Genomic DNA, 111656 nt, shown 5'->3' on the forward strand with positions numbered 1-111656 from the left:
CAACGCAAGATTGACCAGCAGATAGGCGCTCACCACGATGGCGGTGCCGATCAGCATGACGCGCACCACGTCGCGCGCGGGGTTGCGCAATTCGCCGCACAGATACGCCGCCTCGTTCCAGCCGCCGTAGGTCAGCAGCACGAAGACCATGCCCATGCCCAGCGCGCCGGCCAGGCTAGTCTCGATGGGCATGGGCGGCGGGGGCGGCGGCATCTCGGTGCCCAGCGACATCACGCCGGCCACCACGATGGCGGCCAGCGAAGCCACTTCCAGGCCGGTCAGCAGCAGTTGCAACCGCTTGGATGGCGAGGTGCCGATCATGTTCAGCAGGGTCAGCACGACCACCGATATCACCGCGTGGATAGTGACGCCATGCGTGCCCAGCGGCAGCAACTGCTGGGCGTATTCGCCGTAGATGAAAGCCACCGTGGCGATGGCGCCGGTCTGGATGACCGTACCGCGCGCCCAGCCGAACAGCATCGCGACGCGCGGCCCCCAGGCCCGGGTGAGATAGTGGTATTCGCCGCCGGAGTCGGGATAGGCCGAGCCCAGTTCCGCGTAGCACAGGGCGCCGATCAGCATCACCGCACCGCCCGCCAGCCACATGGCGATGTACATCGGCACCGAACCGGCGTTCTGCGCCACCAGGGGCGGAAAGCCGAAGATGCCGATGCCCATCACCACGCCGACCAGCACGCCCACGCCATCGGTGACCGACATGCCGTGGGAACGATCGGCCGTCGTTGTCGTCGTCGTCGCGGCGGCCGTCATGCGGGATACCCCGCGGGGGTTTTCAAGAGGAGGGGGAAGGCAGGCACGGCAGCCGGCCAGGCCGACGTTGGGCAAACAGACATCCGACTTTCTCCGGGAGGACGCCCGCATCCTGGTGCTGAACGGACCGGCGGGGCGCGTTTCTGACAACAGACTGAAAAAATCACAGACCGAGCATACCGGGGAAAGGTTCAAAAAACAGTTTTCCAATTGGGGGGCATTTCAGCCATCGGGCCGCCGGCATGATCCGGGCGGTAATGACTCTTGCCCGATTCTCCGGGGATGGCGGGCGGGTTGCGATTGGCAAGCCTGGGGCGCAAGATACGGCGGGACAAAACGACAGACCGCGCCGGCCACTGGCCAGACGCTTCGAGGAGACCATGCGCATGACCGCAGACAAGGCGGCGCCGTCCGCAGCCCGTTATGACTACGTGATCGTCGGCGCCGGCACGTCCGGCTGCCTGCTGGCCAACCGCCTGTCGGCCGATCCGGCCGTGCGGGTGCTGCTGCTGGAGGCGGGCGGCCCGGACAACTGGCACTGGATCCACATCCCGGTGGGTTACCTGTACTGCATCGGCAATCCGCGCACCGACTGGTGCTACCGCACCCAGGCCGATCCGGGCCTCGGCGGGCGCAGCCTGGGTTATCCGCGCGGCCGGGTGCTGGGCGGCAGCTCGTCGATCAACGGCATGATCTACATGCGCGGCCAGCGCGCCGACTACGACGGCTGGGCGGCGCTGGGCAATCCCGGCTGGAGTTGGGACGACGTGCTGCCGATGTTCAAGGCCAGCGAGGATCACCACGGCGGCGCCAGCGAGTTCCACGGCTCGGGCGGGCCATGGCGGGTCGAGCGCCAGCGCCTGACCTGGCCATTGCTGGACGCGTTCCGCGAGGCGGCGGCCCAGGCGGGCGTGCCGTCCGTCAACGATTTCAATCGCGGCGACAACGAAGGCTGCGACTATTTCGAAGTGAACCAGAAGCGCGGCGTGCGCTGGAATGCGGCCAAGGCCTTCCTGCGGCCGGTCGCAGGAAGGCCGAACCTGACGGTGGCCACCGGCGCGCAGGTGTCGCGCGTGCTGTTCGAGGGCCGCCGCGCCGTGGGCGTGCGCTATCGCCAGGGCGAGGGCCCCGAGCAGGACGTCCGGGTGTCCCGCGAGGTGGTGCTGGCCTCGGGCGCCATCGGTTCGGCGCAACTGTTGCAGGTGTCGGGCGTGGGGCCGGGGGCGTTGCTGCAGGCGCATGGCATTCCGGTGGTGCACGACCTGCCCGGCGTGGGCGGCAACCTGCAGGACCATCTGCAATTGCGCCTGGTGTACCGCGTGCGCCGGGCGCGTACCTTGAACATGATGGCGGCCACGTGGTGGGGCAAGGCGGCCATGGGCCTGCACTATGCCTTTGCGCGAGGCGGCCCGCTCAGCATGGCGCCGTCGCAGCTGGGCGCTTTCGCGCGCACCAGCCCGGATCAGTCACGCGCCAACGTGCAGTATCACGTGCAGCCCTTGTCGCTGGACAAGTTCGGCGACCCGCTGCACGCTTTCCCGGCCTTCACGGCATCGGTGTGCAATCTGCGGCCCACCAGCCGCGGACACGTGCGCATCGCGTCGCCGGATCCGCGCGACCCGCCCGAGATCCTGTGCAATTACCTGTCGACCGAGGCCGACCGCAAGGTGGCCGCCGACAGCATCCGCCTGACGCGCCGCATCGTGGCCCAGCCGGCGCTGGCGCGGTTCGATCCCGAGGAATACCGGCCCGGCCCGCAATGGCAGACCGATGCCGACCTGGCCCAGGCCGCCAGCGAGATCGGCACGACGATCTTCCATCCCGTGGGCACCTGCAAGATGGGCAGCGACGCGCAGGCAGTGGTGGACGCGCAACTGCGTGTGCACGGCGTGGAGGGCCTGCGGGTGATCGATGCGTCGATCATGCCGACGATCACGTCGGGGAACACGAATTCGCCGACGTTGATGATCGCAGAGAAGGGGGCGCGGCTGTTGCGGCAGGTTCAGTGACTTAATGCCATATGGGCGATGTAGCCCGAGCGTGTCTCTCCCGCGGCGCGGGCCTTGGCGTCGATCCGCGCCAGAATGCGTCGGGGCAGGGTGATGTTGATGCGCTCGACGGTTTCGTCCATGACGGCAGGATCGATTCCCACGATGGCCCATACCCAACCCGCGAATTCGGGATTGGCGGCCTGCAAGTCTGTGATGCGGCTTGGCATGGGGACGGGGTCGCCGCTGTCCAATGCGGTTTCGATCCACAGGCCGATCGCTTCCTTTGCATTCTCGATGGCTTGGTCGATGCCGTCATCGGCCGCTGAAAAGCAGCCTGGCAAGTCCGGCACGACGACGCCCCAAGCCTGGGTATCGTTTCCCGGTTCGATCGCGATGGGGTATTTCATTGCGCGCCTTTGGGTTTGTCCGGCACCTTGAAGGATGGGCCGTCTATTTCAAGCCGGCCTGCTTCAGCAGTTTGTCGACCAGCCCGAGACCGAGTTCCTTCTTTGGATGCGGCACACTGAGGTGTGCCCGGCTTGGCTGGATGCGAATAAACATGGTGCGAACCCTTGGTGCCGCGCAGGATCCAGCCATCGCGTTCAAGCGCCTTGATAAGTTGCCTGCTGTTCCTGAGGCGTCTGGCAGGGCGTCATTTATGGTGTGTATTGTACACACTGATGGGGTGTCCGCGTCCTTTTCGGTCATGGCGTTGCGCTGTCTGGATGATCCGCATTTGTGACTGCTATAGTCCGACCCAAAACCGCGCACGGGCGCGGCCCCGCACACAAATCAGACTCCCGGCATGCCCCAGACCATAGAAATCGTGGCGACAGCCCTGTTCGCCGTTGCTGTTCTTCACACATTCTCCGTGTCGTTCTTCGCGCGCCTTGCGCACCGCAATGGCCCGCACGCGGGCATCTGGCACATGCTGTCCGAGGTCGAGGCGGTGTTCGGCGTCTGGGCCTTCGTGCTGCTGGTCTGCATGGCGCTGCTGGGCGGCACGCACAGCGCCATCGAGTACATGGACACGCGCAACTTCACCGAGCCGCTGTTCGTGTTCGCCATCATGGTGGTGGCCGCCAGCCGGCCCATCCTCGAAATGGTCAGCATCCTGCTGCGCGCGGCGGCGCGGCTTCTGCCGGTGCGCCGGGAACTGTCCACGTTCTTCGTGGTGATGGCGCTGGTGCCGCTGGGCGGCTCGTTCATCACCGAACCGGCCGCGATGACGCTGGCCGCGCTGCTGCTGCGTGACGGCTATTTCCGCGTGTCGGGCCGCGCCGGGTTCAAATACCTGACGCTGGGCGTGCTGTTCGTCAACGTGTCGATCGGCGGCGTGCTGACGGCCTATGCCGCACCGCCCGTGCTGATGGTGGCCAGCACTTTCGGTTGGGATACGGCTTTCATGGCCCAGCATTTCGGCTGGCGCGCGGCCGTGGCCGTGGTGGTCAATGCCCTCGTCCTGACGCTGGTCTGCCGCGCGGCGTTGCTGGAGGGCTCGGTGGGCACAGGCAAGGGCGTGGATGCGGACGACGGCGACAAGTCCCGGGCGCCCGTGCCGGCCTGGGTCATGCTGATGCACCTGCTCTTTCTGGCCGGCGTCGTGCTGACGGCCCACCATCCCGCCGTCTTCCTGGGCCTGTTGATGTTGTTCATCGGGTTTGCAGAGGGCTACAAGCGTCACCAGAACCGCCTGCTGATCAAGGAAGGCCTGATGGTCGGTTTCTTCCTGGCGGGCCTGGTGGTGCTGGGCGGCCTGCAGAAATGGTGGCTGCAGGACCTGCTGGGCGGCCTGTCGCCCCTGGTGCTGTTCGGCGGCGCCACGGCGCTGACGGCCATCACCGACAACGCCGCGCTGACCTATCTGGGTTCGCTGGTCGAAGGCACCAATGACGTCTGGCGCTACATGCTGGTGGCCGGCGCGGTCACGGGCGGCGGCCTGACCGTGATCGCCAATGCGCCCAATCCGGCCGGGTTCTCCATCCTGAAGAACCACTTCCCGGACGGCAGCATCTCGCCCGGGCGGCTGTTCGTGTGCGCATTGGCCCCCACGGCGGTGGCCTCCGTGATGTTCCTGGTTTAGGCCGGGCTTTGTAACCGGGCGGGGCATCGGCGCGACTGCCGATACCGGCGTAAAGGCCTTGTCCGAATCTTCGGGCTAAAATTCCCGACTTGCCGTGATTTTTCCGGCTGTCCCGTCCGCGCGCCCGCGCTTGCCCCGCCTGTCGGCCGGCGGCACCGGGCGCCAGGCTTTCCGCAAGTGTTCGTCCAATGCCCATCTACGCTTACAAATGCACCGCGTGCGGCCATGCCGAAGACGTGCTGCAGAAAATGTCCGATGCTCCGCTGACCGTCTGCCCGTCCTGCGGCCAGGCGGCCTACGCCAAGCAGGTCACCGCCGCCGGCTTCCAGTTGAAGGGCTCGGGTTGGTACGTGACCGACTTCCGGGGCAACGGCTCGCAGCCGCCCGCCGCCAAGCCGGCGTCCGATGGCGGTGCCGCCGCGCCCGCCGCCGCACCGGCTGCCCCGGCCGCCGCACCCGCGGCGCCCGCCACGCCGGCCCCCTCGTCGTCCTCGACCTGATGGCCGGGCGCAGCGGCATGTTCAAGAAGTACTTCATCACCGGCCTGCTGGTCTGGGTGCCCCTGGCCATCACCATCTGGGTGCTGAGCCTGCTGGTCACCACGCTGGAAGGCTTCGTGCCCGGCTTCCTGACCGCGCAGTCGCTGTTCGGCGTCGACATCCCCGGCTTCGGCTTCGTGCTGGTCATCCTGGTGGTGCTGGGCACGGGCGTGCTGGCCGCCAACCTGCTGGGCCGCAGCCTGCTCGAACAATGGGAGCGCCTCTTGGGCCGCATCCCGCTGGTGCGCTCCATCTACAACTCGGTCAAGCAGGTCAGCGACACCGTGCTGGCCCCCAACGGCCGCGCGTTCCGCCAGGCCGTGCTCATCCAGTACCCGCGCGCCGGCTCGTGGACCATCGCGTTCCTTACCGGCGCGCCCAGCGGCGAGGTGGCCTCGTACCTGCCAGGCGAACACCTGAGCGTGTACATCCCCACCACGCCGAACCCCACCTCGGGCTTCTTCCTGATGATGCCGCGCGACCAGGTGGTCGAGCTGCAGATGTCGGTCGACGCGGCCTTGAAGTACATCGTATCGATGGGCGTCGTGGCCCCGCCGCCGCAGTCCGGCGTGCCGCCCGAGTCCGTCCCGCCGGTTCCCGGAGCGCCCGCCGCGCCCCGCGCCGAACCCTGATCCCACTGCTACGCTGAACAAGTTCATATACGGAGTCATCCCGCAATGCGTACCTGCTACACCGGCCAGGTTTGTCGTGACCATCTCGGCCAGACCGTCACCCTGAATGGTTGGGTGAACCGCCGCCGCGACCACGGCGGGGTCATCTTCATCGACATGCGCGACCGCGCCGGCCTGGCCCAGATCGTGTTCGATCCGGACAATGCCGAAGCCTTCGGCACCGCCGAGCGCCTGCGCAACGAGTTCTGCATCCGCATCACCGGCCTGGTGCGCGAGCGTCCCGCCGGCACGGCCAACGCCGAGCTGGCCTCGGGCGAAGTCGAAGTGCTGTGCCAGGAAGTCGAGATCCTGAACGCGTCGGTCACGCCGCCGTTCCAGCTGGACGACGACAACCTGTCCGAGACCACCCGCCTGACGCACCGCGTGCTGGACCTGCGCCGTCCGCAGATGCAGCGCAACCTGATGCTGCGCTACCGCGTGTCGATCGAAGTGCGCAAGTTCCTGGACGAGCTGGGCTTCGTCGACATCGAAACGCCGATGCTGACCAAGAGCACGCCCGAGGGCGCGCGCGACTACCTGGTGCCCTCGCGCGTCAACGCCGGCCACTTCTTCGCGCTGCCGCAGTCGCCGCAGCTGTTCAAGCAGATGCTGATGGTGTCGGGCTTCGACCGCTACTACCAGATCACCAAGTGCTTCCGCGACGAAGACCTGCGCGCCGACCGCCAGCCCGAATTCACCCAGATCGACTGCGAAACCTCGTTCCTGAACGAATTCGAGATCCGCGAGATCTTCGAAGGCATGATCCGCCACGTCTTCAAGGTCGTGCAGAACGTCGACCTGCCGGCGCCGTTCCCGCAGATGACCTGGACCGAAGCCATGCAGCGCTACGGTTCGGACAAGCCCGACATGCGCGTCAACCTCGAATTCACCGACATCACCGACGTGATGGGCGATGTGGAATTCAAGGTGTTCGCCTCGGCCGCCACCACCGCCGGCAGCCGCGTCGTCGCGCTGCGCGTGCCGGGCGGCGCGTCCATGCCCCGCAGCGAAATCGATGCCTACACCCAATTCGTGGGCATCTACGGCGCCAAGGGCCTGGCCTACATCAAGGTCAACGAAACGGCCAAGGGCCGCGACGGCCTGCAATCGCCCATCGTCAAGAACATCCATGACGCCGCGATCGCCGAGCTGCTCAAGCGCACCGGCGCGCAGGACGGCGACATCCTTTTCTTCGGCGCCGACCGCGAGAAGGTCGTCAACGACGCCATCGGCGCGCTGCGCGTGAAGATCGGCCACAGCGAATTCGGCAAGAAGACCGGCCTGTTCACGGCCGGCTGGAAGCCGCTGTGGGTCATCGACTTCCCGATGTTCGAATACGACGAGGAAGAAGGCCGCTACACCGCTGCCCACCACCCCTTCACCAGCCCCAAGGACGGCCACGAGGACTTCCTGCAGACCGATCCGGGCCAGGCGTACGCCAAGGCCTACGACATGGTGCTCAACGGCTGGGAAATCGGCGGCGGCTCGGTCCGTATCCACCGCGAGGAAGTGCAGAGCAAGGTGTTCCGCGCCCTGAAGATCGGCGCCGAGGAAGCCCGGGAGAAGTTCGGCTTCCTGCTGGACGCCCTGCAGTACGGCGCGCCGCCCCACGGCGGCATCGCCTTCGGCCTGGACCGCATCATCACCATGATGGCCGGCGCCGAGTCGATCCGTGACGTCATCGCCTTCCCCAAGACGCAGCGCGCCCAGGACCTGCTGACCCAGGCCCCGTCCGCCGTCGACGAGAAGCAACTGCGCGAGCTGCACATCCGCCTGCGCAACGTCGAAGCGAAGTAAGCCGCGTGGCGGCCGCCCACCGGGGTGGCCGCCGTCCCGTGGTCAAGAAGGGCGCCGTACTGCCATGTCTCTGTTGCGCGTCGTCAGCTACAACATCCACAAGGGCCGCTCGGCCCTGGGGGGCCGTGAATCGCTGAACGAATTGCGCCTGGGGCTGTACGGCCTGCGGCCCGACCTGGTCTTCCTGCAGGAAGTCCAGGGCCGCAACGAAACCGCCACCGTCATCGACCAGCAGCACCAGTCGCTGGCGGCCGCGCTGCACATGCAGGTGGCCTACGGCCGCAACGCCATCCGCAATCGCAGCGACCACGGCAACGCCTTGCTGTCGCGCTTTCCCATCCTCGATTTCGAGAACCAGGACATCTCCGACCACCGCCTGGAGCAGCGCGGGCTGCTGCACGCGCGCATCGACGTGGGCGGCACGAAGGTGCATTGCTTCGTGGTGCACCTGGGCCTGTTCGCGGCCAGCCGCTCGCGCCAGATCCTGGCGCTGACCGAGCGCATCGCCGCGCAGGTGCAGTCGCACGAGCCCATCGTCATCGCCGGCGATTTCAACGATTGGGGCGACAAGCTGGCGCCGCTGTTCGTGCAGCAGCTGGGCCTGTACGAAGTGTTCTCGAATGCGCCCCGTTCGCATGGCGGAGAGCTGCCCAAGCTGCGCGATTCGGTGCGGCGCCTGAGCCAGGTATTGCGCGGCACGGCGCAACATCCGGGGATGATGGAGCGCAACAATCAGCTGGGCATGGGCGGCGCCTATTGCCCCGTGCCGCCGCCGCGCACCTTTCCGGCGGTGTTCCCCTGGTTTCGCCTCGATCGCATCTACCAGCGCGGCTTCGCCGTGCGCAGCGCGCGCGTGCTGCATGGCCGCCAATGGTCGCGCCTGTCCGATCATGCCCCCTTGCTGGCCGAGCTGGAACTGCCTTGAAGAACACCGGTATCGGCGTGACCTGGGTCGACGGGAACCACGTCAGGCTGCTGCAGAACGGCGCGGATTTCTTTCCCGCGCTGTGCGCCGCCATCGACCGCGCGCAGACCAGCGTGCACCTGGAAACCTACATCTTCATCCCTGACCGAACCGGGCGCCGCGTGCTGGACAGCCTGCAGGCGGCCGCGCATCGCGGGGTCAAGGTGCGGGTGGTGCTGGATGGCTTCGGCAGCAACGACACCGCCCAAGCGGTCCAGGCGCGCATCGTGGCCGCGGGCGGGCAATGCCGTATCTTCCGTCCCGAACCGCGCTGGTTCGGCAAGCTGGCGTTCTCGCGCGCGCGCCTGCGGCGCCTGCACCGCAAGACGGCGGTGATCGACGGCGAATGCGCCTTCGTGGGCGGCATCAACATCGTCGACGACTTCGACGACGTGGAACCCAGCGAAGAAGCGGGCGCGCCGCGTTTCGACTTTGCCGTCGAGGTGTGCGGTCCGCTGGTGTCGGACATCGTCTACGCGCAGGAACTGATGTGGGTGCGGCTGAACTGGGCCCGGCTGCGCCGCCATCCGCGCGAGTGGCGCCACATGCGCCTGATCAAGCCCGTGCACGTCGATGCCCCGCCGGCCGGCAACCAGCGCGCCGCGCTGGTGCTGCGCGACAACGTGCGCTTTCGCCAGACCTTCGAGCACGCGTACCTGTACGGCATCCGCCATGCGCGCCAGCAGATCCTGATTGCCAACGCGTATTTCTTTCCGGGGCGGCTGTTTCGTAAAGCCCTGCTGCAGGCCGCCGCGCGCGGCGTGCGCGTGCGCATGCTGCTGCAGGGCAAGCCCGAGTACCGCATGCAGTACTACGCCACGCGCGCGCTGTACGACCAGTTGCTGGCGGGCGGCATCGAAATCTACGAATACATGCCGGGCTACCTGCATGCCAAGGTGGCGGTGATCGACCAGATCGCCAGCGTGGGCTCGTCCAACCTGGACCCCTTCAGCCTGCTGCTGGCGCGCGAGGCCAACGTGGTGATGGACGATCCGCCGTTTGCCGCCGAACTGCGGCAGCGGCTGGAGCACGCCATCGAGACCGGCGGCCGCCTGGTGGTGCCGCAGGAGTACCTGAAGCGCGGCTGGATCCGGCGCGCCGTCGATGCGATGAGCTACTTGATGCTGCGCCTGGGCGTGGCGTTGACGGGGAAGTCGGGGCAGTACTAGCGTGCCGTCCCGCCGATACGCCGGCGTGAGGCGCTGCAGTGCGGGGCGTCGTCGCTACTGGAAAAGTAAACTGCCCGACGGTCTTTCGTCCGTAGGGGGAGCAGTGGCGCAGCGCCTCGCTTCATGCCACGCGCTTCTGCGGCCGCAGCCTGTCCGTCAGCCCCAGCGCCAACGCGGTGCCCGCCAGGATGATGGCGGCGCCCGACACGATGCGCGGCGTCAGCGCCTCGTCCAGGAACCACACCCCCCACAGCACGCCGAACACAGGCACCAGGAAGGTGACGCTGACCGCGGCCGTGGGACCCACGTTGGCGATCAGGCGGAAGAACATGATGTAGGCGATGCCGGTGCACACCACCGCCAGCAGGATGACGGCCTGCCAGGCGGCGAACGAGACGGGCTGCGGCGGCCAGTTCCAGATGGCCAGCGGCATCAGCACCAGCGCGGCGGCGGTCATGCTGCCGGTGGCGTTGGCCAGCGCGTCCACGCCGGCCAGATAGCGCTTGGTGGCATTGGCCGCCACGCCGTAGAACAGCGGCGCGCAGACCGCGGCCAGCACCGCCGGGCCGGTGCCGCCGGAATGGAATTCCAGCTTGTCCCAGACCAGCACCACGATCCCGACCATGGCGACGGCCAGGCCCAGTTGCCGCCGCGCCGGCAGGCTGTCCTTGAGCCACAGCCAGCCGATGACGGCGCCCCACACGGGCGTGCTGGCGTTGGCCACCGAGAGGAAGCCCGCGCCCAGCGACTTGGCCGCGTAGGCGTACAGCAGGAAGGGGATGGCCGCATTGAAGATGCCCACGCCCAATACGGCGGGCCAGCGCGCGATGATGCTGGGCAGCTTGCCGCGCAAGGTGGCCAGCGGCAGCAGGAACAGCGCCGCCACGCCCACGCGCAGCTCCATCAGCGCGGCCGGCCCGAATTCAGGCACCGCGATGCGGATGAACAGGAATGAGCCGCCCCAGACGGCGGCCAGGAAGAAAAGATCGAAACCGTCGCGTCGGGTCATGGTGAGTGCGGATGAGGCTTATCGGGTAATGACGTTTTTCATCTTGATGCGGTGCGCCAGCGCGGCGCCGGCCAGCGACAGCACGATGCACATCGCCAGGCCGGCGCGCACGCCGTCCAGCACCGAGGTGTGCGAGATGGCGATGCCCACCAGCGCCGTGCCCGCCGCGCTGCCCACGGCGCGCGTGGTCTGCACCAGCGCCGACGCCACGCCGACGTCGCGCCGTTCGCTCAACATCTGCATGAACAGCGTCAGGTTGGGCAGCAGGAAGCCCAGGGCGGTGCCGTTGACGAAGAAGGCCGCCAGGATCCACCAGGCCGGCGTGCCGGCGCCGATGACCAGGACCATGGCCGCGCCGATGGCCAGCAGGCAGTTGCCGAACACCATCAGGCGCTGTGGCTCGGATTGCCGGGGGAACAGCCGGCCGTTGATCAGGCTGCCCACCGAGATGGCCGCCACCAGCGGCGTCAGCAGCAGGCCCGCCTGGCTGGGTGTGTAGTTCAGTTCGTGCTGCAGCAGCAGCGGGCTGAAGAAGATGAGCGTGAACATGACGGCGCCCACGGCCACCGAACAGAGATTCAGCAATTGCTGTTCTCGGCCGCCGAGCACGCGCAGCGGAAAGATGGGGGACGGAAACCGCTTTTCGTAGGGCACCAGCACCAGGGCGGCCGCGATGCCGGCCAGCGCCAGGCCCAGACCCAGGCCGGGATGCGCCGTGTCGCCGGGCGCGAATGCGATTTCCATGGCGGCCAGCGGCGCGCCCACCGCCACGACCAGCAGCACGCTGCCCAGCCAGTCGACGCGCCTGGTCTCGCCGGCCGCCGTGCGGGGCCGGATCGTCGGGAAATAGCGTGCCAGCAGGAACAGCGCCACCCCGCCGGCGATCGGAGAAATGAAGAACGCGGCGCGCCATCCCAGTGCCTGGGTGGCGGCGCCGCCCAGCGCCGGGCCGATGCCGCTGGCCATCGCGAAGGCGGCCGATACCAGCGCCATCCAGCGCACCCGTTGCTTGGCGTCGGGAAAGAGATCGGCTGGCGCGGCGAAGGCCGTGGCGATCATCATGCCGCCCGCGATGCCCTGCAGGGATCTGAAGGCGATCAGCTGTGGCATGGTCTGCGCCAGCCCGCAGGCGATCGAACCCAGCGACACCATGGTGACCGACGCCAGCATCAGCGGCTTGCGGCCGTACATGTCGCCCAGGCGGCCGAAGATGAGGATCGAGACCGCGGTGGCCAGCAGGTAGCCCGTGCCGACCCAAGCGTAGAGCGCCATGCCGTCCAGCGCGGCGGCCACGCGCGGCAGTGTGGTGCTGACGATGGTGGAGTCGAAGGCCACCAATACCACCGTGGCCGACACCCCCGCCATGGCCATCAGCAGGTCACGGCGAGATCGGGTGGGCTCGGTGTTGGAATCGGGGGGCGATGCGGAAGGAGGTTGCGAACCTGCTGGCGGCGTGTTCATGCCGCCAAGAATATCACCGCCGACCCGCCGCCCGAAGCGCTATCGGAACAGAGTGTGATAGCCCACCAGGACCACGATCACGGCCAGCGCCATCGCCCAGGACCAGCGCGAATTCGACAGGCCGCGCGGTTCGGGTTCGGGGGGCGGTGGCGGCGGCGCCAGGCGAGGCTGCCGGGCCATGTGCTCGATGAAGGCGCCGAAGAACTTGTCGACGATCTTGCCGCCGGCCTTCATGACGGTGGGTTCGCCCAGCTCGGCCAGCTTGCCGCCGGCCATCGCGGCCACGGTATAGCTCAGCCGCGTGCCTTCTTCCTTGGGGATCAGCGAGACCTGGGCGGTGCCGATGGCCAGGCCTGCCGCCAGGCCCTTGCCTTCGAAGGCCAGCGTGCAGCCGTTCGGTGCGTCGACGTCGGACAGCAGGATCTCGCCTTCGTAGTCGGTTTCGAATCCGGCGACCTTGGTGCGTATCACCAGGCCGTATTCGGTGGGGCTACGCTGTTCCACCTTGATGCAGCCGGGCAGGCAGCGCTGCAGCACGACGGGATCGATGAGCGCATCCCAGGTCTGGTGGGGCGAGGCAGGAATCCATTGGGCATCTGCAATGCGCATGGTTGTCTCCTTGTCAGGACGGCCTTCAGCGGGCCGTTGACAACCATTCTGGTCCTAAATTGCGCGTATGGCTACTGCGGACGTGGCGGGATCGTATCGTCCGGTGTCGCCCGGGGCCGGGACAGCACTGTCAGGACGGCGAGCATGACGACGTAGTAACTGATTGATCGCATGCCGCGGAACATCAGCTCCGTCAGGCCGAATATCGCGAAACCCAGGCACAGCGCCACGCCCATCGCGGCGGCGGTGCGCGCCGCCTGGGGATGGTCGCGGCGCATGCGGCGCAGGAACAGGCAGGCGGGCGCCAGGTACAGCGCCAACAGGCCCAGGCCGCCGGGCAGGCCGTACAGGGCCATCGCCATCAGCATGTCGTTGTGCGTTTCGCCGAAACCTTCGGCCACATATGCAGAGACCTGGCCTTCCTGGGCACGTTGTTTCAGGCCTGCGACGAATTGCGCGCCGTTGCCAACGCCCGTCCAGGGGTTTTCCTTGAACATCGCCCAGGCCGAGCGCCAGAGTTGCAGGCGGATGCACATGGAGGTGTCGGCGGTCTGCTGCGTCGATTCGCATTCGCGCACCTCTGTGAAGCCCTGCGCCACGCGTTCGCGAAGCCCGCCGTTGGTGGCGCCGATGGCGGCCAGCACGGCCAGCGTGGCGATCAGGAGGACCAGGGCGCGCACGGGATGGCGCACTCTGCGGCCAAGGGCCAGGGCGATGATGGCGAACAGTGGGAAGGCCATCCAGCCGGTACGGGTCTGGGTGAGGATGAAGCCGAGGAACGCCAGACAGGCGACGGCGATCTTGAGCGTCTTTTCCAGCCTGGGCATGCGTGTCAGCGGCCATTCCAGGCTGTAGAGCACCATGACGCCCGTCAGCAACATCAGATTGCCGTAGCTGACGGCATTGAACTGCGGGGTGAGCGGGCGTTCGAAGGTGGGCCAGGACAGGTACAGAACCACCGCGAACGAGGCTGCGCCCGCCAGCAGCAATCCCCAGGCGAACCGCCGCAGGACCCGGTCATCCATCAGGAGCAGGCCGGCCAGCAGCAGCGGAAACGCCAGGGAGACGCGCAAGGCGCGCTCTATTTCAGTGGAGCGCCAGGCATGCAGGGTCCACTGGCTGAGAACCGTGGCGGCCAGCGGCAGGCACAGGGCGAGGATGAGCCAACGGTATGGCCGCAGGCGCGACCGGGCCTCGCCGGCCCGAGGGGCGGCGACTAAGATACAGACCAGCAACAGGGCATAGAACAGGCCGCTGCTGCCGCCGACAGTCAGCATGGCGATTGGCGACAGTGCCAGCAGCAGGCAAGACAGGACGGAGGCGCGGTAGCTAGGCGTCATCGGGCGCGATAGGTCAAAAATGCAGCGGTTTGCCGCAGCATTCCATTGTGGTCGGGCAGTATAGCCCGCTCGAACCAGAGGGACTTAGGTGCCCGGATGCAACAACGCTCGAAAAATCGCGTCATTCCGTCATTTCCCGTCATCCGCCCACTACAATCCGGGGCCATGCGTGTGGCACACCGACCCAACCCCTTTATATGCTTTATTTACTCGTAGCGTTTCTCGTATCGCTGGTATTTACGATGTTGGTGCTGCGATACCGGGCGTGGCACAGCCCGCTGACGGCGGATCACGATCTGGAGGGCGTGCAGAAGTATCACGCCAAGCCCGTGCCGCGCATCGGGGGGCTGTCGTTGGTGGCGGCCATGGTTGCAACCTGTATTGCGGCAGCCCAGCGTGAACCGCAGGTGCTGCCGGAACTGGTATTGCTTCTGGGGGCCTCCATTCCCGCCTTTCTCGGTGGGCTGGCCGAGGACCTGACCAAGCGCGTGCGAGTCATCGTCCGTCTGGGGCTGGCCATGCTGTCCGCCCTGTTGGCCTATTATCTGCTCGGCGCCGCAGTCACGCGCGTGGACATCGTGGGACTGGATTGGCTGCTGGGATTCAGCGCGGTATCCCTGGTCTTTACCATGGTGGCGGTCAGCGGCGCGGCCAACGCCATCAATATCATTGATGGCTACAACGGGCTGGCCGGAGTGGTTTCGGCGATGATATTCGCTGGTTTTGCCTACGTCAGTTTCTACCTTGGCGATCGGCTTCTGGTGGTCCTGGCGCTGGGCATGCTGGGCGGCATCGTCGGATTTCTTATCTGGAATTATCCCAACGGCCATATTTTCCTGGGCGATGGCGGTGCTTATTTTCTGGGTTTCATGATTGGCGAAATGTCGGTGCTGATGCTGGTGCGTCATCCCGAAGTCTCGGCATGGTTCCCGTTGCTGTTGTGTATTTATCCTGTTTTTGAAACCCTTTTCTCCATTTATCGGAAGCGGCTGTTGCGCGGGGTTTCTCCAGGCGCGCCGGATGGCGTGCACCTGCACATGCTGGTCTACAAGCGAGTCGTGCGCTGGGCCGTGGGGTCGGCCGAGGTGCGGCACTTGACTCAGCGCAATGCGTTGACCTCGCCGTATCTGTGGCTGCTGTCGTCGCTGGGCGTGATTCCGGCCGTGCTGTTCTGGCAGATGCCCGTGGTGCTCATGATCTGCGTCTTTGCATTTTCGGTCACCTATGTCGTGCTTTATCGCCGTCTGGTGCTGTTCCGCATGCCGCGATGGATGATCATCAAGAAGCGCCACAAGCGGCGTGGCTATTTCGGCCCGAAAAATAAATGATTGTTTTCGTCCGATCTTATATCGCAGATTTTGACGCGAGGCTGGGAAAGTATTTTCAGGCGTTGGATTTGGCGGACCTGCCTTTCTCATTTATCGGCTGGAACAAGGATGGGCGGCAGTCCGGCGAGGCGCCTGGTTTCCGTTATTATCAGCGCCGGGCCCGCCTTGGTGCCGGGTGGGCGAATCTCCTGGTCCTGCTGGGTTGGAATTTCTATATCTTGCGGCAGTTGTTCGCGATGCGTCGTCAGGCGCGAGTGGTTCACGCTGTTGACCTGGATACGGGGCTGGCTGCCTGGATTTTCTGCACGATATTCCGACGCAAACTGGTGTTTGACCTGTACGACAAGTACACGGCGGTACGCGGCATTGGCGGCTTGCCCGGCAGCCTGATCGACGCACTGGAGCGTGGTATTGCACGCCGGGCGGCGCTGACTCTGATCGCCAGCGAAGAGCGGCTTCGCCAGCACGGCCTGGACCCTGGCTGGCGCAACGTCATGGCGCTCGAGAACGTGCCCCAGGCGGAGGTGGGCTTCACTGCGCCGCCCGGCGCGCGCTTACCCTGGAAAATCGGTTACTTCGGCGTGCTCGAGCCGCGCCATCGCGGCCTGGAGGATTTGCTGGCCGTCTGCGGCGGCCGGCGCGACGTCGAAGTGCATATCGCCGGCTATGGAGGGTTGGCGGATCATGTCGCCAACGCGGCCAGCCGTTTCGCAAACGTGCATTTTCATGGGGCGATGTCCAGTTCCGCCGGCCTTGCGCTGATGGCTGGCATGGACGTGTTGGTGGCTTTCTATTATTTGTCCGTGCCCAATCATGCCCATGCCTCGCCGAACAAGTACTACGAGCACTTGATGCTCGGACGGCCGCTGGTCACCACGCAAGGCACGCCGCCAGGCGGTCGAATCGAGGCCGAAGGGACTGGCTGGGCGCTCCGGGAAGGCAGGCAGTCCATCGCTGCCCTTCTCGATTCGCTGGACGCGCAGCAGATCCTGCGGCGCGGCGCGCGTGCGCGTGCATTGTGGGACAACAAGTATGCTTCGTATCTCGATCAACATTACCGGGGGGCATACGTGGCGCGAATACGTCTGATGCTGGGCTCCGGAGCGGCCGATGCTGTCCGGTGAGAACCCGGCGGTCTCTGTCGTCATGCCCGCCTACAATGCGCGGCTTTCCATCGGAAAGGCGATCGAGTCGGTGCGTGCACAGACACTGACCGATTGGGAGCTCATCGTCGTCGATGACGCTTCCACGGACGGCACGGCCGAACTGGTGCGGGAATTCGCCGCTGGCGATGAACGTATCTGCCATGTCGTCAATGCGAAGAACGAGGGCGTCGCCTTGGCGCGCAATCGCGCCCTGGAGCTTGCGCGCGGTCGTTACGTGGCTTTCCTGGACAGCGACGATCTCTGGATGCCTGGCAAGTTGCAGGCCCAGGTGGCGTTTCTCGATAGCTCTGGCGGGTGGGTGTCCTACGGCAGCTATCGCCGCGTCGATGAGCAGGGACGCGAGATCGGCTTCGTTCAGGCCCGGGATCATGTCGATTACCCGGCCATGCTGCAGTCGAATTTCATTGGGAACCTGACTGGCATCTACCGGCGCGAGGCCTTGCCGAGCCTGCGGTTCAAAGTGCTCGGCCATGAGGATTACGTGTTCTGGCTGGAAGCGGTGCGGCAGGCCGGCACGGCGGTTGCCACACCCTTCGATGGGCCGCTGGCCGTGTATCGGGTGGCGGCGGGTTCCGTATCGGCCAACAAGTTGCGTGCGATCAAATGGCAATGGTCCGTGTACCGCAGGCAACTGGGGCTGCCTTGGCCGCGCAGTGTCTGGCTATTCGTTCATTACATTTTCTTTGCCTTGGCAAAGCGCCGAAGATAGTGCCGAGGTAGTCAGGTATTACGCAATTGCCCGTTCGGGTTACCTAAATAGAATGCTTTTTATGAGATCGCAAAGCATGGATCAAGGAAATCAGGGAGAGGGTCAGCTTCCGCCTCCTCTGGTGATCGACCTGGACGGAACGCTGATCTACACGGATACGTTGCACGAGGGTGCACTACGGATGCTACGCGACCGTCCGCTGCAGACGCTTCGGATTCCCGTGTGGCTTGCCGAAGGCAAGGCCGCGCTCAAGCAGCGGTTGGCGTCGGGATCGCTATTCGATCCGGCCACGCTGCCTTATAACGACGAACTGCTGGATTGGATGCGCGGGCAGCGCGCCACGGGCCGCATGATCGTGCTGTGCACCGCGGCAGACCGTTCGTTGGCGCAAGCCGTGGCCGACCATCTGGGCCTGTTCGACGAGGTCATGGCCAGCGATGGCGCGCTCAACCTGTCGGGCTCCAACAAGGCCGAGGCGCTCGAACAGCGTTTCGGACGCCGTGGTTTCGACTATGCGGGGAATTCCAGCGTGGACTTCGCCGTATGGGAGCGCGCCCGTCGCGCCATCGTGGTGAATGCATCGACCGCGGTGGCCGCCAAGGCTTCCGGGCAGTATCAGGTCGAGCGCACTTTTCCACCGAAGCCGCGCGGCGTAACTGCTTGGCGGCGTGTGTTTCGTGTGCACCAATGGCTGAAGAACCTGCTGCTGTTCGTGCCCCTGCTGGCCGCCCACGAATGGGCCAACGCCGATATGGTGGCGTCGCTGATCGTGGCTTTCCTGGCATTCAGCCTGTGCGCCTCCAGCGTGTATGTGGCGAATGATCTGCTCGATCTCGAAAGCGATCGCCTGCACCCGCGAAAGCGCTTCCGCCCCTTCGCCTCGGGCGCTGTACCGGTTTGGATGGGTGTTTTGCTCGCCCCCATGCTGATGCTCGTCAGTTTTGCCGGAGGCGCGCTGGTCGGCGGCCAGTTCCTGAAGTGGCTTGCCGTGTATTTCGTACTTACGTGCGCGTATTCCTGGGGCCTGAAGCGGGTGATGTTGGTCGATTGCCTGACCTTGGCTCTACTCTACACATTGCGCATCATCGCCGGCGCGGCGGCCGTCGGGCTGGGCCTGACTTTCTGGCTGCTCGCCTTCTCAGTGTTTCTCTTCCTGTCGCTGGCGTTCGTCAAACGCTACGCGGAGCTCGAGGCGCATCGGAAGAGCGGTAAGCAGAAGCTGCACGGTCGCGGTTATCACACGGACGATGCCTCGCTCATCCAGACCATGGGTATCACTTCCGGCTACGCGTCGGTATTGGTGCTGGCGCTGTACCTGACAAGCGATACGGTTCTCATGCTGTACCGGGTGCCCGAAATGATCTGGGGCGCCGTGCCTGTCATGCTGTTCTGGGTAAGCTGGATGTGGATGCAAGCCCATCGTGGCCGTATGCATGACGACCCGTTGGTCTTTGCCGTGAAGGACCCGGCCAGTCTGGCGGCCGGCGTTGTGTTCGCCCTCGTCATGGGCCTGGGAATCATTGGGATACCATGGTAGCCATCACGTCCTGGGGGCGACTGGTACAGGCCGAACATGCGATCACGCCGCTGGCCGACCGTGTAGGGGCGGGCACCGCGATTCGTCACGCCACGCCAGGCCTGGCCCATGGCATGGGGCGTAGCTATGGCGATGCCTGCCTGAATCCCGGTGGCGCGCTGTGGCTCACACGGGGACTGGACCGTTTTATTTCTTTCGATCCCGACTCCGGACGCCTGGCGTGCGAGGCGGGCGTGCTGCTGCGCGATATCCAGCGGCTGGCCGTGCCGCGCGGCTGGATGCTGCCAGTCACACCGGGCACGCAGTTGGCCACGGTAGGCGGGGCCGTTGCAAACGACGTGCACGGCAAGAACCATCATGTCGTGGGGTCTTTCGGTGACCAGGTCACTCGCCTGACCCTGCTGCGCACCGATGGTGATGTCATCGAGTGCGGGCCGGATACTCGGCCTGACTGGTTTGCAGCCACGGTGGGGGGCATCGGCCTGACCGGGCTGGTCACGGCCGCCGAGATCCAACTGCGTCGAGTGGCGGGGCCTTGGCTCGAGTCCGAGACGCTGGTTTACCGCAGCCTGGAAGAGTTCCTGGCGCTGGCCGACGCCTCCGAGGCCGATTGGGAGCACACCGTGTCGTGGATCGATTGCCTGTCCGGCGGTCATCGTGGCTTGTTCATGCGTGCCAGGCATGCCGAGGGCGCCGACGGGCCGCCGCCCAAGGGCGGCGCCAAACGGATGCCGTTGACCCCGCCGGTCTCGCTGGTCAACGGCTTGAGTCTGCGCGCCTTCAACGCCGCCTATTTCCGAATGAACGCACGCAAGAAGGGCCGTGCGCGGGTACATTACGAGCCGTTCTTCTATCCGCTGGACAACCTGCTCGAATGGAACCGCATGTACGGGCCGCGCGGGTTTTATCAGTACCAATGCGTCATTCCGCGAGAGCAGGGCCGGGTGGCCTTGCAGGCGATACTCGACGAGATTGCCCGGTCGGGCAACGGATCTTTCCTTGCCGTGCTGAAGACTTTTGGCAACCGCAGCTCCCTCGGCATGTTGGGATTCCCTCGGCCAGGCATCACGCTGGCGCTGGATTTCCCCAACAAGGGGTTGCCGACCGAGCGTCTGTTCGCGCGGCTGGATGCGGTGGTGGGCGAAGCTCGGGGCTGCCTGTACCTGGCCAAGGACGCGCGCATGCCCAGGTCCTTGTTCGAGGCGGGCTATCCCCGGTTGCCGCAGTTCCTGCCGTACCGGGACCCAGGCATTTCCTCGGCGATGTCACGTCGGCTGATGGGCTACTAGAAAAAGGAATCACAGCATGAGAATCGTCATCATTGGCGCCACGTCCGCCATCGCCGAGCATTGCGCGAGGATATGGGCATCGCGCTCCCCCTCTTCCTTCGTATTGGTCGGTCGGGACGTGGGCAGGATGGAACGTATCGCGGAAGATCTGCGGGTTCGCGGTCCGCACGTCCAGGTCGATTGCCTCCAGGCTGATTTCCTCGATCCGGTCCGTATCCGCGAGACGGTCGATGGAATTTGCAACCATGGGCGCGCGGATCTGGTGCTCATCGCGCATGGCTCGCTGCCCGATCAGCAGCAGTGCCAGGATGATCTGACGGCCTGTCACATGGCTCTCGAGGTCAACGGTACATCGCCGGTGCTGTTCGCCGAGGCGTTTGCCGCGCATATGGCGCGTACCGGCAGCGGTACGCTGGCGGTCATCGGGTCGGTGGCCGGCGATCGCGGTCGCCGTTCGAATTATGTCTATGGCGCGGCAAAGGGTCTTGTCACACGATATGTGCAGGGGCTGCAGCATCGTTTCGCCAGCACCGGCGTGAAGGCCGTGCTGATCAAGCCTGGTCCCACGGACACGCCGATGACGGCGGGCATCAAGCAGAAGGGCGCTCGCCTAGCGTCGGTCCAGGATGTCGCCGCATGCATCGTGCAGGGCATTGAACGCGGTCGGCCCGTGATCTATGCGCCCGGCAAATGGGCGTTGATCATGATGGTCATCCGGCACATGCCCCGTTTTGTGTTCAACAGAATGAACATCTAGCATGAGGCGTGTCCAGGCCAGCTGAGTGCCGGCCTGCCGCCTAGGCAGGTTCCGTGCGGAACACGTATTGCTTGTCCAGGCGGTACTTCACCACGTATCCGATGGCCAGGCCGATCACGCCGCCGATGTAGCGCATGGTCTTGGTCTCGAACAGGTGATGGAACCCGAACTCCACGCCCCAGAAGATGGCCGTGGTCGCCAGGCCCATCACGCAATACAGCACGAAGGTGCGGGTATCGTGCGCCACGTCGCGCGCCTGGAATCGGAAGATGTAGCGCTTGTCCAGCACATATTTCACCACCAGCCCCACACCAGTTCCGATGACGATCGAGGCCAGGATGGCGAAGGGGCCGGAGTAGCCGCGAACCACCAGTTCCTGGGCGCCGATATTGGCTGCCGTCGCGATCGCCGCCAACAGCGCGTAAGTCAAGGCGAGTTTCATTTAGGGTTGCGTTCGCCGGGGGCGACGCCATCGTAGTCGAAGGCCGAGATCTGGTAACCCTCCTGGGCGGGGAAGTCGAGCGTGTGCAGGCGGCGCAGCGTGACGCGTGCGTCGGTCGGATTGGCCAGGACTACGTCGATGAAAAAGTCGGGGCGGGCGCCGTACAGGTAATCCGGGAGGGAGCGGTTGGCCAACTGCGCTGCTGCCGCATCGTTGTTCGACAGGCCATCCAGGTTGATCACGCGGTCTTCCAGCACCAGGCCGAGCGCACCGGCGCTGTACGCGGCCACGGTCTTCGTCTGCCAATCTGGCACGTTTTCCTTGTACCAGAGCCCGGCGGCGATCATGGTGTTCTGCCAGCGTTTGCCTACGCCGTCGGTCAGGTCGGCGGCCGTGTACGGCTGGAATGCCCGATACCGGTCCAGCGAGCCGACTTGGGTAAATGCGATGGCGGTTAGGGCGAGCAGGGTGACGACGCGGGAAAGCGGTGCGGGCACCAGGCGAGTCAGCCACGCCCACAGCAGGTAGACGCCGATACCTGCCACCAGGGATGAGATCGCCGGCGCGTCGTAGAAGTACCAACTGGCGTAGTACATCTCGTGCGGACGCTTAAGCGCCATGGCCAGGCCCATGAGGAACGATCCCGCGGCGAATGCGGCGATGACCATTGGGACGACGGCAAGCGTGCGCGGCCCGCGAATGACCGAGCGCAGCGTGCCAATCAGACACACGGCGGCGGCCGCTCCCAGGGTGACGTAGAGGATGGTCTGCGTGCCGGGATCGCGCGCGGCGGCTGCCCAATTGGGTTGCGGCAGCATGACCATGCTGGGACCGAACGAGCCGAACTGCAGCGCGGTCAGCAGGTAGTTCCAGGCCTGCCCGATCGCGCTCATGCTGAAACTCAGCGACGGCGCGGCCGATTTGATCGCTGCGGAGAAAGGCACGAACACGCCGAAATAGGCCTTGGCGAAGACGAGCCATGCCAGCAGAGGGAGCGCCAGGCCCGTGATGTAAGGTTTGTACGCGCCACGGAATGCCCATGCGAATACCGCCAGGTATAGAAGGGTCGACGGAACCGGCCGTGTGATCGCCAGCAGGCCCGCGATCAGGCCCGCCAGGAAAATACGGCCGGGACGTGCCGATGCTTGCACACCCAGCGCCAGGTAGATGCTGAGCATCAGCAGCATGGCCGCAAAGGGGTTTTCCTTGCCGGTGGTCGAATTCAGGAAATTCCAGGCGTTGGCGAAGTAAACCGCCAGCGCGATGGCGCCACACACATACGCGGGACCCAGGAAGACACGGCCCGATGTCTTGCCCTGCTGGGCGCAGGCCCGCACGACAGCCATCATGATCAGGACGCCAGTGGCGGCGAAGAATACGGCATTCAGAAAGAGGGAAGTGCGCAGCAGTGAGGCGATGGAATCCGTCATCAGGCCAACGAGTGAAAGCAACAGCTCATAGCCTGGCTGGAACCCATAGGAAAGAACGCCGCCGAAAGACATCTCCTTGCCATGGGAGAAATTGAAGGCGGGAATGATGTAGTAGAAGCTATCGTCCTGGATGGACGCGGCCAGTGCGTACAGATCGCTGCCGAAGAAGATTCGTGCCGATTGCGATAGCACGATCCAGGCGCTGAAGCCTGCCAGCGCCCAGACGGCCACGGCGGTCAGCCGCTCTAGCCACGCAGTCCCGACCGTTGCCGACGCAGCGCCTTCCTCGTTGCGATCAGTGTTTGCCATGTCCGAAAATTTCATACGCGGGATTTCGCTGAGTAAGGCTTGCGAGAGGGCGGCGGCGGCCGGGGGAGCAGACGCCCCGAGGGGCGCCAAAGGTGCTGGAAATGCCTGGCCTGACATTCGTCCCTCAGGGAAGGACGGCATCTTTTCTACACAACCGGCGGATTATTCCGGCTTTTTGGGCTGGCAGTATACGGAATTCCACGGAGGGCGTGCCCCGTAAGTGCAGAAACTTGATGCCCGCGGCGGGCAGGCAGCCAGGCGCCCCAGCCTATAATCCGCAGGCATCGCGCCCGGCAGACGGCCGTCGGGCCATCTCGAAGCGGCCCCGCGCCGGGGCCGCCGCCAGCCCAAGGCCCCAAGCGAGGCAGTTCCGAACAAACCGCGTGATATCCGCGCCGAACGCCCAGAATGAGTCATAGCAGAACCCGTACGTTGAATCCCGCTTCTCGGCATCGTGCCTCGCCCATGGCGTTGGCTGGATCGATCCTGGCGCATCGGGCGCTGATAGGCAGCCTGGTTCGGCGTGAGGTCGTGGGCCGCTATCGTGGTTCCGCACTGGGCCTGCTGTGGTCGTTCTTCAACCCGATCTTCATGCTGCTGGTCTATACCTTCGTGTTCAGCGTGGTCTTCAAGGCGCGCTGGCCGGGTGGCACCGAGTCGCGCACCGAGTTCGCGCTGGTGCTGTTCGCCGGCCTGATCGTGTTCAATTTCTTCGCCGAGTGCATCAACCGCGCGCCGTCGCTGGTGTTGTCCAACGTCAATTACGTCAAGAAGGTGGTGTTTCCGCTGGAGATACTGCCCTGCGTGGCCGTGGGATCGGCGCTGTTTCACCTGGCCATCAGCCTGACCGTGTGGGTGCTGTTCTACGTCATCTTCTACGGCGTGCCGCATGCCACGGTGCTGCTGTTCCCCGTGGTGGTGGTGCCGCTGATCGTGATGATCCTGGGCCTCTCGTGGTTCCTGGCGGCGTTGGGCGTGTACTTGCGTGACGTCACGCAGTTCATCGGCATCCTGACCACCGTGCTGATGTTCGTGTCGCCAGTGTTCTATTCGCCCACGGCGTTGCCCGAACAGTACCGCTGGTTCATCAACCTGAGCCCGCTGACGATGATTGTCGAGCAAGGCCGTGCCGTGCTGTTCTGGGGGCAAGGCATCAATTGGCTTGGGTGGAGCGTGTACGCGGTTGCCTCGGTGATCGTGGCCATGCTGGGTTACGCCTGGTTCCAGAAAACCCGCAAGGGCTTTGCCGATGTCCTCTGATTCCTTGGCCATTTCCGTCCAGCAACTGGGCAAGACGTACAACCTGTACGACAAGCCGCGGGACCGCCTGCTGCAGATGCTGTCGCGTGGCCGGCGGCAATACTACCGTCAGTTCAATGCCCTGGAGGACGTTTCATTCGAGGTCAGCAAGGGCGAGACGATCGGCGTGATCGGCCGCAACGGTTCGGGCAAGTCGACGCTGCTGCAAATCATCTGCGGCACGCTGACACCCAGCGCGGGCACGGTCTGGACCAGCGGCCGCATCGCCGCGCTGCTCGAGCTGGGGGCGGGGTTCAATCCCGAATTCACGGGCCGCGAGAACGTCTTCCTGAATGCCTCCATTCTGGGCCTGACGCGCGCCGAAACCGAAGCCCGTTTCGACGATATCGCCGCGTTCGCGGACATCGGCCGCTTCATCGATCAGCCGGTGCGCACCTATTCCAGCGGCATGTACGTGCGGCTGGCGTTCGCGGTGGCCATCCACACGACGCCCGAGGTGCTTATCGTGGACGAGGCGCTGGCGGTGGGCGATGCCCGCTTCCAGTTCAAGTGCATGCGGCGCATCAAGGAAATCCAGCAGGATGGCGCGGCCGTGTTGTTCGTCAGCCATGACGTCAGCGCGGTGCGCAATCTGTGTCAGCGCGCCGTGTGGCTGGATCGCGGCAAGCTGCGCATGCAGGGCGATGTGTCCACGGTGACTAGCCGTTATGCCGAGTTCCTGTATGCCGACGCGCCGCCCGAAGACCTGCCTGACGATGCCAAGCCCCTGGCGTCCGGCCAGCCCGCGGTGGTGGCGGCGACGCCATCCGATGCCCATCTGAAGTTGGACGCCAAGCCGGCCGCGCACTGGGGTGCGCAGACCGGACTGATCCGTTATGCGGCCCTCGTGTCGCCCCAGGGCCGCAAGAAGGATGTGATGAGCTGGGGCGAGCCGGTCTGTGTGAAGATCGCCTTCCGTCCGCCAGAGGGCGTGGATCCGAACATGGTCAGCGTCGCGTTTTCCATCAAGAGCGATCGGGGCGTGGATCTGATCGTGGATTCGACCCGTGCCAACGACGCCTTGCGGCCGAGCGACGGATCGGCCGAGTTCGTGCTGAACTTCGCCTTCGTCAACTACCTGATTCCAGGAAAGTACCTGCTGGTCGCCGCCATCGAAAGCGCGGAGCCGCGTTCGACGACCTACTACGAGTACATCGAAGGGGCGCAGTATTTTTCCGTGATCTCCGATGAGCCCATGATGGGCGTGTTCCAGCCGAAAATAGAGAAGTACTTTGACGGAAAAGACCATGCCGCCGACTGATATCAATAGCCAGGACTACTGGAACGGCCGTTTCGATGCCGATTGGGAAGTCAACCATGGCCGCGAGCAGTCGCGTTTCTTCTCGCATGTGGCCTACGAAGGCATGCCCGCCTGGCTGCTTCAGCGGATACGCCTGCACGGCTGGTCCGTCTGCGATTGGGGATGCGCGCAGGGCGATGGCACGGATGTGCTGGCCACGTACCTGGGCGCGCAGAGGATGGTGGGTGTCGATTTCGCGGCCAGTGCCATCGAGAAGGCGCGGCGGGCCTATGGCGGTATCCGCTTCGAAACACAGGACTGGCTCACTGAGCCGGCGGTGTCCGAGTCTTTCGATGTCGTATTTTCGTCGAACACGCTCGAGCACTTCACGCGGCCCTTCGAGGTTCTGCCCCGGTTGCTGGAGCGTGCCCGCCACTGCGTGGTGCTGGCGCTGCCGTTTCTCGAGGTCGATCGTATCGATGAGCACTTCTTCAGTTTCCTGCCCGAGAACGTGCCGTATTCGCCGGAGCAGGGCTGGGTGCTGGCACATGCCGCTGTCCGGGATTGCCGCAAGCTCGAACCCACGCACTGGTTCGGCTACCAGATCGTCCTGGTCTACGCGCGTGTCGAATGGGCGCAGACAGCGGGTTTGCATCTGGCCGATCTGCGGTTTCCTCAGTTGGATGAATCGTGTCGCAGCGCATTGGGCCATCATGCCGATGAGATCCTGGAGGAACGCCTGCGGGTTTTGCAGCAATTGAATGAGCAAGGCAACGAGCAATTGCAGGCGATGGCCCAGCGATTGAATACCCTGGGCGAACGCCTGGGGCAGGTAGAGATCGCGCGCGATGCCGAAATCAGGAGCCTGCGGCAAGAGCTCGCCACGCTGCGTGATTCCACGTCCTGGCGTGTGACCGCGCCGTTGCGTTCGCTGGGCCGCCTGCTGCGTCGCCACTAGCCGCCAACAGGGTAATTTCTCATGTCTTCAACCATATTGGTCACTGGGGGAGCCGGATTCATCGGCTCGCACACCCTGGTCGAATTGATGGCCGCGGGCTTCGACCCCGTGGTGCTGGATGATTTTTCCAACAGCCGGCCCGACGTGCTGGACCGTGTGCGGCAGATCGCCGGCAAGCCGGTACCCTATGTCGAGGGCGATGTGCGCGATGCAGCGGGGTTGGACGCGCTGTTCGCTCGGCAAGCCGCCACGGGCCGGCCCGTAGGGGCCGTGCTGCATTTCGCCGCAGCCAAGGCCGTGGGTGAATCGGTGGCCAGGCCGCTGCACTACTACGACAATAACGTGGCGGGCACCGTGACGCTGCTGCAGGCCATGCAGCGCGCGCAGGTCTCCTGCCTCGTTTTCAGTTCATCGGCCACGGTCTATGGCTGGCCGCAGCGCTTGCCGTTCGACGAATCGCACCCTGTCCGTGCGATCAATCCCTACGGCCACACGAAGGCGATGATCGAGCAGGTGCTGCAGGACCTGTGCCAGGCCGATCCGCGGTTCACCGCCATCAGCCTGCGCTATTTCAATCCGATCGGCGCGCATCCCAGCGGCCTGATCGGCGAAGATCCGCGCGGCATTCCCAACAATCTGTTCCCTTTCATCACGCAGGTGGCCTCGGGCCGGCTGGCCGAGCTTCAGGTATTCGGCGACGACTACGACACGCCCGACGGCACCGGCGTGCGCGACTACCTGCATGTCTGCGATCTGGCGGCGGGCCACGTGCGCGCGCTGGAATACGCCGGCAAGCCGGACAGCGCGGGATTCCGCGCCATCAACCTGGGCACGGGCCAGGGCACCAGCGTGCTTGAAATGGTGCGCCTGTTCGAAAACGTCACGGGGCAAAAGGTGCCTTATCGCATCCGCGAGCGCCGCCCTGGCGACCTGGATGCGATGTGGGCGGACGCGGAGTTGGCCAAGACGCTGCTGGGATGGACGGCGCAGCGCGACGTCAGCGAAATGTGCCGCGATGGATGGCGCTGGCAGGCATCGCGACAGCACGATTGAACCGAGACAACGGCCCAGGCTGGCGGACGCGGGTCCGCCCATCGCGGCAATGCATTCGATAGACGAATCACTATTCTGAAAAAATGAGCGAAGGCATGGAAAACAAGAGTTCGGCGTCCATCGGCCGGAATATAGGGGTGTTCCTGTACCGGGCGGCGCGATTCGTGGGCAAGCGCCTGCCGCTGCCTCACGGCGTGAAATCCCGCGCCAAGGCGCAGGTGCTGGCCGTGGTGTCGTGGCTGCAGCAGCGCAGCCAGAACCGCAAGCAGTTGGACATCGGCAAGATGGTGGGCGGCGTGGAGATGCGGCCCGAGGCGTGCGGCCTGGTGCCGGGCCTGGTCAGTGTGATCCTGCCTGTCTACAACCAGGGCTACCTGATCGCCGAGGCCATCGAGAGCGTGCTGGCGCAGACCTACCAGGACTTCGAGCTCATCATCGTCAATGATGGCTCGTCCGATGGCGTCGAGCAGGTGCTCCAGCCGTACCTGTCCAATCCCAAGGTGCGCGTCTATACGCAGAAGAACCAGCGGCTGCCCAAGGCGCTGTCCAATGGCTTCGAACTGGCCCAGGGCGAGTTCTGGACCTGGACCTCGGCCGACAACATCATGGAGCCGCGCATGCTCGAAATGCTGGTCGAGCGCCTGCGCGGCGATCCCACCATCGGCATGACGTACGCCGACTACTACGCCATCGACGACCGCGGCGAGTTGCTGCAGGACCCGACCTGGCGGGCGCACAATCGCAAGGACGTGGCTTCCGGCGAGATCGAGCTGCCCCGCGACACCAACGTGTTGAACACCGTGCAGGACAATTTCATCGGGGCCTGCTTCATGTATCGCGGCTGGATCGGCCGTTGCTTCGGCGACTACGATCCACAGTTGGGCATCGAGGACTACGACTACTGGATGCGCATCAACGCGTTCTTCCCGATCAAGCATCTGGAAAAGAAGGCGTTCCTGTATCGCTACCGGGTGCACGACAACACGCTCAGCGCGCAGGCCCAGGAGCATCGCATCCTGGAGAAGGTGCAACGCCTGATGAATTACGAAAGCGAGCGCGCCGCGTTCTACGCGCAGCCGCTGTCGTACGTGGTGGACGACGTGGCGCGCAAGTGGCTGTCGCGCCGCGGCGTGGCGTCGCGCCAAATGCAGGCCTTGCCGCAGGAAGGCCGAGTGCCCGATGGCGCCAACCAGGTCGTGGTCGTCAGCATCGCTACGCTGGCGAAGTCGCCGCATCGCTTGCACGGTACGGGCGCCCTGGCCGTCATCCTGGATGACGACCGGGCCGATTACGTCCGTGCGCACGATGCCCTGTCCACTGGCGCCGTGGCGCTGGCGCCCGATGCCGCGTCTGCCGCGCGCATGCGCCTGCTGTCCAAGTGCCCGGTGCTGGACATTTCGTCCGGCCAGGCGCTGGCAGGCCTGCGGGCCTATGCCAAGAACCGCCTGTTCTTCCACGCCACGCGCAAGGCCGACGAACTGGCGCGCCAGCGTCCCGAGCGGCTGTTGCCGCCTGCGGGCCTGGGCGTGATGCTGCAGGTCGACGATTTCGTGCAGGGCGGCCTGGAGAATGTCGTCATCGACTTGGCCATTTCACTGCGTGATCTGGGCCACCGTGTCGGCATCGCCGTGCTGGGCCGTGAAGGCCATGCGGCGGAAGCGGCGCGCCAGGCGGGAGTGACGCTGCACTCGTTCGGCAAACACCCCTCGCCGAAAGCCTACACCGATCTGCTGCGCGAGCAGCGTATTGACGTGGTCAATGCCCACTACAGCCTGTTCGGCGCCGATATCTGTGCCAGCATGGGTATTCCGTTCGTGCAGACGGTGCACAACTCGTATGTGTGGCTGGGTCCGGATGATCAGCAGGCGCACCAGCAGGCCGACCCGAGCACGGTGTCGTATGTATGCGTGTCTGCCACGGCCGCGCGCTACGCCGACCTTGTGGTGGGCCTGGACGTGACCCGCATCAAGGTGATTCCCAACGGCATCGATCCGCGCACGATCGACCGTACGCACGTAGCCGAGAACCGAGCCCGCCTGCGTCAGGCCTGGGGGATCGGCGATGACGTGCCGGTGTTCCTGAACGTGGCATCGATCATGCGGCCCAAGGCACAGCTTCAACTGGTGCGTGCCTTTGCCGCAGTGGTGCGTCAGTCGCCCCAGGCGCGGCTGTTGCTGCTGGGCCGCGCGGTGGAAGAGGACTACCTGGCCGAGATCAAGGCGGCCATCGCCGAGAACGGCCTGGGTGGCAACGTCGTGCTGGCGGGGTTCGATCCCGACGTGGCGTCTTACTACCAGGCGGCCGATTATTTCGTCCTGCCGTCTTTCTGGGAGGGCTGGAGTCTGTCGCTGGGCGAGGCCGTGGCCAATGGCCTGCCTTGCGTCATCACCGACGTAGGGTCGGCTTACGAGTTCTACGACCACGAAGGCGTGGAAGTGGTGACGCCGCCGTTCGGCGACATCACCGAGTTGAACTGCGCCAATCTGGGGACGTACCTGGATGCGCGCGATCCGGCGTTCGAACAGCGCCTGGGCGAGGCCATGATACGAGTGCTGCAGCGCCGCGGTGCGGGGCTGGACGAGCGTTTCCTGGAGCGTGCGGACCGCGCCGTGGCTTATCGTCGCTACGCCATCCATTTTGCCGACCTTGTCGGTCGCGAGAAACGCTGACACAAGCGTTGGGTGGAAAGGGGGTGGGATAAACTTGATGCTCGCCCGGCAAGGCTTTCAAGCGTCCAATGATCGTTGCCTTGCTATCCTTTCCGCACGCTGCAATCCCTCTTCTTCCTGGCCCGGTTCGCTATGCAGATCAACGATCTCGCCGCCCGCATCAACGACAATCCCCAGCTTCGCCACGCGGTGGCTCGCGTCATCGACAGCGGCTGGTTGGTGCTGGGGCCCGAAGTGCGTCGTTTCGAGGGCGCCTTCGCCGCTTACCTGGGCGCGCCGCACTGCGTCTGCGTCGCCAATGGCACGGACGCCATCGAATTGGCCTTGCGGGCCATGGGTGTCGGCCCTGGGGACCGGGTGGCCACCGTTGCCAACGCCGGGATGTACGCTACCACCGCCATGCTGCAGATCGGGGCCGAGCCCCTCTTCATGGACGTGGACCTCGACACGCGCAATGTCGGCCTGAGCCAGGCGCGCGCCGCCATCGAGGCAGGCGCCAAAGTTATCGTGGCCACGCACTTGTACGGGCTGGCGGTGCCCGATATCGCGCAATTGGCGCGTCTTTGCGCCGACGCGGGCGTCGGATTGCTCGAAGACTGTGCACAGGCGCACGGCGCTCGCATCGACGGCCAGTGCGTCGGCACCTTCGGCGATGCCGCCAGCTTCAGCTTCTATCCGACCAAGAACCTCGGCGCGCTGGGCGATGGCGGCGCGGTCGTCACCCGCCGCGAGGACATCGCCAAGCGGGTCGCGGGACTGCGGCAGTACGGGTGGGGCGAGAAATACCAGGTGCAGCTCGAGGGTGGACGGAACAGCCGTCTAGACGAGCTGCAGGCGGCCATCCTGTCCAGCTTCCTGCCGCGTCTCGATGAAGCCAATGCGCGTCGGCGCGAGATCGCCGCGCGTTATGGCGCGGGTATCGTGCATCCGCAAGTGGCGCTTCCCTCCTGGCAGGGCGAGGCCTATGTGGGCCACCTGTATGTCTTGCGCAGCGCGCGGCGCGACGCGTTGCGCGCGCATCTGCGCAGCCACGAAATCGGCAGCGATGTGCATTACCCCGTACCCGATCATCGGCAGCCTGTTTTCGGGCAGTGCTACAGCGCGTTGAGCCTGCCGAATGTCGAACGCTTGGCGTACGAGGTATTGACCCTGCCCTGCTATCCGGAGATGAGCGATGCCGACGTCGCTCGCGTGGTGGCGGCGGTGAACGATTGGCAACCTTCCGTCTGAGGCGCGGTGACATGGCGACTTCGAGCAATCCCTACGCCAATATCGGTTTCGAGGATTTCCGGCGCATGGCGCAGGATTCCTCGTTGTCGAAGTACGAGAAGATCGGGTTTCCCGACAGTTACCGGGCCAGCCACGAGCATGCCATCTTTGCGGACATCTGCGGCAAGCTGACGAACCTGCGGCAGACGCGGCGGGCCGTGCTGGACATCGGCCCAGGCTGCAGCGACCTGCCCGTCATGCTGCTGGATCTGTGCGGCCGGCAAGGGCATGAGGTCCACTTGATGGACAGCGCCGAGATGCTGGCGCTGCTGCCCGACGGACAGGGAGTGGCCAAGCACGCCGCGCTGTTTCCCAATTGCCCGGATTTCGTGCAGGCGAACCAGGGCCGCTTCGACGTCGTCCTGTGCTACAGCGTGCTGCATTACATCCTGGTCGATACCGCGTTCTTCCGCTTCCTGGATACGTCGCTGTCGCTGCTGGCGCCGGGAGGGCAGATGCTGATCGGCGACATTCCCAACGTGTCCAAGCGCAAGCGGTTCTTCTCCAGCGAGACCGGCACGCGCTTTCACCAGGCCTTCATGCAGACAGCGGATCTGCCCGAGGTGCATCATCACCGTATCGAACACGACCAGATCGACGATGCCGTGGTGATGGCTTTGGTGCAGCGCGCACGCGCCGCGGGATTCGACGCCTATGTCGTCCCGCAGGATGCCGCGCTGCCCATGGCGAACCGCCGCGAGGACATTCTGATCACGCGGCCTTGAACACCATGACCACCATGACCAAGGACAGGAAGCTCGTCATCATCGGGGATTCGGCCTTCGCCGAGGTTGCCTATGAGTACTTCACCCACGACTCTTGCTACGAAGTCGTGGGCTTCAGCGTCGAGTCCGCCTATCTGCAGAAGACGCAGATGTTCGGCCTGCCCGTGGTGCCATTCGAATCGATCGAGTCGCATTTCGCGCCCGGCGAGGTCGATTTCTACGCGGCTCTGGTCTACAGCCAGTTGAACCGGTTGCGCACGCGCTTGTATCGCCAGGCGAAGGCGAAGGGGTATGCCCCGGCCAGCTATGTCAGTAGCCGTGCTTTCGTCTGGCGCAATGTGCAGGTGGGGGAACACTGCTTCATCTTCGAGGACAATACGGTCCAGCCGTTCGCGTCCATCGGCGACAACGTCGTGCTCTGGAGCGGCAATCACATCGGGCATCACAGCCGCATCCACGACAATTGCTTCGTGTCGTCGCATGTGGTCGTGTCGGGATTCACCGAGATCGGCGCCAATTCTTTTCTGGGTGTGAACGCGGCCATTGCCAACAACCTGGTCGTCGGTCCCGACAACTGGATCGGGCCGGGGGTGTGCATCGCCAAGGATACCGGTCCTGCGCAACTGATCCGGGTCGAGCAGCCCGAGCCGGCGAAGGTGTCCACACTGCGTTTCTTCAAGGTGAAAGAATGAAGTGGCGAAAACTGGGCATCGTCTGGAACACGACGGGAGCGTTGCCATGGTCGCACACCCACGCCATGGGGCCTACGCCGGTAGTACTGGACGAGAATGTCATCCGCGTTTTCCTGACCACGCTTGACGAGCAGGGCAGGGGCCGGCCCATGTACCTTGACGTATCGGCCCAGGATCCCACCCGTGTGCTGGACGTGGCGCGTGAGCCGCTGATGGATATCGGTCAGCCGGGTGCGTTCGACGACAATGGACTGATGCTGACCACGCTGGTCCAGGTCGAGCCTAGCCGGCTCTTCATGTACTACGCCGGGTTCGAACTTTGCACCCACATCCGCTATCGCATTCTGACGGGCCTGGCGATCAGCGAGGATGGCGGCCGCACGTTCACGCGGCACAGCCGTGCGCCTGTCCTGGACCGCAGCGACACCGAGCTGTATTTCCGCTGTGGCCCCTTCGTGCTGCACGACGAAGGCGTGTTCAAGCTCTGGTATATCGCGGGGAGCGAATGGACGGAGGTGGGCGGCAAGTCCATGCCCGTCTACGACCTGCGCTACCAGGAGTCCCGTGACGGCATCCATTGGGCCGGCGAGGGCCGCATGTCGATGGCATTGACGGACCCGGACGAGCACGGTTTCGGTAGGCCCTGGATCATCAAACGCGGGCCCGACGACTACCAGATGTTCTATTCCGTAAGGCGCAGGTCTTTCGGTGCGTACCGACTGGGCTATGCCGAGTCGGCCGACGGCGTGGCATGGACGCGCAAGGACGCCGAAATGAATCTGGACGTCACCCCCGGCGAATTCGATGCGAACGCGATCATGTACTCGGCGGTCGTGTCGGTGGGGGGCGTACGTATTGTTTCTACAACGGCGACAATTTCGGCGGTACGGGATTCGGCGTGGCTGAACTGGTCGAATGAGCCTGGAAATCAAGCCCTATGGGCCAGACGAAGAGGGCGCCTGGGACCGCTTCTGCGGCCTGTCGCCCAATGCCACGCTGCTGCACACGCGGCGGTTTCTGAGCTATCACGGCGACCGATTCACCGATCGCTCGCTGCTGATCCTGCGGGATGGGGAACTGGCAGGGGTGTTGCCGGCGGCGGAGCTGCCGTCGGATCACGCTACGGTCGCCAGTCACCCGGGAGCCACCTATGGCGGCATCGTGCATCAGGGCCAGTTGCGTGGCGCGGCGATGATCGACGCGCTGTCGGCGGTCGCCCGGTACTACGCCAGTCAGGGATACCAGCGGCTGCAGTACAAGCCCGTGCCGCATATCTACTGCCGACGTCCTTCGCAGGACGATCTGTATGCCTTGTTCCGGCTGGATGCAGCGCGCGTGCGTACGGACCTGTCATGCGCGATCGACCTGATGGACCGGGGCGACATCAGCAAACGCAGGCTGCGATCACGGAAGAAGGCTGCCGCAGCCGTCACGCTGTCCGCCGATTCCGGTCTGCTTGCGCCGCTGTGGCACGTGCTGGCCGGGAATCTGGCCCGCAAGCATGATGCGTGGCCGGTTCACAGCCTGGAGGAACTGGCCTTGCTGCATAGCCGGTTTCCCGAGCACATCCAGGTGCGTTGCGCCCTGGTGGATGGTCAGGTGGAAGCGGGCGTGGTGTTCTTCAACGCTGCGCCAGCCTGGCACGCGCAGTATATTGCCGCCAGCGAGCGAGGCTACGACGTCTGCGCGCTCGATGCGGTATTCGCGGCGAGCATCGCCGAGGCGGACCAGACGGGTGCACGGTATTTCGACTTCGGTACCAGCAACGAACACGCCGGGCGCGTACTGAATGACGGCCTCTACCGCTTCAAGTCCGAGTTCGGAGGCAGCGGCGTGGCGCATGACTATTACGAGATCGAGCTAGCGGGACATGGCTGAAAAGAAACTTTCCATCGTGGTACCTGTGTATTTCAACGCAGGCAGCCTACCTGGGTTGTTCGACGCGCTGTGCGGGGTCGAAGAGCAACTGGCTACGCGCGGCGTCGATCTCGAACTGATTTTCGTCGACGATGGTTCGAAGGACGAATCGCTCAAGCGCCTGCTGGAATTCCGGCAGCGCCGGCCCGGTACGCGCGTGGTCAAGCTGACGCGCAATTTCGGCGCGGTGCATTGTTCGAAGACGGGTTACCGTTTCGTCACGGGCGACGCCTTCATCACGATGGCCGCTGACCTGCAGGACCCGCCCAGCCTGGTGCTCGAGATGGTGGACCGTTGGCTGGCCGGCGCCAAGTACGTGATCTGCGAGCGCAGCACCCGGGACGACCCGCTGGTATCGAAAATCTATTCCCGCCTGTACTACAAGCTGCTGCGGATGCTGGTCATCCGCGATTATCCCGAGGGCGGATACGACATGGCGTTGCTGGACAAGGCATTCCTGCCGCATCTGGTCAACAGTTCCAAGAGCGTGTTCACGCCGCTGCTCGCCTATTGGCTGGGCTACCAACCCGAGGTCATCCGTTATCACCGGCCGGCGCGAGAGCATGGCAAGTCCGGTTGGACGTTCGCCAAGAAATTCCGCGCATTCCTCGACGTGATGCTGGGATTCTCGATCACCCCTATCCGGGCGATCTCCGGCGTCGGGGCCGTGGTTGCCTTTTGCAGCTTTCTGTATGGCGGGGTGGTGGTGGCCAGTGCCATATTGAACCGCATACCGATCCAGGGGTTCGCGACGGTCGTCGCCCTTATCACCTTCCTGCTGGGACTGATCCTTGTGATGCTGGGCATCATCGGCGAATATATCTGGCGCATTTTCGAAGAAACCAACAAACGGCCGGAAACGGTCATCGACGAAGTCTGGTGACATGGCCTTTCCGCGTTTCGTGGCCGCGGGCGCCATCAATACCGGCGCGACGTATCTGCTGTATGTGGCCCTGCTGTGGGTGATTCCCTACGGCTGGGCGTATTCCGTATCGTTCCTCGCGGGCATCCTGCTGGGGTACCTGCTGAACTCCCGGTGGGTATTTCGCGAGGCGCCAAGTCTGAAGACGGCCGCGGGCTATCCGCTGATATACGCGACGAATTATGTGCTGGGAATTTGTTTGCTGTGGTTGTTGGTGGATAAACTGGGCGCCCCCGCATTTCTTGCGCCGCTGGTCGTGATTCCCGTTTCGGTGCCGATCATGTATCTGCTTACCAGGGCCTTGTTCAAGAAAAACCATGACGCTCGCCTCGATTGACGATTGCACGTTGATTTCATTTCCCAGGATCGTCGATCCTCGGGGCAGCCTTACCTTCATGGAAGGGAACCGCCACGTGCCTTTCGAGATGCGGCGCGTGTTCTATCTCTATGGCATCGAGCCTGGCGAAAGCCGCGGCGCGCATGCGCACCGCGAGCTGCATCAGCTGTTGATCTGCGTGGCGGGGGGCTTCGAGGTTGAAGTCGACGATGGCCGTTCGCAGCGACTGGTGCCCCTGAGCGATCCCTGGGTGGGATTGCACGTGCCTCCCATGATCTGGGCGGCACAGGTGCGTTTCCAGCCGGGTTCCGTCTGCCTGGTGCTGGCCTCGGAAAAGTACGAGGAAAGCGACTACATCCGCAATTACGATGATTTTCTCGCCACCGTCCGCGGCCAGTCCTGATCAGATCCGGCCTTACGAATGATCATCGCGTCTTGTTCCCGTTCGGTGCTCGATGGGCTGCTGCTGGGGGCGGCCTTGCTGGTCGCGGGCCTGGCCGTGACGTCCGGGGTGCCGGGCGCCATGGGGTTCGTGGCGGCGGGTGTGACCTTTGCCGCCGTCGCGTGGCTGTCGCGCTGGCCGGCTGCCGATCGCATCCTGTTCGCGCTGTTCGCCGTCGCGCTCGGGGGGTGGACCTTTTATTACAGCAGCCACCAGGTCAGCGATTTCGGTGTCTATTTTCGCTGCGGCAGTGATTATGTGCGGGACTGGACCTCGTTGCAGGATTGGACGCGGCAATGCACAGGCGAATACCTGCCGGGTTTCGCCACGTATTGGCGGCGCTCCTTGCTGTATTCCTTGCCAATCGGCTGGGTAAGCGGGGGCGGTTCGTATCTCGCATTCAAGATAGCCAATGCCCTGGCGCACCTCATCGCGGTCGCGTTACTTTATCGCGGCGTGCGCCAGGCCCTCGGCCGACGCGCGGGGGTGCTGGCCGCGGCGGCGTTGGCGCTCTATCCCGAGTTCTGGTTTTCGACAAGCCTGGTCGTCTCCGACAATTTCGCGGTGACGGCGCTGGTTTGCCTGGGACTGGCGGTGGCCAGCCTGCAGCGGGAGGATAGCGGCCGGTATGGCGCCATCATTGCCGTGGCGTGTCTCGTGCTGGCCCTGGATTTGCTGAGAAGCGTCGGGCCCATTCTTGTTGTGGCGATGCTTTTCATCACGCTGGGCGCCGAGCGGGCCTCGCGTGCAAAACTGCTGGCCGCCAGCCTCGGCACGGCACTGGCCGTCTATGCCGGTGGCAGTCTGCCCGCATGGTTCGGATTGACCACGTTGCAGACCAATGGTGTGCTGGCATCCATCGTCGGCAATGGCCTGACGGGGCCGCGGGGCTGGTTCGAGACCTACACCTGGCACCAGTATGTGCTGCCGCTGGTTCCCGTCTTGGAACGAGGCAGCCTCATGGCAGGCGTGATCGCGCAGGATCTGCTGTCCGTCCATGCAGCTCCGCTTTTTTGGCTCGACAAGCTCCGAGTCCTGTTCGGCGGCGATGGCTATTACATGTTTTCCACGGCCTTGCCGACGGGGGGCAATCCCGACGATGTGCCGATGGCCTGGCTCAAGGCGCCGATGTTGACCTATGTGCCGTTCTGGTCCGGCGCGATGCGCGGCATGGTGGCCTTCTTCTTTCTGGCGGCCGGGACCGGCGCGTTGCGTCTGGTCAGGCACCCGCTGGGACGCGCCAGCGTTGCCATCGCGGTGGCATTCATGCTGTACATCGTGTTGTTGGGCGAGGTGCAGCCGCGCTACAGCGTACTGATCGCGCCGGCGCTGTGCGTCGCCGCCGCAGGCTGGGCCGTGCCTCGTGACCGCGCCTCGCGCCGCATGGAACTCATCGGCGCGACCAGCCTCGTTGCCGCCATCGGCATTGCCCTGCTGGGCCTGGGCACGGCGTGGGCCGCAGCGACAACTTATCTGCGCCATGCGCCCCGTCTGCACTGGCAATCGGTTCCCGAGCCCGTGCTGACGGATTGTGCTCAGTCCGTGACCGATGCTCAGATCATGCCACGGCGAGTGCTGCTGCCCATGGCCACCAAATCGTGCTATCGGTTGCGCGCAGTGGTCGAAGGCGACGTGCGAGGCGATCTGTCGTTTTTCTTAATGCGTGAACCGATGGCGCCCAAGTTCAGCAATGCGCCGCATCAGGCCGTGCACCTCGATCTTGTCCTGCGTGACGCCCAGGGCAAGGTGCTGCGGACGATGCAGGCCCAGTTGGGCGAGCGCGTCGCCGCCGTGCCGGTTTCAGTGCCCGGCGCGGGGCTGGCGGCGCTGGATATCATCATCGCCGCCGACGGCGAGCCTGGCGGGGCGGTCAGCGTTGGCTATATCCATGACGACGCGGGCAATGCGATCAATCTGCGGGGCCAGTGACACGCCGCCGGGCCCACACGTGAAGGAGACTCTATGCGTAAGGCCATTATTCTCGCGGGCGGCAGCGGAACTCGCCTGTATCCGATGACGCGCAGCGCCAGCAAGCAACTGCTTCCCGTCTACGATAAGCCGATGGTGTATTACCCGCTGTCGGTGCTGATGCTGGCTGGCATCCAGGACATTCTGCTGATTTCCACGCCACAGGACCTGCCTAGATTCCGCAGCTTGCTGGGTGATGGCAGCGAGATCGGATTGCGCCTGGCCTACGCGGAGCAATCCGAGCCCCGCGGCCTGGCGGATGCGTTCATCGTGGGGGCCGATTTCATCGGCGACAGCGACGTGGCAATGATCCTGGGCGACAACGTCTTCTATGGCGCAGGGCTGTCGCAACTGCTGGGTCGTGCCCATGCACGCAGTACCGGTGCGACGGTCTTCAGCTACCAGGTGCCGGATGCCCGGCCTTTCGGCGTGGTCGAGATCGACGCCGACGGCAAGGCGATCAGTCTGGAAGAAAAGCCTGCCGAGCCTCGGTCGGACCTTGCCGTGACGGGACTGTACTTCTACGACAGGCAGGTGGTGGACATCGCACGCGGCTTGCGCCCGTCCGCTCGTGGCGAACTGGAGATTACCGACATCAACAGGCGCTACATGGAGATGGGCCAGCTCTATGTCGAGCAACTTGGCCGTGGTTATGCCTGGCTGGATTCCGGCACGCCCGACGGCCTGCTGGACGCCGCCAACTTTGTGGCCACCATCGAGCGCCGCCAGGGCATGAAGATTGCCTGCATCGAGGAAATCGCGTGGCGCCAGCACTGGATCGACCAGCCGGCGCTGTTGGCGCTTGCCGGCAGGATAGACAAGAGTTCATACGGACAATACCTGTTGCGCATTGCCCGGGACGCTCGTTAAGGGTGGTCCGTCAGCGGCGCGTCGTGGCGGCCTGGAACGTCTGATGCAGGCGTTCGAGGATGCGGGCGCTGGCCTGGCCGTCGCCGTAGGGATTGTGCGCCACGCTCATGCGGCGGTATTCGTCTTCGTCCGTCAGCAGCAGGGCGACCTGCGACGTGATGACGTCCACGTCCGTGCCCACCAGGCGCACCGTGCCCGCCGCGACCGCTTCGGGACGTTCGGTGGTGTCGCGCATGACCAGCACCGGCTTGCCCAGCGAGGGCGCTTCTTCCTGGATGCCGCCGGAGTCGGTCAGGATGATGTGCGAGCGGTCCATCAGGTACACGAACGGCAGGTAGTCCAGCGGTTCGACCAGGTGGACGTTCTTCAGGCCCTTCAGCAGGCGGTTCACCGGCTCGCGCACGTTCGGATTCAGGTGCACGGGATAGACGAAATCGGCGTCGGGGAACTGTGCGGCGGACTGGGCGATGGCCTGGCAGATGCGTTCGAAGCCGGCGCCGAAGCTTTCACGGCGATGGCCCGTGATCAACACCACGCGGCGGTTTGCGTCCAGGTAGGGGAATTGCGTGGCCAGGCGATCGCGCAGGGCCGTATCGGTATCCAGCTTCTGTTTGACCCAGATCAGGGCATCGATGACGGTGTTGCCGGTGACGGCGACATCGGTATCGGCGATGCCCTCGCGCAGCAGGTTCTGCCGCGAGGTGTCGGTGGGGGCGAAATGCAGCCGCGCCAGCGCGCCGGTGAGCTTGCGGTTGGCCTCTTCGGGCCAGGGGGAGTAGAGGTCGCCCGTGCGCAGCCCGGCTTCGACGTGGCCGACCGCGACCTTCTGGTAATACGAGGCCAGGGTGGTGGCCAGGGTGGTGGCCGTATCGCCGTGGACCAGCACGCAATCGGGGCGGAACTCGGCAAACACGCCGCGCATGCCGTTCAGGATGGAACAGGTGACGTCCGTCATGTCCTGGCCCGGCTTCATGATGTTCAGGTCGTAGTCCGGCTTGATTTCGAACAGGTCCAGGACCTGATCGAGCATCTCGCGGTGCTGGGCGGTGACGCAAACCTTGGCCTCGATGCCGGTGTCCTGGGCCAACGCGTGGACCACCGGCGCCATCTTGATCGCTTCCGGACGCGTACCGAATACCGTGAGAATTTTCATGTGTGCAGGGAAATTGTTTCAGGCCAGGGCGGCGCGCCGCAGGCGGGAGGCGAGCGCGGCAAGGCCCCGCCTTGAACCCCGGATTTTAGCGTGTGGATGTCGCCGGGCCGGCACGGCGATGCATGTCTTGTTGTACATTCGCTGAAATTTATCGCACCGTCTTCCCTCGATGCCCCTTCGCATTCTCATCGTCCGCACCTCTTCGCTCGGAGACCTGGTGCATATGCTGCCGGCCATCTCCGACATTGCGCGCCATGTGCCGGATGCCCGGATCGACTGGATCGTGGAGGAAGCGTTCGCCGAAATTCCCGCCTGGCATCCCGCCGTGAACGAGGTCATCCGCGTGGCGCACCGCCGCTGGCGCAAGGCCTGGTGGTCGGAAAAGGTGCGTGCCGAACGCCGCGCGCTGGCCCAGCGGCTGCGCGCCGAAACCTATGACATCGTGCTGGACATGCAGGCGCTGTTGAAGTCCGCCTGGCTGGTGCGCCAGACGCAGGGCGTGCGCCACGGCCTGGACTGGCGGTCGGCGCGCGAACCCCTGGCATCGCTGTTCTACAACGTGCGCCACCGTGTGGAATTCTGGCAGCCCGCCGTGCTGCGCCAGCGCAAGCTGGCCGGGCTGGCCCTGGGCTACGAGCCCACCGGCAAGCCTGACTTCGGTCTGGAGCAGTTCGCGCGCCAGGCGGCCCAGGCCCAGCAGGACGCCGGGGTGGAGGCCGCGGGTGGCCGCGTGCATCTGGGCAGCCGCGATCCCGGCTATGCGGTGATCATGCCGTCGGCCAGCCGCGACGACAAACTGTGGCCCGAGGAGGACTGGCGCGCGGTGTTCCGCCGCCTGCGCGACGCGGGCTGCACGTTGCGCCTGCTGGCGGGCAACGAGCAGGAGGCGCACCGCGCCCGCCTGCTGGTGGCCGGCATGGACGGCGTCGAGGTGATGCCGCGCATGGACCTGACGTCGGTGGCGCGGCTGCTGGCCGGCTCGCGCATGATGGTCGGCCTGGACAGCGGCCTGACGCACCTGGCCGCGGCGCTGGGGCGCCCGACCATCGGCATCTATCGCGCATCCACGCCGGTACGCACGCCGCTGGTGGGGTCGAACTATACGGCCAGCCTGGGCGATCGCGGCGCCTCGCCCTCGCGCGAGGCGGTGATGGCGTCGGTGGAACAGGCCTTGGGGGCGGTTTGAGATGACGGCTCGCGGGTGCCTGCCGCGCCGCCTGGCGGCGCTCGTCCGGGGGCGCTGACATGGGACGCGGCGTCTACACGTTGGTGTTGCGCCTGGTGGCGCCGCTGCTTTGGCTGCTGATGTGGCGCCGCGCACGGCGCGCGGGCGGCCAGTGGGGCATTCTGTCGGCGGGCCGTTTCGGCGGCGAGGATGCCGCCGCATCGCCGGCCTGCGCATCGTTCGCCACGCCCGTCTGGGTGCATGCCGTCAGCCTGGGCGAAACCCGCGCGGCCCAGCCGCTGGTGCAGGCGCTGCTGCAACGCGGTCTGCCCGTATTGCTTACCCACGCCACCGCCACCGGCCGTGCCGAGGGCGCGCGCCTGTTCGCCGACGCGTTGGCGGCGGGCCAGTTGCGCCAGGCTTGGCTACCGTATGACCTGCCCGGTTCCGTCGCCCGCTTCCTGAACCGCTACGCGCCGCGTTGCGGCCTGCTGATCGAACGCGAGGTGTGGCCCAATCTGCTGGCGGCGGCGCGGGCGCGCAAGGTGCCCATGGCGCTGGTCAGCGCGCGCTTCTCGGCGTCGTCGTTGCGGCGGGCCCGCTGGCTGGGCCGCGCGCTGCGCCAGGCCCTGGCGGGACTGGACCGGGTGCTGGCCCAGACCGAGGACGATGCGCGGCGCCTGCGCCAGGCCGGCGCGCCGGCCGCCACGGTGACCGGCAACCTGAAATTCGACCTGGCCTTGCCCGCCGCACAGGTGGCCGCCGGCCAGGCCTGGCGCCAGGCGCTGAATCGGCCCGTGATCGCCCTGGCCAGCACGCGCGAAGGCGAGGACGCGCTGTTCATCCAGGCCTTGCTGGCACGCCGGGACGCCGCGCACCCTCAGCCGCTGTACCTGCTGATCCCGCGCCATCCACAGCGCTTCGACGCGGCATACGCGCAGTCGAGCGCGGCCGGCCTGGCCACGGTGCGCCGGTCGGCGGGCGGTTCGCCGCCCGACGCGAACACCGCCGTGCTGCTGGGCGATTCGCTGGGCGAGATGGCGTTCTACTACGCGGCTGCGGACGTGGCCGTGGTGGCGGGCAGCTTCGCGCCGCTGGGCGGCCAGAACCTGATCGAGGCCTGCGCGGCGGGCACGCCGGCCATCGTGGGCCCGCATACGCGCAACTTCGCGCAGGCGGTCGAGGATGCGCTGGCCGCGGGCGCCGCCTTGCGCGCGCAGGATGCCGACGAGGCGGTCGACATGGCACTGGCCCTGCTGGCCGATACGCCGCGCCGCCAGGCGATGCAGGCCGCGGCGCAGGCCTGGACGCAGGCGCATGCCGGGGCCACCCAACGCACGATGCAAGCGCTTCAGGACTGGTTCGCGCCGCGCTAGCCGGCACGGCGCCACCGTGCCCGCATGGGGCATGGCCGCGGCAGGCGCGCGCTGTGGCGGCGCATCGACAGGACTGCGCCCCCCGCGTTTTGCTGGCGGTCACCGTATCCGCGTCCCGCGCTGGCGAGAGAACCGGCCGGCAGGAGAACGGACCGTTGTCAGGGCTGGGCTACTATCGAACCGACCGCCAGGCCGGGCTGCAATGGGCCCGTCTCGACAGGTCGGGCAGCGGACCTGTCCCGTTGCCTGCGACGATGCAGGTTGTCCAGGAGATGCGCGTGATTTCCAGAAAGATGTGGGTTCTGGCGTTTGCGGTACTGGTTCCGGGCGTGGCGGCGGCGGCGCCTTCGGCCGATTGGCAATTGACCGGCGAACAACTGATCATGGCGGGCATCGATGGCTCGCTGGCGCCGGAGTTCCATGACGAGAAGCGCCCCGAGCTGCAGGTGATGGTGTCGTCCAGCCGCGCGGCGGCCTTCATGCTGGGCGTGGCCAGCTATACCCATGGCACCCGTTGGTGCAAGGCCGATGGCCTGGGGCAGGAAGATTTCGCCAAGGTGGTGGAAACGCTGGGCAGCCTGCCGGACGACCGCTTGAAGACGCCCGCGGCGCCGTTGGTCGCGCAAGCCCTGGCCGAGCATTTCCCCTGCAGGCGCTGACGGCCATGCCCGGCCGTCGGTGTTTCGTCAAGGGCGCGTTGGGCATGGCGGTGGCCGGGATGGCGCCGGCATGGCCTTTGCGCGCCCAGCCCTCGTTGGCGGACCCGATGCGCGCGAAAGTGCCCGGCCCGATTCCTACCTTGGCTGCCCTGGACGCCTCGCTGGCCGCGGCCGGCGTGGGCCGGGCCGACCGCGAATGGCTGGCCGGCCTGGCGCAACCTGGCGTGGCCTTGCAGGATATGTCCGCGGACGACGCCGATATTCCCGTGGGCGCCAGCAAGGCGGGCGGCGATCCCGACCTGCCGGACGGCATGGCTTGGCCCACGCGTCCGCCCACGAGCGTGGGACGCAAGGAAGTCGAGGTGCTCAGGCAGTTGCAGGCCACGCAGCCCGCCGTGGGCGACGACTACCTGACGCGCCAGATTGCCGTGAAAGAGCCGTTGGCGCGGCGCGAGGCGCCCCTGGCATTCCTGCTGCAGGTCGATCTGGCCGCGTGCGCGGCCACCGGTCCGCTGGACCCGGACATTCCGCGCGCGGGGCGCCTGCTGCTGTTCTACGACATGGTCTTCCTGCCCGGCTACGGACACGACAAGGAGGGGAACGCGCTGTTTCGCCTCGTGCATCTGGACGGCGGGACGGACACGTTGCGCCGCCGGACGCCGCCCGATATGGGCGCTGCCGTCTATGCCGATGAACCGCCGCTGCGTGACCGGCTGCCCTCGGCCATGTTGAAGCCGGTCTACACCTACACCGTGCCCGACTTCGGATCGGCCCCCGTGCTGGGCCGCTATGCAATGGCGGGCCGCTATCCGCACCAGGCCTGGGTCGAGGCCGATGGCGGCGCGGCCGCGCTCGGCACGCGCCTGGGCGGCTGGCCCGCCAACATCCAGAACGACATGGCCATCGAACTGGCCGCGATGGAGGCGGGCGTCGAGCCGCCGTACGGCACGCGGTATCCGGAATTCGTCAGAATGATGAGCAAGCGTGCGCAGCAGTGGGTGATGCTGTTGCAGGTGGTCAGCTATGGCGACGTGGACTACAACGGCAATTACTACGTCTGGATCAAGCGCGAGCACCTGCGGGCCCGGGATTTTTCCAAGGCCAGGCTGATTTATCAGACGGACTGATGCGCCGCGCCTATCTGGCGTGCGGCGGTACCGTGACGCGGTCCGCGTTCAGTTCCTGGTTCAGGCGACCGGACATGCGGCCCTCGTCGTTGGGCGGCTGGCCCAGCCAGCCCTGGCTCATGGCGTAGGCCCACAGATTGGCCAGCAGGATTAGCACGAACAGGATGCGCATGGCGGTTCTCTACGGGGCGTCGGGCGCCGCCGCCCAGGCGGCCAGGCCGTCCAGCACGGGGCTTTCCAGGTAGACGGGCGTGGGGGCGGGGCCCAGCGCCGAGCAGGCCTGGGCCAGCAGGCGTTCGGTCTCGGCCTGCACCTCGGGCCAGCCCCCGCCCGTCACGTAGATGTCGGGCATGCTGCCGTAGCGGTCGCAGCCCGCCAGCCACTGGCGCACCACGGCGCCGGCCTGCGCGGCGGCGATGCCGGTGGCGATGGCCTGGTGCGTGTCGACGGGATAGGCGCTGACCTGTCCGTCGGCCAGCGGCAGGTTGGCCGTACCCTTGTTCAGCGCGTTGCGCATCATGGCCGGACCGGGCAGGATCAGGCCGCCGGGAAAGACGCCGTCGTCGCCGACGGTATCGATGGTGGTGGCCGTGCCGAAGCAGGCCAGCACGAAAGGCGGGTGCGGCCGGGGCAGGCGCATGTGCGCGCCCAGCATGGCGGCCCAGCGGTCGGCGCCCAGCTGTTCGGGGCGGGCGTAGCCATTGATCAGGCCCAGGGCGCGCGGTCGCGCGTGCAGCCAGGTGACCGGGCAGCCCGCGGGCAGCGCCGCCGCGATGGCTGCGCCGCGTGCCTGGCCTGCCACGTTGACGCCGACCGCGCGTTGCGGCGACTGCGGCTGGACGGCCAGCCAGTCGCGCAGCGCGTCGGGATCGAGATTGTCGAACGCGGTGACGATGGCGTCGCGCCGCGGGTCCGAGGGATCGAACCAGCCCACCTTGAGGCGGCTGTTGCCGGAGTCGATGAGCAGGATCATGCTTGCGGCCGGATGGAGATTTCACCGACGGTGATCGGCAGGACGCCGGTGGGCGTGGCGACCAGCAGGCGGCCCTGGGCATCGACGCCCCGCGCCACGCCGCTGTTGAGCACCGCGCCCTGGTCCAGCACGTTGACGGCGCGGCCGCCCAGCGCGTCGACCTGGGCGTAGCGGGCGGGGAAGGCGCCCGCCAGCAGGCTGGCGGCCTGGGAAAACGTATCGTGCAGGGCGCAGGCGACGGCGCACACCACGTCTGCGGCGCCCACGCCCGTGACGCCCGAGGCCTCGGCGATCTGCGACCAGTCGGCCACCTGGCGCTCCAGCGCCCGCGACAGTTCGGCGGCATCGCGCAGGTTCACGCCCACGCCCGCGATGACGGTGTGGCCGGCCTCGGGGCCGCCGGCGTTGCGCGAGGATTCGATCAGCACGCCCACCAGCTTGCCGTCACGCCACAGCACGTCGTTCGGCCACTTGACGCATACGTCCGGCGCGGCCGCGCCGGCCAGGCCGCGCAGGCCTTCGCAGATGGCCATGCCGGCCAGGGGCGACAGGGCCGGCAGGGCGGCGGGCGGCAGGTACACGTCGAAGGCGCACGAGAACACCAGCGTGGCGCCGGGCCGGCTTTTCCAGGGACGGCCAGCGCGGCCACGGCCGTTTTCCTGCACGTGCGCGCCCAGCAGCCAGGGCTTGTCGCCCGAGGGGGCGTTGCGCGTGCGGGCCAGCAGGTCGGTGTTGGTGTTGCCGATGCGGTCCAGCCATTCGACGTGCCGGAAGGCGGGCAGGCGGTCGGACAGCGTGCGCGCGAACGCGTCGGGCGCGGGCAGGTCGGCGGTGAAGGCTTGGACTGACATGGCGGCGATTGTAGGGCACGGGGCGCCGCGCGCGGGCCGATTCATACCGGAGGATAAGTGTGTCTTAATCCCATGGCGTTTATCATGGGGAACCGCCATCGTCCGGCCGCCCATGCCCCGTTCCGTCTCGACCGCCACGCACCCCCCGGCCCCCGTCCGCCAAGATGGGGACGCCTGCTATCTGGCGGGCGACTGGAGCATGCAGGCCCTGGCCGAGCCCGGCGTGGCCGCCGCCCGCCGCCAGGCGCTGGAGCGCCTGGACGCCGGCCTGCGCTGGGACCTGAGCGCCGTCGAGCGCCTGGACACCATCGGCGCGCACCTGATCTGGCACGCCTGGGGTTACAAGCTGCCCGACCGCCTGCGCGGCACCGAGGGGCAGCGCGCCGTGTTCGACGCCCTGAACGCCAACCGCGGCGAGATGCGCCCACCTGAACCGCCGCCGCACGACCGCCTCGAATGGATACGCGGCATTGGCGACGCCCTGGGCCACGGCCTGCGCAACGGCAGGTCGCTATTGACGATGCTGGGCCAGCTGGTGCTGGACGTCGGCGGCCTGTTGCGCCATCCCCTGCGCGGCCCCTGGCGCGAGATCTCCGCGCAGGTCTATCGCATGGGGGCGCAGGCGCTGGGCATTACCGCGCTGGTCGGTTTCCTGATCGGGGTGGTGCTGTCGTATCTGTCGGCGCAGCAATTGCGCACTTTCGGCGCCGACCGCTTCATCGTGCAACTGCTGGGCGTGTCCATCGTGCGCGAACTGGGGCCGGTGCTGGCCGCCATCCTGGTGGCGGGCCGGTCCGGCTCGGCCATCACCGCGCAGATAGGCGTGATGCGCGTCACGCAGGAGCTGGACGCCATGAGCGTCATGGGCATCGCGCACGGCCAGCGGCTGATCCTGCCGCGCGTGGTGGCCCTGGCCGTCGTCATGCCGCTGCTGGTGCTCTGGACCGACGCGCTGGCGCTCCTGGGCGGCATGCTGGCCGCGAAGGCGCAACTGGGTATTTCACTGGAATGGTTCATCGACGGGCTGTCGCGCGCCATTTCACTGGCCAATTACGGCATCGGGCTGCTCAAGGGCGCCACCTTCGGCATCGTGATCGCGCTGATCGCGTGCCATTTCGGCCTGCGCATCGAGCCCAACACCGAAAGCCTGGGCCGTGGCGTGACCACGTCGGTGGTCACGTCCATCACCGCGGTCATCCTGGTGGATGCCCTGTTCGCCATCGTCTTCAGCTCGGTGGGAATCTGATGGGCGCCCTGGCCAACGCCATGCCGGATTCCGACGTCGCCATGACGAAGGCGCCGGTGATCGCCGTCAACGGCCTGCGCACGGCCTTCGGCGACCACGTCGTGCACGAGAACCTGAACCTGGCCGTGCTGCCGGGCGAGATCCTGTCGCTGGTGGGCGGGTCGGGTTCCGGCAAGACCACGCTGCTGCGCCAGATCATCGGCCTGGAGCGGCCCGCCGCGGGCAGCGTGCGGGTGCTGGGCCGCGACCTGCACGAGCTGTCGTCCTCCGAGTTCCGCAGCCTGTCCCAGCATTGGGGCATGTTGTTCCAGGCAGGGGCATTGTTCTCCGCGCTGTCCGTGTTCGACAATGTGGCGTTGCCGCTGCGCGAACTGCGCGCCTTGCCCGCCGACCTGATCTGCGACGTGGTGATGTGCCGGCTGGCCATGGTGGGCCTGACCGCCCGGGACGCCGACAAACGCCCGTCCGATCTGTCGGGCGGCATGGTCAAGCGCGTGGCCCTGGCGCGCGCGCTGGCGCTGGATCCGGGGCTGCTCTTCCTGGACGAGCCCACGGCCGGCCTGGATCCGCTGCGTTCCGACGAATTCGTCGCCCTGGTCCGGTCGCTGCATGCGCAACTGGGTTTCACGGTGGTCATGGTGACGCACGATCTGGATACGCTGGTGGCGTTGTCCTCGCGCATTGCCGTGCTGGCCGAAAAACGGGTGATCGCCTGCGACACCATCGACAAGGTGGTACAGGTCGATCATCCATTCATTCACGAGTTCTTCCTGGGCGAGCGGGGCCGCCGCGCGCTGGGAGACCTGGTACCGAAGGAAGCGGGTCATGGAAAACCGTAGTCATGCCTTGCTGGCGGGGTTGTTCACGCTTGTGCTGCTGGCCGCGGCGGCATTGGTGGCGGTGTGGCTGAGCCGCGACCGCTCGCAGCAGGCCATTTACGAAATCATCTCGTCCACGGCGGTCACCGGCCTGACGGCGCAGTCCAGCGTGCGCTACCAGGGCGTGCCGGTGGGCAAGGTGCAGGCGCTGGCGCTCAATACCGAGCGGCCCGGCCAGGTGCGCATCCGCATCGGCGTGGCGCCGAACACGCCCATCACCGAATCCACCTGGGCCGAGCTGGGCGTGCAGGGCATCACGGGCGGCGCCAACGTCGAACTGCGCGATGACGGGGCGCAGCCCCGTCTGCTGGCCACCTCGGCCGACCATCCCGCCGCGATTCCGCTGCGTCCGGGCTTTTTCGACCGTGTGCAGCAGCGCGGCACGGCGGTCCTTGAGAACGTGGACCGCGCCACGCAGCAGCTCAGCCAGTTGCTCAGCCAGCAGAACGTGCAGGCCATGACCGCGATGCTGCAGAACGCGGCCGATATGTCCTCGCAATTCAAGCAGGCCAGCCAGGACCTGGGCCCGCTGGTGCGGCGCCTGGATTCCGTCGCCGACGAAATGCGGGGCGCGGCCGAGCAGGCCAAGGGCCTGATGTTCGATGCCCGCCAGGCGCTGGCTCGCCTGGATGGACCCAACGGCCCGATGGCCGCGGCCACGCAGAGCATGCAGCAGATCACCTGGGCCGCCGCCCGCCTGGACAACGACACCCTGCCGGCGCTGTCGCGCATGGCCAACGGCGTGAGCGGCGCAGCGCGCACGGCGCAGTCGGCGCTGCGCCGCGTGGGCGACACGCCGCAGTCGTTCCTGTTCGGCCCGCCGCCGGTGCAGGCAGGCCCCGGCGAACCGGGATTCGCCGGCTTCGGGCAGGGGCCGCAATGACACCGCCGTTCCAACGCACACTATCCATGCCGCCATCCATGCTGAAGATGAAACGATCCCTCGCCATCCTGGCCGTGGCGCTGGTCCTGGGCGGTTGCAGCCTGGGCAAGACCGGCCCCACGCCGACCCTGTACGACCTGGGCGCCGACCTGCGCCCCGCGCCCACGCTGGCCGCGCGTGCGCCGTTGTCGCTGTCGTTCACGGCCGTGCCCACGCTGGCCGACGTCGGCATGATCTGGCGCATCGGCGACAGCGCCAGCCCGCGCGCCTACGCGCAGGCCCGCTGGGCGGCGGCGCCGTCCGAGCTGGTGCGCCTGCGCCTGGCCGAGCGCCTGTCGCGGCAAGGCGCCGTGTTGCCCGAAGGCGTGACAGGCGTGCCGCAATTGCAGATTTCGCTGACCCGCTTCGAGCAGGTCTTCCAGCCCGACGGCAGCGCCAGCACCGGCCAGTTGGCCTTGCAGGCCGTGCTGTTGTCCGACCGCCGGGTCGTGGCGCAGCGCCGCATCGAGCGCGCGGTGCCCGCGGCCTCGCAGGATGCGGCGGGCGGCGCCACGGCGCTGCGCCAGGCCACCGACGAGGCCGCCGACGAACTGGCGCAATGGCTGGCGCAGGTCATGCCCGCCGCGTCAGGCGCGGCGGCATCGGGCGGCGCCCGCCCTCGCTGATACTTTCCCGGCCGCATGGCGGCCGTTTCGTTTTTCCAGCTCCCCCATCGCACCCATGTCTGCTCGTACCGAAATCGAAGGTTTTACTGGCGCCGCCGGGCGCATCGACTGCGCGCTGGATTGGCCCGAAGGCCAGCCGCGCGGCTGGGCGCTCATCCTGCATCCGCATCCGCTGCAGGGCGGCGCGCGCGACAACAAGGTCGTCACCACGCTGGCGCGTGCCTGCGTGCAGCACGGCCTGCTGGCCGTGCGGCCCAACTTCCGCGGCGTGGGCGCATCGGCCGGCGAATTCGACAAGGCTGTCGGCGAGACGCAGGACATGCTGGGCCTGGTGGCCCAGGTGCGCGAGCGCTTCCCGGAACTGGTCCAGGCACCCTGGGCGCTGGGCGGCTTCTCGTTCGGCACGGCCGTGGCCGCGGGCGTGCATGCCGGCCTGGCGCAGGCTGGCGATACGCATCTGCCCGCCGCGCTGATGCTGATGGGCGCCGCGGTGCAGCGCTTCCAGCCCGCCGATCTGAAGGTGCCCGAAGACACGCTGATGGTGCACGGCGAGCAGGACGAAGTCGTGCCGCTGGCCGAGACCATGGACTGGGCGCGGGCGCGCAATCTGGCCATCGTGGTGGTGCCGGACGCGTCGCATTTCTTCCATGGCAAGCTGCTGTTGCTGCGCCGTCTGGTGGCCGAGCGCCTGCAGGTGGCGTTACCCTGACGCATCGCGGTGCAGCATGCGCCGGGCCTGCATTTCAAGGGCTTTGGCGCGTGCGGGCTCCGTCTACATTGCGTTGTATTTTGCGGGGCCCGGGAACATTTGAGCCCCAGGCCGATCGCATAGGCTGCCATAATTGCAGCCACTTTGCCGCAAGGCCTGCTCCACCTCCGGATATCGTTGCCGATGAAAAAATCGTCCCAGACCGCCGTTGTTTCCTTTGCATTCGCGCGCCGCGCACTGGCCGGCGCCATCGCCTCGGCCATGCTCGCCACCGCATTGCCGGTGGCCGCGCAGCAGCAACAGCAGCCGGCCAATCCTCCGCCCGCCACGTCCTCCAAGGCAACGTCGCCCACGTCGCTGCCCTTCACCGATCCCTCGGCGCCGCAGGTCGGCGACCTGGCCACGGTGCCCGCGCCCACCATCGCGGCCAAGGCCTGGATCACCGTCGACGTCAACAGCGGCCAGACGCTGGCCTCGTCCAATCCGGACATGAAGGTCGAGCCCGCCTCGCTGACCAAGATCATGACGGCCTATGTCGTGTTCAACGCGCTGGAAGAAAAGCGCCTGACGTTGCAGCAACAGGTGCCGGTGTCGGAACACGCCTGGCGCACCGGCGGTTCGCGGATGTTCATCGAGCCGCGCAAGCCCGTCACGGTCGACGAGCTCAACCAAGGCATGATCGTGCAGTCGGGCAACGATGCCTCGGTGGCGCTGGCCGAGGCCGTCGGCGGCAGCGAGACCGCCTTCGCCGCGCTGATGAACCAGGAAGCGCAGCGCCTGGGCATGCGCAACACGCACTTCATGAACGCCACGGGCCTGCCCGACCCGCAGCACGTCACCACCGCGCGCGACCTGGCGGTGCTGGCTTCGCACCTCATTTCCGATCACCCGGATTTCTTCCACTACTACAAGCAGAAGGAATACACCTACAACAAGATCACGCAGCCCAACCGCAACCGCCTGCTGTGGGCCGATCCCTCGGTCGATGGCATGAAGACGGGCCATACCGATTCGGCCGGTTACTGCCTGGTCACCACCGCCATGCGCGGCGACCGCCGCATCCTCACCGTGCTGGTCGGCGCCGACAGCGAAGCCACGCGCGCCGAAGAAAGCCTGAAACTGCTGAACTGGAGCTTCCAGAACTTCGACACGGTCAAGCTGTACGGCCAGAACCAGCCTGGCCTGGAAGCGCGCGTCTGGGAAGGCAAGGCCGAGACCGTCAAGCTGGGGCCGCCCAGCGCGGTGTGGCTGGCCGTGCCACGCGGCAAGGGCGCCGAGATCAAGCCCGTGGCGCAGCGCACCGATCCGCTGGTCGCGCCCATCACCAAGGGTCAGCAGGTGGGCACCGTGCAGCTCACGCTGGATGGCAAGACGCTGCGCACCGAACCGCTGGTGGCCCAGGAAGACGTCGAACGCGCCGGCTTTTTCGGCCGCATGGGCGACATGGTCAAGCGCTGGTTCCAGTAAACGCCCGCGGAGCAGGGCGGCCGGGGGGTAATGCGCCCGGCTTGCCTTGAAGCGGCACGGTGGCTTTTCCACGGGAGCGGTTCCATGATCGCGGGCATGCCGGGCGACAGCCAGGTGTATCTCAATGGTGAATTCATGCGCGTGGACGAGGCGAAGATCTCCGTCCTGGATCGCGGGTTCATCTTCGGCGACGGCATCTACGACGTCGTCCCCGTTTACCAAGGCAAACCGTTCCGCGTCGACGGCCACCTGGACCGCCTGCAACGCAGCCTGGCCGCGCTGCGCATCGCGCCGCCCATGGACCGCGCCGGCTGGGCGGACCTGGTCCGGGAACTGGCGGCGCGTTGCCCCGAGCCGTATTGCATCGTCTACCTGCAGGTCACGCGCGGCGTGGCCAGGCGTGACCACGGCTTTCCCGCCGCCTCCATCGCGCCCACGGTGTTCGGCATGGCCACGCCGTTCACCCCGCCCACGCCCGAGTCGCTCGCCCGGGGCATGACCGCCATCACCATCGCCGATGAACGCTGGCTGCATTGCGAGATCAAGTCGATTTCGCTGCTGGGCAATGTGCTGGCCAAGCAGCAGGCGCTGGAGGCCGGCGTGGACGAGGTCGTGCAGTTCCGCGACGGCTGGCTGACCGAGGGGTCGTCGTCCAATATCTGGGTGGTGTCCGGCGGCACGCTGCTGGCGCCGCCGCGCGACAACCTCATCCTGGAAGGCATTCGCTACGGCCTTCTGGCCGAATTGGCGCAGGAAGCCGGCGTGCCGTTCGAGGCGCGCCGGCTCTCGCGCCAGGAAGTGCTGGCGGCCGACGAGTTGCTGGTGACCTCGGCGGCCCGGGAAGTGCAGCCATTGCTGATGCTGGACGGCAAGCCCGTGGGCGATGGCAAGCCCGGCCCTGTTTTTGCCAGGTTGCGTGCGGGTTATGATGCCCGCATCGCCGCGCTCTAGGCCCTCGCGTGCGTTTCGCACCGGGCCGTTCCGTGCGGCCCGCGCCGCCGTTCGCCGCCGGGACTTTCCCCGGCCCGGCCAGGCGGCCCTGCCAGGCTGAAGCAACGATGAATATCCCGCCCGAAGAATCGCTGATCGAATATCCGTCCAACTTTCCCATCAAGGTGATGGGCAAGCAGCACCCGGATTTCGCGCAGCGGCTGACCGAAGTCGTGCTGCAGTTCGACCCTGGCTTCGACGCTTCCTCCGTCGAGATGCGCCCCAGCAAGGGCGGCAACTACCTGGGCCTGACGTTCACCGTGCGCGCCACCTCGCGCGAGCAGCTCGACGGGCTGTACCGCGCGCTGCATGGCCATCCGATGGTGTCCATCGTCCTGTAGGCGTGCAGGGTCCGTGCAAGCCGTCACCAAGTGGCTGGACCGTCCGGCCGACTACCTGCCGGTGTGGCGCGCCATGCGCGACTACACCGAGGAACGCGCCTCCGATTCCGAAGACCAGATCTGGCTGTGCGAGCACTCGCCGGTCTATACGCTGGGCCAGGCCGGCCTGGAAACCCACCTGCTGAAGGCCAACGGCATTCCCGTGGTGCATTGCGACCGCGGCGGGCAGATCACCTACCACGGGCCCGGCCAACTGGTGGCCTACGTGCTGCTGGACCTGCGCCGCGCGCGCCTGTACGTGCGCGAATACGTGTCCCTGCTGGAAGAGGCCGTCATCGGCACGCTGCGCGAGTTCGGCGTGCGGGGCGCCTGCAGGAAGCCGGGCGCGCCCGGCGTCTACGTACCCGATCCGCAAGGCGGCGCCGAACTGGCCAAGATCGCCGCCCTGGGCATCAAGGTGCGCAACGGACATGCTTACCACGGTCTGTCGATCAACGTGGACATGGATCTGGCGCCCTTTCTGGGCATCAATCCTTGTGGCTACGAAGGGCTGCGTACCGTGGACATGGCTTCGTGCGGCGTGCGCGCCGACCTGGCCGAGGTCGGCGCCAGCGTGGCCCGGCGCGTGACGCCGCGGATTTCCGGCGAAGGCTTGTGCGGGTAGGCGGTGCGGCGCCCCTGACGTACGCTATCACCAAGCGCGGCCGCTGGCCGCTTCTGGAGCCTCCTCATGAAGACGCAACCGGACGACGGCGACATCTGGCTGGTCTACGACGGCGAATGCCCGCTGTGCCGCACCTATTGCAAATACGTCCGTGTCCGCGAGGCGGCGGGCCGCCTGCACCTGGTCGACGCCCGCCAGCCCGGCCCGCTGATGGACGAAATCACCGCCGCCGGCCTGGACATCGATCAGGGCATGGTGGTGAAACTGGGCGGCCGCCTCCACTATGGCCCCGACGCCATCCGCGTCCTGACCCTGCTGAGCACGCCTTCGGGCCTTTTCAACCGCGCCAGCTACCTCTTCTTCGGTTCGGAACGCGCCGCCGGCATCTGGTACCCCATCAGCAAGGCCGTCCGCAACCTCGTGCTGAAAGTCATGGGCATCCGCTACATCGAGAACCTGAAACGCGCGCCGCCCGGATGAATTTGTTTCTGATCGCGCTAAAGAACCCACATCCCCGACAGCAACGAGACAATCCCCAAGACCCCACCCGTCCCCGGTTTGAAGAACGGCGGCCCGGGGGGGCACCTCCGGGAAGACCCTGTACACTAGCTTTTTTGCACGCAGGCGCAGGCGCTCCCGCCTTCGCCCCGAAGGTACCCAATGTCCACGACTGGCGAATCCCCCACTTCCGTAGACCCGCAGGCCGCCGCGCCCGCCGCCTACGACGCGACCCAGAAGCAGAAGTCCCAGGCCAAGACCGCGCGCATTCCCATCAAGATCGTGCCGGCCGAGCGCCTGAAGAAACCCGAATGGATCCGCGTGCGCGCGGCCTCGCCGGGATCGCGGTTCTACGACATCAAGCGCATCCTGCGCGAGCACAACCTGCATACGGTTTGCGAGGAAGCCTCGTGTCCGAACATCGGCGAGTGCTTCGGCAAGGGCACTGCCACGTTCATGATCATGGGCGACAAGTGCACCCGCCGCTGCCCGTTCTGTGACGTGGGCCATGGCCGCCCCGACCCGCTGGACGCCAACGAGCCCGCCAACCTGGCGCGCACCATCGCCGCATTGAAGCTGTCGTACGTGGTCATCACCTCGGTCGACCGCGACGACCTGCGCGACGGCGGCGCGGCGCACTTCGTCGATTGCATCACGCAGATCCGCGAACAGTCGCCTTCCACCCGCATCGAAGTGCTGGTCCCCGATTTCCGCGGCCGCCTGGACCGCGCGCTGGCCATCCTGAACAGCGGTCCGCCGGACGTGATGAACCACAACCTGGAGACCGTGCCGCGCCTGTACAAGCAGGCCCGTCCGGGTTCCGACTACATGCACTCGCTGAAGCTGCTGGCCGAGTTCAAGCAGCTGCATCCCGAGGTGCCGACCAAGTCGGGCCTGATGCTGGGCCTGGGCGAGACGGACGAGGAAATCCTGCAGGTGATGCGCGACATGCGCGCACACAACGTCGACATGATCACCATCGGCCAGTACCTCCAGCCGTCCGAGCACCACCTGCCGGTGCTGCGCTACGTCCATCCCGACACTTTCGCGATGTTCGAGCGCGAGGCCTATGCCATGGGCTTCTCGCACGCGGCCGTGGGGGCCATGGTACGGTCTTCGTACCACGCCGACGAACAGGCCCACGCCGCCGGCGTCAACTGATTCCGGCGTTTCGCGCGCTGCATCGGATCGGCGCGGTTTCGTCCGCGCCTTTTTGTATCTGCCAGGTGGGCCGGCGTTTGTCGGACCGGGGGCGCGATCAGTAGGTTTCGGCTTCCGCCAACGTCGGGGCCGCCTTGTCTCTTGCCGACAATTGCGGGGGCCCCTCCAATGGCCATCGCACACCGATCGCGGGATCATTCCACAACAGGCCCCGGTCGTACTCCGGTGCGTAGTATTCGGTGACCTTGTAGAGCACCTCGGCGCAGTCCGAGAGCACCAGCAAACCGTGCGCAAAACCCTCGGGTATCCACATCTGGCGCCGGTTTTCCGCGGACAGCACGCCGCCCGCCCATTGACCGAATGTGGGAGAGCCGCGCCGCAGGTCGACCGCCACATCGAAGATTTCCCCCGCCACTACGCGAACCAGCTTGGCTTGGGGGCGTTGGATCTGGTAGTGCAGGCCCCGCAGTACATTGCGCGAAGAGCGCGACTGGTTTTCCTGCACGAAGCGCAACGGTCGGCCGACCACTTCTTCCAGTGCCGCCAGGCGGAAACTCTCGTAGAAATACCCTCGTGCATCCTCGTGTACCACAGGTTCGGTGATCAGGATGCCGGGAATGGTCGCGGGGGTGAATTTCATGTTTTGGAAAAAAGCGGGAAAGCCCTATCAGCGTCCACTGTAGCGCAGCCGCATGCGGCAGGCCTGCCGACAGGCGTATGCTGCATGGCAGCGCTCTTCTCATTCGCCGGCCCACCATGCAAAAGGACGATTCTCCATGAAATACCGCCGACTTGGCAGCAGCAATCTGCAGGTTTCCGCGCTTTGCCTGGGCACCATGATGTTCGGGGAGCAGACGCCGTTCGACGAGGCCCGCGCGATCGTCGCCTCGGCACGCGACCACGGCCTTAATTTCATCGACACCGCCGATGTCTACAACCAGGGGCGGTCGGAAGAAGTGGTGGGACAGTTGCTGGCGGGCCAGCGGCACGAGTGGGTGCTGGCCAGCAAAATCGGCAATGTCTTCGACAAGGCGCCCAATCATTCGCACTACTCGCGCCAGTGGCTGACGCAGGGCGTCGAGGGCAGTCTGAAGCGCATGGGCACCGATTACATGGACATCCTTTACCTGCATCGCGATTTCCACCAGGAGAACCTGGAGGAGGCCGTGTGGACGCTGGGTGACCTGATCCGCGCGGGCAAGCTGCGCAGCTTCGGCGTATCCAACTTCCGCGGCTGGCGCATTGCCGAAATCGTGCGCCTGTGCGAACGACTGGGTGTGCCCAAGCCGGTCGTCTGCCAGCCTTACTACAACATGCTCAACCGCAATCCCGAAATCGAGATTCTGCCTGCCTGTGCGCATTACGGCCTGGGCGTGGTGCCCTACAGTCCGATCGCGCGCGGGGTGCTGACGGGCAAGTATCTGCCGGGCCAGGCACCGGCAGCCGATACCCGTGCCGGCCGCGGTGACAAGCGCATCCTGGATACCGAGTTCCGCGAGGAATCGCTGTTGATCGCGGGCCAACTTGTCGATTACTGCAGGGATCGCGGCGTGCTGCCTGGCCATTTCGCGACGGCGTGGGTACTGGCCAATCCGATCGTCAGCGCCGTCATCGCCGGGCCGCGTACCCTGGGCCAGATGGAGGATTACTACGGTGCGTTGGACGTGGCGATTTCGCCGCAGGAGGAGGCCATGGTCAATGGTTGGGTGGTGCCGGGCCATGCGTCTTCGCATGGCTACAACGATCCGAGCTATCCGTTCTTCGGGCGGCCCGTGCCCGTGGCGTAAGGGTTGCTTGGGGCCGGCGAACGCCGGCCCCAAGCAACCTACCGGAGGTTAGACCGCATCAATGTTTGTATTGCGGCATCCAGGTCCTCACGCCAATCGGGCAATGCAATGCCCAGGGCCCGAGAAAGCGCGCTGCTGTCCAGGCGGCTGTTGCGTGGCCTGCGTGCCAGAGCGGGATCGTCCGGGGTGGGGATGGCCTCGATGTTTTCCAGCCGTAGGCCAAGCGCGGGATCATGGGCACGTGCGCGTTCGACAATGTGGCAGGCCAGCCCATGCCGGTCGACCGCGCCGGTCGGCGCGAGGTGATACAGCCCTGAGGCCAGAAGCCCGGCTTGGTGGGCAACGATGGCTTGCACGCTGACTGCGGCCAGACGATCGGCCGAGACAGGCGCGCCCACCTGGTCCGACACCATGCGCAAGGTATTTTGCGTGGCGGCCAGTTTCAGCACCGTCCTGACGAAATTCTCGCCATGCGTGGCATACACCCAACTCGTGCGCAGTACCAGCGCGCGGCAGCCGCTTTCGCGTACGGCGTTGTCGCCTGCCAGTTTGGTCTGTCCGTAGACGTTGAGGGGATGTGCGGCGTCGCTCTCGACATAAGCCCCGGCCTTGCGGCCGTCGAACACGTAGTCGCTGGAATAGTGCACCAGCAGCGCATCGCGCTCACGCGCGATATCGGCCAGTACGGCGACCGCCTCGGCGTTGATTTGCCGGGCCAGGGCCTGTTGGTGCTCCGCCCGGTCCACCGCGGTATAAGCGGCCGCGTTCACGATGACGTCGGGAGCAATAGCGTCGACGACATCGCGCAAGGCCTGAATCTGCGTCAGGTCCGCCTGCGCCCGGCCCAGTGCCGTCAGGTCGCCCAGGCGGCGCAGTGCAGGGAGCAATGCCTGCCCCATCTGGCCCGCGGCACCCAGCAGGAGCAGTTTCATGGCATGTACTGTCGAGCGACCCAATTGCGATAGGCTCCGCTGGTGGCGCGCCATACCCATTCGGGATTGTCCAGATACCATTGGACCGTCCGGCGCAGGCCGCGCGCAAAATCATGCGCGGGTGACCAGTTCAATTCGCGCGCCACTTTTCGCATGTCGATGGCATAGCGGCGGTCGTGGCCCGGCCGGTCGCGCACGAACGTGATCAGCCGGCTATACGATCCCTGCGGATCGGGCCGAAGTTCATCGAGCAGCGAGCACAGCGCATGCACGACATCCAGGTTGGCCTGCTCGTTGTTGCCGCCGATGTTGTAGGTCTGGCCGGGCTCGCCGGCCTCGAGCACGCGGCGCAGGCCGCTGCAGTGATCGCCGACGTAGAGCCAGTCGCGCACTTGCATGCCATCGCCATAAATCGGCAACGGCTTGCCGGCCAGCGCGTTGTGGATGGCCAGTGGAATCAGTTTTTCTGGGAACTGGTATGGGCCGTAGTTGTTGGAACAATTGGTGGTAAGTACCGGCAGGCCATAAGTATGATGGTAGGCCCGAGCCAGGTGGTCGCTGGCCGCCTTGCTGGCCGAATAGGGACTGTTCGGTTGGTAGGGGTGCGCTTCGGTGAAGGCCTGATCGCCGGGTAGGAGCGACCCATAAACCTCGTCGGTGGAAATGTGCATGTGCCGGAAGTCGGTGTGTTGCGTGCCTTCCAACGTGCTCCAATATGCCCGGACTGCCTCCAGCAAATGGAAGGTACCCACGACATTGGTGTGTATGAATTCGCCGGGGCCCAGAATTGATCGGTCCACATGAGACTCCGCGGCGAAGTGGATGACTGCGCGCGGCCGGTGCTCGGCTAGCACGCGCTGCAGTAGCGAGGCATCGCAGATGTCGCCGTGCACGAACCGGTGACGCGGATCGCCGCGCAATCCGGTCAGGTTGTCCAGGTTGCCCGCATAGGTCAGCTTGTCCAGATTGACGATGGGTTCATCGTGCCCCGCGAACCAGTCCAGGACGAAATTGGAGCCGATGAAGCCGGCGCCGCCAGTAACCAGCAGAGTCATTATGTGCGAGAGAGCGGGATCGGAGGCCCATTGTAAATGGGCGACTGGCATCAGTCCTCTCGCTATCCCTTTGTGTCAATCGGCCTGGCGGGCGTTCGGGCTGGTCCACAGCACGTCGGGGTGGCCGGCCACGCGGTTCAGGTGGCGGGCCAGCACGAACATCAGGTCCGACAGCCGGTTCAGGTATTGGCGCGAGGCGGCCTGCACCGCTTCGGTGTGGGACAGCGTGACCACCGAGCGCTCGGCGCGGCGCGCGACGGTGCGCGAGATGTGGGCCAGCGCGGCCGCCCGGCTGCCCCCGGGCAGGATGAATTCGCGCAGCGGTGGCAGGGCGGCGTTGTAGTGCGCCAGCCGCGCGTCCAGATGCGCCACCTGGGCTTCGGCCAGGGCCACGTGGCCAGGAATGCTCAGTTCGGCGCCCAGGTCGAACAGGTCGTTCTGGATGGCGCGCAGATCCGCCGCAACGTCGTCTGGCAACGTCTCGGCGCACAGCACGCCCAGCGTGCTGTTCAGTTCGTCCACGTCGCCCAGCGCGGCGATGCGCGGGGCATCCTTGCCAGTGCGCGTGCCATCGCCCAGGCCGGTGGTGCCGTCGTCGCCGGTGCGGGTGGCGATCACGGAAAGACGGTTGGCCATGCGGGTCTCCTGGTGAGGTGAAGGGGGCAATCCTAGCACTGCGGGGGCCAGCCGGCCGCGCGCCATCCGGGCGGCACGCCAGGTACCGGCCTGTAATCCGCTGTAGCGCCAATATGTGCCCCGATGCGCATCGTGCACAGCCGCGTGCGCTATGCTGGACGCTGACATGCAGGAGGGTTTGCGCATGAATTTTTCTTTTCGACAAGGCGCCGCCGCCGCGGCGCTCATCGTGGCCGCGGCCGTTGCGCCCGCGGCCCATGCCCAGCAGGCCAGCGCCAGCGGTGAAGTGCGCCGGGTGGACCAGGCCGGCGGCAAGGTCACGCTCAAGCACGATGCCATTTCCGAACTCGAGCTGCCGGCGATGACGCTGGTGTACCAGGCCGATCCGGCGCTGCTGGCTGGCATCAAGCCGGGCGACAAGGTCAGCTTCACCGCCGAACGCAAGGACGGCAAGTACGTGGTGACCAAGATCTCGAAATAGCCCTGGCCTTTGCCATCGGGCATGCGGTGGGCTATCGGCGCCAATGCCCTCCCGGCTTACAGCACGTAGCGCGCCAGATCCTGGCTGCCGGCCGTCTCGGCCAGTTGCTCGTCCACGTAGGCCGCGTCGATCTTCACCGTGTGCGCGCCGCGCGTGCTGGCGTCGAAGGACAGGTCTTCCAGCAGTTTTTCCATCACCGTGTACAGGCGGCGTGCGCCGATGTTCTCGGTGCGTTCGTTCACCGAGAAGGCCAGCTCGGCCAGGCGGGCGATGCCGTCGTCGGTGAACTCCAGCGTGACGTCCTCGGTGGCCAGCAGCGCCGTGTATTGCTTGATCAGCGATGCGTCGGTGTCGGACAGGATGCTGATGAAATCCTTGGCGGTCAGCGAATCCAGTTCGACGCGGATGGGAAAGCGGCCCTGCAGCTCGGGAATCAGGTCGGACGGACGCGCCAGGTGGAAGGCGCCCGAGGCGATGAACAGGATGTGATCCGTGCGCACCATGCCGTAGCGCGTATTCACCGTGGTGCCCTCGACCAGCGGCAGCAGGTCGCGCTGCACGCCCTGGCGCGACACGTCGGCGCCGCCGCTTTCCTGGCGCGCGGCGATCTTGTCGATCTCGTCCAGGAACACGATGCCGTTCTGCTCGACGTTGGCCACGGCCACCGCGCGCAGGTCTTCCTCGTTGACGCGCTTGGCGGCCTCTTCCTCGACGATCAGCTTGAAGGCTTCCTTCACCTTCATCTTCTTGGGCTTCTTCTTGTCCTTGGCCAGGCCCGCGAACATGCCGCGCAACTGTTCCGCCATTTCTTCCATGCCGGGGGGCGTCATCACGTCCATCTGCGGCATGGGCTGGGCGACTTCGATCTCGATCTCGAGATCGTCGATCTTGCCTTCGCGCAGGCGCTTGCGGAAGGTCTGGCGGGCCGTGCCGTCCTCACCGCGCTCCGGGTCGCCGGTGGCGGTGCGGGCCGGCGGCAGCAGCGCGTCGAGGATGCGGTCTTCGGCCGCGTCTTCAGCGTGGCTGCGCACGCGGCGCATCTCGATCTCGCGCGTCTGCTTGATGGAGTATTCGGTGAGGTCGCGGATGATGGTGTCCACGTCGCGGCCCACGTAACCCACCTCGGTGAACTTGGTGGCCTCGATCTTGATGAAGGGCGCGTTGGCCAGTTTGGCCAGGCGGCGCGCGATCTCGGTCTTGCCCACGCCGGTGGGACCGATCATCAGGATGTTCTTGGGATGGATTTCGTGGCGCAGCGGTTCGGCGACCTGCTGGCGGCGCCAGCGGTTGCGCAGCGCCACGGCCACCGCGCGCTTGGCGCGGTTCTGGCCGATGATGAACTTGTCGAGTTCGGAGACGATCTCTCCGGGAGTCATGGTCGATGCGGACATGTGGAATTCCAGAGTGGCGGGCAAGGCGCGGGCGGATGGACGCGCGCCAGCGGGCGGCCGGGGCTTATTCGCCCAGCGTTTCGATCACGTGGTTCTGGTTGGTGTAGATGCACAGGTCGCCGGCGATCTCCAGCGACTGCTTGACGATGGCTTCGGGCGCGAGCTCGGTGTTGCGCAGCAGGGCCAGCGCGGCCGATTGCGCATAGGCGCCGCCGGAGCCGATGGCGGCCAGGCCGTGTTCGGGCTCCAGCACGTCGCCGTTGCCGGTGAGCACAAGGGTGTGCTCGGCATCGGCCACGATCAGCATGGCCTCGAGGCGCCGCAGCACGCGGTCGGTGCGCCAGTCGCGCGTCAGTTCGACGGCGGCGCGCATCAGGTGGCCCTGGTGCTTTTCGAGCTTGGCTTCGAAGCGTTCCTGCAGGGTGAATGCGTCGGCGGTGGCGCCGGCGAAACCTGCCAGGACCTTGTCGTGGTACAGGCGTCGGATCTTGCGCGCCGTGCCCTTGATGATGATGTTGCCCAGCGTGACCTGTCCGTCACCTCCCAGCGCGACGTGGTTGCCGCGGCGGACACAGACGATGGTGGTAGCGTGAAATTGTTCCATGCGCTTTCCTTCCTTTGAGGGAAGTACGTGGGGATGGCGCGGGGGATTTCAAGCTTTTGTGCTGTTCACCAACTTGGCCCACCACTCAGCGAACTGTATCCTGTACTTCTGTGCTTTTGTATTACCCGTGTGCCGGATTTTATCTCTTCGCCGTGGCATGCCGTTGCGCAGCAAAAAGGCCATACCGATATCGGCATGGTCTTTCCTGGGTATTGCGGCAGCAGTTTACGGGGGTCAGTCGCCGTACAGCTTCTGGCGCATCTCGCGGCGCTCCTGGGCTTCCAGCGACAGGGTGGCCGTGGGGCGGGCCAGCAGGCGCGGGATGCCGATGGGCTCGCCGGTTTCTTCGCACCAGCCGTATTCGCCGCTATCGATGCGGGCGATGGCCTGTTGCACTTTCTTCAGCAGCTTGCGTTCGCGGTCGCGCGTGCGCAGCTCCAGCGCGTGCTCTTCCTCGATGGTGGCGCGGTCGGCGGGATCGGGCACGAACTGCGTTTCGCGCAGGTGCTCGGTGGTTTCGCCGGCGTTGGCCAGGATGTCCTGCTCGAGTTGCTTGAGGCGCTCCTTGAAGAACGCCAGTTGGCGGTCGTTCATGTAGTCGGCCTCGGTCATGGCCAGCAATTCCTGTTCGCTGGGCAGATCAATCGCCGTTTCGTTCGCCGACTTGCTTGATTTCTTGGTTGCTGCCTTGGTAGCCATGAAAACACTCCAAATGATCGATCCGGGCGCGGTGTGAAATCGCACCGGCTGGACCGTATAACCTGTTGTAGCGGCGCTAAGCGATCCTCGCACTACGTTCTTGTACTTTGCGTTGCGGCATTGCGCGCAGCGCCTGCCTGGACGGGATCAGCCGGCCAGGCACTGCTCCAGGCCACGGGTGAAGATTTCCTGGGGCAGCTTTCGGCCGATGAAGACCATCTTGGTGTTGGGCTTCTCGGACGACGTCCAGGGTTTGCCGGGTTCGGCGCCCATCATCATGTGCACACCCTGGAACAACATGCGGCGGTTGATGCCCTTCATGTACAGAATGCCCTTGTAGCGCAGCAGGTCGGGACCGTAGACCTGCACCACGCCGCCCAGGAATTCTTCCAGGCGCGCCGGATCGAAAGGCTTGTTCGAGCGGAACACGAACGCGCCGATATCGTCGTTGTGATGATGGTGGTGATGGTGATGCGCGTGATCGCAGTGGTCGCCGCAATCGTCGCCGTGATCGTGCGCCGCGTCGGGGTGGTCGTCGGCCAGGAAATCGGGATCGATGTCCAGGATCGAGTTCAGGTTGAAGCCGCTGATGTCGATGATGGACTTGAGATCGGCTTCGCCGAAGTGCACCGGGGTGATCGGGGCGCGCGGGTTGATCTTCAACAGGCGGGCGCGCAGCGCTTCGTAGTCGACGTCGTTGACCAGGTCTCTCTTGGAGACCAGGATGCGGTCGGCGAAACCGACCTGTTTCTGGGCTTCGTCCTGGGCATCGAGCGTGGCCATGCCGTGCTTGGCGTCGACCACCGTGACCACCGCGTCCAGGCGGTAGTACTCGGCGATGTCGTCATCCATGAAGAACGTCTGGCACACGGGGCCCGGGTTGGCCATGCCGGTGGTTTCGATGATGACGCGTTCGAACGTGAGTTCGCCGGCTTCGCGCTTGGCGCGCAGCTCGGACAGGGTGCGCATCAGGTCGCCGCGCACGGTGCAGCACACGCAACCGTTGGACAGCTCGATGATCTCTTCGTCGCGGTCTTGCACGAGGAGGTCGTTGTCGATGCTTTCCGGTCCGAATTCGTTTTCGATGACCGCGATGCGGCGACCGTGGTATTCGGTGAGGATGCGTTTGAGCAGGGTCGTCTTGCCGGCACCGAGAAAGCCGGTGAGGATGGTGACGGGAACCATTGTGTCCACACTGCGCGGGGTATTCATGGCGAAGCTTGCAAGCTAGTTTCGGGGGGCTCGCGCAAGGCGCGCCGCCGAGTGGTGGGACCGACTAATCGCCGACCGGACGCAGGATTACAGCACAGTCGGGGGCACTGGGCAAACCCCTGGAAGACCCTGCAATCCCGATCGGCAACTTACGGCAATATCCGACCATATTTCACGCCGGATGCCGGGAGAAAACGGTAAATGGGGGCGGAGTGCGAAAATTCAAGAGGGGTCCGACCCGCGCATCGCCGCCCCATCGCGCGAGAGGCCGTTCGGGCAGCCTTAGCAAGCGGCATGCCTGAGGCAGGCGCGCGCACGCCCCCCTGTCGACCACCCAATCAGATAGCGCCCGCCGTTTCAGTGCGGGTGGGCGTGGCCATGGTGGTGGCCCTGTTCGGCCGGCGCATCCTTCTGGCACTGCGGGCACAAGGCGCGGATTTCGGTTTCGTGCGTCGCCAGGGCGTAGCCCGTCCGTGCCACGCGTTCGGCCAGTTGGCGGCTCATGACGGGGTCGCTGAGTTCGGCCACCGCGCCGCAGCGGGTGCAGACCACCAGCAGGTCGTGCGGCGCGCCGGCCGCGTCATGGCAGGCGCTCCAGGCGTTGACTGCGTCCAGCCGGTGTACCAGGCCCTCTTCCATCAGGAAATCCAGGGCGCGGTAGACCGTGGGAGGCGCGGCGCCGGGATGCACTGCGCGCATGGCTTCGAGCAGTTCGTACGCCTTCAGGCTGCGGCCATGGCGCAGCAGCAGTTCGAGCACCTTGCGGCGGATGGGCGTGAGACGGCGGCCCCGTTCGGCGCACAGGGTCTCGGCCAGCGCGAGTTGCTCGCTGACGGCATCGGGCCGGGTGGTATCGGACGGGGCGGACATGGTGATGTGGATGGCGAGTAGGCTGCGGGGCGGACGGGCGCCGCCAAAGCCGGACGGTAGCAGAAATAGCCGCGTCGCGGGAAGCGCGTCTGGCCGCTAACTTGTTATGATATAACATAAAATTTCGTGCATCCGCTTTCTGCGCCGCCGCTTTCCATGCCTTTGCATCCTTCCGCTTCTTCTTTCGTGCGAGTGCGCGCGGCGCGTTCCGGGTACCGTCCGGCCCGATTTGGCATGGCACTGCGGCGCCGCCTGGCGATGCTCGCCGCCGGCCTTGGCGCGGCGGTGGCCGCGCCTGCCGCGCTGGGGCATCCTCATATGTGGATCGATGCGCGCGCCACGCTGGTGTTCGATGCGCAGGGCCGCATGGCGGCCATCCGGCAGTTCTGGCGTTTCGACGAGATGTTCGCCGCGTATGCCGCTCAGGGCCTGCCCACGGAAAAGGACGGCACCCTGTCGGCCAAGACCATGCAGGCCATGGCCGATGACTGGATGCAGGCACTGGGCGAGCCGATCTCGCATTTCTTCACCACCGTCGAGGTGGACGGCCACAGGCAGGTCTTCGGCAAGCCGCGCGAGGCGCGCGTCACGCGCGACGCCAAGGGCCTGCTGGCGCTGTCGTTCGTGCTGCCGCTGGCCAAGCCCGCGGCGCCGGGCGGCAAGGGCGTCAAGGTCGACGTGTTCGATCCGACGTATTTCGTGGCCTATGCCTTCGACGAGCCCAATGCGGTCACGCTGCAGGCCGCGCCGGCGGGCTGCAAGCAGACCTACCGTCCGCCCAGGCCGCTGGATTGGAAGACCATGCAGGAACTGGCCGCCATCCCGGCCGACGCCGATGGACTGCCCGAGGAACTGCTGGCCATCACCAAGGGCCTGACGCATCGCATCGAGGTCGCATGCTCGTGAGGCGTGGCGGGGCCGGCGCGTGGGCAGCCGGCATGGTGATGGCGCTGCTGGCCGTGGCGCCGGTGATCGCGATGGCGGCGCATCCGTTCGGCGTGCCCGAGGCGGGCGGCGCGGGCGGCGGATCCGGCTGGCTGTCGGGCGTGTTCGCCCAGGTGTCGATGTGGCAATCGCATTTCTACCGCCAACTGACCGGCGCGATGCGTGCCTGGCAGGCGGAGGGCGGCGCCGGCTGGACGCTGATCGGGCTGTCGTTCGCGTATGGCATTTTCCACGCATTGGGACCCGGGCATGGCAAGGCGGTGATCTCGGCCTATGTGCTGGCCAACCGGCAGACGGCCCGCAACGGCGCGGTGCTGGCGATGGTGTCCGCGCTGATCCAGGCGCTGGTGGCGATCGTGGCGGTGGCCGTGCTGGCCTGGCTGCTGAACGTCACCGCGGCCACCATGAACCGCGCCACGCAATGGCTGGAAACCGCGTCGTTCATGCTGATCGTGGCCTTGGGGCTGTGGCTGGTGTGGCGCAAGGCGGTGCGGCCGCTGGCGCGGGGCTGGCGGCGGCGGGGGCCGGCGCACGAACACGCTGGCGCCGAGCACGCGCACCGTCCTCTTCATTCGCACGGCCATGGGCACGCGCACGCCCATCCGCATGCCCACGCGCACCACCCCACCCACGTCCACGACGACGACTGCGGCTGCGGCCACGCCCATGTGCCGGATCCGCGCGACGTCGAAGGCACGCCGACCCTGCGCCGTTCGATCACGGCTCTGCTGGCGGTGGGGTTGCGGCCTTGCAGCGGGGCGCTGATCGTCCTGGTGTTCTCGCTGTCGCAGAACTTCTTCGGCGCCGGGATGGCGTCGGCCCTGGCGATGGGCCTGGGCACCGGCCTGACGGTGGCCGCGCTGGTGATGATGGCGGTGCTGGCGCGCGACACGGCCGGGCGCTTCAGCGCGGCCATGTCGACCGCATGGGCGGCGCGCCTGCGATATCTCATCGAGGCGGCCGCCGCGGTCGCCGTGCTTGCCCTGGGGGCGCTTCTACTGGGTGGACAACTGGTTACGGCCTAGTGTGCTGTCGCCCGATGATGGCGGCTTGGCGCGGGCCAGTCCCGGCGCCGGGTCTCCGCCGCCACGACTGGCGGACTCAGTGACGCCGCTTCGCGCTGTTCCGATCCCTTATGTGCGAGCTTTATTTGGCCTGTTTCAGGTCCTTGGGCACTCGTTCAGAGAATAGTATGTTATATCATTGCTGAACTTGACCTGAAACAACATAACGGAAAGAGGAACCCCCATGCACCGCAGTCCCCATCGCCTCGGCCTGGCTCTGGCCGTGGCGTTCAGTGCGCCCCTGGCCGACGCTGGCGCGCAGACAGCCAGCCGCGCCGAAACGGCCGAACAGACCGAGTCCGACGGCCGCCGCGCCACGATGCTGGCTCCCGTCACCGTGTCGGCCAATCCGCTCGGGCAGGACGCGAACAGCATGGCGCAGCCGGCCCTGGTGCTGGATGCGGCGGAACTGACGGTGCGCCGCCAGGGCACGTTGGGCGGGACGCTGGATGGGTTGCCCGGCGTGCATGCAGACACTTTCGGCGCGGGCGCGGCGCGCCCGGTGGTCCGTGGCCAGACCGCGCCGCGGGTGAAGGTGCTGTCCGACGGCAGCGAAGTGATGGACGCCTCGGGCATTTCGCCCGACCATGCCGTCACCGTCGAGCCGCTGCTGGCCGAGCGCATCGAGGTGCTGCGCGGGCCATCGACGTTGCTGTATGGCGGCGGCGCCATCGGCGGCGTGGTCAACGTGGTCGACCGCAAGATTCCGACCGAAGTGCCGGCCAAGGGCATCGAGGCGGAAGTCGAGGTGCGTGGCGCCACGGGCACCAAGGAGCGCGCCGGCGCCGCCGGCATCACCGCGGGCAGCGGCGATTTCGCGGTACGGGTCGAGGGCCTGAAGCGCCGCACCAGCGACTACCGCGTGCCGGACTGGTCGGACAGCAAGGTGCTGGGCTCATACAGCGAATCGTCGCAAGGCTCGGTGGGGATGTCGTGGATCCGCCCGCGCGGCTACGTCGGCGTGGCCTTCACCGCGCTGCAGAGCAAGTACGGCCTGCCCGGCCACAACCATGAATACGAGGGTTGCCACCCGCACGGCTCGCATCTGCACTGCGGCGGCCATGACGACCACGATCATGGTGAAGAGGGCGAGGAGGGCCACGAAGAACACGACCACGAACACGCGCACGGTGAAGAGCAGGCGCCGTACACCAAGCTGCGCAGCCGCCGCTTCGATCTGCGCGGCGAGTACCTGGACCCGTTCGCCGGATTCGAGAAGGTGCGCTTGCGCGGCGGCCTGACCGAATACCAGCATGACGAGATCGAGGGCGGCACGGTCGGCACGCGCTTCAAGAACCGTGGCTACGACGCGCGGCTTGAGCTGACGCACAAGCCGTGGATGGGCCTGCACGGCGTGGCCGGCCTGCAGTCGTCCTACAGCGATTTCCGCGCCGAAGGCGAAGAGGCTTTCCTGCCGCGCAGCAAGACGCGTGGCCTCGGGCTGTTCGTGCTGGAGGAATACCGCGTGGGCCAATGGCGCTTCGAGGGCGGGGCGCGCCAGGACTGGCAACGCGTCAAACCCGAAGGCGACCTGGCCGATTCCAACAAGTCGGCGACCTCGCTGTCGGCGGCAGCCATCTGGGACTTCGCGCCGCAATACTCGCTGGCCCTGTCGGTGTCGCGTTCGCAGCGCCTGCCCTCGGCGCAGGAGCTGTATGCCGATGGCGTGCACCTGGCCACCAACACGTACGAGGTGGGCAATGCCAGCCTGGACAAGGAAACCTCGCGCAACATCGACCTGACGCTGCGCAAGCACGCGGGCGACACGACGTTCACCGTCAGCGCCTTCCACAACCGGGTGCGCAACTACATCTACGCCAATACGCTGGACCGCTATGAAGACTTCCGCCTGATCGAGTATACGCAGCGCGACGCCGAGTTCGTGGGCGTCGAGGGCGAGGTGCGGCACCGCTTCACCAACGTGCTGTCAGCGGCGGTGTTCGGCGACTACGTGCGCGGCAAGCTGACCAGCGGCGGCGGCAATCTGCCTCGCATCCCGGCGGCGCGCCTGGGCGTGCGGGCGGATGCACGCTGGCAGCAATGGTCGGGCGGCGTCGAGTACTACCACGTGTTCCGCCAGGACGACATCGCGTCGTACGAGTCGGACACGCCGGGCTACGACATGGTGAACGCCTCGCTGGCCTACCGCACCCGCGTGGGCGCGGTGGACTACGAGATCTACCTGCGCGGCAACAACCTGCTGGACAAGCTGGCGTACAACCACGCGTCGTTCATCTCGCGCGCGGCGCCGCTGGCTGGCCGCAGCGTGCTGCTGGGCGTGCGCGCGACGTACTGATCAGGACTTGCGGCCAGCGCGCGGATGCGCCTGGTCGTAGGCCTTTGCCAAGTGCTGGAAATCCAGCCGGGTGTAGATCTGGGTGGTGGAGATGTTGGCGTGGCCCAGCATCTCCTGCACGGCTCGCAGGTCTTGCGCCGATTGCAGGACGTGGCTGGCGAAACTGTGGCGCAGCACGTGCGGATGCACGTGCGCGGGCAGGCCGGCCGCCTGCGCCAGCGCGGCCAGGCGCGCCTGCACGACCCGCGGCGAGATCCGCTTGCCGCGCGCGCCTACGAACAGCGCCGCGGCGTCGCCCGGCGTGCCGTCGGCCGCCAGTTGGCTGCGCGCTTCCAGCCACTTGCGCAATGCGTCCAGCGCGGCGCTGCCGACCGGCACCGCGCGGCGCTTGCCGCCCTTGCCCAGCACGATGACTTCGGACGAGGCCAGGTCGAGCCAGCCGCTCGATTCATAGCCGGACTCGCGGGTGTATTGCCGATCCAGTCCGGTCAGTTCGGACAGCCGCAAGCCACTGGAATAGAACAGCTCGAACATGGCCGTATCGCGGGCCGCCGCGGGGTCGTTCGACGGATGCCTGGCGGCGTGGTCGAGCAGGCCTTGGGCCTGTTCCACCGACAGGGCCTTGGGCAGGCCGCGCGGCGCCTTGGGCGCGCGTACGCCTGCCGTGGGATTGCCCGGCAGGTCCGCCTGCGGCGCCCACCACTGGTAGAAGCCACGCCAGGCCGCCAGCAGGCGCGCCAGGCTGCGCGGGCCCAGGCCCTGGGCGTGCAGGCGCGCCACGAACTGGCGGATGTGGCCGTTGGACAGGCGTTCGAGGGGCAGGTTGGCCTGCCGGGCCAGTTCGGCCAGGCGGCGCAGGTCGCGCGCATAGCCATCCAGCGTGTGGCCGGCATAGCGGCGGTTGGTTTGCAGGTGGCGCAGCCAGGCCTGCATGGGATCGGCCAGGGGGGCGGACGGTTCGGTCGTCATGGGCGGCCCTGGCGTTGCGGTGAAGGCTTCAACCGGCCGCTGCGGCCAGCCGGTTCAGGGCTGCCGAGGCCAGTCGCCCGACGGAGTCGAGAAAAGCCGTGCCCATCTCGGGATCGAAGCGCGCCGGGTCATCGGAGCCCAGCACCAGCAGGCCGACGCTGTCGGCGTCGTCGGCCGGACGCAGCGCGACCAGCGCCAGCGAACGCGGCTTGGCGGGCAGCCAGGCGGCCGCCTCGAACTCGACGTCATTGCCGCAGTACGGCGTTTTCAGGCTATCGGAAAAGGTGCGCACGTCCGCGGAGACGTCGCCGGCGTAACCATTGTCCGGCGACAAGCCAGGCAGGTTCCACAGGCGCAGCGCGATGTGGTCGAAGTCGAATTGCTCGGCCAGGCCCATGGCGATGGCGCCGGGCAGCAGTTGCGCATCGCGCTCGGCCAGCAGCCGTTGGCTCCATTGCGTGACGCGCGTGCCGATGGATTCGTTGATGGTGGCGTTGCGCATCATCTCGTTGATGCGCCATTCCAGGTCGCGCACGCGCTCGCGCAGTGTGAGGATCTGCCGTTCGCCCAGCGAGATGGTCTGGGTGCCGTGCGGATGCGGCACGCGCATGGCGGCGAAGACCTCGGGGTGCCGCTCGGGAAATTCGGGGTGTGCGTGCAGGAAATCGGCGATGTCCTGCGCGGAGAAGGAAGAGGTGGTCATGGGTGCCGGGTCAGCGGTTCAGGGCCAGGGAGAAGACCAGCTTGTCGATGTCGATCTGGCCGGCGAAGACGGATTCGGCGGGGCCGGTCATGCGCAGTTGGGCGCCGTCCCACGCGACGGTGAGGACGCCGCCACGGGTCTGCACGCGCACCGGGCTGGCCAGCAGGCCGCGCCGGATGCCGGCGGCCACCGCCGCACAGGCGCCCGTGCCGCAGGCCAGGGTTTCGCCGGCGCCGCGTTCGTACACGCGCAGCCGGATGGCGTGCGTATCGATCACCTGCATGAACCCCGCGTTGACGCGCCTGGCAAAGCGCGGATGCGATTCGACCAGCGGGCCGACGATGCCCACGGGGGCGGCGTCGACGTCGTCGACCACCTGCACCGCGTGCGGATTGGAGATGGCCACCAGCGACAGTTCCACCGTGCCGGATGCGCCCAGATCGAGCGGCCACAGCGTGTCGTCGTGCTGCTGGCGCGAGGACAGGCCGTCGGTGTCGAAGGGCAGCGCGGGCGGATCGAAGCGGGTGGCGCCCATTTCGACGGTGACCTGCGCGTCGTCGCCTTCGTCCAGCACGATGACGCCGGTGGCGATCTCGGCGCGCAGCGGGTTGCGGTCGGACAGGCCTTGTTCGTGCACGAAGCGCACGAAGCAGCGCGCGCCGTTGCCGCAGTGCTCGACCTCGCCGCCGTCGGCGTTGAAGATGCGGTAGCGGAAGTCGGCGTCGGGACGGGTGGCGGGCTCGACCAGCAGGATCTGGTCGGCGCCCACGCCGAAATGGCGGTCGGCCAGGGCGCGGGCGCGCTCCGGCGTCATGTCGATGGTTTGACGCACGCCGTCCAGCACGACGAAGTCGTTGCCGGCGCCATGCATCTTGGTGAAGTTCCAGATCATCGGAGGATTATCGCTCAATCCGGGCAGGCGCAATGCCGCCGGCTGCCGTTCAGTACAGCTTGGGTTCGCCTTCGGGGCGCGTCTTGAAGCGCCGGTGCACCCAATAATATTGGGAGGGGCATTCGCGGACCCAGGACTCGATTTCCCGGTTCAAGCGCGCCGTGGCGTCTTCCAGCGAGCCTTCGCCCGGAAAATCGGCCAGCGCTGGCAGCACCCGCACCACGTACTTGCCGGTGGCCGGATTCCAGTAGTCGACGATGGGCACGACCGCCGCGTTCCATTTGCGCGCCAACTGCGCGGTGGCCAGCAGCGTGGCGGCCTGCACGCCGAAGAACGGCACGAAGACCGAGCCTGTGCGGCCGAAGTCCATGTCGGGCAGGTAGTACACGGGGCGCAACTCGCGCAGGTGGCGGATCAGGTCGCGCACGCCATCCTTGCGGTTGACCAGGAACACTTCGTTGAAACGGGCGCGGCCGTCGCGCACGATGGCATCGATGGCGGGATCGCGCTGGGGCGTATACATGGTGGCGCCCGAGGGCACCACCATGGTCAGCCGCGTGGCGGCCGCATCCAGCGAGGTGAAGTGCGGCGCCAGCAGGATGACCGAGCGGCCCCGCGCATGCAGGTCGGCGATCTGCGCATCGCCCTCCAGGGCCACGGTGTCGCGGATGACGGCGGGGTCGCCGTACCACAGCAGGCCACGGTCGACGATGGATTGGCACAGGGCGCGGAAGTGGTCGCGCAGCCATTGCTCGCGCACCGATTCGGGCTGGTCGGGAAAGCACAGCCGCAGGTTGCGGCGCACGATGCCGGCGCGCCGGCCCGCCAGGCGCAGCGCGGCCCAGGTCAGCGCCTTGCCCGCGCGCTGGCGGCCAGCCGGGCTCATGCGGCCGAACCAGCGGAACAGGGCGGTCAGGGCCCAGGTCTTGAAAGCGGTCATGGGATCAGGAGGCCCCGGGCGGCGTGGCGGCGGCCGCTTGCGCGCCCGGGGCGGGCGGTGCGCCGCGCGGGGTCTTGTAGCGGTTGTAGCCCCACAGGTATTGATGCGGGAAGCGTCGGATCAGTTGCTCCATCATGCTGTTGAACAGCGCGGCCTGCTCGGCGGGGTCCTGGGGCAGCGGCCCTGGCACGCGCATGTGGTGCACGCGCCAGCCGCGGCCGCCGGGCAGGCGTTCGCCGGCCGAGAGGATGACGGCCACGCCGGTCTGCGCGGCGAGCTTGCCGGGCAGGGTCATGGTGTAGGCGGGCCGGCCGAAGAACGGCACCCAGACGCCGTCCCCCACGCCGGGAGCCTGGTCGGGCAGCAGGCCGACGGCCTCGCCGCGCCGCAGCGTGCGCACGAAATCGCGCACGCCCTGCAGGGTGGCGGGCACGGCCTTGATGCTGGAGGTGTTGCGGGCGGTCTCGAGCACGGGCGCCAGGATGGACTTGCGCGGCGGGCGGAACATGACGGTCAGCGGCAGCAACTGGGCAGTGTGGCGCGCCACGACGTCGAAGCTGCCCAGATGCGGCGTGAGGAAGAGGATGCCGTGGCCTTCGGCCAGCGCTTCCTGCACGACGTGGTCGTCGTCGGACACGACCTGGCGCATGCAGGCGTCGTGCCGGAACCAGACGCGTGGCAGTTCCAGGATCATGGCGCCGATCTCGCCGGCCGCGCGGCGCGCGAAGGCGGCATCGGGATACCCGGCCTGGGCGGCGTTGGCGCGCAGGCGCGCGCGGTATTTGCCGGGCCAGGCATAGATCAGGCGGCCGACCAGGCGGCCCGCCGCGTGCAGGACGGGCAGGGGCAGGGCGGCGGCCAGGCGGACCAGGGAGAGCAGCATGCGGTGAAAGACGTTTTTGTAACCGGGAGGTCAGGCAGTCGCACGAGCGCGGGTAAAAAGACGCGCAAGCATGAACCTGTCATTTTCGCCTAAAATGCCCAGCAGTCGCCGAGTTAACCGACAACTTGCGGAGCGACGGCAGGTTCCGCTTCGGCTGGGCCGGCCAAATCCGCTAAAGCGTCGCGCCCAGATCGATAGTCCTTCGCAGGTTGCGGTCCGGGGTGCAACGCGCCCGTTCAACCTGTGTGAGCGCCGGTGCGGTACTGGCGCCATGAAGGACTACTTGTGGCCAATAACGATTTCCTCTTCACCTCCGAATCCGTTTCGGAAGGTCACCCGGACAAGGTCGCCGACCAGATCTCCGACTCCATCCTCGACGCCATTTTCGAGCAGGATCCCAACGCCCGCGTGGCGGCCGAAACGCTGTGCAACACCGGTCTGGTGGTGCTGGCCGGCGAGATCACCACGACCGCCAATGTCGACTATATCCAGGTCGCGCGCGACACGATCCGTCGCATCGGCTACGACAACACCGAGTACGGCATCGACTACAAGGGTTGCGCCGTGCTGGTCGCCTACGACAAGCAGTCGCCCGACATCGCCCAGGGCGTCGATCGCACGTCCGAGGACTACCTGAACCAGGGCGCCGGCGACCAGGGCCTGATGTTCGGCTACGCCTGCGACGAAACCCCCGACCTGATGCCCGCTCCGATCTGGTACTCGCACCGCCTGGTGCAGCGCCAGAGCGAACTGCGCAAGGACGGCCGCCTGCCGTGGCTGCGCCCGGACGCCAAGTCGCAGGTCACTTTCCGCTATATCGACGGCCGTCCGGCCGAGGTCGACACGGTGGTGCTGTCCACGCAGCACGCGCCCGAGATCTCGCAGCCCGAGATCCACGAAGCCGTCATCGAGGAAATCATCAAGCCTTGCTTCCCCGACGGCCTGATCACCCCGAAGACCAAGTTCCTGGTCAACCCGACCGGCCGCTTCGTCATCGGCGGCCCGCAGGGCGATTGCGGCCTGACCGGCCGCAAGATCATCGTCGACACCTACGGGGGCGCGTGCCCGCACGGCGGCGGCGCGTTCTCGGGCAAGGACCCCTCCAAGGTCGACCGCTCGGCCGCCTACGCCGCCCGCTACGTGGCCAAGAACGTGGTGGCCGCCGGCCTGGCGCGCCAGTGCCAGGTGCAGGTCAGCTATGCCATCGGCGTGGCCGAACCCATCAACATCACGGTCTACACCGAAGGCACCGGCGTCATTCCCGACAGCGAGATCGCCAAGCTGGTGCTCGAGCACTTCGACCTGCGTCCGAAGGGCATCGTCAACATGCTGGACCTGCTGCGCCCGATCTACGCCAAGACCGCGGCCTACGGCCACTTCGGCCGCAGCGAGCCCGAGTTCTCGTGGGAAGCCACGGACAAGGTGCAGGTGCTCAAGCGCGCCGTGTGATGCGGCAAGCCTGAAAAACCTGCCGCGTGGATCCGGTGGGCGATGGGGCGAACCTTCGGGTTCGCCCTTTTGTTGTTTTGCGCTCAGCCGCAAGGGCCTGGAAGTCCTGCTCTGATCCTGGCGATTCACCACGCCGCGTCGCCCGCTTCGCGGCGCAGGTGTCCGGCCAGCCGTTGCGACAGGAAGTCCACGAAGGCGATGGTCTTGGCGGGCAGGTTCAGGCGTTCGGGGTACAGCGCGTAGATGTCGGCGGGCGGGGTGGCCCAGTCGGGCAGCACTTCCCGCAACTGGCCGCCGCGCAGATACGCGGCCGTCTCCCATTCCGAACGCATCACGATGCCGTGGCCGTCCAGCGCCCATTGCAGGGCGCTCTGGCCATCGTTGGCGCTGAGCGCGCCGCGCGCCTTCACGGTTTCGCTGCGCTGGCCGGATTGCAGGTGCCAAGTGCCGTAGGCCACGTTGTCTTCGCGGACCACGATGCAGCGATGGCGTGTCAGGTCGGCCGGTGCACGGGGCTCGCCGTACGTGCGCAGATAGGCCGGCGAAGCGCACAGCAGGCGGCGGTTCGAGGCCAGCTTGCGCGCCGTCAGCCGCGCATCGGGCATCTCGCCGAAGCGCACGCCCACGTCATAGCGCTCGTCCAGCAGGTTGATGGGACGGTCCGTCAGCTGCATCTGCACTTCGACCTCCGGATACTGCCGCACGAAGTCCGACACGGCCGGCACGATGTGCGCGCGGCCGAAGCCGAACGTGGCGTTCAGTCGCAGCAGGCCGCGCGGCTCGGCGCGCGTGCTGGACACGCTGCGTTCCAGCGCCTCCAGTTCGGCCAGGATGCGGCCGCCGCCCGCCAGATAGATTTCGCCTTCGTGCGTGACGCTGACGCGCCGCGTGGTGCGGTTCAGCAGGCGCACCCCCAGCCGCCGCTCGAGATTGGCCAGCCGGGTGCTGACCGCGGGGGGCGTCACGCCCAGCTCGCGCGCCGTGGCCGACAGGTTGCCGTGGCGCACCAGCAGAGAAAAGAACGCGAGATCGGAGAGGCCGTCCATGCGGAGGATCCTGCAAGCTGATTATTAAATTGAATTGAATAAAGGTTTATTGAAGCATTAATTATAAGAATCAAACAGGGATATACACTGCCTTGGACCATTCAAGCCGCCGAAGAACAGGCGGTTCAACCGAGGAGACAAGCGCATGAATCACGACTTTCCGTCGTTACGTCCCATCGCGGCGGCGGCCGCCTGTGCCATCGTCACCGTGGCCGCATTGGCCGCCGCGCCCGCGCGGGCCGAGACTTTTCCGCAACGCCCCATCACCTTGGTCGCGCCGTTCGCGCCAGGCGGCAGCGTCGACATCGCCGCGCGGCTGATCGCCGATGCCTGGGGCAAGTCGCTGGGGCAGACCGTGGTGGTGGAAAACCGCTCGGGGGCGTCGGGCAACATCGGCATGGCCGCCGTGGCGCGCGCCAGGCCGGACGGCTACACGCTGGCCATCAACACCATGTCGCTGGCAATCAATCCCTCGCTGTTCAAGGACATGCCCTTCGACACGCTGAAGGACCTGCGTTCGGTCGGCACGGTGGCCACCTCGCAGCACGTGCTGACGGTTACCAACAGCCTGCCGGTGTCCAACGTGGCCGAGCTGCTGGCCTACGTGCGGGCGCGGCCCGCCAATGAGCTGAGCTTCGGCTCGGCGGGCTCGGGCAGCACGTTCCACATGGCCGCGGAGCTGTTCAAGTCGGTGTCCAGGACCCAGATCCTGCATGTGCCCTACAAGGGCGGCGGCCCTGCCATGGTGGACACCATCAGCGGCCAGGTGCAGATGAGTTTTCCGGTGCTGTCGGCGGCCAAGCCGCAGGTCGATGGCGGCAAGCTGAAGGCGTTGGGCGTGACGGGCAAGACGCGTTCGCCGCTACTGCCCGACGTGCCCACTATCGCCGAATCGGGCCTGCCGGGCTACGAGTTCAACACCTGGTTCGTCGTCAGCGCGCCGGCGGGCACGCCGCAGGCGGTGATCGACACCCTGAACGCCAAACTGGCGCAGGCCCTGCGCACGCCCGAGATGACGCAGCGGCTAGGCAAGGAAGGTTTCGAGGCCTGGATCTCGACGCCGTCGCAGACTGACCAGATGGTGGCCGGCGAACTGGCGCGCTGGGCCGGCGTCATCGAGGACGCAGGCATCACGCCCAATTGATGGGCATCCGCCCGTCTTGCGGCGGGCTTGCACGAAGGAATCGACCATGCCCGGCATGACGCTCTACGACAAACTGGTGGCCACCCATACCGTGGCCCGGCTGGATGCCGAACACGTGCTGCTGTACGTGGACCTGCACATCATGAACGAGTACACCAGCCCGCAGGCCTTCAGCGGCCTGGCGGCGCGCGGACGCCGCACACTGCGGCCGGGCCAGCAGATGGCGGTGGTCGATCACGTCATTCCCACGCATCCCGTGCCGGCCGCGCTGCGCACCATCCAGGACGAGGCTTCGGCATTGCAGGCGGCCAACCTGAAGCGCAATTGCCGGGAGCATGGCGTGGCGCTGTTCGACACCACCGATCCGCTGCAGGGCATCGAGCACGTGATCGCGCCGGAACACGGCATGATCCGGCCGGGCATGGTGGTGCTGTGCGGCGACAGCCACACCACCACCTACGGCGCGCTGGGCGCGCTGGGCTTCGGCATCGGCACGTCCGAGGTCGAGCACATCCTGGCCACGCAGGCCCTGGTGTACCGCGTGGCGCGCAATCTGCGCATCCGCGTCGATGGCCGGCTGGGCGCGGGCGTCACCGCCAAGGACCTGGTGATCCACGTGGTGCATCGCATCGGCGCGCAGGGCGCGCGCGGCCACGCGGTGGAGTATTGCGGCGCGGCCATCGATGCCCTGTCGGCCGAGGCGCGCATGACCCTGTGCAACATGACGGTGGAGGCCGGCGCGCGCGCCGCGCTGGTCGCCCCCGATGCCACGACGGTGGACTACGTCTGTGCGCATGCGCCGGATCTGCGCGGCGAGGCCGGCGACCAGGCCCGCGCCTACTGGGCGACGCTGGTCTCCGACGCGGATGCGCGCTTCGACATCGAGCATCGCCTCGATGCCGCGTCGATCGCGCCCTACGTCACCTGGGGCACCAGTCCCGACCAGGCCATGCCGGTGGACGGCTGCGTGCCGGACCCTTCCGCGGCGCATGATGCGCTGGCGCGCCTTGCCTTGCAGAAGGCCGTGGACTACATCGGCCTGGCGCCCGGCACGCCGATCGCGGGGGTGCCGGTCGACCGGGTCTTCATCGGCTCGTGTACCAATGGCCGTATCGAAGACCTGCGCGCCGTGGCCGAAGTGGTGCGTGGCCGCAAGGTGGCGCCGGGCGTGCGCGCGATGGTGGTGCCGGGATCGGGGGCCGTGCGCAGGCAGGCCGAGCAAGAGGGCATCGCCGCGCTGCTGGCCGAGGCGGGCTTCGAGTGGCGCCAGCCGGGCTGTTCGATGTGCCTGGCGATGAACGACGACGTGCTGCGGCCCGGCGAGCGCTGCGCATCCACGACCAACCGCAATTTCGAGGGACGCCAGGGGCGCGGCGGACGCACGCACCTGATGAGCCCGGCGATGGCGGCGGCCGCCGCGTTGACGGGGCGCATCGTCGACGTGCGGACGTTGCCGGCCAGCGGGCAGGCCACCCGGTCGCTGCCCTCATGACGCCTGCCTGCCTGCCGGACGCCGCCGCAGGCCAGCATCGCCCGTCATCCGACCCGGGCCGGCCGACAGCATTCGATCTTCCCCGGCACATCCGTTTCAGACGAATCCGAACATCCTCATCGAGGCAACTCCATGAACACCCCCGCACGCATCGAGGCCGTGGCCGCGCCGCTGCCCTACAGCAATCTGGACACCGACCAGATCATGCCCAAGCAGTTCCTGCGCATCATCGACAAGGCCGGCCTGGACCGTGGCCTGCTGTACGACCTGCGCTTCGACGAGACCGGCGCGCCGCGCACCGGTTTCGTGTTGAACCAGCCCGCGTGGCGCGACGCCGGCATCCTGGTGACCGGTCCCAACTTCGGTTGCGGCTCCAGCCGCGAGCACGCGGTGTGGGGCTTGCAGCAATTCGGCATCCGCGCCATCATCGCCGCGAGCTACGGCGAGATCTTCTACTTCAACGCGATGAACAACGGCCTGCTGTTGGTCATGCTGGCGCCTGACGAAGTGGATGCCTTGCTGGACCAGGTGGGCGATCCCGCGCGCAACCGCATCGCCATTGATGTCGTGGCCGGGCAGGTGCACGGCGCCGGCGGATGGCGCGCCGGTTTCAAGATGGCCGAGCGCCATCGCCGCATGTTCGCCGAAGGCCAGGACATGGTGGGCGCCACGCTGTCGCAGTTGGCCGACATCGAGGCCTTCGAGGCCGGCCACTGGCGGCGCCACCCCTGGATGCGGGATGTGGCTGCGAAAGTGCGCCGCCGGCTCGACCAGGCACAGGAGACTTCCGCATGACCCCGCTTTTCGATCTGCCCCTGCAACGCATCCGTGCCAACGGCATCGAGCTGGCCGCGCGTATCGGCGGCGAAGGCCCGCCGATGCTGCTGCTGCACGGCCATCCCCAGACGCACGTGATCTGGCATCGCATGTGGCCGACGCTGACGCGCCATCGCACCTGCGTGGCCGTGGACCTGCGCGGCTATGGCGACAGCGCCAAGCCGCCGGCCTCGGCGGATCACGCGGCGCATTCCAAGCGCGTGATGGCGCGCGACATGGCCGAACTGATGCGCGGCCTGGGCCACGAGCATTACGACGTGCTGGCGCATGACCGCGGCGCGCGCGTGGCGCACCGCCTGGCGCTGGATCATGCCGGTAGCGTGAACCGCATGATGCTGCTGGATATCGCGCCCACGCTGGACATGTACGAAGGCACCAACCGCGCCTTCGCGCAGGCGTATTTTCACTGGTTCTGGCTGATCCAGCCGGCGCCGTTGCCCGAGACAATGATCGAACGCGACGGTGAGTTCTACATCCGCTCCATCATGGGCGGCAGGCCGGGCGGGCTGGCGCACTTCGCCGATCAGGCATTGGCCGAGTACGCCCGTTGTGCGCAATTGCCGGGATGGGCGACCGGCATCTGCGAAGACTACCGCGCGTCGGCCACCATCGACCTGGAACATGACCGCGCGGGCCGCAAGTCGGGCGAGCGGGTCAGGGCGCCGCTGCGCGTGCTGTGGGGCGAGCGCGGCGCGGTGGGCAGGAACTTCGACGTGATCGGCCTGTGGTCGGCGGTGGCCGATTCGGTGTCGGGCAAGGCGCTGCCGTCCGCGCATTACCTGCCCGAGGAAGTGCCTGATGCGGTGCTGGCCGAAGCGGCCGGGTTCTTCGGGTGGGAAGGCTGAACGGGCCATCCATCCTGGCCGGACGTCGATAGGGGCGGCTGCCCGATGAGGGCAGCGCCATGACGGGCCTGGATGCAGGCACGCGCGGCCGAGGGCGCGCTTGCGCCGCGGCTGCCGTGGGCCTACTGCAGCGAAATCCCCGCATCCTTCACCACCTTGCCCCAGCGCTGCGTCTGCTCGCGCATCCACTGGCCCAGCTCCGCGGGGGTCTTGTCGACCGGTTCCGAGCCGAGGTCGGACAACTGCTTGCTGACTTCGGGGCGGCTCAGCACGGCGTTGACGTCGCGGTTGATCTTCGCGATCACGTCGGGCGGCGTGCCGCCGGTGGTCATCAGTCCCTGCCACGAGCCGGATTCGAAACCGGCCGTGGTCTCGGCGACCGTCGGCGTATCCGGAATCAGGCCGAAGCGTTTGCTGCTGCCCACGGCCAGCAGCTTGATCTTGCCTGCCTTCACCAGCGGATAGGTCGCCAGGAAGCTGTTCATGGTGGCGTCGATCTGGCCGCCGGTCAGGTCGGACAGCACTTGCGCGCCGCCCTTGTAGCCGATGTAGTTCCAGGTGAAGTCCATGCGGCGCGCCAGGTCGATGCCGGCCAGGTGCGTGATGGCGCCGGTGGTCTCGCCGTAGTTCAGCTTGTTCGGATGCTGTTTGGCGTAGGCCGCCAGTTCGTTCACGTTGGACACGGGCAGGTCGCCGCGCACCACCAGGATGTGCGGCGAGTAGGCCACGAAGGACACGGGCGCCAGGTCTTTCCCGGGGTCGTAGCCCAGCTTGGGATACAGGCTGGGCGAGATCGCCAGGCTGCTGAGGTCCATCAACAGCATCGTGTAGCCGTCGGCCTCGGAACGCGCCACCAGGGTCGCGCCGATATTACCGTTGGCGCCGGGCTTGTTCTCGACCACCACGGGCTGGCCCCACAGCGTGCCCAGTTCCTTGCCCAGCAGGCGCGCCAGCACGTCGGACGCGCCGCCTGCCGGGTTCGGCACGATCAGGCGCACGGGCTTGTCGGGCCAGCCGGCGGCGGCTGCCAGGGAAGGGGCGGCGCCGCACAGCAGCGCCAGTGAGGCCGCGGCCAGGCCGCGCAGGGCGGCACGCCGCGAGGCGCGCAAGGCGCCGGCAGGGAAGGTACGCATCGAGGTTGTCTCCAGGTGTTATTCGAATACTTGTCGCCCGGTTGCGCCGGGCCGCGCACCGCGTGTTGTCAGTGACCAGCGCGCACGACGTTCTCCAGTGGCGCGCCGGACTGCAGCCGGCGGATGTTTTCAGCCATGAAGCGGTAGCGGCGGTCCAGCAGGCCGGGCGTCATGGCGGAAATGTGAGGCGTGCCGCGTACGTTCGGCAAGCGGTGCAGGGGCAGGCGCGCGGGCGTGACGGGGGCGCCGCCCGCGGCGGGATACTGGTACCAGACATCCAGCGCGGCGCGGCCCAGCCGCTGCTCGCGCAAGGCGTCATACAGGGCCTGTTCGTCCACGACTTCCGCGCGCGCCACGTTGACCAGCAGCGCGCCGGGCGGCATCAGGGCCAGCTGCTCGCGCCCGATCAGGCCGCGCGTGGCGTCGTTCAGCGGGCAGCACAGCACCAGCACGTCGGCCGAGGGCAGCACCTTGTGGAGTTCGCAGACGGGGCGGTGCCGCACGCCATGGGCCGTGTCGCCCTCGCCGCCGCGCGTCAATGCCACGACGTGCATGTCCAGCGCGTGCGCGCGGCGCGCGACCTCCTGGCCGATGTGGCCGTAGCCGACGAGGACGGCGGTGCGGCCCGAGGCCTCGCCGTGCATGGCGCGCCTGGCGTAGGCGCGCGGCCAGGCCTCTTCGTCCAGCACGGCGGGATAGGCCCAGGGCGTCAGCGCGTGCTCCAGGATGGCGTGGATCACGAACTCGGCGATGGGCACTTCATGGCCGTGCACGTTGCACACCCAGGTGGCGGTCGGCAGCGCGGCCACCGCCACCTGGTCCACGCCCGCGCCGGGCACCTGCACCAGGCGGCTGGCGATGCGTTCGGCTTCCTGGGGCTTGATGCTGTTGGCGATGACCACGTCCGCGGTGATCGCGCCCGTGGCGGCAAAGGCGGCATGGCCCTCGACCTGATGGGCGTCGCCCAGCAACTGTTGCAGCCGGCAGGCGTGTCCGGCGTGCAGGCCGACGATGTCGATGCGCATGAGAAATCTCCTGTTCTTTTCTGGCAAGCCCTAGGCCTTGCGGCTTTCGCGCACGGTGGTGTCGGCAGATTGGCGCAAGCCGTCGGTCAGCGCCGTGCCCAGGCCGGGGGCGGTGGGCGCCAGGGCGCGGCCGTCCTTCAATACGGGCAGGTCGGTGACCAGGTCGCGATACCAGGTGGCCAGGGCGGCGCGCACCACTTCCTGGTAGATGGCGGTGGGCGCATGCAGCGCCATGTGCAGGCCGGCCATCAGCGTGACGGGGCCCGTGCAGTCGTGCGGCGCCAGGGGCTTGTTGTAGGCCTGCGCGAAGGCGGCGATCTTGCGGCCTTCGGTGACGCCGCCGCACCAGGCCAGGTCCAGCATCACCACGTCCAGCGCGTCGGCAGCCAGCAGGTCGCGGAATTGCCGCACGCCGCCCAGGGTCTCGCTGCCGCAGAGGGGCGTGCGGGTCTGGCGGCGCAGGTCGGCCAGGCCGTGCGGGTCATCCATCTTCGACAAAGGATCTTCGGCCCAGAAGACGCCGTAGTCTTCCAGCGCGCGGCAGATGCGCAGGGCGGCATGGCTGCCCCACAGGCTGTGCAGTTCGCACATGATCTCGATGCGGTCGCCCACGGCGGCGCGGATCTGGCGGAACGGTTCCAGGCCCGCCTTCAGGTCGGGCAGGCCGATGGTGTGCCCGCCCGTGGCCGGCGCGTAGATGTCGAACGGCCAGATCTTCATGGCGCCGTAGCCCTCGGACAGCAGGCTTTCGGCCAGCCCGCCCGCGTCGCGCATGAAGGCGACCTGGTCGTCGTACGGGCCCGCGCTCTGGTCGCCGTTGCCGATGTCGCGGCGCACGCCGGTGGTGTTGTAGGCATAGCCCGCGCAGGTGTTGTAGACGGGCACGGTCTGGCGCGCGCCGCCGCCCAGGGCGACGTACAGCGGCACGTTGGCGCGCTTGCCGGCAAGGTCCCACAGCGCGATGTCGACGGCGCTGGCGGCGCGCACTTCGGCGCTGGAGCCGCTGAACCCCACGTAGGGATTGAGCAGGTGGCGCGAGATGGCCTCGATGTGCCCGGCGTCGCGGCCCAGCAGCCAGGGGGCGATCTCGTCGTGCAGCAGGGTCTCGACCGTGGCGGCGCCGCGGAAAGTCTCGCCCAGCCCGGCCAGGCCGTCCTCGGTTTCCAGTTCCACCCAGACCAGGCTGGGGCGTTGCGGCGTGCGCAGGGTGCGCAGGCAAGTGATCTTGGGCATGGGTGTGTCGTCGTTGGCGCGACAGCCGGGCAGCCGCCGCCTTGGCGCACATCATGGCGCAGAGCTGTAAGTGCTGTCAATATTTGTACGACAGATTTAGGCTATAAAGCCAAATCTGTAATACAGCATTGAGCGGCGACCCGACCGGCTTGCAGCTTTCCCGTCCTTTGACGCACACTGCGCCCCATGAAAACCTCCTCGGCCGACAGGCTGTTAAGCGACCAGGCCTACGAAGCCCTGCTGGCCCTGCTGGGCACCGACGAATTCGCGGCGGGCATGCGCCTGCCGGCCGAGAACGCCCTGGCCGAGCGCTTCGGCGTGTCACGTCCCGTGCTGCGCCAGGCATTGGCCCGGCTGCGCGCCGAGGGCCGCATCCAGTCGCGCAAGGGCTCGGGCCATTTCGTGGACCAGCCCCGGCCGCAGGCCAGCATGGTCAGCTTCGGCCAACTGACCAGCATTCCGGACGTGCGCAGTTTTCTGGAATTCCGCTGCAGCGTGGAGGGCGAGATCGCCGCCCGCGCGGCGCAGCACCACACGGACGAGGACATGGCCCTGATCGTCGAGCGCCGCCAGGACTTCGAACGCGCCTTGCTGGCCGGCGCCTCGGGCGTCGACGAGGACATCGCGTTCCACCTGGCCATCGCCCAGGCCAGCGGCAACCGCTTCTTCTCCATGACCATGCAGGCGCTGGTGGCGCAGACCCGTTTCAGCATCGAGCTGGTGCGCAGCCTGGCGGACCGGTCCCGCGCGCAGCGCCACGACGAGGTCTGCCGCGAACATGCGGCCATCGTCGACGGCATTGCCTCGCGCGATGCGCGCGTGGCCCGCGACGCCATGCTGGCGCATCTGCACGGGGGCATCTCGCGCCTGTTCGGGGCGCCGCCGCCAGCGGCCTGAGGGGTCAGCCGGCCCGTCGGCATCCGCTGGAATGCCTGTCTTTGAAAGCATCGCTTTCAAGTGATCGTACAACTTGTTGTGCAAAAACCCTGTCCTTACCCTGAGATGAGCAGCGGGCGTTGGATTTTTGGTTTTTTAGGTTGTATGATGACTGACAGATTCCCACGTTGTGCCTCGGCAGCAGCCGGCGAGTCTCACCGATTTCAGGCGACGTGCCCTGCGCGGCGCCCCCTCCGAATCCCGATTCTTCCCTGGAGACTGAATTGACCACCCCGTTTGAACTGCGCGAAATCCTGTCCGACGGCCTGCTGTCGTTTCCCGTCACCGACTTCGACGCCGAAGGCCGCTTCAACGCGCGCACCTACGCCCAGCGCCTGGAATGGCTGGCCCCGTATGGCGCCAGCGCGCTGTTCGCCGCCGGCGGCACGGGCGAGCTGTTCTCGCTGTCGGGCAGCGAGTACGGCGACGTCATCCGCACCGCCGTGCAGGGCGCGCGCGGCCAGGTGCCGATCCTGGCCGGCGCGGGCGGCCCGACCAACACCGCCATCGCCATGGCCCGGGAAGCCGAAGCCGCCGGCGCCGCCGGCCTGCTGTTGCTGCCGCACTACCTGACCGAAGCCAGCGAAGAGGGCATCGCCGCCCACGTCTCGCAGGTCTGCCAGTCGACCAAGCTGGGCGTGGTGTTCTACGCCCGTGCCAACTCGCAGCTCAACGCCGAGACGCTGGCCCGCCTGGCCGACAGGCATCCCAACCTGATCGGCTTCAAGGACGGCCTGGGCGACATCGAGAAGATGGTCCGCATCCGCCGCAAGCTGGGCGACCGTTTCTCGTACCTGGGCGGCCTGCCCACCGCCGAGGTCTACGCCGAGGCCTACCGCGCCCTGGGCGTGCCGGTGTACTCGTCGGCCGTGTTCAACTTCATCCCCAAGACCGCCGTCGAGTTCTTCCGCGCCGTGTCGACGGGCGACACCGCCACGACGGGCCGCCTGCTGGACTCGTTCTTCCTGCCCTACCTGGACATCCGCAACCGCCGCAAGGGTTACGCCGTCAGTATCGTCAAGGCCGGCGCCAAGCTGGTCGGCCACGACGCCGGCCCGGTCCGCGCGCCGCTGACCGACCTGACGGGCGAAGAGATGGAACAACTGAAGGCCCTGATCGACAAGCTCGGTCCGCAGTAAGCCTGAAGAATCGCCGCGGCCACGCCGCGGCGAATGCCAGCCCTGATCGCCGTATACGCGCGGCGGGTAGGGCTTTGTAATAGGGGCGGCAACCCCGGTGGTAAGCTGCCGGGATGCCTGACGTTTTCTCTCCCGAGGACGCCGCCGACGCGTCGGCCCGCGCCCTCGCGCCCACCGATTCCCCCTGCGTGGCGATCTGCTCGACGCTGTTCGACGAGGTCTGCCGCGGCTGCGGGCGCACGGCCATGGAAGTCGCCAACTGGGTGTTCCTGGGCGACGAAGAGAAGCGCGTCATCTGGGCGCGCATCAAGTCGCAGGGCTATCCGCGGCGCGGGTAGCGGCGGGGTCCGCGTGGAGCCGCCTGCGCAAAAACCCTGTCTTGGACATGTCATGTAACCCAGGCTAAATGCCGGCATTGTTCATTGCCGGGGCTCTGCCATGCGGATCGTTCTCGTCACGGACGCTTGGCGTCCTCAGGTAAACGGGGTGGTCCGCACCTGGACCACGATGCTGCAATTGCTGCGCGAATGGGGTCACGAAGTCATCGTGGTCAGTCCCGAGGGTGGACGCACCGTGCCGGCGCCTTCCGAACCCGATCTGCGCCTGTGCCTGCAACCCGGCCGCCAGTTGCGCCGCCTGCTGGGCGACGTGGTGCCCGACGTACTGCACATCGCCACCGAAGGCCCGCTGGGCCTGGCCGCGCGCCGCATGGCGCTGCGCCGCGGCTGGCGTTTCACCACGGGGTTCCACACCATGTTCCCCGACTATCTCGAAGCGCGCATGGGCATTCCGGCCTCGCTGCCGTGGCGTTTCATGCGCTGGTTCCATCGTCCTTCTCAGTGCGTGCTGGTGCCCACGCCCACCGTGCGCGACATCGTCGCCGGCCGGGGCCTGACCAATCTGCGCGTGTGGTCGCGCGGCGTGGACGGCAAGAAGTTCCAGCCGGGTCCGCGCGACTTCCTGGCCGACCTGCCGCGCCCGATCTTCCTGTCGGTGGGCCGCGTGGCCAAGGAAAAGAACCTGGACGCCTTCCTGGAACTGGATCTGCCCGGCAGCAAGGTGGTGGTGGGCGCCGGTCCCGACGAGGCGCGCCTGCGCCGCAAGTTTCCGAACGCGCATTTCGCCGGCGCACAGCCCGACGAGATGCTGCCGAAGTACTACTCGGCCGCCGATGTGTTCGTGTTCCCCAGCCTGACCGACACCTTCGGCCTGGTGATGCTGGAAGCCATGGCGTGCGGCACGCCGGTGGCGGCCTTCCGCAGCGAGGCGCCGATCGCCGTGGTGCAGCAGGGCCTGACCGGCTGCCTGGACGACGATCTGGCCCGCGCGTGCCGCGGCGCGCTGGACCTGGACCGCGGCGCCGTGCGCGAGCACGCCGTCACGCGCACCTGGGACGCCATCGCCCGTGACCTGCTGTCGGCGTTCGTGCCGCTGACGCCGGCCACGGTGTTTTCCGAACCCAAGCCGCAAGGCGCCGCCTGACGACCGGTGTTCCGCAGCCGTTCTTCAGGGGACGGCAAGGCTGACGGGCGCGGTGCGGCAATCTCTTTGCCGAGGCTGCCGCGCCGCGTTTACAATACGTCCCGATTCCTGAGGAGCGCTGCGACGACTTCCTCCGCGGCGCATGCGCCGCGCGGTTCGCCAGGCTCAGGAAACCTTGTTCAGGCGTTGCTCCGTGCAGCGCCACAGCAACGGCGCTCACCTCTGTCGCATCGGACGGCAAGGTGGGCACCTATCTATCCATGGTGTTCCACTCGTTCGGCCGGTTGCGCGCCGTTCGAAATCTCTGGAGCCTGACACACCATGAACGCAATCACTGAAAAGTCCGTCGACGCCATCGTCGCCGACATGTCGCTGGCCGGCTGGGGCCGCCGCGAACTGGCCATCGCCGAAACCGAAATGCCCGGCCTGATGGCCATCCGCGAAGAGTTCGCCGCCAGCCAGCCCCTGAAGGGCGCCCGCATCGCCGGCAGCCTGCACATGACCATCCAGACCGGCGTGCTGATCGAGACGCTGGTGGCCCTGGGCGCCGAAGTGCGCTGGGCATCGTGCAACATCTTCTCGACGCAGGACCATGCCGCCGCCGCCATCGCCGCCACCGGCACCCCCGTGTTCGCCATCAAAGGCGAGACGCTGGAAGAGTACTGGCAGTACACCCACAAGATCTTCGAATGGCCGGGCGAGCAGGCCAACATGATCCTGGACGACGGCGGCGACGCCACCCTGCTGCTGCACCTGGGCGCGAAGGCCGAGAGCGACATCTCGGTGCTGGCCAAGCCGGGCAGCGAAGAAGAGCGCGTGCTGTTCGCCGCCATCAAGGAAACGCTGCAGCGCGATCCCAAGTGGTACTCGACCCGCCTGGCGCAGATCAAGGGCGTGACCGAGGAAACCACCACCGGCGTGCATCGCCTGTACCAGATGTCGCAGAAGGGCGAGCTGGCCTTCGCCGCCATCAACGTCAACGACTCGGTCACCAAGTCCAAGTTCGACAACCTGTACGGCTGCCGCGAATCGCTGGTCGACGGCATCAAGCGCGCCACCGACGTGATGATCGCCGGCAAGATCGCCGTGGTCGCGGGCTACGGCGACGTGGGCAAGGGTTGCGCCCAGGCACTGGTCGCCCTGCGCGCCCAGGTGTGGGTCACCGAGATCGACCCGATCTGCGCCTTGCAGGCCGCCATGGAAGGCTTCAAGGTCGTCACGATGGACGAGGCCGCCAAGCACGCCGACATCTTCGTCACCGCCACCGGCAACTACAACGTCATCACGCGCGCCCACATGGACGCGATGAAGGACCAGGCCATCGTCTGCAACATCGGCCACTTCGACAACGAAATCGACGTCGCCGGCATCGAAGACCTGCAGTGGGAAGAGATCAAGCCGCAGGTCGACCACGTGATCTTCCCGGATGGCAAGCGCATCATCCTGCTGGCCAAGGGCCGCCTGGTGAACCTGGGTTGCGCCACCGGCCACCCCTCGTTCGTGATGTCGTCGTCGTTCGCCAACCAGACCATCGCCCAGATCGAGCTGTTCACCCGCAACGACGCCTACACCAGCGGCCAGGTCTACGTGCTGCCCAAGCACCTGGACGAGAAGGTGGCGCGCCTGCACCTGAAGAAGCTGGGCGCGAACCTGACCACGCTGAGCAAGGAACAGGCCGACTACATCGGCGTGTCGGTAGAAGGTCCTTTCAAGTCGAACCACTACCGTTACTGATCGGCAGCCTTCCTGTAGCAAAATAGGGGAGCGTACCCGCGCCATGTCCGGCGCGGGCGTTCTTCCGATGATTGGAGCCCGCTCATGATGACCTTGATACTCGTCTGGATCCTGAATGCCGTCGCGCTATTGGCGGTGGCTTATCTGCTGCCGGGCGTCACGGTGGCGAGCTTCGGCTCGGCGCTGATCGCAGCCGTGGTGCTGGGCCTGCTCAACATGCTGGTCAAGCCGGTGCTGATGTTGCTGACGCTGCCCATCACCATCGTCACGCTGGGCCTGTTCCTGATCGTGCTCAATGCCTTGCTGTTCTGGTTCGCCGGCTCCATCCTGCGCGGCTTCCAGGTCAACGGCTTCTGGTGGGCGGTAGCGGGCGCGATCCTCTACAGCATCATCGCCGGCCTGCTTTCCAAGCTGATTCCTTCCTGATGAACGACCACACTATCCCGGCCTTCAGCCTGGAGTTCTTCCCGCCGCGCGACCTCGCGGCGCAGGAACGCCTGGTGCGCGCGGCCAAGCAGATGCTGGCCATCCAGCCGCGCTACGTCAGCGTCACCTTCGGCGCGGGCGGATCCACCCGCGCCGGCACCGCCGACACGGTGCGCACGCTGCGCAACCTCGGCTGCGACGCTGCGCCCCACCTGTCGTGCGTGGGCGCCTCGCGCGATCAACTGCGCGAGATCCTGCAAGCCTACCGCGACGAGGGCGTGCGCCGCGTCGTGGCGCTGCGCGGCGACCTGCCGTCCGGCATGGGCGGGGATGCCGGCGAACTGCGCTACGCGCGCGACCTGGTCGAATTCATCCGCGCCGAAACCGGCGACTGGTTCCACATCGAAGTGGCCGCCTACCCCGAGATGCACCCGCAGTCGGGCTCGGTAAAGGCCGACATGCAGCACTTCGTGGACAAGGTGAATGCCGGCGCCGACGCGGCCATCACGCAGTACTTCTTCAACGCGGACTCGTACTTCGACTTCGTCGACCGCGCGCAGGAGAAGGGCGTGACCATTCCCATCGTGCCGGGCATCATGCCCATCACGAACCACAGCCAGCTGCTGCGTTTCTCGGAAATGTGCGGCGCCGAAGTGCCGCGCTGGATCCGTCTGCGCCTGGCCGAATACGGCGACGACAAGGCTTCGATCCGTGCCTTCGGCATCGAAGTCGTCACCCGCCTGTGCGAAACGCTGCTGGACGGCGGCGCCCCGGGCCTGCACTTCTATACCCTGAACTCGGCGGAAGCGCCGATGGGCATCTGGAAGGCGCTGGGCCGCTGACGGGTCTACGAAGATGCCCGGTGTTCCGGGCGTCTTCACGTATTTCGGATCGGAAAAAAACCTTCGCATCTGGACCAGTATGGTGTCGAGCCTTTGCAGGCCCAGCGCGTCGACCCGCGTGCCCAGCCGAGTCTTGTCGATGGTTCGGATCCGCGCAATCAGCGCAAAACCCGCCCGACCGCCAGCCAGGGTGGGAGCCCGTAGGGCATTGGCCGTGCCCTTGGAGGTCAGGGGGACGACGGTGACGAGATTCCAATCCGGCTTGTGATTCAGGATGTCCGGCGATGGCACCAGGCAGGGCCTGACTCTTCCTTGCCCACTGCCGGGATGATCTTGCGAAACTCGCCGTCGCGGTAGTTCATGTGCAGGCGCGGGTGGCCCGTATGGGCGGTATGGCTGCGACCCGCCTGATCATCGGCGGAAAGACTTCTTGTTGCCGCTTTGCGTGGCGGCTAGAAGAACACGGATTGACGCAACGCGCCCCAGATCAATCCGCGTAGACCCCCGCCTTGCGGATCAGCGGGCCCCACTTGTCGATTTCCGACTTCAGCCAGGTCTGCAGCCCTTGCGGCGTCTGCTTCTCGGCCGGGACGATCTCGGCGCCCAGGTCGGCCATGCGGTTGGCGAAGGGAGGGTCCTTCAGGGCCGCGCGCAGGGCCTCGTTGAACTTGGCGATGACCGGCGCGGGCGTGCCCTTGGGGGCGTACATGCCATGCCAGACCTTCATCTCGAAACCCTTGATGCCTTGTTCGTTCAGCGTGGGGGAGTCGGGCAGGGCCTTGATGCGCTCCAGCGTGGTGACGCCGTAGAAGCGGACCTTGCCTGCCTGGATGTGCGGGATGGTCTGCGTGGTCTGGTCGCACAGCACGTCGACCTGGCCGCCCAGCAGCGCCGTCAGCGCCGGGGCCGTGCCGGAGTAGGGCACCGTGGTGAATTGCGTGCCCAGCGCCTCCTGCAGCAGCATGCCGCATAACTGCGACACCGCGCCCAGGCCCGCGTTGGCCAGGTTCAGCTTGTCGCCCTGTTGCTTGGCGTAGGCGATGAAGGCGGGCAGGTCGTTGGGCGGCAGGTCCTTGCGGGCCAGCAGCGTCATGGGCACGTCGGCCACCTGGCCCACGTAGTCGAAGTCGGTCAGCGGGTTGTACGCCAGCTTGCGGTACAGGGCGGGCGCGGTGGCCATGCCGTTGTGGTGGATCAGGAAGGTGTAGCCGTCGGGCGCGGCCTTGGAGACATAGCTGGCGGCCAGGGTGCCGCCCGCGCCGGTGCGGTTTTCCACCACGATGGGCTGGCCCAGCGTCTTGGACATGGAGGCGCCCAGCGTGCGCGCCACGACGTCGGTGGGGCCGCCCGCGGCGAAGGGCACCACCAGCGTGATGGGGTGATTGGGGTAGGGGGTTTGCGCGGATACCTGGAAGAAGGCTGCGCAGCCGGCGGCCAGCAATGCGGCGCGCAAAGCCGCGCCGTGGAAGGGAAAGCCCATGTCTCGCTCCTGTTGTCGATCTTGGCGGCAAGCACGGCGCGCCGCGTACGTGCGGCCGTGTGGCGTGGCGTCAAGTCTAGGGGGGAGGTGTGGCTGGGGGGAATTCGAACCTGTCTAAGCCCGCCTTCGGTTCTGGATAATCGGGGAAAACGACTACGAAGCTCAGGCCGAGGAAGGGGCGGCGCCGGGGCGCCCGATATCACTGCGCCTGCGGACCGTCCGCGTCGTCCTGCGCCAGCACCTGCGGCGCCTGGTATGCCGCATCGGATTGCGGGACGGGCGCCACGCGCACCGGCTGGTGCACGCGGCCGGCCGGGGCCAGCGAATCGGGGCCGCTGGGCGAGGTCCAGGCGGGATCGGGGATCTCGGCGAACACCTGGCGCAGGCGGTCGCCCCAGGTCGAGCGGATCATGTCGAAGTACTCGTTGTCTTCGTCGATGTTGGCGAAGTGCGTGACGCGCAGCGCGTCCGTCTCGTACACCAGCAGGTCCAGCGGCAGGCCGACCGAGATGTTCGAGCGCAGCGTGGAGTCCATCGAGATCAGCACGCACTTGGCGGCCTCGTCCAGCGAGGTCTCGGGGTCGAGCACGCGGTCCATGATGGGCTTGCCGTACTTGGATTCGCCGATCTGGAAATACGGGCACTCGGGGCTGGCTTCGATGAAGTTGCCCGCGGCGTAGATCTGGAACAGGCGGCAGGGCTCGCTGCCGATCTGGCCGCCGAAGATGATGTGCACGTTGAACTCGACGCCCTGGCCGGACAGGGCCTCGGCGTCGCGCTTGTAGACCTCACGCACGGCCAGGCCCACGCGGCGCGCGGCTTCGAACATCGTGGGCGCCTGCCACAGCGAGTCGGGGTGGCTGGCGTCGCACTGCGCCAGCGTGCTCAGCACGGCCTGGCTGATGGCCAGGTTGCCCGAGGTCATCAGCACCATGACGCGTTCGCCGGGTTGCTCGAAGACCTTCATCTTGCGATAGACGCTGATCTGGTCCACCCCGGCGTTGGTGCGGGAGTCGGACAGGAAGACCAGGCCGGAATTCAGGCGGGCGGCGACGCAGTAGGTCATGGCGGCACGTAGGGAGGGCAGACAAATGCGGCCATTTTAGGCACAAGGGGCTGCGTTGGCGTGACGTTTGTTGCGCGGGTGTCACGCCGCGCCGCGCCCGTCGCCGGACGGCGCCTGATGCTGGCCGGAGGGATCGGGCGTCGCGGCATCCCACGGCGCCTGATCGGGCTCCGCCGCCCCAGGCGCGGCGGCTGCCGGCGCCACCGTGCTGGCCGCCGAGGGCGCCGCCTTCACCACCCGGTGCACGAACTGCAGTTTGCCCACCACCGCGGCGGGCAGCACGAAGGGGTAGAAGTCGCGTTGTCCCATGCTGCGCGCCAGTTCGTTCATCACGCCGGTCAGTTCGACCCAGGCGTTGACCAGGCCGAGGAACTGTTCGCCGCCCGGATCGGTGGGATCGTACAGCGCGTCCACGGTGAACGGATCGTAGGGCAGCTCCACCGTGTTGCGGCCCACGCCGAAGCTCAGGGCGGTGTCCAGCGTGTCCATCATGTGCAGGTAGTGCGCCCAGGTCTCGGCCCAGTCTTCCCAGGGATGCGACGAGGCGTAGGTGCTGATGAAACGCGTGTCCCAGTCGGCGGGCGGGCCCTGCTCGTAGTGCACCTTCAGGGCTTCGCCGTAGTCGGCGCGCTCGTCGCCGAACACCTGGCGGAAACTGTCCAGCCAGGAGGTGCCGGCCACCAGCCGGTCCCAGTAATAATGGCCGATCTCGTGGCGGAAGTGGCCGACCAGCGTGCGGTAGGGCTCGTGCATCTGCTCGCGCACGCGCACGCGGTAGGCATCGTCGGCTTCCAGGATGTTCAGCGTGATCAGGCCGCTGGCATGGCCCGTCATGGGCGGCTTGCCGTCGGCGTCGGGCGCCAGGAAATCGAACATCACGCCGCCGTCGCCCTGTTCCTCGGCGCGCTGCACCGGCAGGTTCAGGGTCAGCAACTGCGCGATCAGGCGGCGCTTGGCGGCCTCGATCTTGAACCACAGGCGGCCGTTGTCGCCTTCCGACAGATTGGGGATGGTGCGGTTCAGCGCACAGGCCACGCACAGGGCGTCGGGCGAATCCGCCGGCACCAGCCAGTTGCACAGCGCCGGGGTGGCGTAGTTGGCGCAGCGTTTGTAGGCCTTGCCGCGCTGGCGGTTGGCGGTGCGCCAGGTGTCGGGTTTGTTGCCCGGGGCCAGCGCCACCACGCGTCCGCGCCCGGGGTCGTAGCCCAGCTGGTTGTGGCAGTTCAGGCATTCGGTGTTGTCGAAGAACACCGGCTGCCCGCACGTGCATTGATACAGGCGCGACCGCGTCGGGCGGCCCTGGCCGCGCCGGCCGCCGGCCAGTTGCTGGCTGATGGAGTCGAAAAAGCTGATCATGATGCGGCCCCCCGGACCTCCGGTTCGCCACGGTCAGCAGGAAGTGTGCCGGGCAGAGGCACTGTATCGCAGCGCCAGGAAACTCAGGTGACGGCTGTGCTCAACTCGTTATCGTCGGTGACGGCGGCGGGCCATGCCGTGGGCAGGTCCAGGCCGTCGGGCAGGTCATCCCAGGGTGCCACGGTGACGCGTACTGACAATTCATGGCCGCCGCCGCCATGGATGACGCCACGCATGGGGGTGACGTCGCCGTAGTCGCGGCCATAGGCCAGGATGACGTGACTCTGGTCCGGCACCACGTCGTTGGTCGGGTCCAGGTCCAGCCAGCCGCCGTTGACGGCCAGCCCGGGGCAATGCACCGACACCCAGGCGTGCGAGGCGTCGGCGCCGACCAGGCGCGGCTTGCCCGGCGGCGGCCTGGAGACCAGATAACCGCTGACGTAGCGCGCCGACAGGCCCAGCGCGCGCAGGCAGCCGATCATGACGTGGGCGAAGTCCTGGCACACGCCGATGCGCTGCGTGTAGGCCTCTAGCACCGGGGTGTTGATCTGCGTGCTGGCCGGGGCATAGGTGAAGTCCTCGTGGATGCGGTGCATCAGGTCCAGCGCCGCCTGCGCCACCGGGCGGCCGGGCGGGAACGAAGGCAGGGCGTAGTCGCGCAGTTCGTCGTGCAGCGGCACGAACGGGGACGGAAACGAGAACTCGGCCTCGGCCGCGTAAGGGGCGCCCGCCAGGTAGCGCAGGCGCAGCGCCGCCTCTTCCCAGGGCACGCATGCCTGGGCGTCCAGGCCCGCGTGGCGGTCGGCCACGGTGACGCGGCTGCTGGCGCGCACCAGCAGGGCTTCGTGGGGCACGTACAGGGCGAAGACATTGCGCCAGTTGCCCAGGGCATCGGGGCCGGCCTGCGGGCGGCTGGGGTCGGGATCGACGTGCAGCAGGTGGCCGTCCAGCGTCTGCCAGGCATCGTGCCGGGGGCGCAGGTAGGCCAGGTGATGGGCCAGTTCGACCGGCGCCTCGTAGCGGTAGGCGGTTTCGTGCACCACTGCCAGGGTGCGGAAGGCGACGGGCGGGGAAAGCATGGGATCGTGGTTCAGCGCGATAGGGAAAATGGGGCCTGCGCCGCGTCGATTTTCACATACTTTGACTGCCGCGGAGGGTGTCCCGGCCGCGTTTGCGTCCTGGCCGCGCCGCCGGCCGTCACCACGCCAACAGGCGCGGTCCGAACACCGCTCCCAGGATGGCCGGTCCCGCCATGCCGGCCACGTACCAGATTGCCCAGAACGCCACGCTCATTTCCGGGCAATGCAGGCAGTAGGCCACGGTGGCGGTCGCTCCGGAAAGCAGGCCCGCCGCGGCGCCCGCCGCGCGCAGATGCGTGGGCGCCAGGCTTTTCATGGCTCGGCATGTGGCGATGAAAGCCGGCACGGACAGCAACAGGATATTGAACGGGCAATCGCGCCAGGAGGTTCCCATCACCAGGGACAGGCGTTCCGGGGCCGGCGCCTGCGCGACGATCGCCGCGGCGGCCGTCCAGAGCACCAGGACGGGCACCGCAAGCATCAGCCACCACCCGCCGACCGAGAGGCCCGGGCGCGACAGCCGGGCTGCGATGCACAAGGCGAGGGCGGCGAGCACGGCAGGGAACGCGACCTTCGCCCAGAACAGCGGTGTGCCGGCGATCCCGGCGATATCGGGTCTGATGCCGAAGATCAGCGCGGCCATCAGGGCCGCGGCGAAGCCGCCCAGGGCGGTTGCCAGGCCGAACCGGCCCTCTGCGCGGGGCCGGCGCGTGGGGCCGGCATTGGCCGCAAGGAATGAAATGACGTCGTCAGTCTTCATGATGCACCCCGCATTTTTGCGGCAAGGGATTTGAGTCCGCGATGTATGCCCACTTTGACCGCGGATTCGGAAAACCCGGTAAGTTTCGCTGTTTCGGTCACGGAGAGTCCTTCCAATTTGACGTGCACGAGGGGCAGGCGGTGCCGGTCGGGCAAGCCGGCCAGCAGCTTCTCGACATCGCGCCGCGCCATGGCCGCCTCTTCATCGGACTCCGAGAAAATGTCGGCATCGTCGTCCAGCGGGTCATGCAACGCTTCGCGCTGCGCGCGTCGCCTCAGGAAGTCGGTGACCTTGTAACGGGCAATGGCGTGGGTCCAGGCGGTCAAGGGCTGGTCGGCAAGATAGGTGTGCCGGCCATTGTGGACCGCGATGAGGACTTCCTGCACGATATCCTCGATGTCGTCGGGCATGCGGAAAAGCCGCTTGCGCAGGTAGGCCCGCAGGTGGGCGCCCAGCGCCTGCAGAAACGCATGGTACGCGCGGGCATCGCCGTCCAGCCCCGCGAGGAACAGCGCCTTCAAGCGCAGTTCGGCGGCTGCCGGCGGGGCCTGTCGTGAATGCATCACCATCGCAGTATCCTCGGCGCCAGGATGGCCCCTATGCCCATCACGGCGGGTATCGCGCAGACGTGCCATGCGTCCACCATGAACCCGGGAGAGGCCGGCCGGAACAGCGTATACACGAACACGCCCTGCGCGCCAGCCAGCAGGCCGATGCCCGCGCCGGTCAGCACCAGGCGCGTGGGCGCCAGGCGTTTCATCGCGTGCATGGCCGCAGCCAAGGCGGGCAGTGACAGCAATACGATACCCGCCAAGCCCCCGATGCCGGTTTCTCCGAGCGGTAGTCCCAGGCGCAATTCCGGCGGCGTGGCCATTTTCAGCGCGACCGTGACCGCCAGCATGGCGGCGACCGGCGCAAGCGCTTTCAGCCAAGCCCTGCGCGACGGACATCCCGGGCGCGCCAGCCGGCCGGCCAAGGTCAGCGCGGCCGCGATCGTTCCCAGCGGGAACGCGAGCTTGATCCAGAATCCCGCCGTCAGCATCTGCTCCGGCATGTCGCTGCCGATGCCGTAGACCCCCGCCAGCACCGCCGTGTTGCCCGCCAGTCCCAGCACCAATGCGCGGTTGAGCGCCCTGGAAACGGCGTTGGGGCTGACGGGCGCGAGGTCCGTGGCCAGCCGGGAGATGAGATCCTGGGTCTGCATGGCGGCCACGCGTCAGCGGCGCGCCCGCCGGCTGCCCAGCCAGCCGTCGAGGCTCGCCTTGCCGGGCCCCCACGCGGCGATGCCGAGCGCCAGGGCGGCCCAGGTCAGGTGCACGGGCCAGCCATCTGGCACCGTCACCTGGATGATGCAGGTCATCAACAGCAAGGCCAAGGCTGCGAGACGCGTGCCGAACCCCATCACCAGCAGAACGGGCAGAGCGATTTCCGCGCAGCCGGACAGGAAGGCGAACAGTTCCGGGTGGGGGTAGGGATAGGGGCCCCCTGGCAAGTGAAGCTGGAAGTCCTCGAACAACGCGGTCGCGGTGTCGTTCAACTGCAGGAAGCCTTGCCATTTCAACATGCCCGATTTCCAGAACGGCACCGCCAGCGCCAGGCGCATCAGCAGCGGGGCGAGCCAGGGCGCGGCAAGGCGGTGCAGGAGCTGGCTGCCGGCCAGCAGGGGATTGCGTCGCAGGGCAGGTTCCTGCCCGCCATTCGGGTTTGCATGTTGCATCATCATTCCTTGTAAGCCAGGCCGGTAAACACGCCGCAGGCAAGCATGCCGCCCAGGTTGCCCTGCAGATCGAAGCCGGGAGCCTGTCCGTAGGCTTCGGCCGCGGCCGCGCCCAAAGGCGCGCCGCTCATCAACGAAGAGAGAAAGGCCGCACCACCCGCAGGCAGGCGGGACACCAGCACCTCGTATCCAGGCCGGGTCACCAAGGCGTCTTCGGCCTCGTCCGAGCAGATCGGCGTGACGTCGGCATCGCGCTTGTTCATGGTGAAAATGGTCACGGCCGGAAAGCGTGACTGCACGATCCTGGTGGCGGGGTGGGGCCGAAAGCGGATATCCGGCAAGTCGGCCGGCTCGATGGCCGCAATGGCTCCAGCGTCCAGGACGGGCGCGTCGGCCGCATGGTAGGCATCGAGCCAAGCCCGCTCGATGCGCGCCGTGTCGGCCAGCCAGGGCATGCCGCGCGCGTATTCGTAGGCCTCGACGAAGGCCGGAAAATCCCGTCCGTATTCGAACAGCAACGGGGAACGGGGCGGGCAGGCCCGGACGTGGAACCGCGCCATGGCGCGGAAGAAATCCACGCCGGTGATCCGTTGCGTCGCCGGATAAATGGCTGCCAAGGCGTCGACCAGGCTGGCCATCACGTTGTTCCGGTAGACGTTGTAGCGATCGGTCACGTCCCGGCCGGCATGCGCGACCACGTCGGCGGGCACCGGCTGGCGGGGGGCCATGAGGCCCCGGGCGAAGTCCGCGTGCGGGCAGGCGCTGTCGCGCGGAGGGGCGTCATGCATACGCTGCCTGCGTCGTCGTTCCTGCGCCGGCCTGCGTCATGATGCGGCGGGCCGCCGCCGCCTGGTCCCGCAGCACGCTCCAGGCAGGCAGCGCGCTGTCCCATTCCACCAGCGTCGGCCGCGGGCCGGCAAGGCCGATGGCATATCGGTACAACTGCCAGACCGGCTCGGCAACCGCGCAGTCGTGGCTGTCGATCAGCAGGGGCGTTGCGTCGCCATCCCGGTCTGCACGGTGACCGGCCAGGTGTATTTCCTGTACGTGCGCCATGGGAAAGGCGTCCAGATAGGCGAGGGGCGAATAGCCGTGGTTGGCGGCCGACACGAAGACGTTGTTGACGTCCAGCAGGAGCCCGCAACCCGTGCGCCGGGCCACGGCAAGCAGAAATTCGGTTTCCTGCAGCGTCGATGACGCGAATTCGACGTAGGTGGCTGGGTTCTCCAGCAGGATCTGGCGTTGAAGCACGTCCTGCACCTGATCCAGGTGGCCGCATACCGCGTCCACCATGGCGTCGGTATATGGCACGGGCAGCAGGTCGTTGAAGAAGGCGCCGTCGTGCGATGACCAGGCCAGATGCTCAGAGACCAGGAAGGGCTCGTAGCGGCGCACCACGTCGCGCAGGCGCGCCAGGTGCGCCACATCCAGGGGGCCCGTGCCGCCGATGGACATGCCGACCCCGTGCACCGAGATCGGATAGGCCTGGCGGAGGGTCGCCAGCATCAGGTGAGCCGGTCCACCTGCCCCCATGTAGTTCTCGGCGTGGACTTCGAAGAAGTCGACTGCCGGTCCGGCCGCGCGGATATCGGACACGTGCTGGTGCTTGAATCCCGCGCCGGCCAAGGCGCGCGGCTGCCCCTGCGCCAGTGGCAGGCCGTCCTGGCTGGCCGGAATGCACGCAGGGGCGGTCATGGGACGCCCCGGATCAGGACTTGATCGGGGTGAGGGAGCCGTGGCCGCCGCCAGGTACCTGGATGCTCGTGCAGGTGCCGCCTTGCACGAATTTCCAGGCATTGCCCTGGTAATCCATGGTGGACGTGCCCTGGCAGGTCGTGCCGGGACCGGCGGCGCAGTCATTCTGGCCCTTCAGGGCGACGCCATAGCATTTTTCTTTCTTTGCGGCGATCGCGGCGTTGGCTTCTTCCTTGGTCAGGGGCGCGGCGTTGGCGAAGGAGGCGAAGACGCCAGCAAAGGCGCTGGCGAGGACGGCGGAGGTGACGACGGTTTTCGCAGACATGGAATTCTCCGGTAGTGAAAGACTGGGTATCCATCGTGGATACCTAGACTAGTTCGGCGGAACCGGAGAACGGGTTACAGCAAGGCGGAAATTATTTTGCGCGCCGGGGGGATTGCCTACGCCGACAGCGACTGCAACGCCTCGGCCGAATGGCTGAAATACCGCCGGCTGATTTCATCGGACAGCGCGCCCGACGCCGTTTCCATCTGATGCGCCAGCGTCAGCACCGTGTCGTACCGGCCATCGTCGCCGCGCTGGCACAGCGCGGCCAGCGAACAGCCGGTATCGGGCGGCGGCAGCAGGCCCAGCAGGTCTTCGGCAGGCCCCGCCGCACTGGCGGGCAGGCGCGGCAGATGATCGTGCAGCCGTCCCAGCGTGCAGGCCGCCGACCGTGGATTGGCGGGGTCCAGCACCAGCAGGTTCAAGAGCGCGGGAATCTCGTGGCGGCCCTGGTAATAGGCGCGATACGTGATGGTGCTGTCGTACAGGTTCAGCAGCAGGCTGAAGCCGCCTTCGCGCAGCACGGCATTCTGCACGAACATGGCCTTGAGCAGGCTGGCCATGGCGCCCAGGCGCTCGGTATGGCGGCCGATGGTCAGCAGGCGCCAGCCGTCGTCGCGCGTCATGTGATCGGACTGCGCGCCGGTGATGGCCGACAACTGCCGGCTCAGGCGCCGCAGGCCGCGCAGCACGTCCGACGCCGTGCGTTGGGGACGTAGCGGCGCCTTGCTCTCGCCGGCCTCGGGCTCCAGGCCATCCGCGGGCGCGTCTTCCTCGGTCAGCCGGCTGCGGTAGCGTTCGCCGGCCTTCACGATCAGGTTCCAGTGCTCAGGCGACAGGCGGTCGCGGATCTGGCCGGCGGCATGGCTCATGGCCGCCAGGTTGCGGCTGAATCCGCGTTGCGGATCTTCCGAGGCCAGCTCGGCCACCAGCGTGTGCTCGAACACGCGCAGCGAACGCGGCAACGCCGCCGGCACCAGGCCGCCGCGCACGCACAGGCCGGCCAGCGCGTCGAAGATGGGCTCGGGATTGTCCAGGTCGCCGTTGATCCAGGTCAGCGTCTGCGCGGCCAGCCGCACGTCGCATTCGATGCGTTCGGCGTAGCGGCCCATCCAGAACAGATTCTCGGCCGCGCGGCTGGAGACCGGGCGGCGCGCGTGCGCGATGTCTTCCGGATGCATGCGCGCGGGCAGCATCGAGAACAGGTCCACCGTGCCCGACGTGGTGACCCAGGTGTCCAGGCTGCTGCCGCCGCGCTGCATCGACACCACCTGCTGCTGGCGGCTGGCGATGCGCGTCAGGCCGCCGGGCAGGATGCGCCACCCGCCTTCGCCATCGGCGATGGCGAACACCCGCACCATGGCCGCGCGCGGCACGATGTGGCCAGCCGTCCAGGTGGGCGCCTGCGACAGCGGCAGGTAGTCCTGCACGGTAAAGGCGTCGGGGTCGGCCTCGATGCGTGCGCGCAGCGCGGCAAGCTCCGCCGCGCCCGTATCGCTGCCGATCAGCGGCTCGAAGGCCGCGCGCTGGCGGCTGCCCGGATAGGTGGCCTTGATGACGCTGCGGCCCAGCAGCGGCAGGGCCTGTTCGCGCGCGGCGGTCTCGCCGCACCACCAGGAAGGCAGCGAGGGCAGCAGCGGCTCTTCGCCCAGCAGGCGGCGGCCGATGGCCGGCAGGAAGCCGTTGATGGCGGGCGATTCCAGGAATCCCGTGCCCAGCGAGTTGGCCACCAGCACATTGCCGGCGCGCATCACCTGCAGCAGTCCCGGCACGCCCAGCGCCGAGTCGCTGCGCAGTTCCAGCGGATCGCAGAAGTCGTCGTCCAGGCGGCGCACCACCGCATGCACGCGCTCCAGCCCATGCAGGGTCTTCAGGAACAACTGGTCGTCGCGCACCGTCAGGTCGTTGCCTTCGGCCAGCGTCAGGCCCAGATAGCGCGCCAGGTACGTCTGCTCGAAATAGGTTTCGTTGTAGGGGCCGGGCGTCAGCAGCACGATGCGCGGCGGGGTGCGGTCGGCGGGGCTGAGCCGGTGCAGCATGTCCACCAGGCCGCGGTAGCTGGCCGCCAGGTGCTGCACGCGCAGTTCCTTGAAGGCATCGGGAAACTGGCCCGAGATGCTCAGGCGGTTCTCCAGCAGGTAGCCCAGGCCCGACGGCGCCTGCGTGCGCTGCGAGACCACCCACCAGCCGCCGTCGTGGGCGCGCGCCACGTCGAAGGCGGCGATGTGCAGGTAGATGCCGCCCGGCGGCAGATGGCCGCGCAAGGGCCGCAGATAGCCGGGATGGCCGTGTACCAGCGCGGGCGGCAGCAGGCCTTCTTCCAGCAGCGTCTGGGGACCGTATATGTCGGCCAGCAGCCGGTTCAGCAGGCGCGCGCGCTGCGACAGGCCGTGCTCGATGACGCGCCAGTCGGCGTCGTCGATGATGAAGGGCAGCAGGTTCAGCGACCAGGGGCGCGAGCGTCCGTTGGCGTCGGCATACACGTTGTAGGTGGTGCCGTTCTCGCGGATCTGGCGGGCGACGTTGTCGGCGCGGTGGTCCAGTTCGCCGAAACCTTCGGTGCCCAGCAGTTCGAAGAAACGCGCCCAGGACGGGCGCAGCATGGCGCCGACGCCGTTCTCCGCGTCGGCGGGCACGCGCAATTCGTCGTAGTGCCCCGGGCGGTGCGGCAGGGCCGCATGCGCCGCCAGGGAGGCGACGTCGCGTGAAGGATCGGTCTGGAAAAGCAACTGCGGCATGGCGGTACGTGAAAGTCAGCAGGCCGGGCGCATGAGGCCCGGCCCCGGATCAGTCGTGCCGCAAGTCCAGGGTGAAGGGGAACTCGCGGCCCGGTACGGCCGGCTCGGGGTTCAGGCGTCCCGGCGTATGGCCCATTCTCTGGAACCGCGCCAGCCGCCGGCTTTCCGCCTCGTAGGCGTTGATCGGCAGCACGCCCGGGTTCAGCCCGCCCGGATGTTCGACATGATACTGGCAACCGCCCAGCGAGCGCTGCGACCAGGTGTCGACGATGTCGAAGGTCAGCGGCACGTGTACCGGGATGTTGGGATGCAGCGCCGAGGGCGGCGACCAGGCCTTGTAGCGCACCCCGGCCACGAATTCGCCCGCGCGGCCGGTGGGCTGCAGGGGCAGCGCCCGGCCGTTGGCGGTGATCACGTAGCGGCTGTCGTTCAGGCCCGACACGCGCACTTCCAGGCGCTCCAGCGAGGAATCGACGTAGCGCACGGTGCCGCCGATCATGCCTTCCTCGCCCATCACGTGCCAGGGCTCCAGCGCGCCGCGCAGTTCCAGCTGGATGCCGCGCGCGGCGATGTCGCCGTAAAGCGGGAAGCGGAACTCGAAATGCGGGGCGAACCAGGCCGCGTCGAAGGCGTAGCCGGCCTCGTTCAGGTCGGCGATGACGTCCTCGAAATCCATGCGCACGAAGGCCGGCAGCATGAAGCGGTCGTGCAGCGCCGTGTTCCAGCGCGACAGGCGGGCCGTATAGGGCGTCTTCCAGAAGTGCGCCAGCAGGCCGCGCAGCAGCAGTTGCTGCGCCAGGCTCATCTGGGCGTGCGGGGGCATCTCGAAGGCGCGCAGCTCCAGCAGGCCCAGGCGGCCCGTGGGGCCGTCCGGCGAATACAGCTTGTCGATGCAGAACTCGGCGCGGTGCGTGTTGCCCGTGACGTCGATCAGCACGTTGCGCAGTGCCCGGTCGATCATCCAGGGCGGCACCTGGCCGCCGTTGCGGTCGAGCTGCTTGCGGATCTCCTGGATGGCGATCTCCAGTTCCAGGATCTGGTCGTTGCGGGCTTCGTCGATGCGCGGCGCCTGGCTGCTGGGACCGATGAACAGGCCCGAGAACAGATACGACAGCGAAGGGTGGTTGATCCAGTAGGACAGCAGGCTGACCAGCACGTCGGGCCGGCGCAGGAACGGGCTGTCGGCCGGCGTCCTGCCGCCCAGCACGAAATGGTTGCCGCCGCCCGTGCCGGTGTGCTTGCCGTCCACCATGAACTTCTCGGGGCACAGTCGCGTCTGGAAGGCGGCCTCGTACAGGAACTCGGTATGGTCGACCAACTCGTCCCAATTGGACGCGGGATGGATGTTGACCTCGATGACGCCGGGGTCGGGCGTGACCTGCAGCACCTTCAGGCGCGGATCGCGCGGGGGCTGGTAGCCCTCGAGCACGATGCGCAGGCCCAGCCGGGCGGTGGTGGTTTCGACCGCGGCCAGCAGTTCCAGGTAGTCTTCCAGGCGCTGCAGGGGCGGCATGAAGACGTACAGCACGCCGTTGCGCGCCTCGGCGCACAGGGCGGTGCGGGTGATCCACGAAGCGGATTCGAAGCGGTCGGGGCGGCGCTCCAGGGGCAGGTTCTGCGCCGAACCCGGGACTTGTCCGCCGGGCGCGCCTTGCCCGGAGCCCGCTGCCGCGCCGTTGCCGCCGCGCTGGCCCGCCGCGTCGCCCCGCACGGCGCTGCTGGCCGAGCCGGGGTAGCCTGCATGCGCGGCCATGCCGCGTTGCTGCGGCCGCAGTTCGGCCGGCCCGGGCAGCGGACGCCGCGCATCGAAGGGATCGCGGTCCAGCACCATCGGCCGGTCGGTATCCGAGACCCATGGCAGCGAATCCAGCGGCAGGCGATAGCCCATCGGCGAATCGCCCGGGAACAGGTACATGCGCTCTTCGCGGAAGAACCACGGGCCGGTGACCCACGACGGGCCGCTCAGCGCGGGCCCTTCGCCGCGTTTCAGGGGCAGGGCGTAGCCCACCACCTTGTCCAGTTTCTGCTCGAACACGCGGCGCAGGCGGTCGCGTTCCAGTTCGTCGTCCAGGCGGGCGTCGAAGGGATCCACGTTGACGGGCAGGCGGCGTTCGCGCCACAGGAAATAGAAGACGTCTTCATAACCCGGCTGCACGTGGTCGGCCGGCAGGCCCAACTGGGCGCACAGATCGAGGATGAAGCGGCGCGCGTCGGCCTCGGTGTGGCGGCCCGGCTTGCGCTCGTCGGCGAACAGCGAGGGGTCGGCCCAGCAGGGCTGGCCGTCCTCGCGCCAATAGATCGACAGCGCCCAGCGCGGCAGTTGCTCGCCCGGATACCACTTGCCCTGGCCGAAATGCAGGAAGCCGCCGCTGCCGTAGCGTTCGCGCAGCCGCTGCACCAGTTCGATGGCGTAGCCGCGCTTGGTGGGGCCCAGCGCGGCGGTGTTCCATTCGGCCGCGTCGCGGTCGGTGGTGGCCACGAAGGTGGGTTCGCCACCCTGGGTCAGCCGAACGTCCTGGCGGTCCAGCGCGTCGTCGATGTGATGGCCCAGGTCCTTGATGGCCTGCCATTGCTCGGTGCTGTAGGGCTTGGTGACGCGCGGCGATTCGAAGATGCGCGTCACTTCCATGGCGTGCTCGAACTCGACCTCGCATTCGTCCACCGCGCCGGTGACGGGCGCGGCGCTGCCCGGTTCGGGCGTGGCGGCCAGCGGAATGTGGCCTTCGCCCGCCAGCAGGCCCGAGGTCGGGTCCAGCCCGATCCAGCCGGCGCCCGGCAGGAACACCTCGCACCAGGCGTGCAGGTCGGTGAAATCGGTCTCGGCGCCGCTGGGGCCGTCCAGCGACTTCACGTCGGGGGTCAACTGGATCAGGTAGCCGGACACGAAGCGCGCGGCCAGGCCCAGGTGGCGCAGCGCCTGCACCAGCAGCCAGCCCGAGTCGCGGCACGAACCCGCGGCGCGTGCCAGCGTTTCCTCCGGCGTCTGCACGCCGGGCTCCATGCGGATCAGGTAGCGGATTTCCTTGTGCACCTGCTGGTTCAGCCCGACCAGGAAATCGACGGTGCGCTGCTCGCTGGCATCCACCCGGGTCAGGAAGTCGGCCAGGCGAGGGGTGAGGGGATCGGGCTTCAGATAGGGCGCCAGGTCGCGTTCCAGCGCCTCGTCGTAGACGAACGGATAGTTCTCGGCCGACGACTCGAGGAAGAAGTCGAACGGGTTGTACACCGCCATCTCGGCGACCAGGTCGACCGTGATCTTGAATTCCCGCGTCCGGCCCGGGAAGTTCAGGCGCGCCAGATAGTTGGAATAGGGATCCTGCTGCCAGTTCAGGAAGTATTCCGAAGGCTCGATCTTCAGCGAATACGACAGGATGGGCGTGCGGCAATGCGGGGCGGGGCGCAGGCGCAGCACCTGCGCCGACAGGCTCACCAAGCGGTCGTACCGGTATTGCGTCACATGCTTCAGCGCTACGTGAATCGTCACAAGGCTCTCCGGGCGGGGGCGGTGCGAGGGATTGGATACCAGTGTCTTGACGGCTTTATTGCTGCCGCACGTCGATCTGTACGGAAACGCTCATCGACTCTTCGCCGCCGCCGTTGCGCACGCCGCGCACCGGCGAAGCCGAATCGTAGTCGCGCGCCACCGCCAGCCGGCAATGCCGGTCGGAGGCGAAGGCGCGGTTGGTGATGTCCAGGCTGGTCCAGCCGGCGTCGGGCAGCCATATGTCGGCCCAGGCGTGGCTGGCCGCCACGTCGCCCGCCGTGTAGTAGTAGCCGCTGACGTAGCGGCCCGGCACCCCCAGCCCGCGCACGCAGGCCAGGAACAGGTGCACGTGGTCCTGGCACACGCCGTGGCCCAGCGCCAGCACCTCGCCCGCGGCGGTGGTGACGTCGGTGATGCCCGGTTCGTAGGCGACGCGTTCGCAGATGGCCTCGGCCAGCGCCATCACGTCGGCGGGCCGGGTCAGGCCGTCGGGCACGGCGTCGCGGCAGAACTGCGCGATGGTCTCGTCGCTTTGGGTCAGCCGGGTGGGTACGCAATAGGCGTGCAGCGGCAGGCGGCTTTCCTCCCCGCCATGGATCTGGCCGTCCCGCAGCGGATCGATCTCGATCTGGCCGGTCACGCGGATCTCGATCTCGCTGTGCGGCTTGTTCAGCACCAGCGTGTGCGTGACGTTGCCATAGGCGTCCACCTGTTCTTCGAGCGGGCCGGGCGCGGCGATGTGCCAGCGCAGCGCGCGCTGGTGGTCGTCCGGGCGCGGCGTCAGGCGCAGGGTCTGGATGGTGTAGCTGACCGGCGAGGTGTAGCGGTAGCGGGTGGTGTGCTTGATCAGATGCTTCATGGGGCTCTCCGGTCAGGCCGACAGCGGCACCAGGAAATCCTGGCTGATGCGGTTGCCCAGGTCGTTGATGCGGGCCAGGAACCGTTCCAGGAAGCGGTGCAGCCCGCCGCGCAGGATGTCCTCGACCCGGCCGTACTCCAGTTCCGCGCGCATCATGCCGGCTCGGCGCTGCGTCTCGGCCGAACGGCCGTTGGACACCTGCGCCAGATCGTCGGCCAGCGCGCTGACCGACGCCAGCAGCGAGCGTGGCATGTCGCCGCGCAGGATCAGCAGCTCGGCCACGCGGTCGGGCGTGATGACGTCGCGGTACACCTTGCGGTAGATCTCCAGGCCGGACACCGAACTGAGCAGCGCCGACCAGCGGTAGAACTCGCTGTACAGGCCGCTGCCGGGCGGCGGGTCGGCGCGCGCGCCGCCGTCCTCGTCGCGTTCGTGGAACTTCACGTCCAGCATGCGGGCGGTGTTGTCGGCGCGCTCCAGGTTCATGCCGATGCGCAGGAAGTGCAGGGCCTCGTCGTCGAGCATGGTGCCCAGCGTGACGCCGCGCGCCAGGTGCGAACGGAACTTCACCCATTCGAAGAACTCACCGGGATTGCGCTCGGGCAGGCCGTGGTCCAGGTGCTTGAGCAGGTCGAGCCAGGTGGTGTTGTAGGTTTCCCAGACCTCGGTGGTCAGGCTGCCGCGCACCGCGCGGGCGTTCTCGCGCGCGGCGCGCAGGCACGAATAGATGGACGAGGGGTTCTGCGCCTCGCGGACCATGTAATGCAGCACGTCCTGCGGCGTGACGCCGCTGTAGCGCGTGTCGTACCCGCCCTGCAGCTCGGAGATGCGCAGCACGGCGCGCCACGAGCCTTCCAGGGTCTGTGCGTCCTGCGGCAGCAGGGACATCTGCAGGTTCACGTCCAGCATGCGCGCGGTGTTCTCGGCGCGCTCGATGTGGCGGCACATCCAGAATAGATTGTCGGCGGTGCGGCTCAGCATGGGGATCTCCAGCCTGCGTAGATTTTGAGCATGGTCATCAGTCTTCCAGCACCCAGGTGTCCTTGGTGCCGCCGCCCTGGCTGCTGTTGACCACCAGCGAGCCTTCGACCAGCGCCACGCGGCACAGGCCGCCCGGCACGGTGCGGATGTCCTTGCCGCACAGCACGTAGGGCCGCAGGTCGACGTGGCGCGGGGCCACGCCCGATTCCACGTAGGTGGGGATGGTCGACAACGCCAGCGTGGGCTGGGCGATGTAGTTTGAGGGATTGGCGCGCACGCGGTCCCTGAAGGCATCGACCTGGGCGCGGGTGGACGACGGGCCGACCAGCATGCCGTAGCCGCCCGCGCCATGCACTTCCTTGACCACCAGTTCGTGCATGTTGGCCAGCACGTGCGACAGCTCGTTGGGCCGAGAGCACTGCCAGGTGGGCACGTTGGACAGGATCGGCTCTTCGTTCAGGTAGAAGCGGATCATGTCGGGCACGTACAGGTACGTGGACTTGTCGTCGGCGATGCCGGTGCCGATGGCGTTGGCCAGCGTGACGCGGCCGGCGCGGTACACCGACAGCAGGCCCGGCACGCCCAGCACCGAATCGGCGCGGAACGACAGCGGATCCATGAAGTCGTCGTCCAGCCGGCGGTAGATCACGTCCACCCGCCTGGGGCCCCGCGTGGTGCGCATGTAGACGGTGTTCTGCTCGACGAACAGGTCCTGTCCCTCGACCAGCTCCACGCCCATCTGCTGGGCCAGGAAGGCATGCTCGAAGTACGCCGAGTTGTACATGCCCGGCGTCAGCACCACCACGGTGGGGTCGTCGATGCTGCGCGCGGCGACCTCGCGCAGGTTGTCCAGCAGCAGGTCGGGATAGTGGGCGACGGGCTCGACCTTCACGCGCGAGAACACGTCGGGCATCAGCCGCATCGACATCTTGCGGTTTTCCAGCATGTACGACACGCCGGACGGCACGCGCAGGTTGTCTTCCAGCACGTAGAAATCGCCCTGGCCGGCGCGCACGATGTCCACCCCGGCCACGTGGCAGTAGATATCCTCGGCCACGTCGATGTCCTGCATCTCGGGACGGTACTGGGCGTTGAGGAACACCTGCTCGGCCGGCACCACGCCCGCGCGCACGATGTCGTGCCCGTGGTAGATGTCGTGGATGAACATGTTCAGCGCGCGCACGCGCTGCTTCAACCCCAGGTCGAGGCGCTGCCATTCGTCGGCGGGGATGATGCGGGGGATGAGATCGAACGGGATCAGGCGCTCGGTGCCGGCCGCGTCGCCAGCCACCGAGAAGGTGATGCCGACGCGCCGGAAACTGAGGTCGGCCTCGAGTTGCCTGGCCGCCATGACGTCGGCGGGCTGCTGCGCCAGCCATTCGGCATAGGCGCGGTACTGGGGACGCACGTTTCCTTGGCCGTCGAGCATCTCGTCGTAGGCCGCCGGGGGGCGGGGTGCAGCGTCGTGCATGGCTCCTCCTTTATGCGCGCCGGACGACGCCCGGCCACGCCCGTCCTTTGCCGGGGACGGTACATGATCACCCATTATGCCTAGCAACCCGCATGCCAGCCATGACTGGATGTTGGCGCGCATGACAGTGGTGCATGGGAGGCTTTAGGCGAGCCTTTTGCACCGTTTTGGGGAGGGGGTGTGGCCGGGATGGTGCGTTCTTGGGCGCGGTCGATCTGGGTTCTTGAGTCCGCCGTCATGCGCCAGCGGGGACCGCACCGGGGAGGCGAGGGCATCGGCGAGGGGGGGCGGGCTGCGATGACGACTTGCAGTGTTACCAGACGGTTTCCCGGTGGCTCACCGCAAAATGAACTGGCTTCCCGCGTTGATCCCCGCCGCCGGCGCGGCGCCCAGGGGGGCGCTGGGCAGCCAGCCGTCCGGGGTGAGGATGGCGTCCAGGGGGACGTCGTGGGGGGCGGCGCGGTAGTCGGGGGGCAGGCGGCCTTCGGTCCAGGCGATGCCGATGGTGACGTAGTCATGGCCCGCGGCCGTCAGGGCGGCCAGGGTACGGTCGTAGTAGCCGCCGCCGTAGCCCAGGCGGTCGGCCGTGTCGGTGTAGCCCAGGGTGGGCACCAGGATGATGTCGGGCGTACAGAGATCGCCTTCGGATTCCGGGATGCCGAAATGGCCCTCCCGCATGGGGGTAGCGGGCGTCCAGTTGCGGAATTCCAACGGCTTGCCCAGCGCCGCGATGCGCGGCAGGCCGACCTGCACGCCGGCCTCGACCCATTGTTCCAGCAGCGGACGCAGGTCGGGTTCGTCGGCCATGGGCCAGTAGGCCGCCACGGATTGCAGGCGGCGTCCGGAGGCGTTGGCCGCGTCGCGCGCGGCGTTGAACCAGCTGAACAGCCTGCCCCGCAGCAGCAATCCCCCCCGCGAGCGGGCGGCCTCGGGCATTTCCGCCCGGGCTTGCCGCAATCGCGTGCGCAATGGGACTGCTGTATTC

General features: G+C 67.0%; 107 protein-coding genes, 1 pseudogene and 1 riboswitch (2 of these 109 running past the window's edge). Of the genes and pseudogenes, 59 read left to right on the forward strand and 49 right to left on the reverse strand.

The window, feature by feature from the left end:
* A protein-coding gene (locus A6745_RS06450) for an APC family permease (RefSeq protein ID WP_066124869.1) crosses the window boundary here: on the reverse strand, positions 1-771 show its 5' portion. The gene continues 585 nt to the left of window position 1, outside the view; only the first 771 of its 1356 coding nucleotides appear in the window; the start codon lies at positions 769-771; its stop codon lies beyond the left edge, outside the window.
* 386 nt (positions 772-1157) lie between these two features.
* Here A6745_RS06450 and A6745_RS06455 point away from each other — a divergent pair, with 386 nt between their 5' ends.
* Complete coding sequence (locus tag A6745_RS06455; protein ID WP_066124871.1) at positions 1158-2780, forward strand: GMC family oxidoreductase; 1623 nt, start codon at positions 1158-1160, stop codon at positions 2778-2780.
* Here A6745_RS06455 and A6745_RS06460 read toward each other — a convergent pair.
* Both A6745_RS06460 and A6745_RS27680 read right to left on the reverse strand, forming a co-directional pair.
* The gene (locus tag A6745_RS06460) at positions 2774-3169 is read right to left on the reverse strand and encodes a type II toxin-antitoxin system HicB family antitoxin (RefSeq protein WP_066124873.1); all 396 of its coding nucleotides are present in this window, start codon (positions 3167-3169) and stop codon (positions 2774-2776) included. The two genes, A6745_RS06455 and A6745_RS06460, sit on opposite strands and share 7 nt — an antisense overlap.
* A 43-nt stretch (positions 3170-3212) precedes the next feature.
* Positions 3213-3323: a type II toxin-antitoxin system HicA family toxin gene (locus A6745_RS27680; protein WP_407922721.1), complete on the reverse strand. Its 111-nt coding sequence runs from the start codon at positions 3321-3323 to the stop codon at positions 3213-3215.
* Positions 3324-3567: 244 nt separating this feature from the next.
* Here A6745_RS27680 and A6745_RS06465 point away from each other — a divergent pair, with 244 nt between their 5' ends.
* The 6 genes from A6745_RS06465 (at position 3568) to clsB (ending at position 9985) form a co-directional block, all read left to right on the forward strand.
* Positions 3568-4845, forward strand: a complete 1278-nt coding sequence (locus A6745_RS06465) for a putative Na+/H+ antiporter (protein ID WP_066124875.1) — start codon at positions 3568-3570, stop codon at positions 4843-4845.
* A gap of 188 nt (positions 4846-5033) precedes the next feature.
* Positions 5034-5345, forward strand: a complete 312-nt coding sequence (locus A6745_RS06470; protein WP_066124877.1) for an FmdB family zinc ribbon protein — start codon at positions 5034-5036, stop codon at positions 5343-5345.
* A 17-nt stretch (positions 5346-5362) separates the two neighbouring features.
* Positions 5363-6016, forward strand: coding sequence for a DUF502 domain-containing protein (locus A6745_RS06475; protein WP_066125812.1), 654 nt, complete (start codon positions 5363-5365; stop codon positions 6014-6016).
* A gap of 45 nt (positions 6017-6061) precedes the next feature.
* Complete coding sequence (aspS, locus tag A6745_RS06480; RefSeq protein WP_066124878.1) at positions 6062-7852, forward strand: aspartate--tRNA ligase; 1791 nt, start codon at positions 6062-6064, stop codon at positions 7850-7852.
* A 64-nt stretch (positions 7853-7916) separates the two neighbouring features.
* Positions 7917-8777 carry an endonuclease/exonuclease/phosphatase family protein gene (locus A6745_RS06485; RefSeq protein ID WP_066124880.1) on the forward strand — a complete coding sequence of 287 codons (861 nt, stop codon included), beginning with the start codon at positions 7917-7919 and terminating at the stop codon, positions 8775-8777.
* Entirely contained in the window at positions 8774-9985 is a 1212-nt protein-coding gene (gene clsB, locus A6745_RS06490) for a cardiolipin synthase ClsB (protein WP_066124882.1), read from the forward strand. Before A6745_RS06485 ends, clsB begins: the two co-directional genes overlap by 4 nt.
* A gap of 121 nt (positions 9986-10106) precedes the next feature.
* Here the strand turns inward: clsB and A6745_RS06495 are convergent, their stop codons facing one another.
* The 4 genes from A6745_RS06495 to A6745_RS06510 form a co-directional block, all read right to left on the reverse strand.
* The gene (locus A6745_RS06495) at positions 10107-10994 is read right to left on the reverse strand and encodes a DMT family transporter (RefSeq protein WP_066124884.1); all 888 of its coding nucleotides are present in this window, start codon (positions 10992-10994) and stop codon (positions 10107-10109) included.
* An 18-nt stretch (positions 10995-11012) separates the two neighbouring features.
* The gene (locus A6745_RS06500) at positions 11013-12365 is read right to left on the reverse strand and encodes an MFS transporter (protein WP_066124885.1); all 1353 of its coding nucleotides are present in this window, start codon (positions 12363-12365) and stop codon (positions 11013-11015) included.
* Positions 12366-12494: 129 nt separating this feature from the next.
* Complete coding sequence (locus A6745_RS06505; RefSeq protein ID WP_066124886.1) at positions 12495-13064, reverse strand: SRPBCC family protein; 570 nt, start codon at positions 13062-13064, stop codon at positions 12495-12497.
* Positions 13065-13135: 71 nt separating this feature from the next.
* Entirely contained in the window at positions 13136-14404 is a 1269-nt protein-coding gene (locus tag A6745_RS06510; RefSeq protein ID WP_066124890.1) for an O-antigen ligase family protein, read from the reverse strand.
* 197 nt (positions 14405-14601) lie between these two features.
* On the opposite strand from A6745_RS06510, the gene A6745_RS06515 reads away from it, so the two are divergent.
* The 6 genes from A6745_RS06515 to A6745_RS06540 all read left to right on the forward strand — a co-directional run bounded on the left by A6745_RS06515 (position 14602) and on the right by A6745_RS06540 (position 21190).
* On the forward strand, positions 14602-15732 hold the full coding sequence (locus tag A6745_RS06515; RefSeq protein ID WP_066124892.1) for an MraY family glycosyltransferase: 1131 nt from the start codon (positions 14602-14604) through the stop codon (positions 15730-15732).
* Complete coding sequence (locus A6745_RS06520) at positions 15729-16856, forward strand: glycosyltransferase family protein (protein WP_066124894.1); 1128 nt, start codon at positions 15729-15731, stop codon at positions 16854-16856. The genes A6745_RS06515 and A6745_RS06520 overlap by 4 nt, the downstream gene beginning before the upstream one ends.
* The gene (locus tag A6745_RS06525) at positions 16843-17607 is read left to right on the forward strand and encodes a glycosyltransferase family 2 protein (RefSeq protein ID WP_066124897.1); all 765 of its coding nucleotides are present in this window, start codon (positions 16843-16845) and stop codon (positions 17605-17607) included. The genes A6745_RS06520 and A6745_RS06525 overlap by 14 nt, the downstream gene beginning before the upstream one ends.
* A gap of 76 nt (positions 17608-17683) precedes the next feature.
* Positions 17684-19144 (forward strand): UbiA family prenyltransferase, encoded by a 1461-nt coding sequence (locus A6745_RS06530; protein ID WP_066124899.1) that lies wholly within the window; start codon positions 17684-17686, stop codon positions 19142-19144.
* Entirely contained in the window at positions 19138-20433 is a 1296-nt protein-coding gene (locus A6745_RS06535) for an FAD-binding oxidoreductase (protein ID WP_066124901.1), read from the forward strand. Before A6745_RS06530 ends, A6745_RS06535 begins: the two co-directional genes overlap by 7 nt.
* A 16-nt stretch (positions 20434-20449) precedes the next feature.
* Positions 20450-21190 carry an SDR family NAD(P)-dependent oxidoreductase gene (locus A6745_RS06540; RefSeq protein WP_066124903.1) on the forward strand — a complete coding sequence of 247 codons (741 nt, stop codon included), beginning with the start codon at positions 20450-20452 and terminating at the stop codon, positions 21188-21190.
* Positions 21191-21230: 40 nt separating this feature from the next.
* Here A6745_RS06540 and A6745_RS06545 read toward each other — a convergent pair whose 3' ends face one another.
* Complete coding sequence (locus A6745_RS06545) at positions 21231-21632, reverse strand: GtrA family protein (RefSeq protein ID WP_066124905.1); 402 nt, start codon at positions 21630-21632, stop codon at positions 21231-21233.
* Positions 21629-23386 (reverse strand): hypothetical protein, encoded by a 1758-nt coding sequence (locus A6745_RS06550; RefSeq protein WP_156513298.1) that lies wholly within the window; start codon positions 23384-23386, stop codon positions 21629-21631. The genes A6745_RS06545 and A6745_RS06550 overlap by 4 nt, the downstream gene beginning before the upstream one ends.
* A gap of 450 nt (positions 23387-23836) precedes the next feature.
* Here A6745_RS06550 and A6745_RS06555 point away from each other — a divergent pair, with 450 nt between their 5' ends.
* The 14 genes from A6745_RS06555 (at position 23837) to rfbA (ending at position 39732) form a co-directional block, all read left to right on the forward strand.
* Positions 23837-24631: an ABC transporter permease gene (locus A6745_RS06555; RefSeq protein ID WP_066124908.1), complete on the forward strand. Its 795-nt coding sequence runs from the start codon at positions 23837-23839 to the stop codon at positions 24629-24631.
* Complete coding sequence (locus A6745_RS06560; RefSeq protein WP_066124909.1) at positions 24621-25931, forward strand: ABC transporter ATP-binding protein; 1311 nt, start codon at positions 24621-24623, stop codon at positions 25929-25931. Before A6745_RS06555 ends, A6745_RS06560 begins: the two co-directional genes overlap by 11 nt.
* On the forward strand, positions 25918-26868 hold the full coding sequence (locus A6745_RS06565; RefSeq protein ID WP_066124911.1) for a class I SAM-dependent methyltransferase: 951 nt from the start codon (positions 25918-25920) through the stop codon (positions 26866-26868). Before A6745_RS06560 ends, A6745_RS06565 begins: the two co-directional genes overlap by 14 nt.
* Positions 26869-26889: 21 nt before the next feature.
* Positions 26890-27921: a UDP-glucose 4-epimerase GalE gene (gene galE / locus A6745_RS06570; protein ID WP_066124914.1), complete on the forward strand. Its 1032-nt coding sequence runs from the start codon at positions 26890-26892 to the stop codon at positions 27919-27921.
* Between the two features lie 95 nt (positions 27922-28016).
* Positions 28017-30590: a glycosyltransferase gene (locus A6745_RS06575; protein ID WP_197488105.1), complete on the forward strand. Its 2574-nt coding sequence runs from the start codon at positions 28017-28019 to the stop codon at positions 30588-30590.
* A gap of 132 nt (positions 30591-30722) precedes the next feature.
* Entirely contained in the window at positions 30723-31820 is a 1098-nt protein-coding gene (locus A6745_RS06580) for a DegT/DnrJ/EryC1/StrS family aminotransferase (RefSeq protein ID WP_066124918.1), read from the forward strand.
* 11 nt (positions 31821-31831) lie between these two features.
* The gene (locus A6745_RS06585; RefSeq protein WP_066124920.1) at positions 31832-32584 is read left to right on the forward strand and encodes a class I SAM-dependent methyltransferase; all 753 of its coding nucleotides are present in this window, start codon (positions 31832-31834) and stop codon (positions 32582-32584) included.
* Positions 32585-32589: 5 nt separating this feature from the next.
* Complete coding sequence (locus A6745_RS06590) at positions 32590-33276, forward strand: acetyltransferase (RefSeq protein ID WP_330999992.1); 687 nt, start codon at positions 32590-32592, stop codon at positions 33274-33276.
* A 915-nt stretch (positions 33277-34191) separates the two neighbouring features.
* Entirely contained in the window at positions 34192-35154 is a 963-nt protein-coding gene (locus A6745_RS06595; RefSeq protein WP_066124922.1) for a GNAT family N-acetyltransferase, read from the forward strand.
* Positions 35147-36076 (forward strand): glycosyltransferase family 2 protein, encoded by a 930-nt coding sequence (locus A6745_RS06600; protein ID WP_066124924.1) that lies wholly within the window; start codon positions 35147-35149, stop codon positions 36074-36076. The genes A6745_RS06595 and A6745_RS06600 overlap by 8 nt, the downstream gene beginning before the upstream one ends.
* 1 nt (position 36077) lies before the next feature.
* Positions 36078-36452, forward strand: coding sequence for a GtrA family protein (locus tag A6745_RS06605; protein WP_066124926.1), 375 nt, complete (start codon positions 36078-36080; stop codon positions 36450-36452).
* The gene (locus tag A6745_RS06610) at positions 36433-36855 is read left to right on the forward strand and encodes a sugar 3,4-ketoisomerase (protein ID WP_066124929.1); all 423 of its coding nucleotides are present in this window, start codon (positions 36433-36435) and stop codon (positions 36853-36855) included. The genes A6745_RS06605 and A6745_RS06610 overlap by 20 nt, the downstream gene beginning before the upstream one ends.
* Before the next feature lie 18 nt (positions 36856-36873).
* The gene (locus tag A6745_RS06615; protein ID WP_066124931.1) at positions 36874-38823 is read left to right on the forward strand and encodes a glycosyltransferase family 39 protein; all 1950 of its coding nucleotides are present in this window, start codon (positions 36874-36876) and stop codon (positions 38821-38823) included.
* Between the two features lie 33 nt (positions 38824-38856).
* Entirely contained in the window at positions 38857-39732 is an 876-nt protein-coding gene (gene rfbA / locus A6745_RS06620) for a glucose-1-phosphate thymidylyltransferase RfbA (protein WP_066124933.1), read from the forward strand.
* A 10-nt stretch (positions 39733-39742) separates the two neighbouring features.
* Here the strand turns inward: rfbA and wecB are convergent, their stop codons facing one another.
* Positions 39743-40885, reverse strand: a complete 1143-nt coding sequence (wecB, locus tag A6745_RS06625) for a non-hydrolyzing UDP-N-acetylglucosamine 2-epimerase (protein ID WP_066124935.1) — start codon at positions 40883-40885, stop codon at positions 39743-39745.
* Between the two features lie 169 nt (positions 40886-41054).
* Here wecB and waaC point away from each other — a divergent pair, with 169 nt between their 5' ends.
* The 4 genes from waaC to A6745_RS06645 all read left to right on the forward strand — a co-directional run bounded on the left by waaC (position 41055) and on the right by A6745_RS06645 (position 45212).
* Positions 41055-42071, forward strand: coding sequence for a lipopolysaccharide heptosyltransferase I (waaC, locus tag A6745_RS06630; protein ID WP_066124938.1), 1017 nt, complete (start codon positions 41055-41057; stop codon positions 42069-42071).
* A 59-nt stretch (positions 42072-42130) separates the two neighbouring features.
* Complete coding sequence (locus A6745_RS06635; RefSeq protein WP_066124942.1) at positions 42131-43426, forward strand: 3-deoxy-D-manno-octulosonic acid transferase; 1296 nt, start codon at positions 42131-42133, stop codon at positions 43424-43426.
* Positions 43427-43704: 278 nt separating this feature from the next.
* Positions 43705-44085, forward strand: a complete 381-nt coding sequence (locus A6745_RS06640) for a Rap1a/Tai family immunity protein (protein WP_156513299.1) — start codon at positions 43705-43707, stop codon at positions 44083-44085.
* 5 nt (positions 44086-44090) lie between these two features.
* Positions 44091-45212, forward strand: a complete 1122-nt coding sequence (locus A6745_RS06645) for a DUF1963 domain-containing protein (protein ID WP_066124946.1) — start codon at positions 44091-44093, stop codon at positions 45210-45212.
* A gap of 10 nt (positions 45213-45222) precedes the next feature.
* Here A6745_RS06645 and A6745_RS28945 read toward each other — a convergent pair whose 3' ends face one another.
* From A6745_RS28945 to A6745_RS06655, 3 genes are read right to left on the reverse strand one after another with little or no spacing between them, the layout of a single operon-like run.
* Complete coding sequence (locus A6745_RS28945; RefSeq protein WP_197488106.1) at positions 45223-45384, reverse strand: hypothetical protein; 162 nt, start codon at positions 45382-45384, stop codon at positions 45223-45225.
* A 9-nt stretch (positions 45385-45393) separates the two neighbouring features.
* Positions 45394-46185: a type III pantothenate kinase gene (locus A6745_RS06650; protein ID WP_066124947.1), complete on the reverse strand. Its 792-nt coding sequence runs from the start codon at positions 46183-46185 to the stop codon at positions 45394-45396.
* Positions 46182-47036, reverse strand: coding sequence for a biotin--[acetyl-CoA-carboxylase] ligase (locus A6745_RS06655; RefSeq protein WP_066124949.1), 855 nt, complete (start codon positions 47034-47036; stop codon positions 46182-46184). The genes A6745_RS06650 and A6745_RS06655 overlap by 4 nt, the downstream gene beginning before the upstream one ends.
* 112 nt (positions 47037-47148) lie before the next feature.
* Here A6745_RS06655 and A6745_RS06660 point away from each other — a divergent pair, with 112 nt between their 5' ends.
* The 11 genes from A6745_RS06660 (at position 47149) to lipA (ending at position 56538) form a co-directional block, all read left to right on the forward strand.
* Positions 47149-48282, forward strand: coding sequence for an MlaE family ABC transporter permease (locus A6745_RS06660; RefSeq protein WP_066124951.1), 1134 nt, complete (start codon positions 47149-47151; stop codon positions 48280-48282).
* A 20-nt stretch (positions 48283-48302) separates the two neighbouring features.
* Positions 48303-49121 carry an ABC transporter ATP-binding protein gene (locus A6745_RS06665; RefSeq protein ID WP_231885924.1) on the forward strand — a complete coding sequence of 273 codons (819 nt, stop codon included), beginning with the start codon at positions 48303-48305 and terminating at the stop codon, positions 49119-49121.
* Positions 49108-50043 (forward strand): MlaD family protein, encoded by a 936-nt coding sequence (locus A6745_RS06670; RefSeq protein WP_066124956.1) that lies wholly within the window; start codon positions 49108-49110, stop codon positions 50041-50043. Before A6745_RS06665 ends, A6745_RS06670 begins: the two co-directional genes overlap by 14 nt.
* 41 nt (positions 50044-50084) lie before the next feature.
* Positions 50085-50708, forward strand: a complete 624-nt coding sequence (locus A6745_RS06675; RefSeq protein WP_066125819.1) for an ABC-type transport auxiliary lipoprotein family protein — start codon at positions 50085-50087, stop codon at positions 50706-50708.
* Between the two features lie 55 nt (positions 50709-50763).
* Positions 50764-51417: an alpha/beta hydrolase gene (locus A6745_RS06680; protein ID WP_066124957.1), complete on the forward strand. Its 654-nt coding sequence runs from the start codon at positions 50764-50766 to the stop codon at positions 51415-51417.
* Between the two features lie 183 nt (positions 51418-51600).
* Positions 51601-52884 (forward strand): D-alanyl-D-alanine carboxypeptidase family protein, encoded by a 1284-nt coding sequence (locus A6745_RS06685; RefSeq protein WP_082852925.1) that lies wholly within the window; start codon positions 51601-51603, stop codon positions 52882-52884.
* Between the two features lie 84 nt (positions 52885-52968).
* The gene (locus tag A6745_RS06690; RefSeq protein ID WP_066124960.1) at positions 52969-53835 is read left to right on the forward strand and encodes a D-amino acid aminotransferase; all 867 of its coding nucleotides are present in this window, start codon (positions 52969-52971) and stop codon (positions 53833-53835) included.
* A gap of 107 nt (positions 53836-53942) precedes the next feature.
* Positions 53943-54215: a YbeD family protein gene (locus A6745_RS06695; RefSeq protein ID WP_066124962.1), complete on the forward strand. Its 273-nt coding sequence runs from the start codon at positions 53943-53945 to the stop codon at positions 54213-54215.
* Entirely contained in the window at positions 54184-54879 is a 696-nt protein-coding gene (gene lipB, locus A6745_RS06700) for a lipoyl(octanoyl) transferase LipB (protein ID WP_066124964.1), read from the forward strand. Before A6745_RS06695 ends, lipB begins: the two co-directional genes overlap by 32 nt.
* A gap of 66 nt (positions 54880-54945) precedes the next feature.
* Positions 54946-55359: a DCC1-like thiol-disulfide oxidoreductase family protein gene (locus A6745_RS06705; RefSeq protein ID WP_066124967.1), complete on the forward strand. Its 414-nt coding sequence runs from the start codon at positions 54946-54948 to the stop codon at positions 55357-55359.
* Between the two features lie 180 nt (positions 55360-55539).
* On the forward strand, positions 55540-56538 hold the full coding sequence (gene lipA / locus A6745_RS06710) for a lipoyl synthase (protein ID WP_066124969.1): 999 nt from the start codon (positions 55540-55542) through the stop codon (positions 56536-56538).
* A 97-nt stretch (positions 56539-56635) separates the two neighbouring features.
* Here the strand turns inward: lipA and rfbC are convergent, their stop codons facing one another.
* Complete coding sequence (gene rfbC, locus A6745_RS06715) at positions 56636-57178, reverse strand: dTDP-4-dehydrorhamnose 3,5-epimerase (RefSeq protein WP_066124971.1); 543 nt, start codon at positions 57176-57178, stop codon at positions 56636-56638.
* Between the two features lie 136 nt (positions 57179-57314).
* On the opposite strand from rfbC, the gene A6745_RS06720 reads away from it, so the two are divergent.
* A complete protein-coding gene (locus A6745_RS06720) occupies positions 57315-58325 on the forward strand; it encodes an aldo/keto reductase (protein ID WP_066124973.1) in 1011 nt (336 codons plus the stop codon).
* Between the two features lie 38 nt (positions 58326-58363).
* Here the strand turns inward: A6745_RS06720 and rfbD are convergent, their stop codons facing one another.
* The 3 genes from rfbD to A6745_RS06735 all read right to left on the reverse strand — a co-directional run bounded on the left by rfbD (position 58364) and on the right by A6745_RS06735 (position 60948).
* Positions 58364-59257 carry a dTDP-4-dehydrorhamnose reductase gene (rfbD, locus tag A6745_RS06725; RefSeq protein WP_066124974.1) on the reverse strand — a complete coding sequence of 298 codons (894 nt, stop codon included), beginning with the start codon at positions 59255-59257 and terminating at the stop codon, positions 58364-58366.
* Positions 59254-60312: a dTDP-glucose 4,6-dehydratase gene (gene rfbB, locus A6745_RS06730; RefSeq protein ID WP_066124976.1), complete on the reverse strand. Its 1059-nt coding sequence runs from the start codon at positions 60310-60312 to the stop codon at positions 59254-59256. Before rfbB ends, rfbD begins: the two co-directional genes overlap by 4 nt.
* A gap of 75 nt (positions 60313-60387) precedes the next feature.
* The gene (locus A6745_RS06735) at positions 60388-60948 is read right to left on the reverse strand and encodes a cob(I)yrinic acid a,c-diamide adenosyltransferase (RefSeq protein ID WP_066124979.1); all 561 of its coding nucleotides are present in this window, start codon (positions 60946-60948) and stop codon (positions 60388-60390) included.
* A 184-nt stretch (positions 60949-61132) separates the two neighbouring features.
* Between A6745_RS06735 and A6745_RS06740 the strand changes: the two genes are divergently transcribed.
* On the forward strand, positions 61133-61429 hold the full coding sequence (locus A6745_RS06740; protein WP_066125826.1) for a copper-binding protein: 297 nt from the start codon (positions 61133-61135) through the stop codon (positions 61427-61429).
* Positions 61430-61485: 56 nt separating this feature from the next.
* Here A6745_RS06740 and hslU read toward each other — a convergent pair whose 3' ends face one another.
* From hslU to A6745_RS06765, 5 genes are all read right to left on the reverse strand, one after another.
* Positions 61486-62820, reverse strand: a complete 1335-nt coding sequence (hslU, locus tag A6745_RS06745) for an ATP-dependent protease ATPase subunit HslU (protein WP_066124982.1) — start codon at positions 62818-62820, stop codon at positions 61486-61488.
* Positions 62821-62884: 64 nt separating this feature from the next.
* Positions 62885-63424 carry an ATP-dependent protease subunit HslV gene (gene hslV, locus A6745_RS06750; RefSeq protein WP_066124984.1) on the reverse strand — a complete coding sequence of 180 codons (540 nt, stop codon included), beginning with the start codon at positions 63422-63424 and terminating at the stop codon, positions 62885-62887.
* 234 nt (positions 63425-63658) lie between these two features.
* A complete protein-coding gene (gene dksA / locus A6745_RS06755) occupies positions 63659-64123 on the reverse strand; it encodes an RNA polymerase-binding protein DksA (protein ID WP_066124986.1) in 465 nt (154 codons plus the stop codon).
* A gap of 147 nt (positions 64124-64270) precedes the next feature.
* On the reverse strand, positions 64271-65335 hold the full coding sequence (locus tag A6745_RS06760) for a CobW family GTP-binding protein (RefSeq protein WP_066124988.1): 1065 nt from the start codon (positions 65333-65335) through the stop codon (positions 64271-64273).
* 357 nt (positions 65336-65692) lie between these two features.
* Positions 65693-66205: a Fur family transcriptional regulator gene (locus tag A6745_RS06765; protein WP_066124991.1), complete on the reverse strand. Its 513-nt coding sequence runs from the start codon at positions 66203-66205 to the stop codon at positions 65693-65695.
* 318 nt (positions 66206-66523) lie between these two features.
* On the opposite strand from A6745_RS06765, the gene A6745_RS06770 reads away from it, so the two are divergent.
* From A6745_RS06770 to A6745_RS06780, 3 genes are all read left to right on the forward strand, one after another.
* The gene (locus tag A6745_RS06770) at positions 66524-67111 is read left to right on the forward strand and encodes a DUF1007 family protein (protein ID WP_231885947.1); all 588 of its coding nucleotides are present in this window, start codon (positions 66524-66526) and stop codon (positions 67109-67111) included.
* Positions 67102-68175, forward strand: a complete 1074-nt coding sequence (locus A6745_RS06775) for a nickel/cobalt transporter (RefSeq protein WP_066124994.1) — start codon at positions 67102-67104, stop codon at positions 68173-68175. Before A6745_RS06770 ends, A6745_RS06775 begins: the two co-directional genes overlap by 10 nt.
* A 358-nt stretch (positions 68176-68533) precedes the next feature.
* Positions 68534-70510, forward strand: coding sequence for a TonB-dependent receptor domain-containing protein (locus A6745_RS06780; RefSeq protein ID WP_231885948.1), 1977 nt, complete (start codon positions 68534-68536; stop codon positions 70508-70510).
* Here the strand turns inward: A6745_RS06780 and xerC are convergent, their stop codons facing one another.
* The 5 genes from xerC to A6745_RS06805 are packed head-to-tail and all read right to left on the reverse strand — an operon-like array spanning position 70511 to position 74897.
* A complete protein-coding gene (xerC, locus tag A6745_RS06785) occupies positions 70511-71479 on the reverse strand; it encodes a tyrosine recombinase XerC (RefSeq protein ID WP_066124999.1) in 969 nt (322 codons plus the stop codon).
* Between the two features lie 28 nt (positions 71480-71507).
* Positions 71508-72182, reverse strand: a complete 675-nt coding sequence (locus A6745_RS06790) for a DUF484 family protein (RefSeq protein ID WP_066125001.1) — start codon at positions 72180-72182, stop codon at positions 71508-71510.
* A gap of 10 nt (positions 72183-72192) precedes the next feature.
* A complete protein-coding gene (gene dapF / locus A6745_RS06795; protein ID WP_066125829.1) occupies positions 72193-73092 on the reverse strand; it encodes a diaminopimelate epimerase in 900 nt (299 codons plus the stop codon).
* A gap of 31 nt (positions 73093-73123) precedes the next feature.
* Entirely contained in the window at positions 73124-74014 is an 891-nt protein-coding gene (locus A6745_RS06800; RefSeq protein WP_066125004.1) for a lysophospholipid acyltransferase family protein, read from the reverse strand.
* Between the two features lie 4 nt (positions 74015-74018).
* Positions 74019-74897 (reverse strand): lysophospholipid acyltransferase family protein, encoded by an 879-nt coding sequence (locus A6745_RS06805; RefSeq protein ID WP_066125007.1) that lies wholly within the window; start codon positions 74895-74897, stop codon positions 74019-74021.
* Between the two features lie 285 nt (positions 74898-75182).
* Between A6745_RS06805 and metK the strand changes: the two genes are divergently transcribed.
* Positions 75183-76346, forward strand: coding sequence for a methionine adenosyltransferase (metK, locus tag A6745_RS06810; protein ID WP_066125008.1), 1164 nt, complete (start codon positions 75183-75185; stop codon positions 76344-76346).
* 125 nt (positions 76347-76471) lie between these two features.
* Here the strand turns inward: metK and A6745_RS06815 are convergent, their stop codons facing one another.
* A complete protein-coding gene (locus tag A6745_RS06815; protein ID WP_066125010.1) occupies positions 76472-77392 on the reverse strand; it encodes a LysR family transcriptional regulator in 921 nt (306 codons plus the stop codon).
* Positions 77393-77537: 145 nt separating this feature from the next.
* Here A6745_RS06815 and A6745_RS06820 point away from each other — a divergent pair, with 145 nt between their 5' ends.
* From A6745_RS06820 to A6745_RS06835, 4 genes are all read left to right on the forward strand, one after another.
* On the forward strand, positions 77538-78536 hold the full coding sequence (locus A6745_RS06820) for a tripartite tricarboxylate transporter substrate binding protein (RefSeq protein ID WP_066125012.1): 999 nt from the start codon (positions 77538-77540) through the stop codon (positions 78534-78536).
* A gap of 46 nt (positions 78537-78582) precedes the next feature.
* Positions 78583-80028: a 3-isopropylmalate dehydratase large subunit gene (gene leuC / locus A6745_RS06825; protein ID WP_066125014.1), complete on the forward strand. Its 1446-nt coding sequence runs from the start codon at positions 78583-78585 to the stop codon at positions 80026-80028.
* Positions 80029-80160: 132 nt separating this feature from the next.
* The gene (leuD, locus tag A6745_RS06830) at positions 80161-80823 is read left to right on the forward strand and encodes a 3-isopropylmalate dehydratase small subunit (RefSeq protein ID WP_066125015.1); all 663 of its coding nucleotides are present in this window, start codon (positions 80161-80163) and stop codon (positions 80821-80823) included.
* Positions 80820-81710, forward strand: a complete 891-nt coding sequence (locus A6745_RS06835) for an alpha/beta fold hydrolase (RefSeq protein WP_066125017.1) — start codon at positions 80820-80822, stop codon at positions 81708-81710. The genes leuD and A6745_RS06835 overlap by 4 nt, the downstream gene beginning before the upstream one ends.
* Before the next feature lie 122 nt (positions 81711-81832).
* Here A6745_RS06835 and A6745_RS06840 read toward each other — a convergent pair whose 3' ends face one another.
* The 3 genes from A6745_RS06840 to A6745_RS06850 form a co-directional block, all read right to left on the reverse strand.
* Positions 81833-82843, reverse strand: a complete 1011-nt coding sequence (locus tag A6745_RS06840) for a Bug family tripartite tricarboxylate transporter substrate binding protein (protein ID WP_066125019.1) — start codon at positions 82841-82843, stop codon at positions 81833-81835.
* A 68-nt stretch (positions 82844-82911) separates the two neighbouring features.
* The gene (locus A6745_RS06845; protein WP_066125021.1) at positions 82912-83868 is read right to left on the reverse strand and encodes a 2-hydroxyacid dehydrogenase; all 957 of its coding nucleotides are present in this window, start codon (positions 83866-83868) and stop codon (positions 82912-82914) included.
* Between the two features lie 30 nt (positions 83869-83898).
* Positions 83899-85101 (reverse strand): mandelate racemase/muconate lactonizing enzyme family protein, encoded by a 1203-nt coding sequence (locus A6745_RS06850; protein ID WP_066125023.1) that lies wholly within the window; start codon positions 85099-85101, stop codon positions 83899-83901.
* Between the two features lie 186 nt (positions 85102-85287).
* Here A6745_RS06850 and A6745_RS06855 point away from each other — a divergent pair, with 186 nt between their 5' ends.
* From A6745_RS06855 to metF, 7 genes are all read left to right on the forward strand, one after another.
* Positions 85288-85998, forward strand: coding sequence for a FadR/GntR family transcriptional regulator (locus tag A6745_RS06855; protein WP_066125026.1), 711 nt, complete (start codon positions 85288-85290; stop codon positions 85996-85998).
* Between the two features lie 263 nt (positions 85999-86261).
* On the forward strand, positions 86262-87176 hold the full coding sequence (gene kdgD, locus A6745_RS06860) for a 5-dehydro-4-deoxyglucarate dehydratase (RefSeq protein ID WP_066125028.1): 915 nt from the start codon (positions 86262-86264) through the stop codon (positions 87174-87176).
* 113 nt (positions 87177-87289) lie between these two features.
* On the forward strand, positions 87290-87514 hold the full coding sequence (locus A6745_RS06865) for a DUF1289 domain-containing protein (protein ID WP_066125030.1): 225 nt from the start codon (positions 87290-87292) through the stop codon (positions 87512-87514).
* A 100-nt stretch (positions 87515-87614) separates the two neighbouring features.
* On the forward strand, positions 87615-88658 hold the full coding sequence (locus A6745_RS06870) for a glycosyltransferase family 4 protein (protein WP_066125032.1): 1044 nt from the start codon (positions 87615-87617) through the stop codon (positions 88656-88658).
* A gap of 104 nt (positions 88659-88762) precedes the next feature.
* A riboswitch (S-adenosyl-L-homocysteine riboswitch) is annotated at positions 88763-88883 on the forward strand.
* A gap of 96 nt (positions 88884-88979) precedes the next feature.
* Positions 88980-90392 (forward strand): adenosylhomocysteinase, encoded by a 1413-nt coding sequence (ahcY, locus tag A6745_RS06875; protein WP_066125034.1) that lies wholly within the window; start codon positions 88980-88982, stop codon positions 90390-90392.
* Positions 90393-90479: 87 nt separating this feature from the next.
* Complete coding sequence (locus tag A6745_RS06880; RefSeq protein WP_066125832.1) at positions 90480-90818, forward strand: phage holin family protein; 339 nt, start codon at positions 90480-90482, stop codon at positions 90816-90818.
* Entirely contained in the window at positions 90818-91660 is an 843-nt protein-coding gene (gene metF / locus A6745_RS06885; protein WP_066125036.1) for a methylenetetrahydrofolate reductase [NAD(P)H], read from the forward strand. The genes A6745_RS06880 and metF overlap by 1 nt, the downstream gene beginning before the upstream one ends.
* A gap of 72 nt (positions 91661-91732) precedes the next feature.
* Here metF and A6745_RS29670 read toward each other — a convergent pair.
* The 18 genes and pseudogenes from A6745_RS29670 to A6745_RS06970 form a co-directional block, all read right to left on the reverse strand.
* A pseudogene (locus A6745_RS29670) lies at positions 91733-91981 on the reverse strand (type II toxin-antitoxin system PemK/MazF family toxin); the annotation flags it as partial.
* Between the two features lie 166 nt (positions 91982-92147).
* Positions 92148-93140 (reverse strand): tripartite tricarboxylate transporter substrate binding protein BugD, encoded by a 993-nt coding sequence (locus tag A6745_RS06890; protein WP_066125038.1) that lies wholly within the window; start codon positions 93138-93140, stop codon positions 92148-92150.
* Between the two features lie 199 nt (positions 93141-93339).
* Positions 93340-94206: a proteasome-type protease gene (locus A6745_RS06895; RefSeq protein ID WP_066125040.1), complete on the reverse strand. Its 867-nt coding sequence runs from the start codon at positions 94204-94206 to the stop codon at positions 93340-93342.
* Between the two features lie 81 nt (positions 94207-94287).
* Positions 94288-95562: a zinc-binding metallopeptidase family protein gene (locus A6745_RS06900; RefSeq protein ID WP_082852927.1), complete on the reverse strand. Its 1275-nt coding sequence runs from the start codon at positions 95560-95562 to the stop codon at positions 94288-94290.
* Between the two features lie 83 nt (positions 95563-95645).
* Positions 95646-96641, reverse strand: a complete 996-nt coding sequence (locus tag A6745_RS06905) for a transglutaminase family protein (protein ID WP_066125042.1) — start codon at positions 96639-96641, stop codon at positions 95646-95648.
* Positions 96642-96759: 118 nt separating this feature from the next.
* The gene (locus tag A6745_RS06910; RefSeq protein ID WP_066125044.1) at positions 96760-97401 is read right to left on the reverse strand and encodes a DUF1109 domain-containing protein; all 642 of its coding nucleotides are present in this window, start codon (positions 97399-97401) and stop codon (positions 96760-96762) included.
* Positions 97398-97970, reverse strand: a complete 573-nt coding sequence (locus tag A6745_RS06915; RefSeq protein WP_066125046.1) for a sigma-70 family RNA polymerase sigma factor — start codon at positions 97968-97970, stop codon at positions 97398-97400. The genes A6745_RS06910 and A6745_RS06915 overlap by 4 nt, the downstream gene beginning before the upstream one ends.
* Entirely contained in the window at positions 97964-98605 is a 642-nt protein-coding gene (locus tag A6745_RS06920) for a DUF1109 domain-containing protein (RefSeq protein ID WP_066125048.1), read from the reverse strand. The genes A6745_RS06915 and A6745_RS06920 overlap by 7 nt, the downstream gene beginning before the upstream one ends.
* Positions 98606-98617: 12 nt before the next feature.
* On the reverse strand, positions 98618-99118 hold the full coding sequence (locus A6745_RS06925) for a DoxX family protein (protein ID WP_066125050.1): 501 nt from the start codon (positions 99116-99118) through the stop codon (positions 98618-98620).
* 2 nt (positions 99119-99120) lie between these two features.
* On the reverse strand, positions 99121-99906 hold the full coding sequence (locus A6745_RS06930; RefSeq protein ID WP_066125052.1) for an HvfC/BufC N-terminal domain-containing protein: 786 nt from the start codon (positions 99904-99906) through the stop codon (positions 99121-99123).
* A complete protein-coding gene (gene bufB / locus A6745_RS06935; RefSeq protein WP_082852928.1) occupies positions 99899-100813 on the reverse strand; it encodes an MNIO family bufferin maturase in 915 nt (304 codons plus the stop codon). The genes A6745_RS06930 and bufB overlap by 8 nt, the downstream gene beginning before the upstream one ends.
* A 13-nt stretch (positions 100814-100826) precedes the next feature.
* The gene (locus A6745_RS06940; RefSeq protein WP_066125054.1) at positions 100827-101138 is read right to left on the reverse strand and encodes a BufA1 family periplasmic bufferin-type metallophore; all 312 of its coding nucleotides are present in this window, start codon (positions 101136-101138) and stop codon (positions 100827-100829) included.
* A 116-nt stretch (positions 101139-101254) separates the two neighbouring features.
* Complete coding sequence (locus A6745_RS06945; protein WP_066125056.1) at positions 101255-103876, reverse strand: circularly permuted type 2 ATP-grasp protein; 2622 nt, start codon at positions 103874-103876, stop codon at positions 101255-101257.
* Positions 103877-103925: 49 nt separating this feature from the next.
* Positions 103926-107360 (reverse strand): transglutaminase family protein, encoded by a 3435-nt coding sequence (locus tag A6745_RS06950; RefSeq protein WP_066125058.1) that lies wholly within the window; start codon positions 107358-107360, stop codon positions 103926-103928.
* A gap of 55 nt (positions 107361-107415) precedes the next feature.
* Positions 107416-108219 carry a transglutaminase family protein gene (locus A6745_RS06955; protein WP_066125060.1) on the reverse strand — a complete coding sequence of 268 codons (804 nt, stop codon included), beginning with the start codon at positions 108217-108219 and terminating at the stop codon, positions 107416-107418.
* Between the two features lie 12 nt (positions 108220-108231).
* Positions 108232-109200, reverse strand: a complete 969-nt coding sequence (locus tag A6745_RS06960) for an alpha-E domain-containing protein (RefSeq protein WP_066125062.1) — start codon at positions 109198-109200, stop codon at positions 108232-108234.
* 37 nt (positions 109201-109237) lie between these two features.
* Positions 109238-110671 carry a circularly permuted type 2 ATP-grasp protein gene (locus A6745_RS06965; protein ID WP_066125064.1) on the reverse strand — a complete coding sequence of 478 codons (1434 nt, stop codon included), beginning with the start codon at positions 110669-110671 and terminating at the stop codon, positions 109238-109240.
* A 336-nt stretch (positions 110672-111007) separates the two neighbouring features.
* Positions 111008-111656, reverse strand: partial view of a 5-formyltetrahydrofolate cyclo-ligase gene (locus A6745_RS06970; RefSeq protein ID WP_066125066.1) — the 3' portion only. 23 nt of this gene lie beyond the right edge of the window; only the last 649 of its 672 coding nucleotides appear in the window; its start codon lies off the right edge, out of view — the gene reads right to left on this strand; the stop codon is at positions 111008-111010.

The organism is Bordetella ansorpii (assembly GCF_900078705.1).
Lineage (GTDB): Bacteria > Pseudomonadota > Gammaproteobacteria > Burkholderiales > Burkholderiaceae_B > Bordetella > Bordetella ansorpii_A.

Bases quoted from the DNA above. Each gene is read 5' to 3' on its own strand.
- A6745_RS06495 (WP_066124884.1), bottom strand. From the start codon at position 10,994: ATGACCCGACGCGACGGTTTCGATCTTTTCTTCCTGGCCGCCGTCTGG.
- A6745_RS06510 (WP_066124890.1), bottom strand. From the start codon at position 14,404: ATGACGCCTAGCTACCGCGCCTCCGTCCTGTCTTGCCTGCTGCTGGCA.
- dksA (WP_066124986.1), bottom strand. From the start codon at position 64,123: ATGGCTACCAAGGCAGCAACCAAGAAATCAAGCAAGTCGGCGAACGAA.
- A6745_RS06840 (WP_066125019.1), bottom strand. From the start codon at position 82,843: ATGCGTACCTTCCCTGCCGGCGCCTTGCGCGCCTCGCGGCGTGCCGCC.
- lipA (WP_066124969.1), top strand. From the start codon at position 55,540: ATGTCCACGACTGGCGAATCCCCCACTTCCGTAGACCCGCAGGCCGCC.
- A6745_RS06470 (WP_066124877.1), top strand. From the start codon at position 5,034: ATGCCCATCTACGCTTACAAATGCACCGCGTGCGGCCATGCCGAAGAC.
- A6745_RS06635 (WP_066124942.1), top strand. From the start codon at position 42,131: ATGGGACGCGGCGTCTACACGTTGGTGTTGCGCCTGGTGGCGCCGCTG.
- A6745_RS06515 (WP_066124892.1), top strand. From the start codon at position 14,602: ATGCTTTATTTACTCGTAGCGTTTCTCGTATCGCTGGTATTTACGATG.
- A6745_RS06665 (WP_231885924.1), top strand. From the start codon at position 48,303: ATGCCGGATTCCGACGTCGCCATGACGAAGGCGCCGGTGATCGCCGTC.
- A6745_RS06870 (WP_066125032.1), top strand. From the start codon at position 87,615: ATGCGGATCGTTCTCGTCACGGACGCTTGGCGTCCTCAGGTAAACGGG.
- A6745_RS06575 (WP_197488105.1), top strand. From the start codon at position 28,017: ATGGAAAACAAGAGTTCGGCGTCCATCGGCCGGAATATAGGGGTGTTC.
- A6745_RS06580 (WP_066124918.1), top strand. From the start codon at position 30,723: ATGCAGATCAACGATCTCGCCGCCCGCATCAACGACAATCCCCAGCTT.
- A6745_RS06685 (WP_082852925.1), top strand. From the start codon at position 51,601: ATGAAAAAATCGTCCCAGACCGCCGTTGTTTCCTTTGCATTCGCGCGC.
- A6745_RS06815 (WP_066125010.1), bottom strand. From the start codon at position 77,392: ATGGACGGCCTCTCCGATCTCGCGTTCTTTTCTCTGCTGGTGCGCCAC.
- A6745_RS06650 (WP_066124947.1), bottom strand. From the start codon at position 46,185: ATGATCCTGCTCATCGACTCCGGCAACAGCCGCCTCAAGGTGGGCTGG.
- A6745_RS06705 (WP_066124967.1), top strand. From the start codon at position 54,946: ATGAAGACGCAACCGGACGACGGCGACATCTGGCTGGTCTACGACGGC.
- xerC (WP_066124999.1), bottom strand. From the start codon at position 71,479: ATGACGACCGAACCGTCCGCCCCCCTGGCCGATCCCATGCAGGCCTGG.
- A6745_RS06925 (WP_066125050.1), bottom strand. From the start codon at position 99,118: ATGCAACATGCAAACCCGAATGGCGGGCAGGAACCTGCCCTGCGACGC.
- A6745_RS06955 (WP_066125060.1), bottom strand. From the start codon at position 108,219: ATGAAGCATCTGATCAAGCACACCACCCGCTACCGCTACACCTCGCCG.
- A6745_RS06520 (WP_066124894.1), top strand. From the start codon at position 15,729: ATGATTGTTTTCGTCCGATCTTATATCGCAGATTTTGACGCGAGGCTG.
- leuC (WP_066125014.1), top strand. From the start codon at position 78,583: ATGCCCGGCATGACGCTCTACGACAAACTGGTGGCCACCCATACCGTG.
- rfbA (WP_066124933.1), top strand. From the start codon at position 38,857: ATGCGTAAGGCCATTATTCTCGCGGGCGGCAGCGGAACTCGCCTGTAT.
- A6745_RS06475 (WP_066125812.1), top strand. From the start codon at position 5,363: ATGTTCAAGAAGTACTTCATCACCGGCCTGCTGGTCTGGGTGCCCCTG.
- A6745_RS06820 (WP_066125012.1), top strand. From the start codon at position 77,538: ATGAATCACGACTTTCCGTCGTTACGTCCCATCGCGGCGGCGGCCGCC.
- A6745_RS06590 (WP_330999992.1), top strand. From the start codon at position 32,590: ATGACCACCATGACCAAGGACAGGAAGCTCGTCATCATCGGGGATTCG.
- A6745_RS06945 (WP_066125056.1), bottom strand. From the start codon at position 103,876: ATGCCGCAGTTGCTTTTCCAGACCGATCCTTCACGCGACGTCGCCTCC.
- A6745_RS06920 (WP_066125048.1), bottom strand. From the start codon at position 98,605: ATGCAGACCCAGGATCTCATCTCCCGGCTGGCCACGGACCTCGCGCCC.
- ahcY (WP_066125034.1), top strand. From the start codon at position 88,980: ATGAACGCAATCACTGAAAAGTCCGTCGACGCCATCGTCGCCGACATG.
- A6745_RS06915 (WP_066125046.1), bottom strand. From the start codon at position 97,970: ATGGTGATGCATTCACGACAGGCCCCGCCGGCAGCCGCCGAACTGCGC.
- aspS (WP_066124878.1), top strand. From the start codon at position 6,062: ATGCGTACCTGCTACACCGGCCAGGTTTGTCGTGACCATCTCGGCCAG.
- A6745_RS28945 (WP_197488106.1), bottom strand. From the start codon at position 45,384: ATGCGCATCCTGTTCGTGCTAATCCTGCTGGCCAATCTGTGGGCCTAC.
- A6745_RS06455 (WP_066124871.1), top strand. From the start codon at position 1,158: ATGACCGCAGACAAGGCGGCGCCGTCCGCAGCCCGTTATGACTACGTG.
- A6745_RS06615 (WP_066124931.1), top strand. From the start codon at position 36,874: ATGATCATCGCGTCTTGTTCCCGTTCGGTGCTCGATGGGCTGCTGCTG.
- A6745_RS06525 (WP_066124897.1), top strand. From the start codon at position 16,843: ATGCTGTCCGGTGAGAACCCGGCGGTCTCTGTCGTCATGCCCGCCTAC.
- rfbB (WP_066124976.1), bottom strand. From the start codon at position 60,312: ATGACTCTGCTGGTTACTGGCGGCGCCGGCTTCATCGGCTCCAATTTC.
- wecB (WP_066124935.1), bottom strand. From the start codon at position 40,885: ATGAAAATTCTCACGGTATTCGGTACGCGTCCGGAAGCGATCAAGATG.
- A6745_RS06800 (WP_066125004.1), bottom strand. From the start codon at position 74,014: ATGACCGCTTTCAAGACCTGGGCCCTGACCGCCCTGTTCCGCTGGTTC.
- A6745_RS06550 (WP_156513298.1), bottom strand. From the start codon at position 23,386: ATGAAATTTTCGGACATGGCAAACACTGATCGCAACGAGGAAGGCGCT.
- A6745_RS06805 (WP_066125007.1), bottom strand. From the start codon at position 74,897: ATGCTGCTCTCCCTGGTCCGCCTGGCCGCCGCCCTGCCCCTGCCCGTC.
- waaC (WP_066124938.1), top strand. From the start codon at position 41,055: ATGCCCCTTCGCATTCTCATCGTCCGCACCTCTTCGCTCGGAGACCTG.
- A6745_RS06910 (WP_066125044.1), bottom strand. From the start codon at position 97,401: ATGAAGACTGACGACGTCATTTCATTCCTTGCGGCCAATGCCGGCCCC.
- A6745_RS06465 (WP_066124875.1), top strand. From the start codon at position 3,568: ATGCCCCAGACCATAGAAATCGTGGCGACAGCCCTGTTCGCCGTTGCT.
- A6745_RS06850 (WP_066125023.1), bottom strand. From the start codon at position 85,101: ATGCCCAAGATCACTTGCCTGCGCACCCTGCGCACGCCGCAACGCCCC.
- A6745_RS06560 (WP_066124909.1), top strand. From the start codon at position 24,621: ATGTCCTCTGATTCCTTGGCCATTTCCGTCCAGCAACTGGGCAAGACG.
- A6745_RS06760 (WP_066124988.1), bottom strand. From the start codon at position 65,335: ATGAATACCCCGCGCAGTGTGGACACAATGGTTCCCGTCACCATCCTC.
- A6745_RS06880 (WP_066125832.1), top strand. From the start codon at position 90,480: ATGACCTTGATACTCGTCTGGATCCTGAATGCCGTCGCGCTATTGGCG.
- galE (WP_066124914.1), top strand. From the start codon at position 26,890: ATGTCTTCAACCATATTGGTCACTGGGGGAGCCGGATTCATCGGCTCG.
- A6745_RS06460 (WP_066124873.1), bottom strand. From the start codon at position 3,169: ATGAAATACCCCATCGCGATCGAACCGGGAAACGATACCCAGGCTTGG.
- A6745_RS06740 (WP_066125826.1), top strand. From the start codon at position 61,133: ATGAATTTTTCTTTTCGACAAGGCGCCGCCGCCGCGGCGCTCATCGTG.
- A6745_RS06895 (WP_066125040.1), bottom strand. From the start codon at position 94,206: ATGACCTACTGCGTCGCCGCCCGCCTGAATTCCGGCCTGGTCTTCCTG.
- A6745_RS06835 (WP_066125017.1), top strand. From the start codon at position 80,820: ATGACCCCGCTTTTCGATCTGCCCCTGCAACGCATCCGTGCCAACGGC.
- A6745_RS06890 (WP_066125038.1), bottom strand. From the start codon at position 93,140: ATGGGCTTTCCCTTCCACGGCGCGGCTTTGCGCGCCGCATTGCTGGCC.
- A6745_RS06940 (WP_066125054.1), bottom strand. From the start codon at position 101,138: ATGTCTGCGAAAACCGTCGTCACCTCCGCCGTCCTCGCCAGCGCCTTT.
- A6745_RS06530 (WP_066124899.1), top strand. From the start codon at position 17,684: ATGGATCAAGGAAATCAGGGAGAGGGTCAGCTTCCGCCTCCTCTGGTG.
- A6745_RS06595 (WP_066124922.1), top strand. From the start codon at position 34,192: ATGAGCCTGGAAATCAAGCCCTATGGGCCAGACGAAGAGGGCGCCTGG.
- A6745_RS06540 (WP_066124903.1), top strand. From the start codon at position 20,450: ATGAGAATCGTCATCATTGGCGCCACGTCCGCCATCGCCGAGCATTGC.
- A6745_RS06585 (WP_066124920.1), top strand. From the start codon at position 31,832: ATGGCGACTTCGAGCAATCCCTACGCCAATATCGGTTTCGAGGATTTC.
- A6745_RS06855 (WP_066125026.1), top strand. From the start codon at position 85,288: ATGAAAACCTCCTCGGCCGACAGGCTGTTAAGCGACCAGGCCTACGAA.
- hslU (WP_066124982.1), bottom strand. From the start codon at position 62,820: ATGTCCGCATCGACCATGACTCCCGGAGAGATCGTCTCCGAACTCGAC.
- A6745_RS27680 (WP_407922721.1), bottom strand. From the start codon at position 3,323: ATGTTTATTCGCATCCAGCCAAGCCGGGCACACCTCAGTGTGCCGCAT.
- A6745_RS06655 (WP_066124949.1), bottom strand. From the start codon at position 47,036: ATGTCAGTCCAAGCCTTCACCGCCGACCTGCCCGCGCCCGACGCGTTC.
- A6745_RS06555 (WP_066124908.1), top strand. From the start codon at position 23,837: ATGGCGTTGGCTGGATCGATCCTGGCGCATCGGGCGCTGATAGGCAGC.
- A6745_RS06605 (WP_066124926.1), top strand. From the start codon at position 36,078: ATGGCCTTTCCGCGTTTCGTGGCCGCGGGCGCCATCAATACCGGCGCG.
- A6745_RS06645 (WP_066124946.1), top strand. From the start codon at position 44,091: ATGCCCGGCCGTCGGTGTTTCGTCAAGGGCGCGTTGGGCATGGCGGTG.
- A6745_RS06535 (WP_066124901.1), top strand. From the start codon at position 19,138: ATGGTAGCCATCACGTCCTGGGGGCGACTGGTACAGGCCGAACATGCG.
- lipB (WP_066124964.1), top strand. From the start codon at position 54,184: ATGGCCATCCGATGGTGTCCATCGTCCTGTAGGCGTGCAGGGTCCGTG.
- bufB (WP_082852928.1), bottom strand. From the start codon at position 100,813: ATGACCGCCCCTGCGTGCATTCCGGCCAGCCAGGACGGCCTGCCACTG.
- A6745_RS06545 (WP_066124905.1), bottom strand. From the start codon at position 21,632: ATGAAACTCGCCTTGACTTACGCGCTGTTGGCGGCGATCGCGACGGCA.
- A6745_RS06565 (WP_066124911.1), top strand. From the start codon at position 25,918: ATGCCGCCGACTGATATCAATAGCCAGGACTACTGGAACGGCCGTTTC.
- A6745_RS06660 (WP_066124951.1), top strand. From the start codon at position 47,149: ATGCCCCGTTCCGTCTCGACCGCCACGCACCCCCCGGCCCCCGTCCGC.
- A6745_RS06670 (WP_066124956.1), top strand. From the start codon at position 49,108: ATGGAAAACCGTAGTCATGCCTTGCTGGCGGGGTTGTTCACGCTTGTG.
- A6745_RS06720 (WP_066124973.1), top strand. From the start codon at position 57,315: ATGAAATACCGCCGACTTGGCAGCAGCAATCTGCAGGTTTCCGCGCTT.
- A6745_RS06845 (WP_066125021.1), bottom strand. From the start codon at position 83,868: ATGCGCATCGACATCGTCGGCCTGCACGCCGGACACGCCTGCCGGCTG.
- A6745_RS06905 (WP_066125042.1), bottom strand. From the start codon at position 96,641: ATGCTTTCCCCGCCCGTCGCCTTCCGCACCCTGGCAGTGGTGCACGAA.
- A6745_RS06960 (WP_066125062.1), bottom strand. From the start codon at position 109,200: ATGCTGAGCCGCACCGCCGACAATCTATTCTGGATGTGCCGCCACATC.
- A6745_RS06505 (WP_066124886.1), bottom strand. From the start codon at position 13,064: ATGCGCATTGCAGATGCCCAATGGATTCCTGCCTCGCCCCACCAGACC.
- A6745_RS06765 (WP_066124991.1), bottom strand. From the start codon at position 66,205: ATGTCCGCCCCGTCCGATACCACCCGGCCCGATGCCGTCAGCGAGCAA.
- A6745_RS06865 (WP_066125030.1), top strand. From the start codon at position 87,290: ATGCCTGACGTTTTCTCTCCCGAGGACGCCGCCGACGCGTCGGCCCGC.
- A6745_RS06610 (WP_066124929.1), top strand. From the start codon at position 36,433: ATGACGCTCGCCTCGATTGACGATTGCACGTTGATTTCATTTCCCAGG.
- A6745_RS06900 (WP_082852927.1), bottom strand. From the start codon at position 95,562: ATGATCAGCTTTTTCGACTCCATCAGCCAGCAACTGGCCGGCGGCCGG.
- A6745_RS06690 (WP_066124960.1), top strand. From the start codon at position 52,969: ATGATCGCGGGCATGCCGGGCGACAGCCAGGTGTATCTCAATGGTGAA.
- A6745_RS06780 (WP_231885948.1), top strand. From the start codon at position 68,534: ATGCTGGCTCCCGTCACCGTGTCGGCCAATCCGCTCGGGCAGGACGCG.
- A6745_RS06680 (WP_066124957.1), top strand. From the start codon at position 50,764: ATGTCTGCTCGTACCGAAATCGAAGGTTTTACTGGCGCCGCCGGGCGC.
- A6745_RS06600 (WP_066124924.1), top strand. From the start codon at position 35,147: ATGGCTGAAAAGAAACTTTCCATCGTGGTACCTGTGTATTTCAACGCA.
- hslV (WP_066124984.1), bottom strand. From the start codon at position 63,424: ATGGAACAATTTCACGCTACCACCATCGTCTGTGTCCGCCGCGGCAAC.
- metF (WP_066125036.1), top strand. From the start codon at position 90,818: ATGAACGACCACACTATCCCGGCCTTCAGCCTGGAGTTCTTCCCGCCG.
- rfbC (WP_066124971.1), bottom strand. From the start codon at position 57,178: ATGAAATTCACCCCCGCGACCATTCCCGGCATCCTGATCACCGAACCT.
- leuD (WP_066125015.1), top strand. From the start codon at position 80,161: ATGAACACCCCCGCACGCATCGAGGCCGTGGCCGCGCCGCTGCCCTAC.
- A6745_RS06735 (WP_066124979.1), bottom strand. From the start codon at position 60,948: ATGGCCAACCGTCTTTCCGTGATCGCCACCCGCACCGGCGACGACGGC.
- A6745_RS06500 (WP_066124885.1), bottom strand. From the start codon at position 12,365: ATGGCCATGGCGGGGGTGTCGGCCACGGTGGTATTGGTGGCCTTCGAC.
- A6745_RS06930 (WP_066125052.1), bottom strand. From the start codon at position 99,906: ATGCATGACGCCCCTCCGCGCGACAGCGCCTGCCCGCACGCGGACTTC.
- A6745_RS06965 (WP_066125064.1), bottom strand. From the start codon at position 110,671: ATGCACGACGCTGCACCCCGCCCCCCGGCGGCCTACGACGAGATGCTC.
- A6745_RS06775 (WP_066124994.1), top strand. From the start codon at position 67,102: ATGCTCGTGAGGCGTGGCGGGGCCGGCGCGTGGGCAGCCGGCATGGTG.
- A6745_RS06770 (WP_231885947.1), top strand. From the start codon at position 66,524: ATGTGGATCGATGCGCGCGCCACGCTGGTGTTCGATGCGCAGGGCCGC.
- A6745_RS06695 (WP_066124962.1), top strand. From the start codon at position 53,943: ATGAATATCCCGCCCGAAGAATCGCTGATCGAATATCCGTCCAACTTT.
- rfbD (WP_066124974.1), bottom strand. From the start codon at position 59,257: ATGAAACTGCTCCTGCTGGGTGCCGCGGGCCAGATGGGGCAGGCATTG.
- A6745_RS06485 (WP_066124880.1), top strand. From the start codon at position 7,917: ATGTCTCTGTTGCGCGTCGTCAGCTACAACATCCACAAGGGCCGCTCG.
- A6745_RS06790 (WP_066125001.1), bottom strand. From the start codon at position 72,182: ATGACCACCTCTTCCTTCTCCGCGCAGGACATCGCCGATTTCCTGCAC.